The sequence below is a fragment of the Sorangium sp. So ce385 genome, assembly GCF_051474135.1.
GTDB classification, from domain to species: domain Bacteria; phylum Myxococcota_A; class Polyangia; order Polyangiales; family Polyangiaceae; genus Sorangium; species Sorangium cellulosum_D.
Map to the genome: position 1 here is coordinate 11,533,581 of NZ_CP150337.1, position 114,489 is coordinate 11,648,069.

Here is a 114,489-nt window from a genome sequence, read left to right on the forward strand (position 1 = left end):
CGAGATCCGGCAGGTCGCCGAGCCGTACATCCGCCGCAGGGCGATGCGTCACCTGGAGAAGGGCAGCATCGTCATCTTCGCCGCGGGCACGGGCAACCCGTTCTTCTCGACCGACACGGCGGCGGCGCTGCGGGCGATGGAGATCCAGGCGCAGGCGCTGTTCAAGGCCACCAAGGTCGAGGGCATCTACGACCGCGATCCCGTGCGCCACGAGGGCGCGCAGATGTTCGCGCACCTGAGCTACGACCGCTTCCTCGCGGACAGGATCGGGGTCATGGACTCGACCGCGGTCACCCTCTGCCGCGAGAACAAGATGCCGATCCGGGTGTTCAAGCTCATGACCCGCGGCAACATCCTCCGCGTGTGCAGGGGCGAGGAGATCGGCACGATCGTCGACTGAGCGCGCGCTCGATCGCCCCGCACCGCCGCGGGCGACGGGCCGAGGCGCCCGCCGGCGCGAGCCAGGCCGGCGCGCCCTCGAGCCGCGAGGAAACCGTGCTAGACCCCGAGCCAGCAATGATCCGAGCTCCGGTGCGCCGCCCCCTGCTCGCCATGTCGCTCGCCGCGCTCGTCGCGGGCTGCGACGAGCCCGCCCTCCAGGTCCCGGCGGACGCGGGGGAGCCGGTCCTCGGGCTCAGCGCCGAGCAGTCGGCGCGCGTGCTCGCGAAGGTCGGCGACCGGGTGATCACCCTCGGCGACTTCGGCAGGACGCTGGAGCGGATGGATCAGTTCGATAGGCTCCGCTACCAGACGAAGGAGCGGCGCCGCGAGCTGCTCAGCGAGATCGTCGACGCGGAGCTGCTCGCGCTGGAAGCGAAGCGCCGCGGCCTCGACAAGGAGGCCGCGGTCGAGGACGCGATCCGGCAGATCCTCCGCGAGGCGATGATCGCCCAGGCGCGCAAGGGCCTGCCCGCGCCGGCCGACATCCCGGCGTCCGAGGTGCGCGCGTACTACGAGGCGAACGCCGACAAGTTCAGCGAGCCCGAGCGAAGGCGCGTCTCCGCCATCGTGGTCGGCGACAGGGCGCTCGGGGAGAAGGTCCTCAAGGAAGCGCAGAAGGCCGCGAGCAGCAGCGCGTGGGGAGAGCTCTTCCTCAAGCACTCGCTCGGCGCGCCGAAGGACAAGAGCAAGGCGCCGCCGCTCGACCTCGCGGGCGAGCTCGGCATCGTCAGCCCGCCCGGCGATCCGCGCGGCGCCCACCCGCAGGTCCCGGAGCCGGTCCGCGCGGCCGTCTTCCGGATCGCCAGCGTGGGGGCCGTCAGCGACGAGCTCGTCGAGGCCGACGGCCGGTTCTACATCGTCCGCCTGAGCGGGCTCACGGGCGGGCACCGGCGCGCGCTCGCGGAGGCCGAGCGCTCGATCCGCGTCGCGCTCCTCCAGCAGAAGATGCAGGAGCAGGAGCGCGCCCTCGAGGACGAGCTGCGGAAGAAGTTCCCCGTCGAGATCAACGACGCGGCGCTCTCCTCGGTGAAGCTGCCGCAGCAGCTCACGCAGCCCGGGGGCGCGCCGCAGCCCGATCCCGCGAAGCCCAGCGCGCCGCAGCCGGAGCCGGCCGGCGGCGCCGCGCCCCCGTCGAGCGATGCGGGCAAGTAGCGCGCTCGTCGCCCCGACGCAGCTCACCCGGCGGCCCAGCGACGACGGCGCGGGCGCCCTCGCCGTCGCGCCGTCGTCGCGCCCCGCGGCGCCCGCCGCGGACGGTCAGCAGGGCGCGCGGCCGGCCCGCGCCAAGGCGCGGCAGAGCGACTGGACATGGCAGCTGCGCCACGCGCTCTCGAGCGCCGAGGAGCTGCACCGGGCGCTGTCGCTCACGCCGGAGGAGCTCGCGGGCGCGCGGCGCGCCGAGAAGGCCGGGCTGCCCATCCGCGTCACCCCGTATTACCTGAGCCTCTGCGACAAAGGCGACCCCGCGTGCCCGATCCGCCGTCAGTGCGTGCCGCTCGCCGACGAGGCCGCCGAGGTGCCCGGAGATCTGGTCGATCCTCTCGGCGAGGTCGCGCACGAGGTCGCGCCGCACCTCGTGCAGCGGTACCCGGATCGCGCGCTGCTGCTCGCGACCGATCGCTGCGCGGTGTACTGCCGGTTCTGCACCCGCTCGCGCATGGTCGGCGACGGCGGCGGCGCGGTGGCGCTCGAGCGCCTCGCGCCGGCCATGGCCTACCTCGAGGCGCACCCGGAGGTGCGCGACGTCATCGTGAGCGGCGGCGATCCCCTCGCGGTCTCGACGGACCGCGTCGTGCGGCTGATCGCCCGGCTGCGGCAGATCCCGAGCGTGGAGACGATCCGCATCGCCACGCGCGTGCCGGTCACGCTGCCTCAGCGCATCACCGCGGAGCTCGTGCGCGCGCTCAGGCCGCACCATCCGCTCTGGGTGATGACGCACTTCAACCACCCGAAGGAGCTCACGCCCGCCGCCGAGCGCGCCTGCAAGCGGCTCGTGGACAACGGCTTCCCCGTGATGAACCAGACGGTGCTGCTGCGCGGCATCAACGACGACGCGACGACGCTGGCCGCGCTCTTCCGGGGGCTCGTGCGCTGGCGCGTGCGCCCGTACTACCTGCTCCAGATGGACCCCGTGCGCGGCACCGCGCACCTGCGCACCCCGCTCGCGACCGGCATCTCCCTCATGGAGCAGCTCCAGGGACGGCTCACCGGCATCGCGCTGCCGAAGCTGATCGTCGATACCCCGGGCGGGATGGGCAAGGTGCCCGTCGGCCCCGACTACGTCGTCGATCGCCGGCCCGGGCGCACGGTGCTCCGCACCCACCGCGGCGTCGAGGTCGAGTACGTCGACCCCCCGCCGCAGCCCGGCGGCTGAGCCGCCCGCTCAGCGACCCGGGCCGCGCGAGAGCGGCTTCGCGATCCGGAACGACAGGTTCAGGGCCCGCGTGATCCCGAAGAAGCGGGTGCGCGACGCGCTCCTGCACTGCTGCGAGTCCGCGGCCCAGCTCCCGGAGCGGGCGATGCGCCACGGCGGCGCGTCGCTGCCGGCGTCGGCGGTCGACTCGATCTCATGCGACGTCTCCGCCCACGATTTCTCGCCGTTCACGTCGGCGACCCACTCGCGCACGCCGCCCGCCATGTCGCGCACGCCGTAGGGCGAGGTGTCGATGGGGAACGTCCCGACCGGCTCCGGCTGCGCGAGGAAAGGCCGCGACGAGCGCATCAGGCAGAAGGTGGGATCGAAATGGTCCCCCCACGGGTAGAACCGTCCGTCGGTCCCGCGCGCCGCCTTCTCCCATTCGAGCTCGGTGGGGAGGCGGACCTCGAGCCCGTCTCGCTCGCTCCGGAAGCGGCAGTAGGCCACGGCGTCGAACCAGTCGATGAGGATGACGGGCAGGTTCCAGAGGTGCCCCTCCTCGGCCGGGAAGCGCTTCTGCGCGTCGCCCTCGACCACGGTGGGCAGCGGCTCCCACCCGCCGCCGCTGGCCGGCCGCGCGACGTAGCCCTCGGAGCCGCGCGTCCCGTGCGGCGCGCGCTTGAGCGCGAGATCGAGATCGCGCGTCTCGAGCTCGTTCAAGAACTCGCAGTACTCGCGGAAGGTGACCGGGAACTTCGCGATCGCGACGTCGGGGACGTGGAGCTCGGCGCGGCGGAGCGGATCGTAGGCCTGCGCGTCGCCGCCGGCGATGAACGTCCCCCCGGGGATGTAGACGAACCCCTCGCCGATCTCCGCGTCGGTGTAGAGGTTCAGCTCGACGCGGTGGTGGGTGCCCCGCTTGAGCAGCAGCGGGTAACGCACGTCCCGGTAGCCGGCGCGCTTCAGGACGAAGAGGTAGCTGCCCGGCTTGAGGTGCACCTCGCGGAGCGGGGTGCGGCCGAGGGCGCGCTCGTCGCTCGCGACCAGGATGCGATCCTTCTCGACGTACCGGTACGCGAGGACGCTCGCGCCCGACGGCGACGAGTCGACCGAGAGGACCGCGTCGGCGGTGAGCAGCGCGGCGTAGCGGCCCACGTCGAACTCCGCGACGAGCGCCTCGTGGTAGATGCGCGCCGCGTGCTGGTGCTCCTGGTCCGCCCGCACCGCGCGCGACCAGTAGAGGTCCGCGAGCCCGGCGCGCGCCTCGACCAGATCCGGATCGTACGCCAGCGCCTTCGTGTAGAGGTCGATCGCCTCGGCCGCGGCGCGCGCCTGCTCGCGCTCGACCCCGGCCGCCCTGTCCTCGAGCTGCCAGCCGGACCGCTTGCGCTCGATCGGCTCGTACTCCTTCACGTCCTTGAGCAGCCGCCGCGCCTCCTCGACGAGCCGCTCGCGCTCGCTGTCGAGCCGCCGGTCGCGCTCGAGCGGGGCCTTGGCGAGCTCGCAGAGCTTGATCGCCTCTTCGCGGCGGCGCATCCGCTCCTTGGCGCCCTCGAGGAACGCCTCGGCCTCCGCCGCGACGCGGTCGGCGGTCGGCGGCCGCTGATCGGGGTCCTTCGCGAGCATCGCCAGGCAGAGGTCCTCGAGCAAGAGCGGGCAGCTCGGCGAGATCGAGCGCGGCGGCTTGGGGTCGCGCGTCTGCGTCGCGAGGATCACGGCGAGCACGGTCGGCGCGTCGAACGGGTGCTCGCCGGTGAGGATCTCGTAGAGCACCACGCCGAGCGCGAAGATGTCCGCGCGGTGATCGATCCGCTTCTGATCCCCCCGGATCTGCTCCGGCGCGATGTACCCGGGCGTGCCCGAGAGCGCGCTCGCGACCGCCTCGTGCCGCTTCCGGCCGAAGTCCTGCCCGCTCGGGTCGATGGTGATCGGCTCGCTCACCTCCGCCCTCGAGAGCAGCTTCGCGTTGCCCCAGTCGCCCAGGTACACCTCGCCGTAGTCGCCGAGCAGCACGTTCTCCGGCTTGATGTCGCGGTGCGCGACGCCTCGCCGGTGCGCGTAGGCGAGCGCCCGCGAGATCTGCACGAACGCGCCGATGAGCCGGACGAGCGGCCACTGCTTGCGGAGCTCGGGGTTCGTCAGCACATTTTGCAGGCTCTGCCGCTTGACGACCCGCATCGAGTAGTAGGGCTGGCCGTTCGGCAGCGTGCCCAGGTCGTAGACCGGGATGATGTTCGGGTGCTCGAGCTGGGCTGTGATGCGCGCCTCGGTCAGGAAGCGGTTGCCCACCGCGGAGTCCGCCTCGGCCCCGGGCTTCAGCGTCTTCAGCGCCACCACGCGCCCGATCTCCCGGTCGCGCGCCTTCACCACCTTCCCGGCGCCCCCCGCCCCGAGCGCCTCGCCGACCTCGTAGCGGCTGCCGCCGGCGTTCACGGCGCGCGTGGCGGAGGTCGCGAGCGTCGGGAAATCGGCCACGACCTCCTCTCCCGGCAGATCGATCTCGCGCTGCGTGTCGAAGCGCAGCGCGTCCAGATCCTCGACCTGCGGCGCGAGGGCGCGCGCGGCGGCCGGGCTGCGCGCCTCCTGCTGCGGCGCGAGGGCACGCGCGGCGGCCGGGCTGCGCGCCTCGTGCTGCGGCGCGAGGGCGCGTCCGGCGGCCGGGCTGCGCCCCTCCTGCGCGAGCAGCTCCGGCAGCGCCGCCAGCTGCTCCGGCGTCAGGATCCCCTCGAAGAGCTCCTGGGGCGTCGACACGCCGCCGAGGGTCCATCGGCAGGCCATGTCCCAAAGGGCGTTGGGCTCGATGAGCCCTCGCGCCACGGCGGCGACGGCCAGGGCACGAGCCTCGCGAGTCTGAGCGAGCTTCACTCGAGCGACCTCTCGTCCGAAACGATCTCACCGCGCGACGCGAGGCGGAAGGCCACGCTGGGACCGCCGAGCGCAAGGCGGCGCGCGCAGCGAGGGCGCGGCGCTCCCGCGGCGGATGCAGGGCTGCCGGCGCCGCCGCTCGGTGCGCGTCCCAGGAGGCGGCGCACGTCAGCCGCCGTGGCAGGCGACCGCTCTGCTGCCGCGCCAGCCCGAGCTGCCCCGTTGGAAGTCGCGACGCGGCAGGGCCGGAGCGGCGATGGCCGCCCGCGCGCCCCGGGCCTCAGAGACTCTATGTGTCGGAAATTCCTGCATTTACCAGCGATAAATGAGCGCTGCCCAGGTTACGTGGTGTCCCCTCGCCTGTGCAAGAGAGTAGGGCGGATGGCGCCCGGGCCCGGTCATTTTTCGTCGCATGTCCCGCGCGTCTCCACGGCTCGCGCCTCGTGCCCCGCCCCTCGCGTGCTTGCCGCCGGCGCGCACCTCCCGCACGTCGGGCACGATTCCGACGATCTCGCCCATTGTCGTCGTTGTCGTACCAGCGGGTGGGCCCGTCCCCCGCGGCGCCGTCCGGCCGCCGTCGCGCCCTCCCGCCGCTCCGCCCTCATGCCCGCGCCGCCGCGCTGGCCCGCCGCCGCGCTGGCCCGCCGCCGCGCGACGGGCTTTCGATCCCCGGGGGGAGCCGTGGTAGGGCGCGGTATGGCTGATTCGACGGCCCTGCCGCGTCCGGCGCTCGCTCGTCTCGACGAGATGAACCGCCGCGCGCTCGACGGGGGCGGGAAGGATCGCGTCGCCAAGCAGCACGAGGCCGGCAAGCTCTCCGCGCGGGAACGCATCGACCTGCTCCTCGATCCAGGGTCGTTCGTCGAGATCGATCGGTTCGTGGTCCACCGGTGCGCCGACTTCGGCATGGACGAGCGGAAGGTCCTCGGCGACGGCGTCGTGACCGGCTGGGGGCTCGTCGACGGGCGCAAGGTCGTGGTGTTCGCGCAGGACTTCACCGTGTTCGATGGCTCGCTCTCCGGCGCGTACGCCTCGAAGATCTGCAAGGTGATGGACCTCGCGATGAAGGTGGGCGCCCCCGTCGTCGCGCTGAACGACTCGGGCGGCGCGCGGGTTCAGGAGGGCATCGAGTCGCTCGCCGGGTACGCCGACATCTTCCTCCGCAACACGCTCGCGAGCGGGGTCGTCCCCCAGATCAGCGCGATCCTCGGGCCGTGCGTCGGCGGCGCCGTCTACTCGCCCGCCATCACCGACCTCATCCTGATGAGCGAGCGGACGAGCACCATGTTCGTCAACGGCCCCGAGCTCATCAAGGCGGTGACCAACGAGGACGTCACCGAGGAAGACCTCGGCGGCGCCGCCGCCCACGCCGCCAGGAGCGGCGTATGCCACCTCACCGCACCCGACGACCGGTCGGCGCTCGCGCAGGTCCGCGAGCTGCTCTCGTTCTTGCCCTCGAACAACACCGAGGCTCCGCCGCGCCGCGCCGCGGTCGATCCCGTCGACCGGGAGGTGCCGGAGCTCGACACGATGATCCCGATCGAGCCGTCGGGGCCGTACGACGTCAAGCAGCTCGTGCGCGCCGTGGTCGACGACGGCCGCTTCCTCGAGATCCACGCGCGCTATGCGCAGAACATCGTGGTCGGGCTCGCCCGGATCGGGGGCGCGCCCGTCGGGGTGGTCGCGAACCAGCCCCAGGTGCTCGCCGGCTGCCTGGACATCAAGGCCAGCATCAAGGCGGCGCGCTTCGTCCGGTTGTGCGACTGCTTCAATGTCCCGCTCGTCACGCTCGTGGACGTCCCCGGCTTCCTCCCGGGGCTCGACCAGGAATATGGGGGGATCATCTCTCATGGAGCGAAGCTGCTCTATGCGTTCGCCGAGGCCACGGTGCCCAAGATCACGGTGATCACGCGCAAGGCCTACGGCGGCGCTTACGACGTGATGGCGTCCAAGCACATCCGGGCCGATTACAACCTCGCCTTCCCGACGGCCGAGATCGCGCTCATGGGCCCGGAGGGCGCGGTGAACATCGTCTACGGCAAGGAGATCCAGCAGGCGGCGGACCCGGCCGCCGCCCGCGCGCGCCTCGTCGAGGACTACAAAACGAAGTTCACGAGCCCGTACAGGGCGGCCGAGCTCGGCTTCATCGACGAGGTGATCTACCCGCGCATGCTCCGCATTCGGCTGGCGCGAGCCCTCGACCTCCTGCGCGACAAGCGGGACAGGAACCCAGCGAAGAAACACGGAAACATCCCGCTTTAGTAGAATTTTGGGGCGGCGGGGAGCCCCACGAGAGCCTCGCTCAGCGAGAGATCGGCCTGCAAAACCGCTTAGAACGCCTGGGAAGGAGGGAGCCGGATCGAGCGACGCCGTTGCGCCGCCGATCCCAAGCGTGTAAAAACAACTTGCGTGGCTGTTTTTCTTTGCTCTCCACGCGCGATGCTTCTCTCTGACCAACGATCTGCACAAGCGCGCCCGGGGGCCGGTTGCAGGAGGACGGGTGGTTTGGCGGGCATACCGAGCGTTGGGGGGTCGCCGAGTATACGAACGAGGGGTCGGTTGGGTTCTGTGGAGGTATTGAGCATGAAATCTTGGGTATTCGCTGCGTTTTTGATTTCCGGTTGCGCCCTCGTGGCGTGCGGTGACGACAACACCGACCCGCCGAACAACGGCACCACCAGCAGCAGCAACGGGAGCGGCGGCTCCGGCGCCAGCGGCGGCAACGGCGGCAACGGCGGCAACGGCGGCGACGCCGGCGGCGGCGGCTCGGGCGGCGACGGAGGCGCGAGCACCACGAGCTCTTCCTCGACAGGGACCCCGACGTGTGATGACACGACGGACCAGTGCAGGAACGAAGACGGGACGGGCTGCTACAAGTGCGCCGCCGACGGCGCATGCAAAGAGTTCATCGACGCCTGCGTGGACGATGATACCGATATGGGATGTTTTGACCTGGTGAAATGCGTCGATCGTTGCTCGGACGAGGAAGATCCGGCCACGTGCATCGACGAGTGCCGCACGGAGAACGAGGCCGGGGTGGAGGCGTACGACGCCTTCACCAAGTGCATTGTTTGCGAGCAGTGCGCCCAGAACTGCGGTGCATCGGAAGAGCCGCTGTGCGCGATGTGAGGCGCTGACCAGCAGCAGGTCATCTCCGAAGGGGGCGTCCGATGGCCGCCCCCTTCGGCCTTTTGTTGGCTCGCCGGCGCGGCGGACGTCGGGCGGGCTCTGCGGCCTGCGTGGAATCTGCTGCGGCTGCATTCGCGAGACGGGCGCGCGAGGCGCGGGGGTCGCCTGGGCCGGCCGGGAACATGCGGCGCGGAACGGCGGCGCCGGTGGGGGGCCGGGGGGACGAGAGGACGGGGGCGGTCGGAGGCCGCGCAAGAGCCGGGCACTCGCTGCTGGAATACCGTCCGGGGTTGAGGCGCCGGTCCGGGTGGGGGCACCGCCGTCCCGGGTTGGGTGCCGTCCCAGGTTGGGGGCACCGCCGTCCCGGGTTGGGCCCCCCGTCCCAGGTTGGGCCCCCCGTCCCAGGTTGGGGGCACCGCCGTCCCGGGTTGGGCCCCCCGTCCCAGGTTGGGCCCCCCGTCCCAGGTTGGGGGCACCGCCGTCCCGGGTTGGGCCCCCCGTCCCAGGTTGGGCCCCCCGTCCCAGGTTGGGGGCACCGCCGTCCCGGGTTGGGCCCCCCGTCCCAGGTTGGGCCCCCCGTCCCAGGTTGGGCCCCCCCAGGTTGGGCCCCCCTTCCCCCCACCGCCGGCGCCTCAGCCGGCGCCCGTACGCGGTCCGGCCCTCAGACGCCGCCGCTCCCCGGGCCGGCCACAGCCGCCCCCGCGCCTCGGGGCGCGGCCGCGGATACGCGAGGTAGCTCACGTGCTGGCGGCCGGCCCACCTCGGCGACCTGCGCCCCCCCGACGTCCTCAATCGCGCAGCGCGCGCCGGGTTGCGCCTTCATGGCTCGGGCAACCCGTGGTAACGCTTGGCGGCGCCGCCGATGTGCGGCATCCGACATGGGAAAGAACCTTCTCGTCATCAATGTGGACATCCGCGAGACACGCGTCGCGCTGATCGAAAATGGGATCATCGCTGAGCTGCATCTCGAGCGGGAGAGCTCCAAGGGGACGCTCGGAAACATCTACCTCGGCAAGGTCAGCCGCGTTTTGCCCGGGATGCAGGCCGCGTTCATCGACGTGGGGCTCGAGCGAGCCGCCTTCCTGCACGTCGAGGACCTCATCCGGCCCGACGACTTCGAGGCATACCTGGCTGGGCACCGCCGTCCTGCCGAAGAGGAGCGCGCCTCCTCCCGAGGCCGCGCCGCGCGCGCCAGCGAGGCGCCCGGGCCTGAAGAAAGCGAGGTTCACGAGCTATCTGGCGCAGAAGAGGCCGCGCCCGAGGGCCCCGACGCGGCGGCCGAACACCACGAGCACCACGAAGGGGCGGATTTCGGGGCCGATGTAGGGTTCGAGGCCGAGAGCCCGCTCGAGGCGGACAGCCCGCTCGATGAAACGAGCGACGTGCCGATCGAGCTGCCCACCGCGCTCGACGTGCTCGGAAGCCCCTCCGGCCAGGCGTTCGCCGGCGTGGGTTCGATGGTGACCCTCGACGAGGCCGACGACGAGCCGGAGCTCGACGGCGGACACGAGCACGACGGCGCGGAGGACGACGACGAGGAGCTGGTCGCGGCAGGCAGCGGCAGCGACGTCGACGAGGCCGGTCCGGAGGAATCAGGTCCCGACGAAGCTGGGCCGGAGGAAGCCGAGGCCGAGGACGACGACGAGCTCGACACCCCCGCCTACGACGTCGAGCCGGCCTCGCCACCGCCGGAGGACGCCGCCGACGTGTGGAGCGCGGCCGAGGAGCACCCAGAGGCGCGGAGCGACGCCGCGGACCGCGGGGAGACGGAAGCCCCCGCAGAGATCGCGTCCGAGGAGCCCGCTGCGCGAGCTTCCGGCGAGTGGCCGTCCGAGCAGGAGGCGAGCGCGTCGCCAGCCGTCGAGGGCGCCGTCGCGAAAGCCGCGCCCGAAGCGCCGGGCGACGAGGTGCCGCCGGCAGCGCGGGCGCGCAACGGGCGCGCGCGCGGGCGGCGCGAGGCGCGCGTGCGCCGGTCGGGACGAACGCGCGACCGGCGCGCCAATCTCGAAGGGACCAGCGCCGCGCCCGAGGGGGCCGTCGCCACGGAAGCGCGCGAGGCGCCACGCGAAGGCCGCGAGGCGCGCGAAGGCCGCGAGGCGCGCGAAAGCCGAGAGGGGCGCGAAAGCCGCGAGGGCCGCGACGGCCGCGAAAGCCGCGAGGCGCGCGAAGGCCGTGACGGCCGCGAAAGCCGCGAGGCGCGCGAGGGCCGCGAGGGGCGCGAAGGCCGCGACCGGGGCGGACGTGGACAGCAGGGTGGACGCGATCGCGAGCAGCGCGGGCGCGGCGAGCAGCGGACGCGAGAGCGCGGGCGCGAGCAGGCGCGGGACGGCAAGGGCAAGAGCGCCGCGCGCGGCCAGCAGAGCGCGCGCAGCTGGCAGAACGAGCCGCCGCGCATCTCGAAATCGACGCCCATCCGCGAGGTCGTCCGCGAAGGGCAGGAGGTCATCGTCCAGGTCTCGAAGGAGCCCATCGGGACGAAGGGCGCCAGGGTCACGAGCCACATCTCCCTCCCCGGCCGCTACGTCGTGTACCTGCCGACGGTCGATCATATCGGGATCTCCAAGCGGATCGGCTCGGAGAAGGAGCGCTCCCGGCTGCGCGACGCCATCGAGGCGATGAAGCCGCCGCAGGGCGGGCTCATCGTGCGCACGCTCGCCGAGGGCCTCACGAAGAAGCAGCTCAAGGCCGACGTCGGCTACCTCGTGCGCCTCTGGGGCGAGGTGGCGAAGAAGCGCGAGAGCGGCGTGAGGGCGCCGGCCGTGCTCTACACCGAGCTCGACCTGGTGCTGAAGACCGCCCGCGACCTCTTCACCGACGACATCGAGAAGATCGTCATCGACGACCGCGAGGAGTACATCCGGCTGCGGCGCTTCGTCGAGATGTTCATGCCCGAGCGCGCCGACGCGGTGGAGCTCTACGAGGGCACCGAGCCGATCTTCGACGCGTACGGCATCGAGGACGAGATCCAGCGCGCGCTGTCGCGGAAGGTCCCGCTCCCGTCGGGCGGGCACCTGATCATCGATCAGGCCGAGGCGCTCACCGCGATCGACGTGAACACCGGGCGGTTCGTCGGCAAGGGGTCGAAGGACCTCGAGGAGACGATCCTGACCACGAACATGGAGGCGGTCGAGGAGATCGCCTATCAGCTCAGGTTCCGCAACATCGGCGGGCTGATCATCCTCGACCTCATCGACATGGAGCGCGCCCAGAACCGCGAGAAGGTGCGCCGCCGCCTCGAGGAGCTGCTCTCCAAGGACAAGGCGAAGACCACGCTGAACCGGATCTCCGATCTGGGCCTCATCGAGATGACCCGGAAGCGGACGCGCGAGAGCCTCGGGCGCACGATCCTCGAGCCGTGCTTCTACTGCGACGGGACGGGCCAGCTGCAGTCGAAGCAGACCGTCGCCTACGAGATCCTGCGGCAGATACGGCGCGAGCGGATGAACCTGCCCGGCTACTCGGTCGTGGTGAACGCGCATCCGGCCGTGATCGACCTCCTGAAGAACGACGAGCGCATCGCCGTGCAGGAGGCGGAGCGGCTGTTCCAGCGCCGGATCGATCTCGTGCCCCGGAAGGAGTACCACCTCGAGCAGTTCGATCTGCAAGGCAGGTAAGGCGCCATGGCGGACGATCAGGGTTCTCCGGAGAGCATCGACGCGAAGACGGGACGCAAGGAAGAGCGCGTCACCATCAACAAGGAGTTCGAGTCCTATGACGCGTTCATCAACGAGTACGTGACGAACATCTCGCGCACCGGCGTGTTCGTGCGGTCGAAGACGCCGCTCGCCGTCGGCACCAAGGTGAACCTCCGGTTCACCGTGATCATGGACGACATCGAGACGATCGAGGGCGTCGGCGAGGTCGTGCGCGTGCACGACGATCCGCAGGGCATGGGGGTCGTCTTCACCGAGCTGTCGAGCTACTCGCAGGGGCTCATCGACAAGCTCCTGACGAGCCAGGGGCACCGCGCCTCGAAGGAATAGGCAGAGGGCTTTCGGCGATGTTCACCGGGCTTGTCGAGACGATCGGGGTCCTCCGCCGCCGGAGCGGCGGCGCCGTGGCCCGCGCGCTCATCGAGGCGAGCCTCGGGCCGCTGACGCTCGGCGAGTCGGTGAGCGTGAACGGCGCCTGCCTCACCGTCGATCGCATCGCGCCCGGCGGGTTCGAGTGCGACATGTCCTCCGAGACCCTCGCCCGCACCACGCTCGGCGCGCTCACGGTCGGCGCGCGCGTCCACCTCGAGCGGGCGATGCCGCTCGGCGCCCGCATGGGCGGGCACGTGGTGCTGGGCCACGTCGACGGGATCGGCCGCGTCGTCGAGCAGTCGCGCGCCGGCGACGCGCTCCGCATGCGGGTGAGCGCGCCGACCGATCTCGCGCCGTTCCTCGCTCCCAAGGGCTCGATCGCCGTCGACGGCGCGAGCCTCACGCTCAACGCCGTGTCCACGCCGGGCTCCGCGGAGACGTGGTTCGACGTGATGCTGGTGCCGCACACCATCGACCGGACTCTCCTCGGCGAGCTCCGCCCCGGCGCGGCCGTCAACCTTGAAGTTGACGTGCTCGCGCGCTACGTGGCGCGGACGCTCCAGGTCGCGTCGATCGCCGGCCTGCAGAGCCTCTCGAGCAGGGACGCGCGCGAGGGCGATGCCTCTGCCGAGCGCGGCGAAGAGCGTGGAAATACGGGAGAGAATGCGGATCACGATGAACGACTCCTCGCAAAGCTGCGCGCGGGGGGATTCTGGTGAGGCCCTGTCATCCTCGAGCGGCAAGCTCGACCACGACATGACCTCCGGGGGTCCGATGCCTCACCGGCTGACCATCGACAAGGCGGTGCTCGACCGCGTGAACACCGCGCTGGACCACATCCGCGCGGGCAAGATGGTGATCCTGGTCGACGACGAGGATCGCGAGAACGAGGGCGACCTCTGCATGGCGGCGGAGGCGGTGACCCCCGAGGCGATCAACTTCATGGCGATGCACGGGCGCGGCCTCATCTGCCTCGCCCTCGACGAGGAGCAGGTCGCGCGCCTCGAGCTGCCGATGATGTCGGCGCCCGGGCGCAACGGGCCGCCGCTCGGCACCGCCTTCACCGTGAGCATCGAGGCGCGCACCGGGGTGACGACCGGGATCAGCGCCGCCGATCGGGCGCACACGATCCGGGTCGCGAGCGCGCGCGACGCGAGGCCCGAGGATCTCGTCACGCCGGGGCACGTGTTCCCGCTGAAGGCGCGCCGCGGGGGCGTGCTCGTGCGGACGGGCCAGACCGAGGGGTCCGTGGACCTCGCGCGGCTCGCCGGGCTGCGGCCGGCGGGCGTGATCTGCGAGATCATGAACGACGACGGCAGCATGGCCCGCATGCCGGACCTCGAGGTGTTCGCCGCGAAGCACGGCCTGCTGATCGTGACGGTCGCGGACCTCATCCAGTACCGGCTCCAGACGGAGCGGCTGGTCCGGCGCGTGAGCGACCGGACGCTGCGGCTCGACCTCACGGGCACCGAGTGGACCGCGTACGTCTACGAGGTGATCAACGAGCAGCGGCAGTTCCTCGCGCTCACGAAGGGCGTGGTCGCGACGCAGGAGCCCATCCTCTGCCGCGTGCACTCCGGCTCGACCGTCGCGGACCTCTTTAGCTCGACGCCCTTCGACGGCGGCTCGAACCTGCGCGAGGCGCTGCTCGCGATCGAGGGCGCCGGCGTCGGCGTGGTCGTCTACATCCCGTCGCGAGGGGACCTGGGCCGCGAGCTGGAGCAGCTGAAGGGCCCCGGCCCCGACGAGAGCGCCCCCATCGTGCGGGCGCAGCAACCGTCGACGCTGCGGGAGTTCGGCCTCGGCGCGCAGGTCCTGGCGGACCTCGGGGTGCACCAGATCCGGCTCCTCACGAACAGCCAGCCAAAGATCGTCGGGATCACCGGGTTCGGGCTCACCGTGACCGAGCGGGTGCCGCTCGTGTCGATGAAGGGCGAGGCCTGACGCGCGAGGTGCGCTGGCGCGCCGGGTCGCGCGGAGAGCAGGGGCGCTCGGACGAGGATCGCGAGCGCGAAGGCCGCGCGCCGAGCGCGGCGAGAGAGAGGAACGGCGGATGGCAGATCAAGCGATCGGGCAGGCACAGGCGAGGGTGATCGAAGGCAACCTGGTGGTCCCGCCGGGGGCGCGCATCGCGGTCGTGGCGAGCCGCTTCAACCACTTCATCGTCGACCGCCTGGTCGAGGGCGCGCTCGACGCCATCGCGCGGCACGGCGGCGCGCTCGAGCGGACCTCCATCGTGCGCGTCCCGGGCGCGTGGGAGACGCCCACCATCGTGGGGCGGCTCGCGCACAAGAAGAGCGTCGACGCGATCATCACCCTGGGCGCCGTGATCCGGGGCTCGACGCCGCATTTCGACTACGTGGCGGCCGAGGTCACGAAGGGGATCGCGACGGTGTCGCTCCAGACCGGGGTGCCGGTCGCGTTCGGGGTCCTCACGACCGACTCGATCGAGCAGGCGATCGAGCGCGCCGGCACGAAGCATGGCAATAAGGGCTGGGAGGCCGCGGTCAGCGCGATCGAGATGCTCTCGCTCGGCGCGTCGCTGGACGCCGCCGGCCTGTAGACGAAGGTTCTGAGCGATGGGTGCGCGTTCGACCGGCCGCGAGGCGGCCTTGCAGATGCTGTTCGCGTTGGAGGCCGGCGGGAACCCGGCGTCCCGCGTCGTCGCGACCTTCTGGCGCGAGACGCCGGGAGATCCGGAGGGGCGCGCCTACGCGGACGAGGTGGTGCACGGCGTCGCCAAGGACCTCGCGGCCGTGGACGAGGCGATCCGCAAGGCGAGCACGAACTGGCGCCTCGAGCGGATGGCGCGGGTCGACCGCAACGTGCTCCGGCTCGGCGCGTGGGAGCTCATGAAGCACCCGGAGGTGCCGCGCGCGGTCATCCTCGACGAGGCGGTCGAGCTCGCGAAGCGCTACGGCAGCGAGGAGAGCGGCGCCTTCGTGAACGGCGTGCTCGACCGGGTCGCCGAGAACCTCGGCCGCATCGACCGGGATCGCTGAGCGCCGCGGCCCGCCGAGCGCCGTGGCCACCTGAGCGCCGCGGCGACGGCCGCTCACCTCACCACTTCAGCCACGCGACCGTCACGCCGTCGCCGCCCTCGCTGGGGCCGCCCGGGCGGATGCGCGCCACGTAAGGGCTCCCGCGCAGCGCCTCGCGGACGGCATCGCGCAGGGCGCCCGTGCCGTGCCCGTGGACGAAGAACGTGACCCGGCGGCCCGCGCCGAGCGAGCGATCGAGGAACTGCTCGGCCATCGCGACCGCCTCGTGCGCGCGCAGGCCGCGGAGATCCACGGTGTTGTCCGCCGTCTGGATCGGCACGTCGGGGTCCGCCGCCGCGTCCAGGTCGACGCGGCGCTGCGGCGGCGCCGCGGCCGCCGGCGGCGCGCCGGCGCCGCGCAGCTCGGCGATCGAGGTCGTGAGCTTGAGCGCGCCGGCGGCGACCCGCAGCTGGCCGCCCGAGAGGACCTCGACCACCTCGGCCTCGGCCCGCAGGCGAGGCACGTAGACGCGCGTGCCCACGCGGATGGCCGCCGGATCGACCGCCGGCCGCGCCGGCGGCTCGTCCTTCGGGCGGAGCTCGAGCTCGCCGCCGATCGACGTCTTCTGCCCCACCGCATCCATCGCGCGCGCGGCCGCCCGCAGGTCCTCCTCGGTGGGCTTGCCGCGCAGCCGCGACTGCGCCGCCTTGAGGTCCTCGCGCGCGCGCCGCAGGCTGGCGAGCAGCGCCTCCCCCTCCCGCGTGATCACGCCGCGCTCCTTGTCCCGGAGCCGCTCGATCTCGCTCTCCAGCTCGCGCCGCTTCGCCCGGGAGGCGGCCGCCTCGCGCTCGGCGTCCTCGCGCGCGAGCTCGAGCGCGCGGCGCTCGGCGGAGAGCTTCTCGACCATCTGCTCGAAGGTGACCGCCTCCTTCGTGAGGAAGCGCTCGGCCCGCTCGAGCACGGTGCCCGGGATGCCGAACTGGCGCGCGACGGCGAGCGCGCTCGAGGCGCCGGGCACGCCGACGACGAGCCGGAAGGTCGGGCTCATGGTGGCGAGATCGAAGCCGACCGAGGCGTTCTCGAAGCGCTGATCGCCGAGCGCGAGCGCCTTGAGGCCCTCGTAGTGCGTGGTGCAGACGACGGTGCCGCCGCGGGCGCAGAGCGAGTCGAGCACGGCCGCGGCGAGCGCCTCGCCCTCGCGCGGATCGGTGCCGCCGGCGAGCTCGTCGAGCAGGACGAGCGCGCCGGGGCGCGTCTCGCCGAGGATCCGCCCCAGGTTCTTCACGTGGGCGCTGAAGGTCGACAGGTTCTTGTGGAGGTTCTGGTCGTCGCCGACGTCGGTCAGCACGACGTCGAAGAGCGCGACCCGCGAGCCCTCCCGCGCCGCGACCGGCAGGCCCGCGCGGACCATCAGGGCCGCGAGGCCGAGCGTCTTCAGGGCCACCGTCTTGCCGCCGGCGTTCGGCCCGGAGACGATCATCGCGCGGCCCGCGCTCATCGAGAGATCGCTCGGCACCACCTTCACGCCGTCGAGCGCGAGCAGCGGATGGCGGCCGCCGATGAGCTCGATGGAGGTCGGCCGCGCCGCGGCCTCGGAGGCGCCGCGATCCACGGCGAAGGCGCCCTCGGGGACCTCCGGGAAGGTGAGGTCGAGGTCCTTCGCGAGCCGCGCGGCGGCGGCGCGCACGTCGGCGTGGGCCAGCGCGCGGGCGGCGGCGGCGACGCTCTCGATGTCCTCGGCCACGCGTGCGGTGAGCGCCGCGTAGATCGCCTGCTCCTCGCGCGCGACCTCGGCGTCGACCATCTTCATCCGGTTGCCGGTCTCGACGAGCACCCGGGGCTCGACGAACACGGTGGCGCCGCTCGCGCTGGTCGCGTGGACGATGCCGGGGAAGCGCTCGTGCGCGTCGGACCGCACCGGGAGCACGTAGCGCCCGTCGCGCTCGGTCCAGTAGCGGTCCTGGAGGATGTCCTCGTGCTTGTTGATGAGGTCCTCGAGGCGGCGGACGAGCCGCTCGCGCACCGCGCGCCGCTCCGCGCGCAGCGCCTCCAGGCGGGGCGAGGCGCGATCCGAGAGCGTGCCGTCCGGATCGAAGGCCGCGTCGAGCTCGCGCGCGACGGCGTCGAGCTCCGGGTTCGTCGCGCACGCCGCGTAGAGCGCGGGCGCGATCTGGCGCCGGCCCTGCAGGTACTGCCGCGCGGTCCGGGCGGCCTCGAGCAGGCCGAGCACGGCGCGGAGCTCCTCGTTGGCGAGCGACGCGCCGATGCGCGCCCGGTCGAGGGCGTCCTCGAGCTCCGCGACGTCGCGCGCCGGCACCGGCTCCCCGGTCCGGGCGAGCTCGACCGCCTCGCGCACCTCCGCGAGCATGGTCATCGCCTCGGCGCGCGTCGACGCGAACGGCAGGGCCCGCGCGAGCCGCTTGCCGGCGCGCGACGCGCAGCGCTCCGCGAGCGCCTCGAGGATGCGGTCCCACTCCAGATCGGCGCGGGTCTTTGTCGGACAGGGGTCTGCGAAGGGCCCTTCGGGGTTGTATTCCATCACGCTTCGGTCGGATCGCGGGCCACGCCGCCGGCCCCGCTCGGCATCGGGTTCTGCTCCTTCTCGAGGTAGCGGAAGATGGTGCGCGGGTCGACGCCGAGGTCGCGGGCCGTCTGCGTGCGGTTGCCGTTGTTGCGCTCGAGCGCCTCCAGCACGTACCGCCGCTGGAACTCCTCCTTGGCCTTCTCGAGCGGCATGATGGCCGTCTCGGCGCCGGGGCCGAGATCGAGATCCTCCACGGCGAGGAGCGCCTGGTCGCAGAGGACCAGCGCCTTCTTGATGCGGTTCTCGAGCTGCCGGATGTTGCCCGGCCAGGAGTACTTCTTGATCGCGGCGAGCGCGGCCGGGCTGAAGCCGCGCACGGGGCTGCCGAGCTCGTCCGCGTACTTCGAGAGCAGGACCTTCGCGATGATCAGCACGTCGTCGCCCCGCTCGCGCAGCGGCGGGAGCCACAGGTTCACGACGTTGAGCCGGTAATAGAGATCCTCCCGGAAGTTGCCGGCGCGGATCTCGTCCTCGAGGTTGCGGTTGGTGGCGGCGACGATGCGGATGTCGACCTTCTCGGGCTTCGAGTCGCCGACGCGGAAGACCACCCGCTCCTGGAGGGCGCGGAGGAGCTTCACCTGGAGGTTCAGCGGGAGCTCGCCGATCTCGTCGAGGAACAGCGTGCCTTTGTCGGCGATCTGGAACTTGCCCGGGCGGCTGGCGATGGCGCCGGTGAAGGCGCCCTTCACGTGGCCGAAGAGCTCGCTCTCGATGAGGTTCTCGGGGATCGCCCCGCAGTTGATGGTGACGAAGGGGCCGCCCTCGCGCGGGCTGCGCCGGTGCAGCTCGCGCGCAATGAGCTCCTTCCCGGTCCCCGTCTCCCCCGTGATGAGCACGCTGATGTCGGTCGCCGCGACCTTCTGCAGCTTGCGGAACACCTCGAGCATCGACGGGCAGGCGCCGATGATCTCGCCGAACTTCTTGTCGTGCAGCTCGGCGACGAGCTTGGCCTTGTCGGCCCGGAGGGCGTTCAGGAGCATCGCGTTCTGGAGGATGAGCGAAGCCTGGGACGCGAAGATGCTGAGCAGGTCGAGCTGGGCGCGATCGAAGAGGTGCTTGATCTTGTCGTTGCCGACGTAGAGCGCGCCGATGATCTGGCCCTGCGACAGGAGCGGCGCGCACATCACGCTGGAGAGCTTCATCGCGATGACGCTGTCGCTCCGGCCGAACTGCGTGTCGGCGAGCGCGTCGGACACGATCACGGGGCGGCCCGAGGAGATGACCTGCCGCACGATGCTGTCCGAGATCCCCCCGGCGGCGTCGGTGATGGCCTCCTTGCGGATGTTGCGCGACGCGCGCACCGCGAGCTTGCGGTCGCCGGCCGCGGCCCCCGCGGCCGGGGCGCCGCCGCGGACCGCCGTGTCGGCCGCCGCCTCCGCGCCCTCGAGGAGCAGCAGGAAGCCCTTGTCGGCGTGGGTCAGCTCGATGACGTCGTCGAGCATCGCCTCGAGGAGCTCGTCGACGCTGCGCCGGTTGATGAGCTTCTCGCTGAACGCGAACAGCTTGCGGACGCCCGCGAGCTCCGACGAGCCCTGCGCCGGCGCGGGCCGCTCCGCCTCGCCGTCGCACGCGGGCAGACGCTCCGTCACCGTCGGCGCCTCGGCGAACATCGAGAACCCGATCTCGACCGAGCCGAGCTGGAGCCGGTCGCCGTGCACCAGCCGCGCGCGCCGCTTCTTCTTGCCGTTGATCGCGATCTCGCCGTCGCGCTCGCACTCCTCGAGCACGAAATCGCGCCCGTCGAACACGATCTGCGCGTGATGCTCCAGCACCCCGGCCCCCGCGACCGCGACGTCGTTTCCGAGCGCCTTGCCGATCGTCGTGACCGGCTTGTGGACGCTGTACAGGCGTGGCGCGCCCTCGGAGGCGAAATACTTCAGGGTCGGCATCGGCAGCAGCATAGCAGGCGCGCCGCGGCCCCATGCAGCCGTGTTGGCCTGCGCACCGCGGCTTACCAGAGCTCTCCGAGGACGACCGCGCCCATGCCGCCCTGGTAAGGCACCATGCCGCCGCCGAGCACGCGCGCGAACGGGGGATCGCCGCGGTCCTCCGGCTCGTCCAGGGCGACCTCGCCGCGCGGGTCCGGCTTCCCGAGGAACAAGGCGCCCGCCACGATGCCGAGGGTGCCCGCCGCGCCCTGGGCGATGAGGCCGCGGCGCGGGTCGTGATCGCTGCCGATGTACGCGAAGTAGATGGGGAGCGACACCACCGTGCCGATGCCGAGGCCGCCCCACATCCACGCGAGCTGGTTCCACGAGGGCGTCCAGGCGACCGACACGCCGACGGCGCCCGCGGTCGCGACGTTGAACCCGATCAGCCCCCCGAGCGAGATGCTGTCGTTCGCCTCGCTCCAGCCGCCGTTGCTGGCGGCGGCCCCGAACGCGCTGCCGATGAGGGAGCCCCACACCGCGCCCGAGGCGATGAGCATGTTCGTCTGCGGCTTGGGCCGGAGCAGGTAATAAAAGCCCCAGCCGAGCGCGCCGCCGACGGTGGAGCCGATCACCTCGGAGGTGGCGAGCCCGAGGAAGCCCCACTCCTCGCCCTTGCGCGCGCTGACGTACTGGTAGGAGGCGACGCCGAGCCCCTCGCCCGCGCCGATCACCATGCCGGTGGCGATCGCGGACGGCATGCCGCGCGGCATCGGCGGCGAGTCGAGGAAGTAGACCCCGACGGGCGCCGCGACGCCGAGGAGCGCGGGCGCGATGAACTGCACGCCGGGATCGTCGATGCCGACGAGCGCGTCGAACCAGATGCCGGTCCCCACGCCGTAGGCCACCGACGTGGCGTAGAGATAGCCGACCTCGAGCGGCGTCGACTTGGGCTGGCTCTTCGGCGGCGTGTAGGCGTAGCCGCCGTAGGGCGCGCCGTACTGACCTCCATACGGGGCGCCGTACTGGCCCCCGTACGCGCCGCCCTGCTGGCCGCCGTAAGGCGGCGCGCCGTACTGGGCAGAGGCCGTCCAGCTGACGCTCGACAAGAGGATCGCGGAGAGGAGACTCACGAGAGGTCGCGTGTGCATCGCGCCGCCACTTTACACGCTCGCGCACGGCGAGGCGCGCGCGGGCGCGAGAAAGCGCCTTCCCCCGAGCCGCCCCCGCGCCTCGCTCCTTCTCACTCTTTCGTCAAGGCGCGCGTCATGAGGTCGACGACGGCCTGCGGGGGCGGCTTTCCCTCGTAGAGCACGCGGTACACCTCGACCGTGATCGGCGCGCTCACGCCCAGCTTGTCCGCGAGGTCGTACGCGCTCTTCGCCGTCTTCACCCCCTCGGCGACGTGGCCGAGGCCCTCGAGGATCTCCTCGAGCTTCCGTCCCCTGCCCATCTCGATCCCGACGGTGCGGTTGCGCGACAGCTCGCCCGTGCACGTGAGCACCAGGTCGCCCATCCCGGAGAGCCCCGCCAGCGTGAGCGGGTTCGCCCCCTTCGCCGCCGCCATGCGGCCGATCTCCGCGAGGCCGCGCGTGATGAGCCCGGCGCGCGCGTTGTGGCCGAGGCCGAGGCCGTCGCAGATGCCGGCCGCGATGGCGACGACGTTCTTGAGGGCCCCGCCCACCTCGACGCCCACGACGTCATCGGACGAGTAGACCCGGAACCGATCCGTCGCGAGCATGCGCTGCACCGCGTGCGTCTCCCGCGGGCCCCTGCCCGCGACCACCACGGTGGTCGGCTGGCCGGCCGCCACCTCCCGCGCGAAGCTCGGGCCCGACAGGTACGACAGCCGCGGCTCGGCCTCGCGCCCGAGCTCGTCGACGAGCACCTCGCTCATCAGCATCAGCGAGTCGTTCTCGATGCCCTTCGTCGCGCTGCAGACGAGCGCGTCCTCCGGGATGTAGCGCCTGGCCTCGCGGACCACCTCCCGCAGCGCGTGCGACGGCACCACCACGACGACGAGCTCCGCGCCGCGGAGCGCGCCCTCGAGATCGCCCGTCGCCCGCAGGCTCCCGGGGAGCTCCACGCCGGGCAGGTAGCGGTGGTTCTGGCGCTCGCGCTCGACGCGCTCGGCCAGCTCCCCCTGGTGCGCCCAGAGCGCGGTGGGGTTGCCCTTGTCCGCCAGCAACTTCGCCAGCGCCGTCCCCCAGGCGCCGGCCCCGATCACTGCGACGTTCGCCATGGAGCGACCCTACCACCACCGGCGCGCCGGACCGAAGGCTGCGTGCCCCGCGCGCCTGGCCGGGCGGACGCGCGCGGCGCGCCGCTCGATCGGCCGGCGTTTCGACTATGCTGCGCCCATGCTCTTCCGCACCGCCGCGCTGCGCGCGCTCGGCCTCGCGCTCTGCCTCTCCGTGCTCGGGACGGTGGGAGGCGCGTGCGGCCAGGGCGCGCTCGGCGTCATGCCGGGCGTCGTCAACGATCCGGGGAACCTGTCGCTCCGCAGGGCGATCCTGTCCTTCGCGACGAGCCAGCTCTGCAGCGAGATGCGGAAGCGGAGCGTGCCGCTGCGCCTCCGCGACGAGGATCCGGTGACCGGCCGGTTCTACCCGGGCACCTGCGTCGCCCAGGAGCTCGCGAACGGCAACCTCTTCCTCCAGTTCGGCGGCAGCGGCGTGGTCTGGACGAACCTGACGAAGCGCATGAGCTTCGATGCGAGCGCCGCCGTCGAGTACGATCACGACTTCCTGATGGATGGCGACACGATGTACGTGTACTTCCGTCAGCGGTCGACCACGGCGGCGAGCTTCACGACCAAGCTCGTCGAGCAGCCCGCGGCGATCTCGCTCGGCGGCGTGTCCTTGGCCCAGGGCAGCGCGTACGCCAACGCGCTCGGCGCGCAGCTCGTGAAGACCGAGATCGCCCGGGGGTTCACGGTCATCCGCGACGACGACGGCGCGGTGCAGTTCGGCCTCGGCATCATCGAGAAGGGGCAGCGGCCCCAGGCCCCCTACGCGCGGCGCGACAACGGCCGGCTGCTCCTGGCGAACGAGCGCACCGAGGTGCACCAGGGCCAGCGCGATTACATCGGCCCGCTGGAGATCACGGACAGCGGCGAGGCCATGACGCTCACGGTCGCCGTCGAGGGCGCGCCGGGCGTGGACGTGCTCCTCGTGCCCCGGGCCGCCGGCGAGCAGTGGCTCCAGGCGTACCTCACGCAGGCCGCGCCGCCGCCGCTCTCCGCGGCGCCCCTGCTCGACGAGCCGGTGTACTCCGGCGCCCCGTGGCGGCGGACGGTGCCGCTGCCCGAGGGGCAGTACTACCTGGTCATCGACAACACGAACGCCGCTGGGCGGACGCAGCCGACGACGTACGCCCGCGACGACCGGGCCGCCCTGGTGAGCTACGCCGTCGAGACGGGGGACGCGCCGTGACGGCGGCGACGCGGACGGGCGCGCGGATGGCGCGGACGCCCGCGCCGGCCAGGCGGATGCCAGCGCCGGCGAGGCGAGCGCCGGCGCCGGCGAGGCGAGTGACGCCAGCGCCGGCGAGGCGAGTGACGCCACCACCGGCGAGGCGAGTGACGACGGACGACGGCTCGCCGCTGCCGCGCCTGCGCACTTGCCGCGGCGAGGGTCGGCGTATACATAAGCTCTCTCTTGCCGCCGCGCCCCGATGAACAACCCCAGAGCGTACCGTCGGTCGCGGCCAATCGGCCCGCAAGCTCGGAGTTCCGACCCTCGATGAGGGGCAGCGCGAGCTCGGAGCCCCGCGTCAGCGCGGCCAAGCCAACCGGAGGCGCTGACGCGCGCGGGGCCGGCGGCTCCCCTCCGCCGGGCGGCCGGGACGGCCGGGTGCTGCGGTTCCTGTTCCACCTCGTGTGGATCTGCCTCGTGCCGTTCGCGCTCGCGGTCGTGAACGTCTGGCTGCTCACCCCGTCGTCCGAGAGCGGGAGCACCCAGCCGCTCCGCGTCTTCGTCGCCGAGCAGCAGATCCCGGCCGGCATCGTGCTCTTCACGATCTTCGCGATGATCCTCTGGCGGTTCCGCTACGAGCTGCCGTTCGCGTCGGCGATCGGCGTCGGCGGCCGCCGGGACATCCCGCCGAAGGTGCGCGCCCGCTTCGAGGACGCCGCGGCGCTCCTCGAGGAGGCGCACCGGATCCTGCGCAGCCGCAAGCGCGAGGTCGAGCGCGAGCTGACGAGCGGCGAGCGCGAGCAGGTGATGCAGGCGATCGCCGCCCTCGAGCGCGCGATGAGCGCCGAGACGTTCGACGCCGACGAGTTCGACGCCGCCCTCGGCCGCGCCGATCGCACGGTCGGCGAGCACCTCGGCCGCTGGCGCAAGGGCGAGATGCGCGAGTACGCCGAGTCGATCGGCATCGCGGTCGCCGTGGCGCTCATCCTGCGCGCCTTCGTCGTCGAGGCGTTCAAGATCCCGAGCGGCTCGATGATCCCGACCCTCATGGTCGGCGACCATATCTTCGTCAACAAGTTCACCTACGGCCCGCTCATCCCCTGGACCGACCAGCGCCTCTTCCCTCGCCTGCCGCCGTCGCGGGGCGACGTGATGGTGTTCAAGTTCCCGGAGAACAAGGAGCAGGACTTCATCAAGCGGACGATCGCCATCCCGGGCGACACGCTGGAGGCCATCAACGGCCGCCCCATCCTCAACGGCTGGCTCGTCCCCCACTGCCACGTCGGCCCCTACCGCTACGAGGGCCGGCAGGCGGAGCTGTTCGTCGAGTTCCTCGGGGAGAAGTCGTACTTCACGCTCTACGACACGAACCCCGACGAGACGATGTGCGTCGCGAACGACGACTGCACGCCGGGCTCGACGTGCCGGGGCGGCATCTGCGGCATGCTCCAGGGCCCCTTCAAGGTGGCCGCCGACGAGGCGTGGGTGATGGGCGACAACCGCAACAACAGCCACGACTCGCGCAGCTGGCGCGGCGGGCTCGGCGCCGGCGTGCCCTTCGAGAACATCAAGGGGCGCGCGATGTTCGTGTGGATGAGCTTCGGGCCGGGCGGGGGCATCGCGCAGGATCGCCTCTTCGTGAACGTGATGGGCCGCCCGAAGCTCCCCGGCGCGCACGAGGCGACGCTGCAGGAAGGCCTCGACAAGTGCCTGCGCGAGCGGCCTCCCGTCTCCGAGACGACCCCGCCGCCCGCGCCCGCGCGCGGTCAATCCAAGCGCTGAGGCCGCCAAAACGGGCGATCGTGGGGAGCTGCGCTCCCCGCGGCGCTCGTGTACGTTGCCCCCGCCCTCGGGCCGACGCAGCGCGTCCCCCGGCCCGAGGCGACGGAGGAGACGATGGCACGTGCGGTCGAGATGTGGAGCCTGGCGCTCGCGGGCAGCTTGCTCGCTGGAGCAGGGTGCAGCAGGGAGGAGGCCTCGACGACGAGCGCAGCGACCTCGGCGGCCTCGGCGCCCCCGGTGGCGCCCGCCGCGACGGACCTCGTCGGGTACGTGGCCACGTACCCGACCATGGAGCCCCAGCCCGGGCGCCGGCGCCTTCAGCAGCAGTTCGCCGTGTACCAGTCGGCGGACGCCAAATCGAAGGAGCTCGCGCGGCTCGACAGCGGGGCGATCGTCGACCTCAAGGCGAGCTACCAGGACTGGATGCTCGTGGCCTTCCAGAGCGGGGGCCAGCCCACGCTGGGCTGGATCGAGCTCAAGGTGAACGACACCCGCGCCACGACCGTGACCGACGCGGAGGCGCGCGCGGCGACGGCGACCCCTGCGCCCAAGACGGCCGACGGGGGCGCGCCGACCGCCGGAGGGGCGGGCACCGACGCGGGGACGACCGGCGGCGGCGACGCGGGGACGACCGGCTCCGGCGCCACCCACGACGCGGGGACGACCGGCGGCGGCGACGCGGGGGCGACCGGCGGCGGCGACGCGGGGGCGACCGGCTCCGGCACCGCCCCCGACGCGGGCGCGGACGCCGGCGCGCGGCGCAACAAGATCATCCTGAAGAGGCCGTAGGATGCGCTGACGAAGTGAGCAGCCCGAGCGCAATTTTCTGATGGGCGCTCGCTCGTTCGCGCGCCACGCTACACAGGCCCGAGGCGCCCGAGCGCCAGCTGCGTGCGCCTCGAACCTCCAGACAGGAGCCTGGTGCATGAGCGACACGATGTGGGCGCTGACGTACAACCGCGAGAGGCAGCCGTGGGAGTCCACCGTCGGGCTGTCGAAGGACGAGGTCGAGCGCCCGGCGATCAACGAGGCGAAGGACTACCACGATCGCGCGAGCGTCCTCGTGAAGCCGATCATGACGGGCTTCTGCGGCTCGGATCGCGGCATCTGGTTCCGCAGCGCGTTCAAGGACATGATCTTCAAGTCGCTCGATCGCGACCGGAAGGCGACGCGCACGATCGGCCACGAGCTGCTCGGCCGGGTCGTCGACCTCGGGACGGACGCGCGGCGGACCTTCGGGCTGGAGATCGGCGACATCGTGTCGACCGAGAGCCACATCGCCTGCGGCGCCTGCTACCAGTGCCGCGTCGGCGACACCCACGTGTGCGCCGACGACAAGATCATCGGCATCAGCGAGGACGGCTGCTTCGCCGAGCTCGTCAAGCTGCCGGCGAAGAACCTGTGGCGCACGGACATCGCGAGGATCCGGCCGGAGGTCGCCGCGGTGCAGGAGCCGTTCGGCAACGCCGTGCACGCGTGCACCAAGGTGAACCTCCGCGGCAAGCGCGTGGCCATCTTCGGCTGCGGCACCATCGGCCTGTTCGCGGTCGCGATCGCGCGCGCGATGGGGGCCATCTACATCATCGGCGTCGAACCGCTGGAGCGGAACGCCGAGATGGCTCGCCGCCTGGGCGCCGACGTGGTCCTGCGCCCGCACCGGGCGAGCCCCGAGCGGCCCCACGCGAGCGATCCCGAGCTGACGGAGCGGGTGCGCAAGCTGACGGACGGGGTCGGCGTCGACGTCGTGCTCGAGATGAGCGGCGTGAACAGCAGCGTGAACAACGCGATCCACGCGGCGAGGCGCGGGGGCGACGTGATCCTCTTCGGCCTGAAGAGCGGCGACGCGGTGATCGAGAACTTCGATCGCCTCATCGTCGACGGCATCAGCCTCCACAGCGTGATCGGCCGCCGCATGTTCGAGACGTGGCACATCACGCGCCACCTGCTCGAGTCGCGCGATCCGAACATCCACGACCTCATCTGGGAGGTCATCCTGAACCGGGGTCAGGAGACGGTATTCGAGTTCAACGACTACGACCCGGCGGCCTTCCAGGAGGCGATCTCGAACCACCCCAAGGTGATCCTCCGGTACTGAGCCGGTCAGCTCACGACGCCGAGCTGCCGGCCGACCTTGCGGAAGGCCTCGATCGCCCGATCGATGTGCGCGGGCTCGTGCGCGGCGGAGAGCTGCACCCGGATGCGGGCCTCGCCCTTCGGCACGACGGGGTAGGAGAAGCCGATGACGTAGATGCCCTCGGCGAGGAGCGCCTTCGCCATCTCGTTCGCGAGCCGCGCCTCGCCCAGCATGATGGGCACGATCGGGTGGATGCCCGGCTTGACGGTGAACCCGGCCTGCGTGATCCCCTGCCGGAAGCGGCGCGCGTTCTCCATCACCTGCTGGCGCAGCGAGGGCTCGGCGTCGATGAGGTCGAACACGGCGATCGAGGCGCCGGCGATCGCGGGCGCGAGCGTGTTGGAGAACAGGTACGGCCGCGAGCGCTGCCGGAGCAGGTCGACGATCTCCTGCCGGCCGGTGGTGAAGCCGCCGCTCGCCCCGCCGAGCGCCTTGCCCAGGGTGGAGGTGATCACGTCGACCCGGTGCATGACCCCGCAGAGCTCCGCGGTCCCCCGCCCCGTCTGCCCGATGAACCCGGTCGCGTGCGAGTCGTCGACCATCACCATCGCGCGGTACTTGTCGGCGAGATCGCAGATGGTATCGAGCTTGGCCAGGTATCCATCCATCGAGAACACGCCGTCGGTGGCGATGAGCCGGAGCCGCTTGCCCTCCGTCTTGCGGAGGATCTCCTCGAGGGCGGCCATGTCCCCGTTCGGGTAGCGGTGCCGCTCGGCCTTGCAGAGGCGGATGCCGTCGATGATCGAGGCGTGGTTCAGCGCGTCCGAGATGACGGCGTCCTCCTCGCCGAGGAGCGTCTCGAACAGGCCGCCGTTCGCGTCGAAGCAGGACGAGTAGAGGATCGCGTCCTCGGTGCCGAAGAAGCGGGCAATCCTGGACTCCAGCCGCCGGTGCAGGTCCTGCGTGCCGCAGATGAAGCGGACGCTGGAGAGGCCGAAGCCGTGCGAGTCGAGCGCCTGCTTTGCCGCGCCGATGACCGCCGGGTGCGACGACAGGCCAAGGTAGTTGTTCGCGCAGAAATTGAGGACCTCGGCGCCCCCCTCGGTCCGGATCGCCGGCCCCTGCGGCGTCGCGAGGATCCGCTCTTCCTTGTAGAGACCCGCCGCACGGATGTCCTCCAACGCCCGTGCGTACAATGACCGAGCGACATCGAACATGGATGTCGTTATAAAACGGGGCCCTCAGCGGGTCGACGGGGGAACGCCGTACGGCCGTCCCGCGCGGCGCTGCTCGCCGGCCTGAGCGCCGGCGGGCGAACCCGGACGCGAGAGGCAGGGTGCGCGCGGCTTTGTCGCGCGCGACGCGGAGGAGGCCTACTCGATCCCGGAGGGCCGTGGCAGAACGGCCGCGTTCGGCGCCGCGCGATCGCCGCGCGGCACGCGCGTCGGCGCGCGCGGACGTGCGCCGCGCGCGCCGGGCGCACGAGCGCCGCCGGGAGGAGCAGGCATGACGGAAGCCAGGGGGGACTTCCGGCGGAGCGCCGGCGTGCTGTGCGCCGTCGCGTCGCTGTCGGCCGCCGCGGGCAACCCGGGTTGCAGCCGCGCAGAGGACGCGCCGGGACGGACCGTCGCGGGCTCCGCCGCGGGCACGGGGGGCGCGGCCGCGACGAGCGGTACCGGCGGCGGGGGCGGCGCGGGCGGCGATGCTTCCTACGCGATCTCGACGCTCGCCCCGGCGATCGCGTTCGACGCGACGCCGGACGCGGGCGCGGCGTACGTGTACTTCACCGCGATCGACGCGGGCGGCAGGGCCGGCGTCTTCAGGACCCGCGCGCGCGGTGGAGCAGGCGCCACCGAGATCGCGGCCGGACCGCCCTTCGTCGCGCCGCTCGGGATCGCGGCGAGCGCGGACGGGGGCCGGCTCTTCGTGGCCGATCCGGGCGCGGGCGGCGCGGCGCTCGACGACGCGGGCGCCCTCTTCGCGATCGACCTGCCCGGCGGCGCCGTCGCGCCGGTCCGCGGCGGCGAGGGGATGCGCGCGCGCGGCCTGGAGGTCGCCCGGGGCGCGGACGGCGAGGAGCGGATCGTGTTCTCGGGGCGCGATCGCGAGGGCGGCCAGCCCGGCGTGTTCGCCTTGCCGGCGCGCGGCGGCGAGGCCTCCGCGATCGCCACGGGGAGCCCGCTGGTCGATCCGAGCGGGGTCGCCGTCGCCGCCGGGGGCGCCGTGTTCGTGTGCGACACCCTCGCGAGCCCCGATCGGACGGCGACGATCTTCCGGATCGAGGACGGCTTCGTGAGCGCGTTCGCGACCGGGCTCCACGTCGGCTATCCGTGCGGGCTCGCGCTGACGCGCGACGACGCGGCGCTGCTCGTGCTCGCGCGCGACGTGGCCCGAGGCGCCGACGAGGTCGTGCGGATCGAGGTGGCGTCCGGGGCGCGCTCGGCGACGGCCACCGGCGCCCCGGGCCACGACGAGCCCGGCGGGCTGCACCGGGCGAAGGGCGCCGACGTCTTCGCGTTCGTCGATCACAGGGCCCAGGAGCAGGGCTCGGTGTTCCTGCTCGGGCCGTGAGCCGCAGAGGAGCGATGGGAGGACCCGCACGCATGATCCACCGACCGTCGCGCGTCGCCGCCGCCATCGCGGCGTGCGCCGCGCTCAGCGCACCCGGCCTCGCCGCCGCGTCGAGCCACCGCGAGGCGCCGGCGATCGCCGGGGATCCGGCCGCCGACAACACCGATCTCTACGCGTGGGTCGAGGGCGCGAACCTCGTGATCCTCGCGAGCTACATCCCGCTCGAGGAGCCCGCCGGCGGGCCGAATTTCCACGGCTTCTCGGACGACGTGCTCTACGAGGTGCACATCGCCCGCGGGCCGTCGAGCCTCGAGGACGCGCTGACCTACCAGTTCCGGTTCTCGACCACGCCGTACCGGGCGGCCGATCCGGCGGGGCTCACGCCGGCGCCGAGCGGCGGCAACGAGTTCTTCGCGCAGCTCGCCGGCGCGGAGCAGACGTACACGATCACGAAGATCGAGGGCGGAGCGTCGAAGATCATCCTGGCCGACGCCCCGGTCGCGCCGCCGAACATCGGGAGGCGGACGAACCAGCTCGCCTACCAGATCACCGGCGCCGGCTACCCTGCCTTCGCGACGTCCTCGAAGTTCCTCAAGCAGATGGCCGGCGGTGAGGGGCGCGCCTGGGCCGGGCCGCGCGACGACGGCTTCTACGCCGACCTGGGCCGCGCGTTCGACCTCGCGGGGCTGTGCCCGCTCCTCGCGGCGCCGAACCCGTCGTGCGCCGGGCGCGACAACCTCGCCGGCTTCAACGTCCACACGCTCGCGCTCGAGATCCCGCTCGCGGTGGTCAACGGCGGGTCGGCGCCGACGCCGGGGCCGAGCGACCGGCAGACGCTCGGCGTCTGGTCCTCCGCGAGCCGCCGCAAGGTGCGGATCCTGCGCGCGAACGGCAAGGAGGACGGCCTGGGTCCGTGGGTGCAGGTGTCGCGGGTCGGCCTGCCGCTCGTCAACACCTGGCTCATCGGCCTGCAGGACAAGGACAAGTACAACCGCGCGTACCCGCGCGACGATCTCGCCAACTTCGGGGCGTACTTCCTGAACCCGATCCTGGTGCGCGACGCGGAGTTCGCCGGCCTTTACCAGGCCGGGCAGCCGCTCGCGGGGTTCGATCCCGAGGCGCTGAAGCAGAACCGGACCGACGTCATCGATCTGATCAACCTGAAGCCTGCGCGCCTCGGGGGGCACAACCTGGAGACGGTCGGCGACGTGCTCCGGATCGATCTGGGCATGCCGTCGGCCTTTCCGAACGGCCGCGCGCTGGTGCCCGGCGCGGATCATGAGCAGACCGACGTCACCGATGCCCTGCTCACGCTCCTCCTGACCGGCGCGCTCGGGACCACGGCGGGCGACGGGGTCGCGGCGAACGACGCGCGGTTCCTGCCGGCGTTCCCGTACCTCGCGACCCCGTGGGAAGGCGCGACGCAGGGGCATTTCCGGCCCTGAGCCGGCCGGCGCGGCGCGCGTCACGGCGCGGCGCGCGTCACGGCGCCACGCACGCGCGCCCGGCGCAGCGGCCGCGGCACTCGGGGTGCGCCTCGGCGTAGCGCGTCTGGCGGGTGACCGCGGCCAGCGCGTCGACGGAGAGGCCGCACGGGCCCGCGGCGCGCGGGGCGCGGCAGATGCCCGCGTCGGTGGGCCCGACGCCGTCGCAGCGCAGCCCGTCCGCGCACTCGAGCGACGACCGGCACCGCGCACCCTCGCCGAGCGCGCCCCGGACGATCCCCTCGCACGCCGAGGGAACCGGAGCGGCGAGCGGAGCGACCCAGTCGCACCCCTCGAGCGAGCGCGCCATCGCCTCGACGCAGCGCCCGACCGCGTCGGTCGACAGGGTCACCGCCTTCGCGCGGAGCGCGAAGCTCAGCGCGCGCGCGCACTCCGTGCCGGCATGGAAGCCCGGACTCTCGCCGCAGCACGCCGCCTTGCGCCGCGCAGGGAGCGCGTGCAGCGCCTCGCACAGCCGCGCCGCGAGCGGATCCGGCGCGCCTTCGGCCTTCGGGTAGACGGGAGAGATCTCGTCGCCGACCGGGATGTCGGCGGGCGGCGTCGGCGAGGAGCCGCTCGGCGAGGAGCCCGCGTCCGGCGAGGACGCCGCGGTCGCGCCCGCGTCCGGCGGGGGCGCTGCGGCCTCCCCAACGTCCGGCGGGGGCGATGCGCTTGCGCCATCATCCGGCGAGCTGCGCTGCGCGCGCGCGCAGGCCGCGCCGAGCTGCAGGATCAGCGCCGCGGCGCCGAGCCGCCGCAGGTGGTCGCGATCCGTCGAGACAGGCAATGCGATCTCCTCCGCGCTGCGCGCTGCTGGCCGATCGAGCGATGCGCTGGAGCGGCGAGCTTGCCGGCGCCGACCGGCGAGGCAAGCTCTTTCGCGATCGGATCGAGGTCGCGACGCCGCGGCAAGAGGCGCGGCTCGCCCCGGGCGGAGCTCCCGCGCGAAAGGAGGTCGACGCTCCGATGCTGCGACGAACGGCTCGCCTCTTCGCCTGCGTTGCCCTGAGCGGGAGCCTCGGTTGCTCCGGGCGATCGCGCGCCGACGCCGTCCCGGCCGCGCCAGCGTTGCCGGCCGCGCCAGCGTTGCCGGCCGCGCCAGCGTTGCCGGCCGCGCCAGCGTTGCCGGCCGCGCCAGCGTTGCCGGCCGCGCCAGCGTTGCCGGCCGCGCCAGCGTTGCCGGCCGCGCCAGCGTTGATCGAGCGCCCTGGCGAGGCGCCGGCGCCCTCGAGCCTCGACGCGGCGCGCAGGCTCGCGCTCGCGGCGCCGGCGGGCGCGAGCGCCGCGGATCGCGAGATCGAGGCGCTGGCGCGGCGGCTCGCGAAGGCGCCGGGCGGCGCGGAGCTCTGGAGCGCGCTCGGCTTCGCGTGGATCAAGAAGGCGCGCGCCTCCGGCGATCCGTCGCTCTACCGCCGCGCTCACGCGTGCGCCGGGCTCGCGCTCGCGCAGGCGGAGGGCGATCGCGCGTCGCTCGACCTGCTCGGCCTCGCGCTGCTCCACGACCGCAGGTTCGTCGAGGCGCGCGACGCCGCCGAGCGGGTCCTCTCGCAGGACGGGGGCGATACGCTCGCGCTCGGGACGCTCAGCGACGCGGAGCTCGGGCTCGGTCGCTTCGAGGCGGCGGTCGCGGCGGCGCAGCGGATGGTCGACCTGCGGCCGGGCTTGCCGTCCTACGCGCGGGCCGCGCACCTCCGCTGGCTCCAGGGCGACGCGGCGACCGCGAAGCGGATCATGCGCCTCGCGATCGACGCGGGCGATCCGCGCGAGCCCGAGGCGCTCGCGTGGGCGCTGACGCAGGCGGCCGCGATGTTCTGGCACGAGGGCGACCACGAGGCCGCGGACCGGGGCTTCGAGCGGGCGCTGGCCGCGCAGGCCGAGTATCCGCCGGCGCTGGCCGGCAGAGCGCGCGTCGCGCTGGGCCGCGGCGCGTGGGGCCGCGCCGTCGAGCTGCTCGAGCGGGCCCACCGGCAGAGCCCGGAGGCGGAGATCGCGTGGCTGCTCCGCGACGCCAGGGCGGCCGCCGGCGACCGCGCCGGCGCGGCGCGGGCCCACGAGAGCGCGGTCGCCGCCGGGCGCCTCTCCGATCGCCGGACCCTCGCGCTGTACTATGCGACCAAGGGCCTGGAGCGCGACGAGGCCGTGCGGATCGCCGCCGCGGAGCGCGCCGCACGCGGCGACATCTACACCGAGGACAGCCTCGCCTGGGCGCTGTACCGCGCCGGCAGGCTGTCCGAGGCGCGCGCCGCGAGCGACAGGGCGCTGGCCCTCGGCACCAGGGACGCGCGCCTGCTCTATCACGCGGGGGCGATCCGGATCGCGCTGGGAGACCTGGACCGAGGCGAGCGGCTCGTGCGGGCTGCGCTCGATCTGAACCCGAGGTTCGATTGGACGGGAGCCGCGGAGGCCGAGCAGCTCCTCGCGCGGCGGACTTCTACCGGCGGCCGAGCCCGCTGACCGCGCGCCCTGCGCGCGTCACGCCGAGTCCGACGTCGTCGCCAGCGACCTCAGGTGTCGTATTTCACCGTCGATGGGATCACCAGCGGAGGTGGAACGATCGCGGGCTGCGACGGCGCTGGAGCGGGCTCATCGGCGGATCCAGCGCCCGGCTGGCTCTTGGGTGGTTGGCCGTGGAGCTCGCGGAGCCGTGCGGGAGCGGGCTCGACCGCGGTCGGGGCCTCTTCCGTGCCCTCGCCCTCCGCGGTCGCGACCGGGGGTACGCTCACGGCGGGCGGAGGTGGGACGAACATCCTCGGCACCCGGATGGAGCGGGCGATCGACGCGACCTCCGGGAAGCTCGTGGCCATCCGCTCGACAAATGCCGCACGGGCCGCATCATCGGGGGCGCTCGCCGACGCCTTCGCGACCCGCAGCGCCGACCAGAGCTCATAGTACCAGGCGGAGAGGGAGGCATGCGCTTCCAGCAGGTCACGAATGGTATCCTCGGAAACGATGATGTTCTTGCCCATGGGCGAGAGGATACATGACCGAGCGGCGCCTCCCACCTGGTTCGAACGGCACAATCCCTGAGGACTCCGCGCCTGGCGACCGCTCCGCGGGCGAGGCGCACGGCGCGAGCCGCGGCGGCGCGGCGGCGGCCGACGGCGCCACGTCGCTCAGGATCATCACCTATAACGTCCGCTACTTCGGGCACGGCACGCGCGGCATCGCCTCGACCAGCGCCGCGATCACCCGGATCGCGACGACGCTGGCGCGGCTCTCCCCGCTGCCCGATCTCGTGTGCCTCCAAGAGGTGGAGACGCAGTCGCTGCGCTCCTCGACGATGAACCCGCGGTGGCATCCGGAGGAGACGCAGCTCGATCGCCTGATGACCGAGCTGCACGCGGCGCTGGCGCACGCAGAGCGGCCCGAGCGCTACGTCGCCTACTACTTCCCCGCGCACACCTACAGGCTCACCTCGCGGACGAACATCTACACGACCGGGCTCGCGGTGATCGCGCGCGACACGTTCCGCATCGGGCACCACAACGCAGAGCGTCCGCACGACATCACCCACCGGCGGCGGGTCAAGAGGCTGAAGCAGACGCGCATCTGCGCGCATGTGTCGTTCGAGCACGAGAGCGGCCAGACGTTCGATGTGTTCAACACCCACCTCAGCCTGCCGAGCGTGTTCTCGAGGGAGTTCTGGACCGGCGAGGCGCGGATGGGGTTCGGGCCGAACCAGCTCGAGGAGGCGCGCGTGCTCGCCGACTTCGTCCGCCGCGAGCGGCGGAGCGACAACTTCGTCGTGGTCGGCGACTTCAACTCGCTGCCGGGCTCGCCGGTCGATCGCTTCCTGCGCGAGGAGATCGGCTTCGTGGACGCGTTCGCCAAGGTCCGCTGCCTCTCCGAGACCGAGGCGCGCGCCTTCCCGACGGCCGGCTTCATGAACCTGCGCATGCACCTCGATCACGTCTACTCGTCCGAGCGCCTCGAGTGGCTCGACTTCGCGGGCACGCATCCGTTCGGGCACAAGGGCGCGTTCGCCGGCCTCTCGGATCACGTCCCGCTGATCGCGCGCTGCCGCCTGCCGGGCACCTCCGGCTGACCGCCGCGCCGCGCAGCCGCCCTGGCGCGCCCGGGCGTCACCCGGGCAGCCAGAGCAGGTCGTCCATGATGGGCTCGAGGCACGCGGAGATCTGCGGGCCGAGATCGCCGCCGCACGCGAGCTTGCCGAAGCAGGCGCGGACCTCCTGCCGGCCACGGCTGTTCATCGCGCCGATCGCCCGCTCGAGCTGCGGGCCGAGCCCCTCCTCGAGGCTCTGCCGGCAGGTGTCGTAGTCGAGGTCTCCGCACCCGGCGATCCGGCCGCAGAGGACGGCCATGAACGGCGCGAGATCCGATCGCGGCAGCGTGGTGGCCGTCATCGCCTCGGAGCCGCAGCGGCTCACCTCCTCCGCGTAGGCGGCGGTGAAGGGATCGCCCTCGAACCGCCTCAGCGCTGCCAGCGAGCACTCCGAGGTGGCGCGGAGCATCCTCGGCGAGGCCATCGTGGTCATCCGGGTGCATTGCTCGAACTTGGGCCAGCCCTTCGATTGCTCGGTGGCGCGCTCGTAGAGTTCCTCGAGGTACACGCACCACGCGCGCTGCGCCTCGCGCTGCTCGCGCTGCTCGCCTTGCGCGCGTTGCTCGACGGTCCCCCGCCGCTCTCCCCGCCCGTCGCGCGCCTCGAGCGCGGGCTGCGCGGGCGACTTGGCGGGAGCCGCGTGCGGCGGTGAGCCGCCGCATCCCGAGGCCAGGGCTGCGGAGATCAGCGAGGCCGCGCCGAGCATGGACGAGGCGGCGCGGGAGCCGCGACCACGGATTGTGCCTTTCACGAGAGCCTCCCTTCGTCGGACAGGCTGCGAAGCAGCTTTCCTGGCCATCGAGGCCATGCGCGTGCAGAACCGGCCCAGCGACGGTGCACGTGCACAGCCCAGGCCACGGCCGCGCCGGTCGAGGCGGCCGCGAGCGAGCGGGGGCGCTCGGGGAGCGAGGGCGGCGGGCCGGAGAGCGCGGCGGCGGAGCGGCGCGGGGGCTCTGCCCGATCAGCGGCCGGGCCGCTGGCCGATGAGCAGCTTGAGCTTGAAGAGGGCGCCGATCTGCCCGCGGTCCATGGCGATGCGCGGGAAGTTCAGGGGATCGAAGGACGAGAGCGTGCAAAGGCCGGAGTTGTTGGTGAAGCCGATCTCGAACCCGGCCTCCCGCACGGCGCGATGGAGCGCGCCGCACAGGCTGTAGCCGACGGGGTACGCGACCGCGTGCACGGCCTCGTTCAAGGCGTCGGAGAGGACGCGGCGGGAGCGGGCGAGATCGCGCGTGGCCTCCTCGGGCGACAGGGTCTGGAGGACCCGGTGGCTGTGCGAGTGCGACTGCACGTCCATGCCCGCCCGCCGCAGCGCCGCGATCTGGTGCCAGTCCATGATCGTCCTGGCCGCGATCGCGCGCTCCTCGCAGAGGTCGATCGATACGCCCGTGGCGCGCTCGATCTCGTCCCACAGGCGGCCGATGTCGACGCCGGACGTGCGCTTGATGGTCTGGCAGACGAGCGTCGCCGCGGCGACCGGGTCGCGCTGCGGCTCGAGCACGAGCGTCGCTGGGTAGGCGAGCTCGACGCGCGCTCGACGGCACCGGTGCATGAGGAGCGCGACGCGGTCCCACCAGAAGAGGCGCCCCTTGCCGGGGTACTCGGTGGCGACGAAGAACGTGGCCGTGACGCCGGCGCGCTGGAGGAGGGGCAAGGCGACGTCGTGGTTGTCGCGGTAGCCGTCATCGAACGCGACCATGACGGGGTTCGGCGGGAGCTTCCGGCCCTTGGCGAAGCGCCGCACGTCGCGGAGCGACACCACCGTGCAGTGCGCCTTGATGACCGCGAGCTGCTCCTCGAACTCGCGCGCGCTCACCTCGGCGACGCCGGGATCCAGCTCGTCCACGTCGGAGAGCTCGGCGATGCGGTGGTAGGTGAACACGGAGAGCACGGGCAGCCGGAGCTTCGCGCGCAGCCACAGGAAGCGATCCAGGAGCCCGAGGGTGTCGAGCGCGCCGGCGGCCAGCGCGCGACGGCCGTGCGGCATCCCCCTGCGAACCCACGTCAGTGGATGTGCGATGACGTACACGAATGTATTCCAGCACACAAACAGCGTCCGTGCTTGCTTTCCGGAGCGGCTCGGAGGGAGCGGTCCTGCGCGCCGGACGTTGGGGCGCCGAGCGGGTGAGAAAGGTTCGCCGGTGGACGATCCCGCTAGACTGGCGGCGATGTTCTCGACGGACGCGCCTCAACCTCGGTCGGCCGAGGATGCGCCTCAACCTGGGTCGGCTGGGGGCGGGCCCCAACCTGGGTCGGCTGGGGGCGGGCCCCAACCTGGGTCGGCTGCGGGCGGGCCCCAACCTGGGTCGGCTGCGGGCGGGCCCCAACCTGGGTCGGCTGCGGGCGGGCCCCAACCTGGGTCGGCTGGGGACGTGACCCAACCTGGGTCGGCTGGGGACGGGCCCCAACCTCGGTCGGCTGACGGCCATCCGTCGAAGCCGCTCTCGCCCCTCGGCACCATCGTCGTTGCCCTCACGACGGCAGCGATCGTGTTTGCGCTGGGCGTCTACGCCGTCGAGACGGGCCTGCCCGGGCTCGCAGAGCGCAGCCGGGACGCTCTCCCGGCGAACATGGCGGCCAGCGATCCCGCCAGCGTCACCACCGCAGCCTCGAACACCGCGGCCGCGCAGCAAGCAGACGCCCCCGTGCAGCTGACCGCCCAGCCCCCGCCGAGCGCGACCGACGCCGCTGCACAGGCCGCCCCCCCGCCGCCGCCCGCCGCGCCTCCACCCCAGCCCAGCCCCGAGGCGCCCCCCGCGCCTCCACCCCAGCCCAGCCCCGAGGCAGCGACGCCACCTCCACAGCCGCCGGCCATCCAGGCCGAAGCGAGCGTTCCGCGGAACCCGCGCCGCGGTTATGGCTTCCTCAAGCTCAACGCCTCCCAGAACGCGACCGTGTACGTCACGGGCGTGGCGGTCGGCCCCAGCAATCAACCCATCGAGGTGCGCTGCGGTCGCTTTTTCGTGCGGCTCGGCGAGCCGACGCGCAACGGTACGCGATGGCTCGCCGAGGGCAGAACGGTCCGCATCAAGTGCGGTGCGCTGACAGAGGCGGCCTTCTGAGCTCGTCCACGCCGCTCTCGGTCGTCGCGAGGACGAGGTAGGTGACCGAAGCAGCCCCCGCGCCGAGGAGCGCGTCCCGGCACGCCGCGAGCGTGGCGCCGGTCGTGGCCACGTCATCCACCAGCGCGACCCGCCGGCCGTGCACGCGCTCCGGAGCGCGGACCCGGAACGCCCCCGCCACGTTCTGCAGGCGCAAGCCGCGCGGGAGCTGCGCCTGCTGCGCCGTGGGACGGACGCGGCAAAGCGCCCGCGGGGCCATCGTCGCAGGAAGTCCGTCGGCGACGTGCGCAGCCAGCAAGGCCGCCTGGTTGTACCCCCGCTCGGCCAGACGGCGCGGATGCAGCGGCACCGGGACCACGAGGTCGGCGCTCACCTCGGCGTCGCGCGCCGCGCCCAGCAGCAACCTGCCGAGCGGGCGCGCGAGGTCCGGCCGATCCCCGTACTTGAAGCGCCGGATCCCCTCCGCGACCGCCCCGCCGAACGGAGCGAACGCGACGAGATCGACGCCCCCCGCCGCGCTGGACCCCCCCGCCCTCCGCAGCGGGCGCTCCGCGTACGGCACGGTGGTCCGCGCACAGTCGGAGCAAAATACCGCGCCAGCTGCGATGGCGGCGTCGCAGGCGGCGCAGGCCGGTGGGCTGAGCGCACGCGCAGCGACGGCGGCCAGAAAGCGGATTGCGGCGACGAGGGCGCGGGAAGGGCTCATGGGCTGCCAGCGCGTTCATCGTCAGGAGCGGGCGCGCGGTTGCGCGATCGGACGAAAGAGGATCTCTTTGCAAACGACGCGCGGTACGATCCCCGCGTCGTGGATCGCGTCCTGAAATTCCGGCGCTCTCGCAGGGGGAGGAGGGGCCGCCGTTGAGCGCGTGGCGATGGACGGATGAACGCGGCGTCCAGCGGCTCGTGAGCACCGCCGAGCTGCGCAGCGCGCTGGCTGCCGGGGTCATCCCGGGCTCGACGCTCGTGTGGCGCCAGGGCATGGAGGCGTGGGCCCCGGCTTCCAAGCAGCCGGAGCTCGCCGACGCCGCGCAGCTCCGGCGCAAGCCGGAGGCGAGCGCCGCTCCGCCCGACAAGCCCGCCGCCGATGCCCGGGCGTCGGCGCGCGACAGCGGCGCGACGCTGGAGCTCGAGCTCGTCGAGGAGCTGGGCCCGGCGCCCGCCCGCCCGGGTCAGCGCCCAGCGCCCCCGGAGAGGTCCGCGAACGAGCGGCGACCCGCGGCGCCCCCGGGCCGGGCCACCGCGCGACCGCAGCCGCCACCGCCGCCGCCGCGGAAGCGCGAGCCCATGGCGACGCTCTCGGGGGTCGAGGCTCCGGCGAGCGCGCCGGCCAGCGGGCAGAGCGCGCCGATCGTCGTGCCTTCGGCGGGCGGAGCGTTCGACGCGGGCGTCGCCCGCGCGATCACGCAGCTGCCCCGCTACGACGGCTCCTCGGCAGGCGACGAGGGAGCGCCCGCGATCCCGCGCGCGCCGAAGCTCCCCTCGGCGTCCGAGGACCCCGAGGACACGTCGGCCGGTCAGTGTCCGGCCGGCGACGCAGGCGGCGCCGGCCGGACGACCGAAGGCGGCGAGCCCGCAGGGCCGAGGCGCGCGGCGGGCTCGGCCGCGCCCAGCAGGCCGGGCGCAACCCCGAAGGCCGCGGGCGGCCCGAGCGCGCGCACGGCGAGGCCGCCCCGGCCGCCGCCCCTGCCTTCGGGCCGCGACGGAGCGCCGGCCGGCGCTGCGCCGCAGGACGACGGGCGCAGCGGCGCAGCCGCCGATGCGGATCAGGGCGCCGGCAAGCCCCTCCCGGAAACGCCGCCGGCGCTGGCGAGCCCCAGCCGGGGCACGAAGCGGCCCACGAAGGGGCGGTCCGTGCCGCCGCCGCCGGTCCCGGTCCGGTTCCCCGCGGTCGCCGCGAAGCGGCCCGTGGGCGCGCGGGCGCTCGATGCGCCGGATCACACCGCGGAAGGCGCGAAGGCCCTCGTCCGCCTCGGAGCGCTCCCAGCGCCGCCGCCGCGCCCGCCCGCGGAGGCTCCCCGCGCGACGCCGGTGGCGGCGCCGCCCTCGCCCTCGCAGCCGGCCGCAGCGCTCGCTTCGCCCCCGGCTGCCCCGATCCCCTCGGCCGAAGCGACGCCCGTCTCGGTCGCCGCCGACGCGGCGGCGATCGCATCCATCGGCTCTCGCCCCGCCGGCCCCGCGGCGTCCGGCGGCGGTCCCCCGCTCCGCGGAGCCGAGAGCACGCCGGCCGACGATGGCCGGCTTCCCTCGGAGATCCCCGCCGTCAGCGAGGCCCCCGAGCCCTCCACCACGGCGGTGCCGCACCGCGAGGTCAAGGAGCACGCCGCCGCGCCCGTGCCCAGCGAGACGAAGCGCTCCCCCCTGGCCGTCGACGCGACGATGGGGCGCCGCGAGTACGCGACGATCCCTTCGGCCGGCGTCGGCTCGGGCGCGCCGCAGGGGCGCCCGGCCATGCGCTCGTGGCCAGGCTTGCTGCCCGGGCTGCGCCCGGCGTCCACCGCGGCTCCGCCGGCGTCGGGCGCGCGCTCCGATCGCGGCTCCACCCCGGGATCGGGCAACGGCCCGCCTGCGCTCGATCCGCGCGCGCTCGCGGCGCGGCGCGCTCAGCCGCCCCTCGCGGGCGGGCCCGCGAGGGGCGACGGCCGGCTCTCCACGGCGGTGCCCGTGCCGATCTCGTCGCTCATCGGCATCTGCGGGGCGGCGGTGCTCATGAGCGTCGCCGCCTTCTTCGCGGGCCGCCACTCCGTCGCAGCCACGCGGCAGCCGCTGATCGCGACGGCGCGCCCCGCGCTCGGCGCCGCGCAAAACGCCGCTCGCTCCGCGATCCCCGCGCCGCTGAAGCCCTGCTGGGTGGCGCGCCAGCCGCAGCCATGGGCGCCGCTCGTCGCGAAGAGCATCCCCTTCGAGGTCACGGCGACCAGGGGCGGCAAGCTCCTGGTGGGCTACGCCAAGAGCGCCATGGAGGCCGCCGGCATCGAGATCGATCCCGCGACCGGAGAGCGCAGCGAGAAGTTCTCGAACCGAGAGGCCGCCGACATCGTGAGCATCTCGCCGGTCGAAGACACCTTCACCGTCCTCACGTCGGCGCAGCAGGCCATCCGCTCCCCGGTCAGCGTCCCGGGGCCCCGGCCGTTCGTCATCGGCCTGGCCGACGGCGCCGTGGTCGCGGCCGACGACCCCGGCGCCGCGCCCTCGCGGCTCTGGCCGGTGCAAGGCGACGAGCCGCTCGAGTCGCCGCGCGCCCTCGCGGCCGGGTCCCGCGGGTACGCCGTCGCGTTCCGCCGCGAGAAGGCCGTGTGGGCCGGCTGGCTCGACGCCGAGCGCAGGCCCGCCGGCGAGCTCACCCGCGTGACGGGCTCCGGGGGCGCGCTCGGCAAGCCTTCGCTCGGCTGGAACGAGCGCGCCCTCGCCGTCGTCTTCGCCGACCGGCCGGCGGACGGGCGATGGGAGATCCGCGCCGGGCAAGCCGCGCCGGGCGACATCCCCACGTCGACCCAGGTGATCCCGCTCCCCTCCGGCGGCCCCGGCGGCGACGCGTTCGCGCCGGACATCGCGGGGCTCAGCGACGGACGCTGGCTCCTCGTGTGGACCGAGGGCCCTCCGGGGAGCCGCGCCATGCGCGCGCAGACCCTGGCCCCCAACTTCTCCCCGATCGGCGATCCGATCGCGCTCTCGCCCCCGGCCGGGAACTTCGGGCAGGGCGTGCTCGGCGTGGCGCCGCGATCGGGCTACGTGGGCGTCGTGTTCCTCTCGAAGCCCGCCGCGAGCTACGAGCTCTGGGGGGTCATCCTCCAATGCGGATGACGAGGGCCCCGGGCGGCGCGAGCCGCCTCCGGGCGGCGGCGCTCGCGCTGCTGCTCGCCGCGGCGCACGCGCCGCTGCTCGCCGCGTGCGCCGCGCAGGCCTCGCAGCTCGAGCAGGGCCGGGCCCTGCGCACGGGCAAGCAGCCCTACGACGCGTTCTTCGAGGCCGCGCGGGCGCTCCGCGAGGAGTCGCTGAAGGCAGAGGCGCTCGCGGACGCGCCGCGGGCCGAGCTCGCGCGCGCGGCCGGGCTCGATCCGAGGTCGGCCGCCGACGCGGCGCTCGACGCGGCGCGCGCGCGCGCGGCGGAGCTCCGCGCGTCGGGCGTCTCGCTCCACGTCGAGCTCGCGCCGGAAGCGCGGCTCGTCAGCGCCCGAGGCGGGCGATCGCTCGACGCGGACGACAGGGACGCCGTCGAGGCGCTCGAGGCGTCCTTGAAGAGCTCCCTCGCGGCGGCGAAGCAGCTCGGCGAGCTGTCGAAGCGCGCGGCGGAGCTCGAGAAGCAGCGGGCGTCGCTGGCGGCCGCGTGGGCCGAGACCATGGCGGGCGACCCGCAGCGCCGCGAGGCGAAGCGCGAGCTCGAGGCGGCCGAGCGCGTGCTCGCCGAGGCGGGGGCGGACGCCGAGCGGCACGCCGGCAGGGCGTCGAAGCTCGCGCTCGATCTCGTGCTCGCCGTCGACGCGGGCGTCGCGCCGGCGCGGCGAGGCGCGTCGACGAGGCGCCCCACGTCGAGGCAGCCTGCCGGAAGCGCCAAGGCGCCGCCGCAGCGCGGGAGCGGCGCAGCAGCCGCGCCGAGGCCGCCGAAGCCGCCGCCGCCTCCGAACGGCGAGGACGATTTCGATCCCTGACGCCGCCGGCGCGGCGGCTCGCCTTGTCCGCCGGCAACGCCGCCGGACAGGAGCGGCACTGCGTCCCATTCGGCAGCTTCCCCACTTGTCCGACGAGCGCCGGGACGCCTATCCTCCGCGAGCGATCCAGGAGCGCGGCCCGCGAGAACGCCGCGCGCCCGGCCGCGCATCCGCCGTTCGACGACCCCGCGCTCCGGCCCTCCTCGCTGATGATCCGATCCCTGCCGTTCGCCTCCATCGCTCTGGGATCGGCGCTCCTCGCGCTCGCGCCCCGGACCGCGGCGGCCCAGGCGCCGCCGCAGTCGGAGGGCGTGCACCTCGGCGGGTTCGTCTTCCGCCCGTCGGCGGAGCTCCGGATCCGGGGCGAGTTTCGCCGGTACCCCGTGGACACGGGCGGCGACGTCTACAGCTCGAACGCGGTGCTCGCCGAGGGCTTCGGGGGCGCGCTGCCGCCGCTCCTCGACACGGGCAACGTCGTCAAGACCCAGTGGTTCTTCGCCCAGCGCGCGCGCCTCGGCCTGGCCGTCGATCGCGGGCCCGTCACGGGCGTCCTCACGCTGCAGGACGCGCGGCTCTGGGGGAGCGACGACGCGATCTTCGTCGGAGCGGGCGAGCCGTCCCTCCCGGAGACGGCGCCCTACGAGGCCTACGTCGATCTGCACACGCGCTCGGGGCGCCGCGCCTTCGTCCGGCTGGGCCGGCAGCGGATCGAGTGGGGGGACGGCCGCCTGATCGGGGCGGACGACGAGACGCTCACCGCGCGCTCGCTCGACGGGGTGCGCGCGGGGGTGCAGCTCGGCAACGTCGACCTCGAGGCGATGGCCGTGCTCCTCGCGGCGCCGGGCGGCGCGCCGCCCGAGGTGACGGGGACGCGCAAGCCCATCTCCGCCGGCACCGGGACGCAGCTCTACGGCCTGAACGCGCTCTGGCGCGTCGCCCCCCTGCTCCACCTCGAGGCCACGGCGCTCGCGCGCATCGCCCGCGAGCCGCGGCCGATGTGGCTCACGCCCGGAGACACCGTGGTCCTCGACGCGCGCATCTCCGGCGACCGCCGCGGTTTCCGCTATGCGATCGAGGGGGCCTACGAGCTCGGTCGGGTCGCCACCTTCGCGGCCGATCGCCCGCTCGGCGCGTTCGCGGCCGCCGCGCGGGCGGCGCTCGAGACGTCCCTCCCCGCCCGCCTCACCTTCAGCGCCCGCGGCGCCTACGCGACGGGCGACGACGGCGCGCTCGAGGAGGGCGAGACGCAGCGCCGCTTCGATCCGATCCTGCCCGACGCGCAGGACAACCACGGCCCGATGGGGCTCTACGGGTGGTCCAACGTGATCGAGGCGGGCGGAGGCGTCCGCGCCTCCCCCCTCGACGCGATGACCGTCGCCGCCGGATACACGTTCGTCGGCCTCGCCTCGCCCGGGGGCAGGTGGGTCACCGCGCGGCTCCTTCCGGTGGGCGCGGTCAGCGCCAACGAGAGCCGGACCCTCGGCCACGAGATCGACGTCTCGCTCGCCTTCCAGCCGTGGGAGCCGCTGCGCTTCGCGCTCGGCTACGGCCTGTTCATCTTCGGCGACGGCGCCCAGGCGATCTTCAGCAAGGCGAACCGCGCGCACGACGGCGGCCGCCCGGCAGATCTGCAGCAGTGGGCGTTCTTGCAGACGACCCTGACCGCTCCCTGAGGCGGGCCGGCGTCGAGCATCGCTGTCCGCGTCGCGCGCCGCGTGCGCCGCTGTCCGCGCCGCGTGCGTCCCTGTCCTGAGGGGAGGGAGTGAGAGGCGTCTCGGGGGCCGCGCCGTGCCGTGGGGCGCGCGGCGGTGCGGGGGCTCGTCCGGGCTCGCCGGGCGCGGCCCCCGCGCTTCGCGATCAGGTGCTCGGGGCGGGCTTCGGCGTGCCGAAGATGCTGGCCGCGCGGCGCTTCTCCTTCGCGGCGCGATCGCGATCGCTGTAGCTCGGGATCACGACGCGCTGGCGCTGCGGCAGCTCGCGGCCCGAGACGATGGCGTCGACCTCCTCCGCGTCCAGCGTCTCGCGCTCGAGGAGCGCGTTGGCGAGCCGCTCGAGGATCTCGCGGTTGTCGGTGAGGAGCCGCCGCGCCTCGGCGTGGGCGTCGAGGATGAACCGCCGCACCTCGTCGTCGATCTGGTTGGCGATCGTCTCCGAGTAGTCGCGGCGCCGGCTCGTGAAGTCGCGCCCGAGGAACACGCTCTCCTCGTCCGCGCCGTACGAGATCGGCCCGATGACGTCGCTCATGCCGAACTCGGTCACCATCCGCCGCGCGAGGTTCGACGCCTGCTTGATGTCGTTGCCCGCGCCGGTCGTGAACTGGCCGAACATGATCTCCTCCGCGACGCGACCGCCCATCAGCACCGAGAGCCGCGCCTTGGCGAAGTCGCGCGACATGCTGAGCCGGTCCTCCTTCGGCAGCTGCTGCGTGAGGCCGAGCGCCGGGCCGCGCGGGATGATCGTCACCTTGTGGACCGGATCCGAGAACTTCTCCAGGAGCTTCGCGACCAGCGCGTGCCCGGCCTCGTGGTAGGCCGTGGTCCGCTTCTCCTCGTCGCTGATGACCATGCTGCGGCGCTCGGCGCCCATCAGCACCTTGTCCTTGGCCATCTCGAAGTCGATCATCGTGACGACGTCCTTGTCCTGACGCGCCGCGAGGAGGGCCGCCTCGTTGACCAGGTTCTCGATGTCGGCGCCGACGAAGCCGGGCGTGCCGCGCGCCAGGATCTCCATGTCGACGTCCGGCCCGAGCGGGACCTTCTTCGTGTGGACCCGGAGGATGCCCTCACGGCCGCGCACGTCGGGGCGGTTCACCACGATGCGCCGATCGAAGCGGCCAGGCCGCAGGATCGCCGGGTCGAGGACGTCGGGGCGGTTCGTCGCGGCGACGATGATCACGCCCTCGTTCGACTCGAAGCCGTCCATCTCGACGAGGAGCTGGTTCAGCGTCTGCTCGCGCTCGTCGTGCCCGCCGCCGAGGCCCGCGCCGCGGTGGCGACCGACCGCGTCGATCTCGTCGATGAAGATGATGCACGGCGCGTGCTTCTTGCCCTGCTCGAACAGGTCGCGCACCCGGCTCGCGCCGACGCCGACGAACATCTCGACGAAGTCAGAGCCGGAGATCGAGAAGAACGGCACCCCGGCCTCGCCGGCGATCGCGCGCGCGAGGAGCGTCTTGCCCGTCCCGGGGGGGCCCATCATGAGGACGCCCTTCGGGATCCGGCCGCCGAGCTTCTGGAACTTCTTCGGATCCTTGAGGAACGCGATGATCTCCTCGAGCTCGTCCTTCGCCTCGTCGATGCCCGCGACGTCGGCGAACGTCACCTTGTTCTGCGCCTCGCTGAGCAGCCGGGCGCGCGACTTGCCGAAGCTCATCGCCTTGCCGCCGCCGGCCTGGAGCTGGCGCATGAACAGGTAGAACATCACGAGCAGGAAGACCGTCGGCAGGAGGTACATGATCGCCCCCGGCCAGAACGGCGACGTGTCCTCCTTCTCGAAGTAGACGGCGACCTTGTTGTCGACGATCGTCTTCGTGATCTCGTCGGCGTTGTCGGGCCCGATCGTGACCTTCTTCGTCTTCGCCCCGGTCTTGGGGTCCTTGACCCAGAAGGTGTACTCGCGGTCCTTGATCGTGACCGACTCGACGTGCGGATCCTTGTCCTTGGCCTCGACCTGGACCTGGGCCATGAACTCGCTGAACGCGACTTGCGTGGCGGGCCGGGAATCCGGGCTCAAGAACTGCCAGATCGCCAAGAACATCATGATCAGCAGAACCCAGAGCAGCAGCGTCTTGTGCGATTGCTTCACGAGGACCCTCTAAGCTCGCGCGGCGAGCCGGCGTGTACCGAAATTGTACGCGTGTTCCAGTCAGCATGCCACCCGTCAGCTCGGTCGTCGACCGCGGGTTTTCCCCGCGGCGGCACGGCGAAACAGGGGACTCGACAGGGGTCGCGGGTGGGGTGCATGCGGTCAGGCCCCGCGACGCTCGGGTCTCTCCTCGATAAGCACGCTGGACTCCTCTGGAAAGCCCAGGGCGATCTCTCCGCCGCCGCGGACCAGGACGCGCAGCGGCCGCCCGAGCTTGCGAGCCCGCTCGATCGCGAGGCGCTGCGCCCGACCGAGCGGCATCGAGAGGGGCGCGCCGCCGTCGAGGACGGCCGGATCGCCGCCGGCGCGCCGATCTCGGCCGGCGACGAGCATGTCCGAGAGCGCACAGAGGTGCTCGACGATCGCCGGCGACAGGTCCTCGAGCAGCGGGAGGAGCTCGCGGCGGACGCGAACGCGGGTGAAGCGGGGGTCCCCATTGCTGGGATCCTCCGCGAAAGCCAGCCGATGTCGGCTGAGGTGGGCCAGCACGTCGGCGCGGCGGGCCAGGAGCAACGGGCGGATGAGCTCGACGCCGGCGGCCGCCGAGCCCGGCGTCGCGGCGCCCGGCGCCGCGCCGCCGGCGTCGGTCCAGAGCGGCGCGCGCGGCGGCAGCACGGCCAGCCCTCGCGGCCCAGCGCCCCGCAGCAGGCGCAGCAGCACCGTCTCGGCCCGGTCGTCCGCGGTGTGGCCGGTCGCGATCGCGCGGGCGCCGTGCGCCGCCGAGGCCGCCGCGAGCGCGGCGAACCGGGCGGCGCGCGCTCTGGCCTGGAGGTTCGCGCCGGGCGCCACGTCCACACGGGTGCTGGAATAGGGGACGCCGAGCCGCTCGGCCAGGTCGCGCGCGATCGCGAGCTCGGCCGCGGCCGCCGGACGCAGGCCGTGATCGACGCCGTGCGCGACGACCTCGTGGCCGATCCGCCGCCGGAGCATGGCGAGCACGTGCAGCAGCGCCGTCGAGTCGGGGCCTCCGGAGCAGGCGCAGAGGACCACGTCGCCGCGCGCGAGCAGCCGCTCGTCCCGGATCAGCCGCTCGGCCAGGCGGATCAGCGACGGGGGGTGCGACCGGCCCCGCCTGGGCGGCGGGGGAGGCCCGGGGGACGGGCTCATCGCAGCTCGAACGCCTTGCAGAAGACGATCTCGTCGCGATCCTCGTCGAGCGACGGGCTCAGGTGCGGCGCGACCGGATAGCCCAGCGAGCAGCGCGGCGCGCCGCCGGGAGGCGCGCCGCCGGCCTCGTCGCGCTCGGCCTCCGCCGGATCGAACGACGCGCAGTCGGGGCAGGCGAACACGAGGCGGTAGCGCCGCGCTTCCTCGCGGAGCCGCTCGTCGAGGGGGTGGATCATCCCGGCCAGCGTAGCGCAAGCCGCTGGGCGGAGGCGCGCGGCGACCTCGCGCGCCGCGCGCGATCTCGGCCCGAGCTCGCCGGGGCTGCGCGCGACGCGGCGCGCCGCGCCTCCTCGCCGCGCGCCGCGCTGCTCAGCGAGCCGGCCGGCGGGCGCGGGTGAGGCGGACGATCGACTCGATATGGCTCGTCTGGGGGAAGAGCTCGACCGCCTCGATGTCCGTGATCTCGAAGCCGCCGCGGAGGATGCCGCCGAGATCGCGCGCGAGGGTGGCCGGGTCGCACGAGACGTAGACGACCACGCGCGCGCCCGAGGCCGCGATCGCGCGCGCCGCGCCGGGCGCCCCGCTGCGCGGGGGATCCAGCACCACGACGTCCGTGCGCGCCGGGATCGGGACCTGGTCGGCGTCCGCCTCGATCGCCTTGCCGGCGAGGCCGCGGGCGGCGAGGTTCTGGCGCAGGCAAGCGACCGCCTCGGGCGACCGCTCCACCGCCGTGAACGACGCGAGCCCCGGGGCGGCCGGCGAGGCGGCCTCGGCAGCCCCGGCGACCGGCGCGGACCGCGGCGCGCCGCGCGCGAGGAGCACGGAGAGCGTCCCGCTCCCCGCGAACAGCTCCAGGACGTTCGGCGGCCGGGAGGAGTCGAGGTGAGCGAGCTCGGCGGCGCGGCCGGCGAGCACGGCGGCGCCCTCCTCGGACGGCTGCCCGAAGCCGCCCGGCGCGAGGAGCAGCGGCAGGCCGTCGGCGCCCACGATCGCCGGCCGCGGATCGCCGAACGACGCGGCCTCGCGCGCGCCGTCCAGCGTGACGCGGGCGCCGGCCCACGCGCCGTGGGCCGTGCGCTCGTCGAGCAGCTGCCACACGGCCGGCGGGAGCTGGCCGCGCCAGAGGATCTCGACCACCGGGCGGCTCGAGGCGCCCAGCGAGACGAGGATGTCGCCCTCCCCCGCGGCCCCGCGCAAGACGCTGGGCAGCTCGCCGGCGAGCGGCGCGATCGGGTCGGCCAGCACGAGGCAGCGGTCGACCGCCGCGACGGCGTGCGTCCTCGGCGCGCGGTAGCCCACGCGCACCTCGCCGCGCTCCGCGCGCGCGAACAGCCGCGCGCGCGAGCGGTAGCCGAGCGGCTGGGGCGCGGGGTGCAGGCGGATCGGCGGCAGATCGGCCTCGGCGAGCGAGGCCGCGCGCGCGATCGCCTGCCGGACGATCTGCGCGTGCGCGGCCTGCTGCGCCTCGACGCGGACGTGCATCCAGTCGCAGCCGCCGCAGGTCTCCGCGAAACGGCAGGGCGGGGCGATGCGGTCGGCGCTCGGCTCGATCACGCGGAGCAGCTTGCCCCGCGCCGGGCGCGCGCTCCGATCGAGCTCGACCTCGACGAGGTCGCCCGGCGCCGTCGCGGGGACGAAGACGACCTCGCCGGCGAGCCGACCGATCCCTGCGCCCCCGGCGGCCAGCGCGTCGATGCGCAGCTGCGCTCGCTCGCCGGCGCGGGGCCGCGCCCTGGCACCGCTCGAGCGGCGGTGAACAGCTTTCATCCCTTCATCGTAACGCGCCGCAGGCTCGTCGGGCCGGGGTGGACGAGAGAAGCTCCGCCGGCGAGGGCGAGCGAGCGCGCGCGCCCGTCCCCCGCGGGCTCCACGTTCGCGCCGAGGCGCGGCCGGCGCGTGGTGGCCGCGCCCGTCGAGGCGGGCGGCGCAGCGTCGACCCCCTTCAGGGGCGAGGGCTGCACGGTCATCGTCTTCATGTAGATCAGCGCGCCGATGCCGATGACGCACAGCGCGGTGAGGGCGATGACGGCGACGAGCACGAGCGTGTTCCTGCCGTTCCCCTTGGACACCGCGTCCTGCGTGGCCGCCCAGATGGCCGCCGGATCGGGGCGCGGCAGCGAGAGCGCGGTCTCGATCTGCGACTGGGGAGGCTGCGCCGGCGCGGCGGGCGCGAACGGCTGGGCCTGCCCCGCGATCGCCGACGGCGGCGGCGGGAACGCCGGCGCGGGCGAGCCGGCGGGAGGCGAAGGCGCGTAGCCCTGGCCGTTGAACGGCAGCGCGTACGAGGGCACCTGCGGCGATGCGCCAACCGTGGCGGCCCTGCTCGCGTGCGCGCGGCGCGCGGCGTCGCTCGGGCCCTGCGGGACCGGCGCGGGGGGCTGGGGCGGAGCCTGCTGGGGGAGCGCGAGCGTGGACGCGAGCGGGTTGCCGAGATCGCTGTCCAGGAGGCCCCCCTTGGGGAACGGCGGCCGATCGCCCGCGCCGAGATCGAGCGGCGGATACGGGTTCGCCGGGATCACCGGCGCAGCGAGGTGATGGCCGCCGGGCCCCCGCGGCGAGCTCGCGTGCGCGGGCGGAAGACCGGGGCGCACCGTGGGCAGGGCGGACGGGGCGCCGGGCTGAGGAGGAGGCGCCGGCGCGAGCTCCGGCGCCATGCCGGCGGCCGGGCGCGGCATCGCGCGCTCGCCGTAGGGGAGCGGCCGCCCCGGCTCGGCGTGCTCGCGCGTCGCGACCGTCGTCGGGACATCCTCGTCGTCGTCCATCAGCGACGAGGCCACCATCTGCTTGCCGGCCGCGTCCCTCGACGGCGAGCGTCCGACCGGCGCGATCCCGCTCGCCGGGGCGGCGTTGTGCCGCAAGACCTGCGGCGGCGTGAGCCGCTGCTGCGCCTCGGGCTCCCGGCCGCGGCTGCGGAGCCCGACGCTGTCCGTGGCCGTGGTCGAGTTCCGCCCGCGCACCTGCTCGACGTTGATCGTCGACGTCACCTCCGCCGCCCACGCGAGGTGCGCCTCGCGCTTCTGGATGCGGTCGGCGAACACCTGCTGCACGAACTGCGCGACCTCCTCGGAGCCGACGAAGATCCCGCTCCGCATCAGGAAGTTTTGCAGCGCTCGCGAAAATTCGCGCGCCGTCTGGAAGCGGTCCTGCTTGTGCTTGGCGAGCGCCTTCATGACGACGCTCTCCAGCTCGATCGGATAGTCGGGCACGATCGTGGACGGCGGCGGGACCACGCACGCCTGCACCTTCTCGAGGGTGTCGAGATCGGTATCCATCCGGAAGAGACGCTGGTTCGTCGTGAGCTCCCAGAGGACGACCCCGAGCGCGAACACATCGGTCGTGCGGTCGACCTCATTGCCGCGCACCTGCTCGGGAGACATGTAGGCCAACTTGCCTTTCAGCGTTCCCGCGCGGGTGGACGACAGCCGATCGGCCACCTTGGCGATCCCGAAATCCACCACCTTGGTGTAGCCGTCGTACGTGAGGAACAGGTTGTGCGGCGTCACGTCGCGGTGCACGAGGCCGAGCAGCTGGCCGTTCTTTCCGCGCAGCTCGTGGGCGGCGTGGAGGCCCTCTGCCGCATCGGAGCAGATGCGCGCAGCGAGCTCGGGCGAGATGCGCAGCCGGCGCTCCTCGGCGCGGCGCATCACCTCCCGGAGCGGCTCGCCATGGAGATACTCCATGGCGATCCAGTAAGTGTTGTCGTCCTTCCCGAGATCGAACACCTGCGCGACATTGGCGTGGTTGATGCCAGCCGCGATGCGCGCCTCGTCCAGGAACATGTCGACGAACTGATCGTCCTCGACCAGATGCGGGTGGATCCGCTTGATCGCGACCCACTTTTGGAAGCCGCCCGGCCCATCCATGCGCGCCAGGTGGACGCTCGCCATTCCGCCCACCCCGATCTCGTCGACCACGCGGTAACGGCCCAGGAAGTAGGTCCCCTGCTGCTTCTCGGACTCCTTCGCGCGCGCGTCAGGCGATGAATTGGTCGACCCGGGGCTTGGAGGTCCGCCCATTCGCGATGCGGGTCGAGGCGGGGGTTGGGGCATGAGCGGTCACTACTTTACCGCGAGTTCGCGGCGCTTTGCCATGTCGTCTCGGCCGAGCGACCTGGCAGATGGTCAGCTTCAATCCACTCGGTCGCTGAAGGCCCGTGTCCTGACAGGTAGGACACCACCAGAGACCCAGGACGGAGTCGCGGCGAGCTCAGGGGAACGGTTGGCCAGGTTGACCTCGCTCGAAATAGAAACGGAAGCTCCCCGTGACCCTCGAGAGGAGCTCCCGGGGGATGGCGTCTGCTGGATGACCGATCCCGGCGTCGCGCGGATCACCGACCCAGATGTCGAACGTCGCGTCCGTGTACTTGTCGACCGCGTCCGTCTCGTTGGGATCGCCGCTGAACAGCGCCTGGAACTTGATGGTCCCATCCACGGCGTAGAGCACGGTGTTCTGGTTGTGGCACGACCGCTGGAGGTAGAGCGCCATGTGCACGAGCGGGGCGAGCCCCTCCGGCTTCGGCGTCGGCGGGGGCGAGCCCGGCAGCTCGACGCCGGGCGGGAGCCCGACGCTCAGGTCGACGTCGAGCTTGTTCACCTGCCCGTCCCCGCGGATGAGGCCGACATCGTCGATCATGACCGCGAGGCCGTCCGAGACCTCCTGGAGGTCGCTGCCCCGCTGCACCCGGATCTGCAGCGTGGAGCGGTACGGGACCGCGGCGAAGAAGTCCGGGCGCATGTCGTAGGCGTCCTCCCAGCAGCCCGCCGCGAGCAGCCTCGAGCTGTAGACCTCGCCCTCCCCCTGCCCGAGCGAGCACCCGAGCGAGAGGGAGCACACGAGGGGCACGAGCAGGCGCGCCGTCACGACGCCGCCCCCGCGCGGAGGGCGGCGCGGATGCGGCCGCCGCCGAGGACGCGGTCGCCCCGGTACACCACGGCCATCTGACCGGGGGAGACGGCCCGCACCGGGCTCTCGAACCGCGCCACGAAGCTCTCGGCGCCCGTCGCAGGGTCGCGCCGCCGCTCGATGACGCCGGGCGCCGCCTCGTGCCGCGCGCGCACCCGCACCTCGGCCTCCAGGGGGAAGACCGCGTCGTCGGACCACACGGCCTCGGTGATCTCGGCGCCGGCCGCGTAGAGGTCGGCCTCGTCGCCGAGGCGCACCGCGCCGGTCGCCGCGTCGAGGCCCACGACGAACGCCGGGCGGCCCAGCGAGACGCCGATGCCCTTGCGCTGGCCCACGGTGAAGCCGTGCACCCCGCCGTGCGACCCGACCACGCGCCCGTCCCGATCGACGATCGGCCCGGGCCGGAGCCTGTCCGCCGCGCGCTCGGCCACGAAGGGCGCGTAGCGGCCGGAGGGGATGAAACAGAGCTCCTGGCTCTCCCCCTTGTCGGCCCCCGGCAGCCCGCGGGCGATCGCCTCGGCGCGCACCTCCTCCTTGGTCGAGTCGCCGAGCGGGAAGAGGAGCCGCGACAGCTCGTCCGACCGGAGCATGTGGAGGAAGTAGCTCTGATCCTTGTGCCGATCGCGGCCGCGGTAGAGGCGGGCGCCGCCCTCCTCCACGACGACCCGGGCGTAGTGGCCCGTCGCCACCCACGAGACGCCCAGCCGCTCCGCCAGCGGGAACAGCTCCCGGAGCTTGACCGAGCGGTTGCAGGCCACGCACGGGCTCGGCGTCTCGCCCGCGAGGTAGGCGTCGACGAACGGATCGACGACGTGCTCGCGGAACAGGGCGCGGCGATCGAAGGTGTAGTGCGGGATGCCGAGGTGGTCGGCGACCCGGCGGGCGTCGTGCTGATCCTCGGGCGCGCAGCAGCGGCTCTTGACGCTGCCGTCGTCGGGGTAGTCCCAGAGGTGCAGCGTCACGCCGACGACCTCGTAGCCAGCGTCGCAGAGGCGCGCCGCGGCGACGGAGGAGTCGACTCCGCCGCTCATCGCGATGAAGACGCGAGCCCCGGGGGAGGGCCGCTCGCCGGGCCGCGCCATGCCGCCGGCCTCTCGGACAGGAGTTGCCATTTCCGTTCTTATAGCGTGAATCCCGCGCCGCGGCCGGACGCCGCGGGCAAACACATGCCGGCGCGCGCCGTCGGCGGCGCGCGCCGGCGCGCGGCCCGATGATCGGACCGGCTCGCCGCCATTCACCCTTGGCCACCCCCGCGGCGCGCGTGTACCGTCTGCCAGATGCCGAGCGGGGTCGTGCTCGTGATCGAGGACGAGGAGTATGTCGCGGACCTGCTCGCCACCGCGATCCGCGAGGCGGGCTACGAGGTCATCTACTGCGCGACCGCGGAGGCCGGGCTCTCGACCGCCTGCACCCTGGAGCCCGAGTGCATCGTCTGCGACGTCGGCCTGCCCGACCACGACGGCTACTGGGTCGCGCGCAACGTCCGCACCCAACCTTCGCGGGTGTCCGTCACCCCCTTCCTGTTCCTCTCCGCCCTCGATGACCAGCAATCCCGCCTCGAGGGGTTCCACGTCGGCGCCGACGTCTACATGACCAAGCCCTTCCGGGTCACCGAGGTCGTCGCGCAGATCGGGGCCCTCGTGCAGATGGCGTCCCGCCTGCGGCAGCGGCGGGACAGTCTCATGTCCATCCCGGCCTCCGTCGACCAGACCGCCATCGAGGGCGACCTCAGCCAGATGTCGATCGCGACCGTCCTCACGGTCCTCGAGATGGAGCGGCGCTCGGGCGTGTTCGAGGTGATCAGCAAGAAGCGGCGCGCGCAGCTCGACATCGCCGAGGGGTGCATCGTCCAGGGGACCGTGGGCGGCACGCGCGTGTCGGCGCTCGCCGCGCTCCGCACCATGCTGGCCTGGAAGGTCGGACGGTTCGCGTTCGTTCCAGGCAGCCGGCCGGTGCCGTCGGAGCGAAAATCCATCGCCGCCTACCTGCTCGAAGCGACCCGGCTCGAGGACGAGAGCGCCCGCGTCGAGCTGCCGATGCCGCCGTCGCGGCGCCGTCCGGAGCCTCGGATCGCGACGACGGCGCTCGGCGGGCCGTCGTCCATCCCGGACGACGTCGCGCCGCCGTCGTCGCGCGCGCCGCTCGAGGAGCTCCTGCGCCGCCAGCCCGGCGTCGCGCCGCGGAAGGCGGCCGACGGCGCCCTGGCGATCTCCGAGGCGCCGCCGTCGCTCGAGCTGAGCTTCGAGCTCGAGGCCGCGCCGCCGCCGACGCTGCGCTCGCTCGCCCGCATGACGGCGAAGCCGCCGTCGAGCCGGCGCGGCGCGGAGGAGACCGATCCGCCCACCGTCCCGCGCGGCCAGGGCCGGCTCTCCCCGTCGAAGCCGCCGTCGCGCCGGACGACCGCGCCGCCGTCCTCGCCGGTCCGCTCGGGCGCCCTGGGCGCGGCCGAGTCGGGCGCCGCCTCCCGCGCCACCCCCGCGCCCCCCGCGAGCTTCGACGCCCCGCCGCGCACGAGCGCCGTCCCGCAGCCGCCGAGGCCGGTGCCGCCCCGGCCGCCGCGGCCCGACTCGAAGAAGCGCTGAGCGACGGCCGCGCCCGATCGAGCCTCCGGCGCGCGGTCAGGCCTCCGCGTGGTCGGGATCGTGGTCCCGCAGGTAGCTCAGGTTCACCGCGTTCACGACGGCGTGCGCCACGAACGGCCCGACGAGCGAGCCGGTCGCGGCGAAGATGGCGCCGAGCCCCGCGCCGACGCCCGCGGCCCAGCCGACCCACACCCAGCGGCTCGGGCCGCGCATCTGGTGCATCAGGCCGAAGAGGAGCGCGCTCAGCGCCACGCCGAGCAGCGGCGTCAGGAGCCCGCGGAAGAGCAGCTCCTCCCCGAGGCTCGAGAGGCCCGCGAGGAGCAGGACCTGGCCGAGCGAGAGGTCCAGCGCGACCGGGCGGAGCTCGCTGTGCAGGCGCCGCGCCCAGCCGAACCGGGTCACGGCGACGCGGGTCATCGCGACGACCCCGGCAGCGAGCGTGAGGCCGAGCGCGGCGCTCATCAGCAAGGCGGCCAGCGGGGGCAGCGAGAGCCAGGGGCTCGGGTGGATCCACGGCCATCCATCCCGCACCACCAGGGTCAGCGAGATCGCCAGCGCCGAGAGGACGAGGTAGCCGGACGCGGCCCGCAGCGTCGCGTCGGTCCGACCGGTCCGCGCCCACCGCGATGCCCCCAGCGTCGCGTCGGTCCGGCCGGTCCGCGCCCATCGCGAAGCCATGCCCCATCATGGCACGCCGCCAGAACCCGGTGAAGCGGCGCGCAGCTTCAGGACCCCTGGCCGAGCGCCGGCAACCGGACTACGTGGACGGCCATGCACGCGACCGTGGTCATCTTCCCGGGCTCCAACGCCGATGCCGAAATGATCCATACGCTCCGCGACGTGCTCCAGGTCCGCACGTCGACCGCCTGGCACCGCGACGCCGAGCTCCCCGCTGGCACCGACCTCGTCGCGATCCCCGGCGGGTTCTCCTACGGAGACTACCTGCGCTGCGGCGCCATCGCGCGCACGAGCCAGATCGTCCCCGCCATCCGGCGGCACGCGGAGCGCGGCGGCCTGGTGCTCGGCGTCTGCAACGGGTTCCAGATCCTCACCGAGGCGGGGCTGCTCCCGGGAGCCCTCACCCGCAACGCGCACCTCCGCTTCGAGTGCCGCGACGTCTTCGTGACGCCGCGCGCCGACGGGCCGTTCACGAGCGGCCTGCCTCGGGTGCTCCGCCTGCCGATCGCCCACGCCGAAGGGCGCTACCAGGCCGATCCGGAGACGCTCCGCAAGCTCGTCGAGGATCGCGCCATCGCGCTCCAGTACTGCGACCGGGAGGGGCTGGTGGGAGGAGACGCGAACCCCAACGGATCCGCCATGGACATCGCCGGCATCTACGGCGGCCCCCGGCGCAACGTGCTCGGGCTGATGCCCCACCCCGAGCGGATGAGCCAGCCCTTCCAGGGGCAAGGCTGCGCGGACGGGCGCGCCCTGTTCGACGCCGTGCTCCGCAGCGTGAACGGCACCCGCGCCGCGTCCGCCGCGAGCGCGCCGTGAGCCAGGCGGCGTCCGGCGACGCCCGCTGCCGCGTGTGCGCCGCGGCGCTCGCGCCGGGGAGCGCGCGCTGCCCGCAGTGCGGCGCGGACCAGCGCGCCGAGGCGTGCCCGCACTGCGGCGGGGTGGCCGGCGTCTCCGCGCACCCCGAGCTGCGCTTCCGGTGCGACGTCTGCGGCGGCCCGCGCGTCCCGGTCGACGGCGACCGCGTGAAGCGATCCGGACACGAGGTGCCGCTGCTCCAGAAGGCGCGCGCCGCGGCCTCGGCGCGCTCGGTCTGGCGCGCGGCGGGCATCGCGGCGAGCGCGCTCTTCGGCTTCGAGGTGTTCCTGTTCGCCGTGATGCTGCTCGTCCTCAACGCGAGCGCGGGGCTCTTCGCCGCGGGCCTCCTGACGATGGCGCCCGTCGCCGCCTTCGCCCTGTGGGCGTTCCGTCGGGCCAAGTCGCGGGGCCGGGACGTCGCGCCCGCGCTCGACGCCGCCTGGGTCTCCGTCGCGTCCGACGTCGCCCGGCAGGCCGAGGGCCCGCTCACCGCCGGCGCGCTCGCCTCGACCCTCCGCATCGGCGAGGCCCAGGCCGAGGAGCTGCTCGCGCTGCTCGAGGTGAACGACGTCGTGCGCGGCGCGGTGAGCCCCGCGGGCGAGTTCGGCTACGCGCCGCGGCTGCGCGTCGGCGCGGCGCCCGCGGTCGAGCCCGAGGCCGAGCGCGCGGCGCACGCCCTCGCCGCGGAGGAGGAAGCGCTCGCCGACGTGCCCCTCACGCAACGGACCGCCCATGTCGAGCCCACGAAGCGCTGATCCCAAGCCGAAGCCGGGCGCCCCGCGGCAGAAGCCCCGCGCGCCCCAGGAGGCCCGCGCGCCCCGCCCTGCGCCGCAGGCGCGCCGCGCCCTGACCCACGTGGGCGGCGAGACGCGGCTCGAGGGCGATCCGGCCGACGCGGCGATGCTCGCCCACGCGCTCGACGTGGCCAGCGCGAGCGACGCGGAGGAGGCGGCCCGCGCCCACGTGCACGGGTTCCACAGCTACCCGGCCCGGATGCACCCGGACACGGCCCGCCGGCTCGTCGAGGCGCTCTCGAGGCGGGGCGATCGGGTGCTCGACCCGTTCTGCGGCAGCGGCACCGTCCTCGTCGAGGCCCGGCTCGCGGGCCGCGCGGCGATCGGCGTCGACGCGAACCCCCTCGCCGTGCGCCTCGCCCGCCTGAAGGTGCAGGGCAGCACCCCGGGCGAACGCGAGCGGCTCGTGGCGACCGCGCGCGAGGTCGCGGCCGCCGCCGACGAGCGCCGCAAGGCGCGCGCCGGCCCGAGCCGCCGGTACGGCCCCGAGGACGTCGCCCTGTTCGAGCCGCACGTGCTGCTCGAGCTCGACGGCCTGCGCGTCGGCCTCGACCGCGTCGCGGGCCACGGCGCCGACGCCCTGCGCGCGGATCTCGAGCTCGTGCTCTCGGCCATCCTCACGAAGCTCAGCCGCCGCACGTCCGACACGTCGGAGCACGAGCTGCCACGGCGGATCGCCGCCGGCTATCCGGCGCGGCTCTTCGTCCGCAAGGCGGAGGAGCTCGCCCGGCGCCTCGCCGACGTCGCCCCGCCGCTGGCCGCGAGCCCGCCCGCGCTCGTCGAGGAGGGCGACGCGCGCGCGCTGCGCGGCGTCGCGCCCGACTCGGTCCACCTCGCGGTCACGTCGCCGCCGTACCCGGGCGTCTACGACTACCTCGCCCACCACGAGGCCAGGCTGCGCTGGCTCCGGCTCCGGAGCGCGAGCTTCGAGCAGGACGAGATCGGCGCCCGCCGGCACCTCGATCCGCTCGGCCCCGAGGCCGGCCCCGCGCGCTGGCGCGAGGAGCTCGGCGGCGTGCTCGTCGCGCTCGCGCGCGTGCTGCGGAGCGGCGCGCCGCTCGTGCTGCTGATCGCCGACAGCGTCGTGGCCGGCGCGCCGGTCTACGCGGTCGACGTGGTGAAGGCCGCGGCCTCGAGCGCGCGCTTCGCGGTCCGCGCGGTCGCGTCGCAGCCGCGCCCCCACTTCCACCGCCCCACGGCGCGCGCCTTCCAGCGCCGCCCGCGCCACGAGCACGCCATCCTGCTGATCCGCGCCTGACCGGCCGAAAATTGCCTCGCGGCGCGCGCCCGTGGCAGGGTGCGCCGGCATCGGGCGGGGCGCGACGCGGCCGGCACCGGACGCCGGCGACGCCCCCGGGCGCGCGACGATGACGATGGCGAGAGCACTCCTCGGACTCCTCCTCCTGTGTGGCACCGCCGTCCTCGGCTGCGGCAAGGCCGGCGGCGATCCGGGGAGAGCCGAGCTCGAGAGCACGGGGGTCGACGCGTGCGACGGCTACCTGGCCGCGATGCTCGCCTGCGCCGGCAAGCTGCCCGCGGAGACGAGGAAGGGCCACGAGGCCGCGATCCGGATCGCGCGCGACGCGCTCGAGGCGAAGGCGGAGGCCGACGACGAGACGCTCGCGGGCGACGCGAGGGCCGAGGCGCGCAGCGCGCTCGCGGCCGCGTGCCAGCAGATGAGCGAGGCGGTCGTCGAGCGCGCCCCCTGCGGCGGGTGATCGCGCGCGCGGCGGCCCGCTCGGTCGCGCGGCCGCGCGCTGGACCGCGCGCGGGGGCCAGCGCGCCGCGCGTCACGTGAAGGTGGGCACCTCCGCCGGATAGTGTTGCCGGAGGAACGACGCCCACTGCGGGCGCTTCTCGGCGTGGAACACGTCGCCGGCGAGCATGCTGGTGATGAGCTTGCGCATCGTGGGCCGCTGGTTCGGCTCGAACAGCGTCTCCCGGAAGTGGCCCTTGTAGAAGCCCTGCACGACGCCGAGGAACAGATCGACGGCGTAGCGGACCTCCGCCTCGTAGCTCGCGAACGCGGCGCGCGAGGTGTCCCCGGCCTCGAGCGCGCGGTGGATCGCCGTGGCCGCCAGATCGGCGCCCTTGATGGCGAGGTGCGCGCCCGTCGAGAAGAGCGGGTCGAGGAACCCGCCGGCGTCGCCCACGAAGAGCCAGCCGTCTCCGGCGAGCTGGTCGATCCGGTACGAGAAGTCGGCGAGCGCCCCCACCGGCCTCACGCGCCGCGCGCCCGCGAGGAACTCCCGCGCCCAGCTGCTCTCGGCGATGGTGCGATCGAAGAGATCGTCGAGGCTCTCCCCTCGCCTCCGGCTCCGGATCCAGCTCGACGACACGACCGCGCCGACGCTCGTCACCTCGCCGCGGAACGGGATGAACCAGAACCACCCGTGGTCGAAGATGACCAGCTGGATGTTGCCCTGGTGGATCCCCTCCTCGCGGACCACGCCCTCGTAGTGGGCGAAGAGCGCGGTTTTGTCGAGCTCGGCGAGCTGCGCCTTGCGCCGCAACCTCGAGGCGAGCAGCGTGTCCCGCCCCGTCGCGTCCACGATGACCGGCGCCCGGAGCTCGACGACGTCGCTCGCGTCCGGCGCGGCGCCGCTCGACCCCGCGCGCGGCCGCGCGCGCACCCCGACCGCGCGCGACCCGTCGAACAGCACCTCGACGGCCTCCCACGACTCGCGCACCTCCGCCCCCAGCTCCGCCGCGTGCCGCAGCAGCAGCTGGTCGAACACGTCGCGCTCCACCTGGTAGGCGAACTCGAACTTGGGATCGAACGCGTCGGCGAAGCTGTACGTCCGCGTCCGCCCCGTCGACGAGCACAGGAAGCGGGCGCCGTACTTGCGGAGGAAGCGCGCGTCGAGCTTCTCGTCCAGCCCGAGCCGCTCGAAGACCTCGCGGGAGCGCGGCAGCAGCGACTCGCCGATGTGAAAGCGAGGGAACGTCTCCCGCTCGAGCACGAGGGAACGGCGGCCGAGCTTGGCCAGCGACGCGGCGAGCGTCGACCCACCCGGCCCGCCGCCGAGGATGATTGCGTCCCAGCGATCGGTCATGGCTCCGTCGTATAATGCGAGGAGACGCCCGCGAAAATGTGGTCGCGGCGCGCGAGGTCAGCGCCGAGCTGGCGCGCCGCTCGCCATCGGCGCGGGGCCACAGCCAAGGCGCAGGAGGAAGCGGCGATGCCCACGGTCGTGTTCGAGGCCAGCGAGCTCGGCCCTCCCCTCTCCGCCGAGGCCGAGGCCGGCAGGCTGATCGACGTCTGCGACGACGCGCGCGCCCCGGTCGTGTTCTCGTGCCGGGACGCGCGCTGCGCCACCTGCCGCGTCGAGGTCGTCGAGGGGGAGCAGCGCCTCGAGCCGCCGGCGCGCGACGAGCTCGAGCTGCTCGAGCGCCTCGGCGCCCCGCCGCGCCTGCGCCTCGCCTGCCAGGCGGTGCTCCGCGCCGGCCCTGGGCTGGTCCGGCTCCGCGTCGTGCGCGGCATTGGCGGGACCGGCGAACGGTGTTAAGGCAGGCCCCGTTCTGAGGCCCGGCTCCGATGGAGGGCGAGACCCGGCGCCCTACGGCGCTGCCCGCGCGCGGCGACGGCGGGCGCCGCTCGCTCGGGCCGCGCTCCGCTGCGCAGCGGGCGCGGTCGCTCGCCGGGCGGACAGCGACGAGGCCGCGCGGAGGAGAGAAGTGGAGGAGACGTGACCAAAGCCAGGAAGCTGCGCGAGCTCATGGCCCGCCCGGGCCCGATCGTCATCATCGGCGCGCACAACGGGCTCTCCGCGAAGATCGGCGAAGAGGCAGGGTTCGACGGGCTCTGGGCCTCCGGCTTCGAGATCTCCGCGAGCTACGCGGTGCCGGACGCGAACATCCTCACGATGGCGGAGAACCTCCACGCCGCCAAGATGATGAACAACACCTCGCTCCCCGTCGTCGCGGACTGCGACAACGGCTACGGCAACGCCGTCAACGTCATCCGCTGCGTCGAGGAGTACGAGGCCGCCGGTATCGCGGCCATCTGCATGGAAGACAACATCTTCCCGAAGCGCTGCAGCTTCTACGCGGGCGTGAAGCGCGAGCTCGCCGAGGTCGAGGAGCACGCGCTCAAGGTCCGCGCGGCGAAATCGGCGCAGAAGGATCGCGACTTCGTGGTCATCGCGCGGACCGAGGCGCTCATCGCCGGCTGGGGGATGGATGAGGCGCTCCGCCGCGGCCGCGCCTACGCGGACGCGGGCGCCGACATGGTCCTCATCCACTCGAAGAGCAAGGACCCGGACGAGGTGCTCTCCTTCGCCCGCGCGTGGGATCGCCCGGGCACGCCGCTCGTCTGCGTGCCGACGATCTACCGCACGACCACCGTCGACACCCTGCACAAGGCCGGCTTCAAGCTGATCATCTTCGCGAACCACGCGATCCGCTCCTCCATCAAGGCGATGACGGAGACGCTCCAGACGCTGAAGCGCGAGATGTACACCGGCAGCGTCGACGACAAGGTGGTGCCGCTCGAGCGCGTCTATCAGCTCGTGGGCGTCGACAAGATGAAGCAGGAGGAGTCGAGCTTCCTGCCGTCCGGCAGCCCGGGCGTCACCGCGGTCATCCTCGCCGCTGGCCAGAGCCAGGGCCTCCTCCCCCTCACGGAGGAGCTGCCGAAGCCGATGCTCGACCTGAAGGGCAAGAGCATCCTCGAGCGGCAGATCGACGTGCTCAACGCGTGCGGCGTGAAGGACGTCGCCGTCGTGCGCGGGTACAAGAAGGAGGCGATCAAGCTCCCGAACGCCCGCTATTACGACAACGACGAGTACGCGACGACGAACGAGGTCGCCTCGCTCTTCCGCGCCTCCAAGGAGCTGAACGGGCCGTTCGTCTTCCTCTACGGCGACATCGTGTTCGAGCGCGGCCACCTCGAGAAGCTGCTCAAGAGCCCGGCCGACATCTCGATCGTGGTCGACCGCGCCTACGCCGAGGGCCAGCGGCCCAAGGACGCCCGCGGCGTGCCGGATCTCGTGGTCCTGAAGGACGCGCAGGAGGCCGGCTACCGCTTCGTGGGCGCCGACGCGCCGCACCGGGTGGCCCGGGTCGGCCGCGCGATCCCGGCGAGCGAGGCGCACGGCGAGTTCGTCGGCATGGCCATGTTCACCGCGAAGGGCGCGCGCCTGCTCACGGACTGCTACCACCAGCTGCAGGAGACCCGCGCGAAGGGCAGCTTCCACGAGGCCGAGTCGCTCCGCAGCGCGACCTTCACCGACCTGCTCCAGGAGCTCATCGACCGCGGCGCGGACGTGCAGGCGATCGACGTCTACAAGGGGTGGCTCGAGATCGACACGTTCGAGGACTACCGCCGCGCCTGGGCGCTCATCAAGGAGTGAGCCGATGTCCCACGGTTCAGGAAAATCGTACGCGCCCGAGTTCGTCGCCGCGCTCAAGGAGGCGGGGTTCGACTTCTTCGCGGGCGTGCCCTGCTCGCTCTTGAAGGGCCTGGTCTCGCAGCTCGAGGCCGACAGGGACGCCCGCTACATCTCGGCGACCCGCGAGGACAGCGCGATCGGGATGGCGTTCGGCGCCTGGCTCGGCGGCCGGCTGCCGATGGTCCTGATGCAGAACTCCGGGCTCGGCGTCTCCGTGAACGCGCTGGCCTCGCTCAGCACGATGTACGAGGTGCCCGCGCTGCTCGTCATCTCCTGGCGGGGCGAGGGCGGCAACGACGCCCCGGAGCACATCATGATGGGCGAGATCATGCTCCCCATCCTCGATCTGATGAAGATCCAGCACCGCGTCCTCCGCGGCGGCGAGCCGATGGGCCCGCAGGTCGGGTGGGCGAAGGACGTCATGCTCTCCACGAGGCAGCCGGCGGCGCTCATCGTCCCGGCGGGGGTGCTCGAATGAACAAGCTCGAAGCGCTCAAGGTGTTCACGGCGGCGGTCCGCAAGGACGACCTCGTGGTCTGCTGCAACGGCATGATCGGCCGCGAGCTCTACACGACGCAGGACCGGCCCTCGAACTTCTACATGATCGGCTCGATGGGGCTCGGCCTGTCGATCGGCCTCGGCCTCGCGCTCGCGCAGCCGCGCAAGCGGATCTTCGTGCTCGACGGCGACGGCAACGTCCTCATGGGCATGAACGCCCTCGCCAGCGTCGGGAGCGAGCGGCCCGCGAACCTCCTGCACGTCGTCCTCGACAACCGCTCCCACGCCTCGACGGGCGGGCAGCGGACGATCTCGGGCGACGTGAAGCTCGAGTCGGTCGCCAGCGCCGTCGGCTACCGCGCCACGCACCGCGCCGACTCGGTCGAGTCGTTCGACGCGTCGCTGCGCGCCGCGCTCGTGCAGCCGGGCCCGGTCATGGTCCTCGCCCTCGTCGAGGGCGGCACCGTGAAGGGCATCGGCCGCGTCGCCGAGACCCCGCCGGAGCTCGCCGCCCGCTTCGCCGCCGAGGCGCGCCGATGAGGGCCATCCTGCTCGCCGCGGGGCGCGGCCGGCGCATCGGCCGGGACGCGCCCAAGTGCCTCATCTCGATCGAGGGCAAGACGCTGCTCGAGCGCCACCTCGTGAACCTCGCCGAGAGCGGCGTCACCGAGCTGACGATCGTCGTCGGCTTCCGGCGCGAGATGATCGAGGAGGCCCTCGCGTCGCTGCGCACCCCGCTGAAGATCGAGCTCGTCGAGAACCCGCGGTTCGTCCACGGGAGCATCGTCTCGCTCCACGTCGCGGCCGACCGGCTGTCGGGCGGCGGGCTGTGGATGGACGCCGACGTGCTGTACCCCGCCGCGCTGCTGCGGCGCCTCGTGACCTCGCCTCACGAGAACTGCCTGCTCGTCGACGCGGGCTCGGAGGAGAGCGGCGAGGAGATGATGGTCGGCGTCCGCGCCGGCCGCGTCCTCAAGATCGCGCGCCGCGTCGGCAAGGGCTGGGACGTGGCGGGCGAGACCGTCGGCTTCGCCAAGGTCGGCCCGCAGGGCGGCCGCGTGATGCAGCGCCTCCTCGAGGAGGAGGTCTCCGCCGGCCGCCTCGATCAGGAGTACGAGGCCGCGATGGACCGCGCCTTCCAGGAGGTGCCGTTCGGCATCGAGCGCGTCGACGACCTGCCCTGGACCGAGATCGACTTCGAGGAGGACGTGGAGAAGGCCCGCCGGCTGGCGAGCGCGCTCTGACGCCCGCCCTCTGACGCCCGCCCTCTGACCCGCGCCCTCTGACCCGCAGAACGCGCGCGGGCCCGAGCTCGCCGGCGCCGCGGCGGCCGAGCTCAGGCCACGGCCAGCTTCCCGCGACGGGACGCGCCGCGGAGGAACCAGCCGTTCAGCACGATGACCGCGACGATCCAGACGACCCCGCCGGTCGCGAAGAAGACCTGACCCAGCCAGAGCTGGTCCGCGAGGAGCGTCAGCACCACCAGCGACAGGAACGCGTCCCCGTTCGATATCGCCCAGAGCGCGCCGATGAGGCGCGTGAGCGGCGATGTCTCCTCCCGGATCAGCTGTTTTACCTGATCCGCGCCGGTGGACGACCGGCTCCGCTCCGGGTCGAACCACTCGTGTTCGAACGCGAGGTGCCCCATCCGCCCGATGAAGACATCGGCGTGGGCAAAGAACGAGGACGACGGGCCGAGCGCCTCGATCTTGCTGCGCAGCACGTCCACCGTCTCATCGGTGCCCCGCTCGAAGATCGAGCAGTACTTGAGCTTGAAGTAGTCCGAGGAAAAGGAGCGCAGCGCCCCCTGGAGCAGCGCGAGCAGCAGGATGCCGTTCGTGGACAGGACGGCGCTCCACGGGCCATCGGGCGGCGGGTAAAGGTGGAAGTGCCAGAAGATGCCCGCATAAAGGAAGGTCACACCGAGCCAGTCCGCCAGGGCGTCAATGGCGTGCCCGGCGGGGCTCGCCATCCGCTTGGCGCGCGCCAGCGCGCCGTCCACGCAGTCCAGGATGGAGCGGAGCTCGAAGGCGAGCGCGCCGGCGGCGAGGTGCCGCGGATCATCGAACGTCACCAGGTACCCGGCGAGCGCCGCGAAGAGCGGCTGGACCAGCGTCACCTGGTTCGGGGTGACGGGCGTCCTCATCAGCGCTCGCACGATCCAGCGCGCGATCGGGTACCGGTAGTAGCGATTGAACGGGTCCTCCATGCGCATCTTCCAGCCGCCGGGCACGCCGCCGGACGGAGCGGCAGGCGTAGAGCTCTCGGTAGCAGCGCACGGTTCGGGCATCGGCGACTCCGGCGCGGACTCTAGGGCAGCTCCCCCCGAAGACCAACTGGATTGAGCGCTCCGCGGACGTCGTCCGACGATGAGGCGCACGGGGCGCCCCACGAGCGCTATGGTGTCCCCGTGGCAAGCAGGTCCTTCGGCGCGGCGCTCCTGCTCGTGGCCGCCGGTTGCGCGGCGGGCGTGGGGTCGATCGGGGCCGTCCTCGGGAGAGACAACGAGTCGCAGGCGCTCTACGTACGCGACGTACCGCGCGGGCTCGCCGCCGAGCGGGCCGGGCTGATCCCCGGCGACGAGATCCTCATGATCGATGGCGTCTACGTCCGGGATCTCTCCTCGGCCGAGGTGCGCGAGCGGCTCCGCGGCGCCGTCGGGAGCGCCGTCGAGCTCACGGTCGTCCGCGGGGGCGACGTGCGGCGCGTCCGCGTCGTGCGCAGCGAGCTGAAGGCGCACGAGGGGATCAAGCCGCGAGAGGAGCCGATCGTGCCGTGAGGCGCCGGGGCGCTCCTCACGGCGCGGCGAGCTCCACCAGCTCGGCATAGTGCTTGTTCGCATAGAACGAGAGCACGTCCACCGCGTCGCGCACCTCGCTCGGATCGAGGTCCTCTAGGCGGTACTCGACACTCAGGATCACGTCGCCCTCCTCGTCGGCCGAGAGCTTGGCCATGTTGATCTCGCGGTTCAGCTGGAGGAGGCGCCGCACGATCGCGTCGCCCTCCTCGGGCTCCATCGGGAGCCGCACGAACGGGATCACCGCGAAGACGACGAAGGGGGGCGAGAGCCTCACGAACAGGGGGAAGAGCCGCTCGGCCCCCTGGAAGTCGCTGCGCATCGTGTCGCTGGACACGACCTCCACAGCCCAGCCTTCACCCTCGAGGCAGGCCTTGATCTCGTCGAACGTCATGCGCGGCATCATAGCCGTTCGCGGCGCGCCACCGGGAGTGCGCTGGACCCACGGCGGGGCGGCCGCGCCGCGATCGCCCGTCCTCGCGGGCCGCCCGGCGCGATCCTCGCGCGCGGCGCAGCTCCTTCGCCTGGCGCCGGCGCGCGCCTTTCGCCGGCGCGCCCGACAGACGCGCGCCGGGCAGCGAAGTGCTGCCCGGGCAGCAGCGCGCGCCACCTCGCGCGCGGGGCCACCTCGCGCGCGGGGCCACCTCGCGCGCGGGGTGGCCACGCGCGAGCCGGCCCATTCGCGTTCGGGCCGCGCGAGCCGACCCGTCCGGCAGCTCGTCCGGCCGGCGCTTTTGTCCGCGGCCGGCCGCAGCCCGCGTTGACGGTGCCCCGCGCTCGAACTATGCGTAGAGGCCCGTTTTTCGAGCCCGCCGAAGGAGCGATTCATGCGCCGTTACCAGTTCACTTCCGAGTCCGTCACCGAAGGACATCCCGACAAGGTGTGCGACCAGATCTCCGACGCGATTCTCGATGGCATCATCGAGAAGGATCCGACGGCCCGCGTCGCCTGCGAGACCCTGGTCAAGACGGGCATGGCCGTCGTTGCCGGCGAGATCACGACCTCGGCGTGGGTCGACATGCCGGTGGTCGTGCGCAACACGATCAAGGACATCGGCTACACCGACGCCTCGATGGGCTTCGACTACGAGACATGCGCGGTGCTCACGGCGATCGAGAAGCAATCGCCCGACATCTCCCGCGGCGTCACCGAGGGCGAGGGGCTCTTCAAGGAGCAGGGCGCCGGCGATCAGGGGCTCATGTTCGGCTTCGCGACGGACGAGACGCCGGAGCTGATGCCGTCGCCGATCAGCTATGCCCACCGCCTCGCCCGCAAGCTCGCTGATCTCCGCAAGTCGAAGAAGCTCGATTGGCTGCGCCCCGACGGCAAGACCCAGGTCACGATCGAGTACGAGGAGCACACGCCCGTCCGCGTGAGCGCCGTCGTCGTGTCGACGCAGCACAGCCCCGAGGTCAAGCACAAGACGATCGTCGACGCCGTGCGGAGCCTGATCATCGAGAAGAGCATCCCGGCGAAGCTGATGGATCGGACCACGAAGGTGTACGTGAACCCGACCGGCCGCTTCGTGGTCGGCGGCCCCTTCGGCGACGCCGGCCTCACCGGCCGCAAGATCATCGTCGACACCTACGGCGGCATGGGCCGGCACGGCGGCGGCGCCTTCAGCGGCAAGGACCCGACGAAGGTCGATCGCTCCGCCTGCTACTACGCGCGCTACGTCGCGAAGAACGTCGTCGCGTCGAAGCTCGCCGCGCGCTGCGAGGTGCAGATCGCCTACGCCATCGGCGTCGCGCAGCCGGTCGGCGTGCACGTCAACACCTTCGGTACGGGCCGCGTAGGTGACGAGGTGCTCGAGAAGTACATCATGCAGAACTTCGACATGCGGCCGAAGGCGATCATCGAGCAGCTCGACCTGCTGAAGCCCATCTACCGCAAGACGGCGGCGTACGGCCACTTCGGGCGCGACGAGTTCAGCTGGGAGAAGACGAACCGGGCGGCCAAGATGGCCGAGGATCTGCTGCGCCCGACGCTCTCCGCGGTGCCCGCGACCGTGAACGGCTCCGGCAAGAACGGCTCCGGCAAGAAGGAGCCGAAGCGCAAGGGCAAGAAGGAAGTGGGCGCCGAGGCCTGAGCGTCCGGAACGTCCCGCCCGGCACCGGTCGAGCGGGGCAGATCGGGCGGCCCACGCCCCTCGAGGGGCCCGAGAGCGCCGGCGCGGTGGAAGCGCCGGCGCTCTTTGCTTTGTCGAGGCTCCGTCGATGCGGTCGCCCCTGCTCGGAAGCGCGCCGGACGCCCGCGCCTGGCCGGGAGCCGGTGCCACGATGTGGGCGTCCGACTCACAAAAAAGCACCGCGCTTCGCCGGGATGTGCTGACTGTTGCTGCGGCTTCTGCTGATAAAATCACCGCAGACTCCCGTATCGCCGGATCGACCTGAACCTCCTTGGCTCCATGCGACCTCGAGGAGCACCGATGACGCGTTGGTTGGATTTCTTGAGCCTCATGACCGCGGCGGGGTGCCTGAGCGTGGCCTGCACCGGGAACATCGGACCGGTGGGCGGCATCGCCGCTGGCGGGGAGGGCGGCGCCGGTAACGCCGCCGGCCCCGGCGGCAACGCGCCGACAGCGACGACCGACGCGACGACCATCACCACGGCGTCGGGCGGCGCCGGCGGCGCGGGGAGCGTGGGGGGCGCGGGGGGCATGGACTGCGGCGGCTCGCCGGACGACGACGCGGACGGCGACGGCTTCACGGAGCTGCTCGGCGACTGCGACGACTGCAACCCGCTGGTCAACCCGGGGGTGCTGGAGCTCGCGACGGTCGGCGGCGAGGGCGGCGCCGCGCCGGAGGCGATCGACGACGACTGCGACGGCACCATCGACAACCTGCCGGAGCCCTGCGACGGCGACATCCCGATCGACGACGCGGATCCGCTCAAGGCCGCGAAGGCGGTCGAGCTGTGCAAGATGTCGTCCGGGCCCGGCGACTGGGGGGTGGTCTCGGCGGCCTGGGTCATGGTCGACGGCTCGCCGCCGCCGGAAGGGGCGGAGCAGAACGCGAACTTTCACCTCGGGCACGGCATCCTGCCCAAGTTCGGGGCCAACATCCCGCCGAAGGCAGGCGCGCGGCTGCTCGCGCTCTCCAGCGGCACGGCGCGGCAAGCGAGCGACGAGGGGTTCGAGAGCCCGATGGGGTTCAACAAGAAGTACGAGGGCGAGTTCCCCGAGGGCTTCCCGAAGGACCCGCGCGACTGCGGCGATTTCGTGCCCTTGAAGCCGTCCGATCCGACCGCCGTCGAGATCGCGATCCGGGTCCCGACGAACGTCCGCGGCTTCTCGTTCAACGTCAATTACGTCACCTACGATTGGCCGCTCGTCTGCACCGAGTTCAACGATTACTTCGTCGCCCTCCTCTCGCCGCGTCCGCCCAACCTCATCGACGGCCACATCCTCTTCGACAGCAAGAGGAACGCGATGAGCATCAACAACGCCTTCATCGACGTCTGTACCTGCGAGGGCGGCCCGCCCTGCAACCTCGACGGCAGGGTGTACGCGTGCTCGAGCGGGACCAGCGAGCTGCTCGGGACGGGGTTCGAGGGCCGCGCGGGGACGAGCTGGCTCACCACCTCCGCGCCCGTGGAGCCGGGCCAGGTGATCAAGATCCGGTGGGGAGCGTACGACGCCGGCGATCACCAGCTCGACTCGACCGGGCTCGTCGACAACTGGGTGTGGCTCACCGAGAAGGACGAGACCGTGAGCACGATACCCGTCGACCGGCCGCCGCCGGCCCCCTAGCGACGAGGGCGCCCCGCGCCGGCGGCGGGTGAGCCGGCGCGGTCCTTCAGGCCGCGATCGGCGCGTCCGAGGTCGCCGCGCCGACGCCGGCGAGCAGCGCCTTGTACCAGGCGGCCGCCTCCGCCGCGCGGCCCGGCAGCGCGCGGCTGCCCCAGAGGACCGAGAGCGTGCGCGTCGTCCCCGCGTGCGTCTTGGTCCGCTGCGCGTCCTTCACGGCGTTCGCGCACGGGCCTTCTGCGTCGAAGACGCAGAGGAGCCCCGCGAGGTCGATCTCCTGCCCCGACGCGTTGAACACGTAGCGGGCGCCGGCGGGCGCGACGTCGATGCGGAGCGGCGGCCTCGCGCGGTCGAGATCGATCACGCTGATGGGCAGCCCGGTGTGCAGCGACACGGCGTTGCACGCGTCCACGGCCGCGTTGATGCTCGCGAGCGCGCCGCCCTCCGCGGCGCGGATGAGGTACTCGGAGGCCGGCTTGCCCCGGCCGGTCGGCTTGTAGCCGCCGTGCCGGAGCAGGTCGCGGACCGCCGCGCGCACGGCGTCGTCCGAGCGGAACGGGGCCGAGGCCTTGTCGGACAGGAGGGCGCGGAGGGCGTCGCTCTCCGGCAGCTCGCCGAGCGGCGCGGGGAAGGTCGTGACGAAGGCGGCGGCGTCGAGCAGCGGATGTGCCGAGATCGTGAGCACGCGGCGCACTCTACACCAGCCGCGCTCAGTGGACCTCGTAGAACTCGACGCGGCGTAGATCCGCGCATTCCTGGCTGCCGTCCGGGTCTCCCAGGACGTGGATGTGGCCCGACTCGGGGACGGGGATCGCGAAGGCGGCCGCCGGCTCCTCGACCGAGACCTGCTTCCCCTCCTCACCCTCGTTGAGCGCGACGCGCAGCGACAGCCCCGACGGCGCGCTCGAGACCTCGACGTGGAAGGCCTGCTCGCGCTCCCACGAGAGGCTCTCCGTCTCCAGGCTCGCGGAGCCGTCGGCGCCCGTCACGGTGATCACGACGGCGCCGTCCGAGGCGCGGAGGAACAGCCGTGTTCCGGAGTCGATGTAGAGGAGGTCGTGATCGGCGAGCTGCTCGCCAGAGGCGTAGTTGGGCGCGAACTCGAGAGTTGCCTTGAACCACCCCTTCCAGATCAACCATTCGGCGTTGTTCGCATACAACACGTCGGCCTCGCGCCGCCGCGCGCTGCCCGAGGTGGGGATGGCCGACGAGGGGTATCGGGCCGACTCGAGGTTCAAGAACGCGAAGCTCGCCGCGCTCCGCCGGGCGTCGTCCCCCGCCGCGGGATAGACCCAGATCTGCCCGGCGCGGGCGGTCTCGACGCCGGTGAAGTCGATGCGGCGCCACGCGCGCGCCGGCGCGGGCACCCTCGCGCGCTCATCGTTCTGGGCGGCATCGTCGAACGTGAAGGCCCGTATCCACGCGAAGTCGCCCTCCTCTCCTTCCACGTCGCCCACCCAGCCCGAGACGGCCGAGATCGACCCGTCGCTGCGGTCGACCGGCACGTAGGCCGCTGCCGCCTGCGCGGTGTCTTCATCGGAGACGCGCCCGGCGGACATCGCGCCGTCCGGCCCGCGCGCCTCCGCGAGGCTGGCCTCGTGGAACGTGCGCCAGGGGCGCTGCAACGGAGTCGAGAGCGGAATCCGGTTCTCGCGCGCGCTCTCGAGGCTGAGGCCAAAGGGGCCGTCGTCCCGGATCCGGCGCGCGCGGGCCGCGTGCGCGGGGATTCCGCTCACGAGGGCGCCCTCGCCGATCTGCACGGTCTTGTCCGGAGTGGGGCTCTCCAGCGTCAGCCACCCCGGAAGCTCGTAGATCCCCGGCTGCGCCGGGGTGCTCGCGGACCATCCGTAGAGCATCCCGTTCGGCAGGCCGTCCACGCTCCCCTCGCCGCCGCCCCCGCCGTCGCCCGGCGAAGCGGGGGCGGCGCCCGCCCCGCTCCCTCCCGTGCCCTGCACGTCGAGCGTGCATGCGGCCCCCGCGCTCGCGACGAGGACCGCCAACGGAAGGACCGTTGATGCGCGGCGGAGCGCGGCGGCTCTCATGGCGGGATGATTGTCCTCCCACTCTCTCGCTGTCAATCCTGGCACCGCGCCGATCGAGCCTGTCATGCCGTGGTCGATCCCGTCCCTCCGCGACCGAGATCGACTACCCTGACGGGCCGTGGATCCGGACTACCCCCGTTTGAAGCCGAGGTCGCCCATGGAACGCCGGCGCTCGACGAGCGCCGCGGCGTGGAGCCGACCAGGAGGCGCCGCGCCGCCGCTCGCCGAGCGGGTGATCCCGTGGCTCCTCGCGGCTGCTATCGCCGGATCCGTGCTCGCCATCGGCGCCGTCCATACGCCCACGCTGGCATTGGTGTCTTCGATCACGACGATCGCCGCCGCGCTGTCGCTCCGCGCCGGCGCGCTCACCGAGGGACGATCGTTGGTGAGGACGCTGCCGGTCCTCACGCTGCTCGGCCTGACCGCTTATACGCTGCTGCAGGCCGTGCCCGTGCCGCTCGGGTGGCTCGAGCGCCTCTCGCCCGCGAGCGCCGACATCTGGTCGCGCGCCCTGATGGCGCTCGGCGAGGCGGCGCCGCGGTACGCCAGCATCTCGCTCGATCCGGGGGCGACGCTGGTCGAGGCCGTGAAATGGCTCACGTATGCCGGCATCTTCATCGCCGCGGCCTTCGTCGGCGCGCGGCGCGGCGCGAGGCTTGGAATCACCTTCGTCTTCGGCAGCGCGTTCCTCGCCGCGCTCACGACGATCGCCCACGGGCTGCTCGGCGCGACGCAGGTCTTCGGCCTGTATCGACCGCGGTTCTCGGTCGCGGCGTGGCACATCGGTCCGCTGCTCAACCCGAACAACCTCGCCGGGTACCTGAACCTCGGAATCCTCTCCGGGGTCGGGCTGCTGCTCACGAGCCGGCCGCTCCTGCCGGCCTGGGCTGCCGGGGTCGGGATCACCACGATCGTCGGGGTCGGCATCATCGCGTCCTCGCGCGGAGGGCTGCTCGTGCTGCCGCTCGGCCTCGCCCTCTTCGCGCTGCTCTCGCGGCAGCGGCGCGGCAGGCGGCGCTCGGGCGGCCGCATCCAGCGCCCGGCGGCCTGGCTGCTGGGCTTCGCCATCGCCGGCGGCGCCCTCTTGGCCGCGCTCGCCACCACGAACCGCACGCTCTCGGAGATCGCGGACGACAACCTCAACAAGCTGTCGCTGTTCTACGCGACGCTCCCGCTGATCGCGGACCACTGGCTCTTCGGCATCGGGCGCGGCGCCTTCGAGACGGTGTTCCCCGCTTACCGGCAGGAGCCGGGGAACATCGTGTTCACCCACGCGGAGAACTTCGCGATCCAGTGGGCGGCGGAGTGGGGCGTCCCGGCGGCGGCCGCCGCGCTCGTCGCGTTCGGCGTCGCGTTTCGCCCGAGCAAGATCGCGCTCCGCGGGAGCACGGCGGCGCTGGGCGCGTGGGTCGGCTGCGTGGTGCTCCTCCTCCAGAACCTGCTGGATCTCGGGCTCGAGGTGCCAGGCGTCACCATCGCGCTCGCGGCGACCCTGGGCTCGCTCTGGGGCGAGGCCCACCGCGAGCGCCCGCGGCGCGGCGCTCCGGCGGACGAGGCCGACGCCGGGCGGTGGCGGCCGTGGCAGGAGGCGGCGTGCGCCGCCGCCGCCGGGGTCGCGCTGGTCGCGCTGATGCTCCGCTTCGGCTGGCGCGACGTCGATCACGACCGCCGGGCGCTCCGCGCCGTGAGCGACGCCGGGGCGGCGAGCGGCGCCGGCTGGCCGCGCTTCCGCGACGAGCTCCGCGCGGCGATGCTCCGCCACCCCGCGGAGCCGTACTTCCCGCTGCTCGGCGCGGTGACCGTGCTGCAGGGCCGGATCGAGAGCCCGATCCCGTGGCTCCAGCGCACGCTCGAGCGCTCGCGCCGCCACGGCCGCGCCCACCTCCTGCTCGCGGAGGTGCTCGCGTCGCGCGGCGCCAAGGAGCAGGCGCTCCTGAGCCTCCGCCTCGCGGTGGAGGACGACACCAGCGTCACCGGCGCCGCCGCGGTCCTCGCCCGGCAATGGACCGAGCGCTGGGACGAGCTGCTGCGGGCGGTGCCGGAGGGCAAGGCCGGGGTCGAGATGCTCGAGCGCATGGCGATCGTGGGGGACCGCCGGGAGGCGCTGGACGTGCGCCTGCGCTGCGCGGAGGAGGCGGTCGCGCGCGACCCTGCGCGCATCGGCGCGCGCTGGGCCGCGGGCACCGCGCTGCTCGCGATGCTGGAGGACCCGAGCTCCGCCCGCTGCGGCGGCGACGAGGCGCAGCGGGGCGCCTGCGAGCGGCAGGTCGAGGCGCACGCGGCGGCGATCCAGGGGGCGAAGAGCGACTCGTACCTCGCGGTCCAGCTGCGGGCGCTGCTCCTCCTCGCGCGCAAGAAGAGCGCGGAGGCGGAGCAGCTGCTCGCGGAGAGCTGCGAGCGGCTCGACAACCGGCTCGGCTGCCTCCGCCAGCGGGTCGTCGCGGCGTCGCAGCTGGGCACCTCCGAGCGGCTCCTCGCGGCGCTCCGCGACCTGATGCCGGCCGCGTGCAGCTCCCACGCGGAGTGCGCGTCGGCGGCGACCTGGGTCGGCGACCTGCTCGCCGGGCGCAAGGACTACTCGTCCGCCGTGACCTACTACGCGCGGGCGGCGCAGGACGAGCCGACGGAGGAGCGCCTCCGCAAGCTCGCCGACGCCGCGAGCGCGGCCGGCGCGCACGTCGAGGCGGCGAGCGCGCTGGAGCGCCTGCTGCAGCGCCGCGGCGGCAACGACGCCGAGCTGCGCCGGAGGATCCTCGACGAGCGGGCCAAGGCCCTGGCGCCTACGCTCTCGCCGTAGGTAGACTGCGCGCCCCCTGTGGTCATGCGCGCCCCTGTCCGCCTCCAGCGAAGCGCCTCGTGAAGCTGTCGTCGTTGCTGCGCGCCCTGATGCACGGGGGCACAGGGGTCGCGTTCGCCGTCCTCCTGCCGCGGGCCCTCTCGCTCGCCGCGCAGTGGGTGCTCGCGCTCTCGTCCCAGCCTGCGGCCCTCGCCGCGCTCGCCAACTACATGTCGCGCGGGATGGTCGTCGTCTCGCTGGTCCACGCCGGCCTCTCCCCCATCCTGGCGCGCCGGACGCGCGCGCTCGCGACGAGGGCGGGCCGCGCGCTCGCCGGCGGCGCGCTCGCGATGATCGCCGCGATCGCCTTCAGCATCACGCTCGCCCACGAGCTCGCCCTCGGGCTGGGCGGTACGGCGGGGCTCATCACCGCCTTCTTCAGCGCGTGCTCGCTGCTCGCCGCGGCCTCGCCCAGCCTCTGGCCGCTCTTCCAGCGCGAGGGCCGGTACCTCCGGTCGCTCGCGGTGCTGCTCGTCTTCTCGCCTGGCGCGTCGATGCTGGGCGCGCTGGCCGGCCTCCCCGGCGCCGTCGCCACGGCCATCGGGCTCGCCGGCGCCTCGCCCGCGCTGCTCCTGCTGCGCCCGACCCGGCTCCGGCGCGCGGCCCGTTACGCGATGAGCATCATCCGGCGGTCGATCCCGTACTCGATCGCGACCTTCGCGACGGTGGTCGTCTATCCCATCTCGCTCAGCGTGAACCAGGAGCACATCGGCGAGCATCGCGTCGGGCAGCAGGTGCTCTACTGGTCGTTCGCCCTGGCCCTCTCGAACGCCTCCCAGGCGTTCGCCGCGCGCGCCGTCTCGGGCGCGAGCAGCTCGGGAGACGAGGCGACCTGGCAAGCGCGCGCCCTGCGCGCCTGGCTGCCGTCGGCGGTCGCGCTCTGGGCCGTCGGCGCGCTCATCTACGCGCTCTTTGCGATCCCGATTCCCTGGATCCCCCATACGGGCGCTGCGCGAGACGCCATGACGGCGACGATGCTGGTCTCCGTGGCGGGCCCGCTCGTCACCGACACCTTGTGCGTCTACTTCTCCGGCCCGCGCTCGCGCCGCGCGCTCCCCATCGGCAGCGTGCTGAGCAGCGCCTGTGTGGCCGGATGCCTCCTTCTGGCGCCGGCGCCCCTGGTCCGCCACTTCGGCGTGTTCGGCCCGTCGGTGCTGGTCGGCGTGGCGCGCCTCGCCTTCGTGCTCGACGCGCCGGTGCGACGCTACACGCTCGGAGCGATGTTCCTGCTCATCGCCGCGTTCGCCGCCGCGCTGGCGCTCGGGCAGGGCGTGAGCTTCTAGAGCGGCGGTCACCCGCTTCGGATACGGGCCCATCTCGACGTTTTCGGTGCTCAGCGCACTGGAGTGCGCTTCCGCGCCGAAAACGCCGAGCTGGACCCGTCTCCTGTGCGGGTGACCGCCGCTCTGTAACGCATGTACCAGAGCGGGCGAAAACCGCTCTAGGACCGCCCGGCGCTCGCGCGGCGGCGCGCCGGAACGGCCGCCGTGGCTCGGGCCCTGCCGAGGGCGAGGAGCGCGAGCGCGACGCCGCCGAGGCCAGCCGCCCACGAGGCGCCGGGCTGCCCGGGCGCCTCGGAGCAGGCGCAGCCCCGGCCATAGAGGAGCGTGTCCAACGGCAGCGCGCCGTCGGCGCCGCCCGTGCCGGGCCCACCGGCCCCCGCCCCGCCGGCGCCGCCAGCGCCCGCGCCGCCAGCCCCACCGGCCCCGCCGCCGCCACCGCCAGCGCCGGCCCCGCCGGCGCCGGCCCCGCCGGCCCCCGCCCCACCGGCGCCGTCCCCACCGGCGCCCCCTTCGCCCTGCGGCATGCGCACGATCACCCCGTCCGAGCCGCGGTCCGGGGAGAGCCCCGCCGCGGAGACCGCGCGGACGCCGACGTAGTACTTCGCCCCGTCGAGGAGCGGCAATCCGCCGATGGACGCCTCGGAGACGTCGCCGACGTCCCGCCACGGCGGCGAGCTCACGTAGTTCCCCTGGCCGCCCACGACCGCCACCTGGTACGACGTCGCCGCCGGGACCTTCGACCACTTCACGTGGAGGGTGTCTCGGGTCTCGATCTCGTCAACGTCCTCGCTGGGGCTCGCGATCGGGTCGATCTCCCAGACGAACTCGGGCGCGGGCAGGATCTCGTGCCTCAGGTTGTAGAGGTAGCCGTCCGCGACGCTCACGACGATGTCGTCGTGGCCGTCGCCGTCGGTGTCCGCGAGGATCGGCGAGCCGACCGGCTCGCCGAAGGCGTACGACCACAGGAGGCGCTCCGAGCACGCGTCGACCGCGTAGAGGAAGCCGTTCGTGGAGCCGATCACGACGGCGGGGCCCGCGGACGGGAGCCCGGTGAGGTTCTGCGAGATCGCGGCGTCGCTGAGCTGGCCCATGACCGCGCCCGCCTGCTCCGCGGCCTGCTCGTCCGGGAACACGGCGTCGCCGGCGAGCACGACGGAGCTCGACTGGCCGGCGCCGGGGCCGTCGAGCTTGGTGAACGTGAGGCGCGCCGGCTGCAAGTACGAGCCCTCGACGAGGAGCGACCTCCCCTCGCACCTCGCGATCGCGCCGTGCGGGTACGGCCGGCTGTTCGCGGGCCCCTTCCAGAGCGCGGAGCTCAGATCGTGCGGCAGCGTCCGCTCGGGGTGGTACCCCCCTTGCAGCGTCATCTCGAGCTGCTCGTCGCCCGACACGTCCGCGAGGATCGGCATGAAGTAGGGGAACCGCTCCGTGCTCTCGCGGAGGGCGCGGCCGTCCCGGCCCGACAGCACCCGGGCGGAGTTGATCGCCACGACCACGTCCTCCCCCCCATCGCCGTTCCAGTCGGCGATCGCGACGGCCTGCGTCCCGGCCGAGGCGCTGAAGTCGTCCTTCCATCGCACCCCGCCGCTCCGATCGAGCGCGAGGATCTCGGTGCGGTAGGCGGCGTCGACCGTGAGCGCCACGAGCTCGGGCGCCCCGTCGCCGTCGAGGTCTCCGTGCAGCACGTCCCACGCGGGCGGCTTCTGCACCGCGGTCTCGCTCGTCTGCCTGCCGTTCGCGTCGAGCGCCACGACGGCGTACCTCGGCGGATCGACGAGCGGGTGGCGCCGCCGGAAGCACGCGAGCGTCGCCGGCGAGCCGTCGTCGGCGGGCCAGATCGAGGCGCCGAACGCGTCGACGACGCGCCAGGCCGCCTTGGCCGGCGCGACGTTGCTCGCGTCCTCGGACGCGACCCGGACGAGATCGCCCCGGCTGTCGACGACGACCACGCTGTCGGCCGTGTCCCCCGGCGACAGCTTCGCCGCGATCGGCGCGCGGCCGAAGTTCACGTAGGCGCCGGGGCCGGCGAGGTAGCCGCCGACGCGCAGCCCCGGCACGACCTCGCGCCCCTCGTGCACGAGGTTCGTCGGCGCGAGCGAGGCGTCGAGCAGCGTGAGGAAGCCGTCCTCGCGGGAGACCATGAGCCGCGGCGACCCCGGAGACGTCGCCGCCGGCGCGTCGAGCGCCCCGACGCCGACGCCGAGGTCGACCCGGTAAGCCGCGGCCGGCGAGGCGCCGTCCGCGCGCGTCGCGTACGCGGTGACCGCCACCGGCGCCGAGGTCGACTCGAGCACGAGCTCGCCGCGCCCGTCGCCGTCGAGATCCGGCATGATCAACGACTGGCTGAGCCCTGTGTGCTGCGCGCGCTCCCAGTCGTACCGCGTGCGGACCAGCTCCCCGTCGAGCGACCAGAGCCGCTCGACCCGCTGCCCTGCCGCGCGGCTGAACCGGAACGCCGACACGCGCTCCTCGCGCGAGGTGAGGATCCACTGCTCGGCGCCGGCCTCTCCCGGGACCGCTCCCTGCACGATCTCGTCGGGGATGACGGCGAGCTCGGCGCCGGTGGCCGCGTCGAGCACGAAGGACGTCCACGCCTCGCCCGTCTTGCCGCTCGCCAGCACCTCGAGCGCGCCGTCGCCGTCGAGATCCCAGGCGAGGCGCGTCGGCGCCCGGGCGTCGCCGCCGTCGTTGGGGCTGAGCGTCCTCCGCCAGGCGACGGCCAGCGACGGGCTCTCGCCCGGTCTGTACGCGAGCAGGGAGACCTCGCGCGCCCCCTGCGCGCCGAACACCCGATTCTGAAAGCAGAGCGCTTGCTGGCGGCCCGGGGGGTCGCCCAGCGTCACGGCCTCGCACGTCGCGCCCCCGAGGTGCGCGCCGACGATCGCGGACTCCGCGAAGACGTCCCCAGCCCCGGAGACGAAGAACAGCCGTTCCTGAGAGGACACGAGAAGATCGGCGATTCCGTTCCCGTCCCAGTCGCCGACCGTGTCGATGGCGGCGTTGCAGCGCGAGCGCCGCGGCGGGGGGGGCAGCGTCTCCACGGCGCTGAACCCCCGCGCGAAGCTGTAGATGACGCCCGGGCTGTCGGTCTTCACCGCGCAGCAGCCGCACTCGTCGAGGAACAGATCGAGGTGGCCGTCGTCGTTGAAGTCCGCGAGGCGCGCTGCTCCGAGCACGCCGAGCTCCGTGGCGTGCTCCATCCAGAGGACGACTCCGCTCGCTCCATCGAGCACGGCCGCCCCGGCGCCGGTCACGGCGACCACCTCGAGCAGCCCGTCCCCGTCGAGATCCTCGACCGCCTGCAGCCCCCGGAAGTCCATCGAAGGGGTCCTCCAGCGGGTGAAGCCCTGCGGATCGGAGAGCGTCACGCGCCCTCCGGAAGCGAAGAGCAGGTCGACCTCGCCATCCTGGTTCACGTCGCCTGCGAACATGCTCCTCGACGTGAGCGCGCCGCCCAGGTACGATCGCCAGTAGGGAGCCGGCTTGGCGATATTGCTCGTTGACGGTGTGGCGCCCGTGCGCTGCGGGTCGTGACGGGCAGATGGCCAGTCTGCGAACGCGTCATTTCCCGCGAGAAGAAGCGCGGAGCACGCCGCCATCGCGCCTGCACGCGTTACCATCGATGACCGTGTCATTCTGCTTGTCCTCAGCGAGCGAGCGTAGCGCTGCGCACGCGGCCGAAGTGTAATCCATCCCGGAGGAGCGGCAGCTGCGAGCAAAAGTCCTCCCAGCGCGCACTCCTCCGCGCCGCCGCCCGGCGTTCGGGCCGTGGACAGCCCGACGTGCGCATGTTATACTACATCCCCGCCCAATTCGGAACGCCGGCTTGAATTTTGGGGACTTGGGGGGCACCTTAGCCCTCCGCGCGGACCCCTACCCTGGGAAACGCGCTTAGCGCGTACGACTTATGGCTGACGAATTCAGAGCCCCCTCGCCTTCCCTGTCCCCCAGCGACGCTTCGGCCGAGCGCTCGTTCGATCTCGTCGCCGCCTGGCGCATCGTCAGCAAGCACTGGGCCACCGCGCTCGCGACGATGATCTTCGTCGCCCTCAGCGTCACCTTCTACACGCTCGGCCAGAAGAAAATTTATCAGTCGACGGCGACAGTGCTGTTCGATCCGAATCCTCCGAGGCCGCTCGGCCGCGGGGTCGACGCGGTGGTCGACATGGGCGCTGGGTCGTACTGGAACAACCGCGACTATTACGAGACCCAGTACAAGATCATCCGTTCGACGCGGGTGGCGCTCGCGGTCGTCGCCCAGCTGAGCCTGCAGAACGACACTTACTTCCTGGAGAACCTCCCGAAGGAGGCGGCGGCCCCCGCGCCCAAGTCCGTGACCCCGGAGGAGGCCGCGGATCTGCTGCTCGAGCGGCTCTTGGTCGAGCCGGTGAAGGACAGCCGCCTCGCGATCGTGCGTTACAACGATGCGGATCGAGAGCGCGCGCAGCGCGTGCTCTCGACCCTGATGGATGTGTACATCGAGCAGAACCTCGATGAAGCGCTCGCCTCGACGAACTCGGCCGTCGACTGGCTGAGGACGCAGCTCGACAAGCTGAAGAACGACCTGGAGGCGAGCGAGACCTCGCTCCACGAGTACAAGCTCAGCAACAACATCCTCGACGTGGACTTCGAGGATCAGACCAACCTGCTTCGCGAGGAGATGAAGCAGATCAACGACGCCCTCACGTCCGTGCGCACGCGACGGGAGGAGTTCACCGCGCGGAGCCTCGAGCTATCGAAGGTCGACCCGAACAGCCCGACCGACCTCCCCGCCTCCGAGCTCATCCAGAGCCCGGTGCTCCAGATGCTGCGGGCGCGGCAAGAGGAGTGCGTCCGCGAGCGCGACTCGCTCATCGGCTCCGGCAAGGGCGAGAATCACCCGGACGTCCGCGCGGCCAACGAGCGGATCGCCGCCAACAGGAGCGCGCTCATCGCCGAGGTCAAGAACGTCCAGGGAGCGGTGAGCCGCGATCTCGCCATCGTGAAGCGCCAGGAGGCGGGCCTCGCGACGCTGCTCGAGAACGCGAGGAAGCAGGCCTTCGAGCTGAACTCGCTGAAGATCGAGTACGACCGCCTCCGCAGGACCAAGGACAACACGGAGAAGCTCTACCAGCTCGTGCTCGAGCGCACGAAGGAGAGCGACCTGCAGCGGATGATGCGGGTGAACAACATCCGCGTCCTCGACCGGCCGAGCCGCCCGGTCGAGCCCCTGCGCCCCCGCGTCGCGACCAACATCGCGCTCGGCATCTTCGCCGGGCTGCTCCTCGGGATCGTGGCGGCGCTCGGGCGGGCGTTGCTCGATCGCACCCTGAAGACGCCGGATGAGGTGGAGCGGGAGCTCGGGCTGCCCCTCCTGGGCCTCTTGCCGGAGTTCGACAAAGGGAACAAGCGGGAGGCCGAGCTCCGCAGGGCGAACCGCCGCGGCAGGCGCGCTGCCCAGCTGGGCCGTCGCGAGCTCGTCGTCCACGATCAACCGAAGAGCGGGATCGCCGAGGCCGCCCGCGCGATCCGGACCAACCTGCTCTTCATGGCCCCCGACCGCCCCTACAAGACGCTGCTCATCGCGAGCGCCGGGCCCGCGGAGGGGAAGACGACGGCGGTCTGCTGCATCGCCGTCGCCATGGCGCAGGCAGGGCAGAGGGTCGTCCTCATCGATTGCGACCTCCGCAAGCCGCGCCTCCACCATATCTTCGGAAAAGGCATGGAGATCGGCGTCACGAGCGCGCTGCTCGACGACTCGGTCATCGACGACGAGAGCGCGCTCAAGACGGAGGTGGAGAACCTCTACGTCATCCCCGCGGGCCCCATCCCGCCCAACCCGGCGGAGCTCCTGCACAGCGATCGCTTCAAGGCGCTGCTCCGCAAGCTGCAGGGCCGCTTCGACCGCGTGCTCATCGACAGCCCTCCCCTGGTCGCGGTGACCGACGGCACCGTGCTGTCCACGTTGGTCGACGGCACCGTGCTCGTCGTGCGAGCGGCCATCACGACGCGCGACTTCGCGCGCCACGGGATCCGGGCGCTTTACGACGTCGGGGGCAAGACCGTGGGGGTCGTGCTGAACGCCGTCGACTTGAACCGGAAAGAGTACGGCGTCTATCACTACTACGGTTACAAGAGCGACGGTTACTACCAGACGCCTGCCGAACCGGCGCCCGGGAGCCCCGCGGAGCCGCCTCCGCCGCCCCTGCCGAATTGAGGAGCGCCGGCCCTTGCTGTCCTTGAGGCTCCCCGGCGGTCGGGGGCTCCCCCGCACCCGCGGCGCTCGTCGCGCTGTCAAGACAGCCCCCGACCAGGCGAGGGCGCCGCGCGTCCGGCTCTGGGCGGCGCTCCTCGTCGCCGCCCTCGCGGCGCTTGGCCCCATCCTCGAGGGGTCGCTCGGCGACGGGCTCGGGTGGACGATCGGCCTCGTGATCCTGATGCTCGTCCCGTCGCTCGCGCGCGCCGGCGGTCCCCGCTTCCATCCGCTCGATCCGGAGACGTACGTGCCGGTCACGTACTTCCTCAGCGTCGCTTACACGCCCGTCCTGCGCCTGCTGATGTCCAGCACACTCCATCTGTCGAGCCGCGACGAGGCGGCCATGGAGGTGGCCTACGCCGGCGCAGCCGGATGCGCGCTCGTGTGCACCGCCCTGAGCCGGCCCCCCGAAGCGCCGAACCTGGAGCGCCTGGTGCCGATGCAGAAGCCGAAGGCCATCCTGGACCAGGACTGGGGGAACATGGTGGTCGGAGTGCTCGGGCTCGGGCTCGTGTTCGCGTGGATCGCCTCGATCGGCGTGAGGAGGTTCTTCACGTTGAGCTACGCGGACACCTACCTCGAAGGGTTCGGCAAGGGCATCCTGATCTCGGGCTGGTACCTGATCCAGCTCGCGGCCGTCTACTTCTTTCTCCGATTCGCGTCGCTCCGCAAGGCCCGCCTACGGGTCCCGACGCTGGTGTCCGTCGCCGGGGCGTCGTTCCTCCTGAGCTTCCTGATCTATACGGCGACGGGGCGGCGAGGCGCTCTCATCTTTGCCGTCGCCTCCGTCGGGCTCGGGCTGCATGCCTTCGGTATCCAGATCCGGCGCCTGTGGCTGGCCATCGGCGTGGTGTGCGCCATCTTCTACGGAATTGCGATCGACGGCTTCCGCTTCAAGCAGGGCAGCGGGCTCGACGCGCAGCTCGAGTCGGCGGCCGCGCGCCTCGAGCAGACTGAGAACGTGCTGGATATTGTCGAGCTCCAGCGCGTCTACGACAACCTCGCCAGCATCGTGAACGAGAAGCCTCCCCTCGTGAACTACCCGGGCGAGAGCTGGATCAACGCCGTGCTCATCCTTGTTCCCAGCCCGCTCTGGCAGGACCGGCCGCTCGCCCTGTCGCAGCGCTATGTGATGTGGAAGGATCCGGACTTTGCGCGCAGCGGCGGCGGCTACGCGATGAGCGCCGCCGCCGAGGGGTACTTGAACTTCGGCCTCGTCGGTACGTTCATCCAGATCTCGATGATGTGCGGCGTCTTCTTCATGTTGCCGCTCGTCGTGGCAGCCGCGCGCGAGACGTCGCTCCTTGGCCGGGCGACCGGCGCGTGCCTCGCGTCCTTCGCGTACAATCAGTTCCGGGGCGAGCTCACCGCCCTGCTCAAAATCACGCTCACGCTGGGGATCGGGGTCCTCGTGGCGCTCGTGACGGCCTCGTTCGTCAAGCACCTGCGGCGCAAGCTCGCTGCCATGGGTACAGTGCGCCATGGACCTGAGCGGCCCCTGCGCCACGCACGCCTCGGCCAGCCGTCATCGTCGGGCCCGTAGGGCTCCTGCGTCGCCGTCCGGGTGCCGGCGGCCCGCTCCGCCTCGGTCCGAGCCTGCGGCGGCCGCGGGCACGAGCGGCTCCGCCAGGAGAACGGACGAACCAACCCCCAACGAGGACATGGCCTGAAGCGCCACGCAGATCATGCGCATCCTTTACGTCTCCCCTTACTTCCCACCCGAGCCGGGCGCCCCCGCGGCGCGCGTCTCGGAGCTCGCCCGAGCCTGGCGTCGCGCCGGACACGAGGTCACCGTCCTCACAGGCCTTCCGAACCACCCCACCGGCGTCGTCCCGCCCGAGTACCGAGGTCGGGTCCGCATCGAGGAGGACTTCCATGGAGTGCGGGTCCTCCGCACGTGGATTTACGCCGCCCCCAACCGGGGCAAGGTGCGGCGCTCGCTGGCGTACGGGTCGTTCGCCGCCTCCGCGCTGACGCTCGCGCAGCTCGCGTTGCCTCCGAGCGACGTGCTCATCGCGACGAGCCCCCACTTTTTGACGGCCGTCGCCGGCTACGGGCTCGCCGCGCCCCGCCGGCTGCCGTTCGTCTTCGAGGTGCGCGATCTCTGGCCCGAGTCCATCGTTGCCGTGGGCGCGCTCCCGGCAGGGCACCCGGTCGTGCGTGGGCTCACGGTCGTCGAGGAGCAGCTCTACCGGGTGGCCGACGAGATCGTCGTCGTCACGCAGAGCTTCCGCGAGCGCCTCGTCGCCCGGGGCGTGCCCGCCGACAAGATCGAGGTCATCCGCAACGGCGTCGATCTCGGCCGGTTCACGCCGTCGCCGCGCGACACGCCGCTCCGGGCGAAGCTCGACCTCGGGGACCGCCTCGTGGTGGCGTACGTCGGCACGCACGGGATGGCGCACGGCCTCTCCGCGGTGCTCGACGTGGCCCAAGGCCTGCTCGCGCGCGACGACATCCGCTTCCTCTTCGTCGGAGAGGGGGCGGAGCGGGCGAGCCTGGAGGCGCGCGCGCGTGAGCTCGGGCTCACCAACGTGACGTTCCTCGGCGCGCTCCCGCGCGACGCGATCGCCGAGGTGTACGCCACCGCCGACATCTGCCTCGTTCCCCTGCGCAAGACCGAGCTGTTCGAGACCGTGATCCCCTCGAAGATCTTCGAGATCCTCGCCATGGCGCGCCCGGTCGTGATCTCGGTCGACGGCGAGGCGCGGCAGATCGTCGAGGAGGCGCGCGCCGGCATCTTTGCTCCGCCCGAGGACGTGCCGGCCATGACCCGGGCCATCGTCGAGCTCGCGTCCGACGCCGACAGGCGGCGCCGCATGGGGGAAGCGGGGCGGTCCTACGTCATGCGTTCGTTCGATCGCGACGCGCTCGCGCGCGACTACATCGAGGTGCTGGAGCGCGTGCTCCTTCGTTCGGGCTCTCGAGGAGAACAGGAGAGAAGCAGGGCATGAACCTCCCGCGCATGGCCCGTACCGTGGCGCAGCTCCATCCGATTCAGGTGCTCGCCCGCCCGCTCGCGCTCGGTCAGCGCGCGCTCGGCAAGGTCCCCACGTCGGCGCGACCTCCGCGCGTCCGCCCCGGCTTCGCCCCGCCGCGCGCGCGCTTCGCGGCCTTCGCGGACGCCGAACGAGCGCGCGGCGGCGCGCGCCTGGCCGCGATCCCCGAAGGATCGCTGCTGCATGCGTACGAGCGCGCCTATGGCTACGAGCTCGGGGCCGATCCGACGCTCGAGGCCCCGAGCGTGTGGGACGACCCCATCGCGTCGCATCCGTTCCCCGCCTCGGTGCGCGCCCGCCGGCTCGCGGTCGCCGCGCGCCTCGGGCGTCCTGGGCTCTCGGCCGAGCTCGGGCGCGCTTGTCGGGCCATCGCGCTCGGCCTCGAGCTGCACCTGCTCGGCAATCATCTGGTGGAGAACGCCATCGGGCTCGTGTGCGGCGGCGCGGTGACCGAAGGGCTCGAGGCCGAGGCGTGGTGGAAGCTCGGCTCGGCGCTCCTCGCCTGGCAGCTGCCGGAGCAGTTCCTGGAGGACGGCGGGCATTTCGAGCTCTCCGCCTCGTACCACCTCGCGCTGACGGCCGCGCTGCTCGAGGCGATCGAGCTCGCGCGAGCGTCCGGGCGCGAGGTGCCCGAGCTCTGGCGGACGACGGCGGAGAGGGCGCTCTCGTGGGCCGCGGCGGTCCGCGCTCCGGACGGCACCTATCCTCTGTTCAACGACGCCGCGCTCGACGCCGCGCCCGAGCTCGACGCCGTCCTCGGCCTCGGCGAGGAGCTCGGCCTCTTCGATCCGGCCCGATCGCCCGGCGCCGCGCCGGACGGCGCGCCGTCGCTCCATCGCCTCGCCGCGACCGGCTGGGTGATCCTGCGCTCCGGCGCTGGGGCCTGGCTCGCGTTCGACGCCGGGGCGGACGGGGCGTCGTATCAGCCCGGGCACGTGCACGCCGACGCGCTCACGTTCGAGCTGTGGATCGGGGGCGAGCGCGCCGTCGTCGATTACGGCGTCTCCAGCTACAAGGCGGATCGCGATCGGGAGGAGACCCGGGCCACGCGCGCGCACAACACCATCGAGCTCGGCGGCGCCGACTCGAGCGAGGTGTGGAGCGCGTTCCGCGTCGGCCGCCGTGCCCGCGCCGAGGTGCGCCGGATCGAGCAGGCCCGCGCGCACGTCGCCGTGGAGGCAGAGCACGACGGGTACCGGTTCCTCCCCGGAGCCCCCGTGCATCGACGGGCGCTCGAGCTCTCCGAGCGGGAGCTCGCGATCCACGACGAGATCCTCGGCGGCCAGACGAGCGGGAGCTCCCGGCTCAGGCTCGATGAGGCCGCTTTGCGGGCTCGATCGATCGCGATCGAGGGCAGAGCGCTCACGCCGGACCGGAGCTCGGGCGTGTGGTTCCCTTGCTTCCGGCAGCCGCGGGCGGCGGCGGTCTTCTCGACGAGCTTCCAGGTCCGGGGCGGCTTTCGCGGCGGGTTTCGCGTCCGGTGGTGACGCGCCCCGCCCGAGAGCGCCCGGCCGCGACGACGAGCTCGCGGCCGAGCGCGAAGGCGCGCCCTACTCCCGGACGAGGCTCCCCGTGAGCGTGATGCGGAACGGCGCGAGCGCATCGACCCTCGCCAGCAGCACGTGCAGCGCCACCGCTGCCTGGTGGATGCCGGGGAAGAACACCGTATAGGCCGGGTGATCGACCCCCGTATAGAGCTTGTCCACGCGGAAGCCCGCCTGCTTCGCGATGCGGCGTACGGCCCACAGGGTGTTCATGCGGAAGTAGGTCTGGTACGGCTTGGCGTTCTTGCTGCCGCTCCACCTGCGCAGCCGGCCCACATAGAAATCGTGGAACCACTGCGGCGTCAGGTGCGTCGCCAGCCCCGAGTACGAGAGGAGGTTGGGCGCTGTGAACACGAAGCGCCCGCCTGGACGCAAGAGGCGATGCGCCTCGCGCAGCACCGCCTCAGGGCTCTGGAGGTGCTCGAGCAGGTGGTCCGCGGCGATCACGTCGGCGCAACCGTCCGGCAGCGGGACCGACTCGCCGAACGCGCAGATGTGCTGTGGCGCCGGGTTCCTCGCGAGCGCCTCCTCGTCCGGATCGACGGCGTAGATGGTCTTTCCGTCGAGCGGCACCGTCGCCACCTTGCCGAACCACAGCGGCCCGCAGCCGAGGTGGATCACGTCCTTCGCTGGGAGGACCGCCTCGTCCACGAACCCCTGGTAGACCTTCCAGTAGTGCGGGCGATCCGTGAACCGGTAATAAAGCGCGTTCGCCTTTGTGTTGAAGTCGACGACTTTACGAATGAGCTCCACTGTATCTCCTGGGTCGTCCGACGGGCCCGGGCATACGAGCTCCGAAAGCCGCTGGACGAAGGGCTCAGACCACCGACAGGCGCCCCTGGGGAAGCGGCTCCAGCGTGCGCGAGGACGGCCGGCGCAGCAGCAGCCGCTCCGCCGAGTCGGCCACGAGCTGCAGCAACATGTCCGCCTGCGGGTTGACCGCGCTCTCCTCGCTGTCCCAGCGGAACCGCAGCTCGACGGTCTCGCCCCCGAGATCGAAGGTGAACACCGCGGCCACCGCCTCGCGCAGCTGCAGCGGCGTCGCCACGTCCCGCGTCCAGGTCCAGGGCTTCACGCGCGCGCTGCCGTTCGCGCCCTTGGAGCTCACCTCCATGGCCAGGAGCCGCGCCTCGGCCGCGAAGCGCTCGAGCACCACGCGCAGCCGCTCGGGCCCGCTCGCGGTCTCGATCTCGAGCAGCGCCCGCGGCACGGCGCGGCGCAGCGCCTCGACGACCGCCTCGCGCGAGCGCTTGGAGGCGGCGGGGCGCGCCCCGAAGAGCGCGAACGAGCCCGCTGCGCGCACCACGATGAAGAGCACCGCGCTGCAGGCCACCAGCGCGAAGCCGATCTCGTGCGAGCGGCCGACGTACGCCACGAGCGCCACCACGGTGAAGAGCAGGCTGAGCCCGTAGAGGATCAGCACCGCGCCGCGGTGCGAGTGGCCTTTATCGAGGAGCTTGTGGTGGATGTGCGACCGGTCTGCCGAGAAGATCGGCCTTCGGGCGATGAAGCGCCGCACCATCGCCGAGATCATGTCGAAGATCGGCAGGCCCAGCGCGAGCAGCGGCACGAGGACCGCGAGCGCGGTGCCCCCCTTGGCCGTGCCCACGCCGAAGAGCGGGATCGCCGCGAGCATGAACCCGAGGAACATGCTCCCGGTGTCGCCCATGAAGATCGTCGCGGGGTGGAAGTTGTGGAACAGGAATCCGACGATCGCGCCCGCCAGCGTCGCCGCCAGCAGGCAAATCACCAGGTTGCCCGGGTAGCCGCCCAGGTATGCGGTGATGAAGTTGGCGACGCACGCGAAGAAGCCCACGCCCGCGGCGAGCCCGTCGAGCCCATCGATCAGGTTGACCGCATTGATGATCGCGACGAACCACGGGATCGTCACGAGAAAGGACAGCGGCCAGAAGGAGACGTGGCCGAAGTACGGCAGCGTCACACACTCGAGGCGGAGCCCGCAGATCCACGCGATCGACGCGGCGAGGATCTGCGCGAGCAGCTTGTGCCGCGCGCGCATCCCCTTGGTGTCGTCCCAGGCGCCTGCCGCCGCGATCGTCAGCCCGCCCGCCAGCAGGCCCACGACGAGCGAGCGCTGCGAGAACCACTGAAGCGCGATGTCGGTTTGCAGCGCCACGAGGATGAAAAGCGGAAGCAAAAAACCTGCAACGATCGCGAGCCCGCCGAGGCGCGGGATGCGCCGGGTGTGCACGCGGCGCGCGGTCGGCTCATCGACCGCCCCCACAGCGAACGCCAACCTGCGCGCGAGCGGCGTCGCCGCCCAGGAGAGCACCAGCGCAAGGATAACCGCAGTGAGCGTACTTACCATCGCTCTCCTTCCCTTCGGGAGTCCCCCCCCCCTTTGGTGCAGCGCGGAGCGCGATATTCATAGCTCGTCATCATAAAACGCCAGAAAAGCCTTGGTCGATGTGCCCCTACTACCTCAACCATGCGCCCGAGACAACCCGGCGGGCAGGTTACGGACAGAAGTGTGCGCCGCAGGTAAGAAAAAGCCCTAGTAAGCCAACCTTCCGTCGCGGTGAGAGATCATACATATTGCACCAAAACTGTAAATTTCTACACTTGGGGCGTTTCGCGGCGGCTTCTAAGCGGAAAATTGCGGCTTCAGTGTTCGTCGATTCCCTTGTTGTCGCGCGGCTCGTCGGTGGCCAATAAGCAAGTCAAACTTGCTGATCGCCCGATTCCGACGGTCAGTGCGGCGAGCACAATGCACCTTACCGTTCGTCCAGGTGTGATGATCGGCAACGAGCTGCCTCGCGACGTTCGTGATCGAGGCGCTCGTCACGGCGGCGTTGGCTCCGAGGATGGAATTGCCGAGCTCAGCCGAGCCGGCCCGGCATAAGCATCCTTGCTTCACCGCAGGAATGTATCTTCCAGGGGTGTCTCTTCGGTTGCGGAGATCCTGTCAGAGCGTGACATCAGGGTTCCAGCTGCGGCGGGGCGACCTGGCGACCTCAACCTCGGGGCGATCTCAACCTGGGACGCGGGCGCGAGCGCCTCAACCTGGGAAGCCGGCGACCTCAACCGTGGCGGTCTCAACCCGGGACGCTGCGGCGACCGTCAACCTGGGACCCCGGCGGCCTCAACCGCGGCGACCTCAACCTGGGACGCGGCGCGGCGACCTCAACCTGGGATGCGGCGCGGCGACCTCAACCTGGGACGCCGGGCGCCTCAACCTGGGACGTGGCCGCGGTCACCTCAACCTGGGACGCCGGCCGCGGGCGCCTCAACCTGGGACGCCGGCCGCGGTCACCTCAACCTGGGACGCCGGCCGCGGGCGCCTCAACCGCGGCGCCTCAACCTGGGACGCCGGCCGCGGACGCCTCAACCTGGAACGCCGGGCCGGCGGCCTGGGCACCGCCCCATGTCGGTACCAGTACAAGCCGGTTGACAGCCTCCGTCCAGCGCCCTAGAAGGTCCGCAACCCTCACGCATACGTAAGGGTCAGGGTTTCAACCTGGCGCACCATGACGACCCGGCACCATCTCCCTGTCGCGCACGAGCACAGCATCGACGGGCCCCTCCTGTCCAGCACGTCCAGAACGGACGGTCCTCGGGCCGGTGGCTGCGCCGAGGCCGAGGAAGACGAGCGCCTCCTGCAGGTGGGCGACATCGCCAAGGCGACCGGGAAGACGGTGCGGGCCATCCACCACTACGAGGAGGTCGGGCTGCTCAGGCCGCACGCCCGCTCCAAGGGGCGCTACCGGCTCTACGACCACGCGGCCCTCACCCGGGTCCGGTGGATCGGCAAGCTCCACGACCTCGGCCTGTCGCTGAGCCAGATCCAGCAGATCGTCTCGACCTGGGAGTCGTCCTCGTCGGCCCCCGGCGCCATGTCGCGCATCCGGGACGTCTACCAGCAGAAGCTCGAAGAGGTGCGGGAGCAGATCGCGCACCTCGAGAACCTCGAACACGAGCTCGTCGCGAGCCTCGCCTACCTCGACACCTGCGAGACGTGCGACCCGGCGGAGCTCGTCGCCGCCTGCACGAACTGTAATCTTCACGACAAGAGCAAGGCTGAGCCCGAGCTCGTCGCCGGCATCCGCGGCGGCAATGGGCAGTGCCGCCAGGGCTCGAATCACCGCTGAGCGAGAACATCATGGCCATCCAACTTCCGATCTACATGGACTACCACGCGACGACCCCGGTCGATCCGCGTGTCCTCGACGCCATGCTGCCGTACTTCAACAGCAAGTTCGGCAACGCCGCGAGCCGGAGCCACGTCTTCGGCTGGACCGCCGAGGAGGCCGTCAGCCACGCTCGCGAGACGCTCGCCAAGTTCATCGGCGCGTCGAACCCGAAGGAGATCATCTTCACCTCCGGCGCGACCGAGAGCGACAACATCGCCATCAAGGGGGTCGCCGAGTTCTACAAGGACAAAGGCAACCACATCATCACGAGCGTCATCGAGCACAAGGCGGTGCTCGACACCTGCAAGCGGCTCGAAAAGCAGGGCTACGAGGTCACCTACCTCAAGGTCGACAAGTACGGGATGGTCGACCCGGACGACGTCGCCAGGGCGATCACCGACAAGACGATCCTCGTCTCGATCATGCTCGCCAACAACGAGGTCGGCACGGTCCAGCCCATCGCCGAGATCGGCAAGATCACGAAATCGAAGGGGATCCTCTTCCACAGCGACGCGGTGCAGGGCGTCGGGAAAATCCCCTTCAACGTCGAGCAGATGGGGGTCGACCTCGCGTCGGTGACGGCCCACAAGATCTACGGGCCGAAGGGCATCGGCTGCCTCTACGTGCGCAGGTCGAAGCCGCGCGTCCGCATCACCGCGCAGATGGACGGCGGCGGCCACGAGTTCGGCGTGCGGTCCGGCACGCTCAACGTGCCCGGCATCGTCGGGTTCGCCAAGGCCGCCGAGATCCTCCTCGAGGAGGGCGAGGCGGAGTCGGCGCGCATCCTGTCGCTGCGCGAGCGGCTCCGGACCCGGCTCTGGAAGGAGCTCGACGCCATCCAGCTGAACGGCTCGCCCGATCGGCGCCTGCCGGGCAACCTCAACGTGTCGTTCAGCTTCGTCGAGGGCGAGGCCATGATGATGGCGATCAAGGACGTGGCCGTCTCCAGCGGCTCGGCGTGCACGAGCGCCAGCCTCGAGCCCTCCTACGTCCTGCACGCCATGGGCATCGGCGACGACCTGGCCCACTCATCCATCCGCTTCGGGCTCGGGCGCTTCACCACCGAGGAAGAGGTCGACTACGTCGCCGACCTGGTGATCCGCAAGGTGAACAAGCTGCGCGACATGTCGCCGCTCTACGAGATGCACAAAGAGGGGATCGACCTCAACACCGTGCAGTGGGCGGCCCACTGAGGGGCCGCGAAGGCCCGTCAGAGCAAGGTTTCGAGAGGAAAGGAAACGGTCGAGGAGAGAGCCATGGCATACAGCAATAAGGTCATCGAGCACTACGAGAACCCCCAGAACGTCGGCACGCTCGACAAGAATGACGAGCGCGTCGGCACCGGGCTCGTCGGCGCTCCGGCCTGCGGCGACGTCATGCGCTTGCAGATCAAGGTCGGCGAGGGCGGCGTCATCGAGGACGCGAAGTTCAAGACGTTCGGCTGCGGGTCGGCCATCGCGTCGTCGTCGCTCGCCACCGAGTGGCTGAAGGGCAAGACGATCGACGAGGCGGAGACGATCAAGAACAGCATGATCGCCGAGGAGCTCCACCTGCCGCCGGTGAAGATCCACTGCTCGGTCCTCGCCGAGGACGCGATCAAGAGCGCGATCGCCGACTTCCGGGCCAAGCAGCAGGCGAAGAAAGAGCTCGCCGGCGCCGCGCCCGAGGGCACCGCGACGGCGAGCGCGGAGTAACACACCGGCTTCCGGGGCGGCCCGGAGCACCGGAGAGGGAGCAGCGCCATGCAGAGCAGCGAGGAGACGACCACGACGAGAGCCGCGGACAGCGGGGCCCACCCCGCGCACGCCGCGGCGGACGCCGCGCCCGCGCAGAGCAGCGGGGCCGCGGGAGAGGCGGAGGCCAAGTCGAAGCGGACGCTCTCGGTGAGCGACGCGGCGGTCCAGGCCATCCGCGCCCAGCTCGCCAAGCGCGGCACGCCCGAGGGCGCCATCCGGGTCGGGATCCGCGGCGGCGGCTGCTCCGGGTTCTCCTACGTCATCGAGTTCGAGGACAAACCGCCCCGATCCGGCGATCTCGTCCTGGAGTTCGCGGAGCCGGGCAAGGCCACGGTGCGCGTCTTCTGCGACAAGAAGAGCATCCTCTACCTGGGCGGCTCGGTGCTCGACTGGGAGAAGACGCTCATGTACCAGGGCTTCAAGTTCAAGAACCCGCACGAGGCGACGCGCTGCGGCTGCGGGCACTCGTTCACGGTGGCCTGAGCCGCCGCAGGGAGCGCCCGCCCTCGCCGCCGAGGCGCTCCTCCCCAGAGCACGTGATGACCGATCCCTTCGATATCCTGGGCGTCGAGCCTCGGTTCGACCTCGACCTGCGCGCGCTCGAGCAGCGCCACCGCGATCTCTCGCGCGCGCTCCACCCCGATCGCTACGCGGGCGCCCCCGCGGCCGAGCGGAGGCTCGCGCTGGGGCGCGCGATCGAGGCGAACGACGCCCTGCGCGTCCTCAGGGATCCGATCCGCCGGGCCGAGGCGCTGCTCCAGCGCGCCGGGATCGCGCGGGGCGAGGAGGGCGAGCAGAAGGCCTCCCCCGCCCTGCTGATGGAGATGATGGAGTCGCGCGAGGAGCTCTCCGAGGCGTCGAAGCGGCGCGATCGCGCGCGGATCGCGCGCCTCGGCGACGGGATGCGGGCGCGCGAGCAGGCGACCCTCGCCGCCATCCAGGCGGCCTTCGCCGCCGCAGGGAACGACCCGGAACGGATGAAGGGCGTGCTCGCCATGCTGAGCGAGCTCCGCTACATCCGGCGCTTCCTCGACGAAGTGAGCGCAATCGAAGAAGAACTCGCGGATCAGACATGACCCTCCTCGAAATTTTCGATCCCAAGGCAAGGCCCAGCCCGATCGGCATCGATCTCGGGACGACGAACTCGCTCGTCGCCCGCGTGCGCGACGGCCGGCCCGTGGTCATCGACGACTGCAACGGCGAGCGGCTCGTGCCGTCGGTGGTGCACTACGACGAGCGCGGGAACGCGATCGTGGGCTACAGCGCGCGGCGGATAGCGCAGAGCCACCCGCGCGAGACGATCGTCAGCGTGAAGCGCTTCATGGGCCGCGGCGCGAACGACCCGGAGACGCGGCGGCTCGGGCCGTACGAGTTCGTGGAGCCGAAGGGCCCCGATGACGCGAAGAGCGTGCGCTTCAAGGTGCGCGATCGCGTCGTGACGCCCGTCGAGGTGTCGGCGGAGATCCTGAGGGAGCTCCGCACCTCGGCCGAGCGCGAGCTGCGGTCCGTGGGCGGCGCGGTGATCACGGTGCCGGCCTACTTCGACGACGCCCAGCGGCAGGCGACCAAGGACGCCGGCCGGCTGGCCGGGCTGGAGGTGCTGCGCCTGCTCAACGAGCCGACGGCCGCGGCGCTCGCGTACGGGCTCGACAAGCAGCAAAACGGCCTGTTCGCCGTGTACGACCTCGGCGGCGGGACGTTCGACATCACCGTCCTCCTGCTCGACGACGGCGTCTTCCAGGTGAAGTCGACCGGCGGCGACAGCGCGCTCGGCGGCGACGACATGGACCGGGCGCTCGCCGAGCGGCTGCTCCAGGAGATGGGCGCGGCGCGGCGCACGCCCGAGGTGGTGCGGCTCGCGCTCGACACCGCCCGCAGCATCAAGCACGCGCTGACCGACGCGGAGCGGGTCGAGATCGAGCTGCCCGTGCAGGCGGGCGAGGCGGGCGCCGGCCAGCCGGCGTCGAAGCTCGTGACCGTGACCCGCGACGAGCTGAACGCGCTCATCGCGCCGCTCGTGGAGCGCACGGGCGCCGCCTGCCGCCGCGCGCTCCGCGACGCGGGCGTCCAGGCCTCGGACGTCGACGGCGTGATCCTCGTGGGCGGCGCGACGCGCGTGCCGTACGTGCGCGACTACGTGGCGAAGCTCTTCGGCAGGGAGCCGCTCAAGGACATCGATCCGGAGGAGGTCGTCGCGCTCGGCGCGGCCATCCAGGCCGACATCCTGGCCGGCTCGATGGAGCGCGCGGACGAGGTGCTCCTGCTCGACGTGCTGCCGCTGTCGCTCGGCATCGAGACGATGGGCGGCGTCGCCGAGAAGATCCTGCCGAGGAACACGACGATCCCGGCCGGGGCGCGGCAGGTCTTCACGACCTACGCGGACAACCAGACCGGGTTCGATCTGCACATCGTGCAGGGCGAGCGGGAGCTCGCCGCCGACTGCAGGTCGCTCGCGCGCTTCGTGCTGAAGGGGATCCCGCCGATGCCCGCGGGCATGGCGCGGCTCGAGGTGACGTTCCGCGTGGACGCCGACGGGCTGCTCGGCGTGACCGCGCGCGAGCTGACGACCGGGGTCGAGCAGAAGGTCGAGGTGAAGCCGAGCTACGGGCTCACCGACGAGGAGGTGGAGAACATGCTCCTCGCGGCGCTGGACCACGGCGAGGAGGACCTGATCCAGCGGCGGCTGGTCGAGGCGCGGGTCGAGGGCGAGCGCGTGGCGATGGCGACGCGCAAGGCGCTCTCCGCGGACGCCGACCTGCTCGGGCCAGGCGAGCGCGAGGCGATCGAGGGCGCGCTGAGCGCACTCGACGCGGCGGTCCGCGGCGACAAGCCGGGGCTGATCCAGGCGCGCACCGAGGCGCTCGACGACGCGACGCGCGCGTGGGCGGGGCGGCGGATGGACCGCGCCGTGGCCAAGGCGATCGCGGGCAAGCAGGTCGAGGACGTCGAGGCGAAGGTCTCCGCGGCGAAGGGCGTGGACGCGCACCTGGCCGAGCACCGAGGGGACGACGCGGGCCGCGAGGCGGGCGGCGCGGGCGGCGCGAGCGCGGCGCAGGCCGCCGTCGAAGCGAGGAGGAGCTGATGGCGAAGGTCCGCTTTCTGGCGCACGGTCGCGCGTGGGAGGTCGAGGTCCCGGTGGGCTCGACCGTCCTCCAGGCATCGAAGTCCGTGGGCGCCCCCGAGGGCGACGCGTGCGGCGGCGTCTGCGCGTGCTCCACCTGCCACGTGTACGTCACGAAGGGGCGCGAGCTCCTCAGCGAGGCCGAGGAGGACGAGGAGGACATCCTCGACAAGGCGTTCGACGTGCGGTCGAGCAGCCGCCTCGGCTGTCAGGCGAAGATCCTGAGGGACGGCGAGATCGAGGCGGAGATCTCCCGGGAGAGCCTCGACGCGTTCTACAACGAGCACCCGAACGTGAAGGATCCGCGCAAGGGCTGAGCCCTCCGCGCGCCGGACCAGCGCGGGCCGGCCTGGGCCGGGGTCACGACGGCGGTCTCGCCTTCGGCGGCTTCGGCTCGCGCGGCGCGGGCGGCGGGTTGCGGAGCTTGTCCAGCTCGGAGCGCGCCTCCGCGGTGATGCGGCGAGCGATGTGGGCGAAGGCCGAGGCGGCCTCCTTGGCGGGCGGCGTCGAGACGATGGCGACGAGGTGCTGCGCGGCCGTCTTCCTGCCGATGGGGACGAGGAAGAAGGTCAGGGCGGCGAGCAGGAAGACGATGCCGTTCGTGAGGCGCTTGAAGAAATCGCCGACCACAGGCGCCGAGGGTAGATGAGCGAGCAGCCTGGGCCCAGTTCTTGGGGGTCGTTTGCCCTTCGACCAGGCGCCGAAGCCCGCGCCGACGCCGAGAGCGCGGGCCGCCGCGCGGCCGCGGCGGACCGCGCCGTGGCCCCTGCCCCTTGCCAGAGCGCCGGGGTCTCACGACAGATCACGGGTGGCTCGACCGGGGGGACCGAGCCGTGGAGTCCGGCCGCGCCGGTTCCATGCAGCGCTCGGCGCGCCCGCCCGGCGAGGGCCGGGACAAGGAGGGGATTGCAATGCTCAAGCCTGTTCTATTTACCATCTTGATCGGGACAGCGAGCCTGCCGGCCTCGGTGGCTGCGCAGGGGCAGGGCTCGCCAGGGCATCAAGGCCAGGCCGGCGAGGTCAAGCTCAGCAAGGCTGACCGGGAGTTCGTCGAGAAGGCTGGCCAGGGAGGGCTCCTCGAGGTGCGGCTCGGGCAGGTCGCGCAGCAGCGCGCCGCGAGCCCGGAGGTGAAGCGCTTCGCGCAGCGGATGATCGACGACCACTCCGCGGCGAACAAGCGGCTCGCCCAGGTCGCGCAGCAGAAGGGCATGCTCGTGCCGCAGGAGCTCGACAAGGACCACCGCGAGAAGGTCGACAAGCTGTCGCAGAAGACAGGGACCGAGTTCGACCAGGCCTACATGAGCGAGATGGTCGACGACCACGAGCACGACGTCGCGAAGTTCGAGAAGGCCTCGAAGGAGGCGAAGGACGCCGATGTGAAGGGCTTCGCCAAGGAGACGCTCCCGCAGCTCCGCGAGCACCTCGCGATGGCGAAGCAGATCCACGGCAAGGTGAAGGGGAAGTAGCGGCGCGGGCGCGCCGGCCGCGCGCAGCGCGGCCAGCGCTCGGCCGAGGGCCGGCTCAGGCGACGACGCGCGCCGCGCGCTCGGGCGCCGCCGCGGGCGGCGGGGTCGTCCTCGACCTCGCCGCGCCGCGGACCGGCGCGAGCTTGCCCCGGAGCTTCTGGTACGCGGCCGCGTCGATCGGCTCGCCCCGCACCCAGGCGCGGAGGAACGGCAAGACGCCGGTCTCCCACGCGGCGCTGAGGCGCAGCGCGAGGAACTCGCCGTAGAGCGCGGTGAAGAGCGTCTCGAGCTCCTCGATGAGGTACATGCGCTCGTAGAACTGCTCGTCCACGGCGTCCTTGACGACGCTCGGGATCTTCACGCCCGCGAGCGCGAACGCGTCGGCGTTGAAGAGGAACGCGTACTCGAGCTCGCCACGGGTGACGCGGACGCGCGCCTGCGACGGGAGCTTGCCCTGGCGCAGCGCCTCGTGGGCCTCGGGGGCGCTGCTCGGCGCCGCGCCCTTGAGCCGGCTCTGCTCCTTCTCCTGGACGAGCGTGATCTGCCCCTCGAGCCAGAGCTCGCAGACGCCGAGGGCGTCGAGGGAGAAGCGGCCCTCGAAGAGCTCGCTCTCGAACCAGAGCCAGACAAGGAATTCTCGGCCGACGAACCGGCGCTGCTCGATCAGCTCGGCGAGGCTCACAGGGCACCTCCAAGGGTCGATTCGGCGTGGAAGACGGTGGGCTTGAGCGTCTCGAACGCGGCCAGCTGCTCGCTCGTCAGGCCGAGCTCGCGGGCGGCCGTGTAGGGGCTCTCGGGCACGAGATCGAGCTCGAAGGTGTCCTCGAAGAGCTCCGCGAGCCCCTCGTGCGCGCGCGGCGACTGGTTCCAGAACCGCACGACGCCGGCCTCCAGGTTCCAGGAGAGGTCGACCACCTTCATCACCGGCATGAGCTGCGCGCGGAGCTTCCTCGACACGACCGCCCGGAGCTCCTCCTTCTCGCGCCGCCCGAGCTTCTCGCGGCCGCGCTTGGCGAGGTGCTCCCGCTCCGCCTCGGCGAAGTGCGCCTTGAAGAGCGCCGCGGGCACCTGCCAGCGATCGGTCCTGAGGCCGAGGTTGAGGTACGAGTTGAAGAAGATCTTGCCGTGATCGAGCTCGCAATCGAGCGGGTTCTCGATGGAGCACCACCCGGCGCGCTGCTCTGCGTCCTCGTCGACCGTCAGCGGCCGGAACGCGCGGAGCTGGATTCGCTCGACGAACTTGTCGCGGAACCCCTCGGGGAGGTCGCCGCGGACATAGAACTTCGAGAATGAGATGGATCCTTTGAGTGCGCCCAAATGATCGTCCTTTCGTCCCGTGAAGGCGACGGAGGTAGCCGAGCGGATCGGGGGGGTCAAAAAACCGGACGCCGCGCCGCCGCCGTGGCAGCGGCGCGCGGCGCGGGCGCCGGCCGCGGGCGGGGCGGCGAGGCGCGGCGCGCTCCAATCAGAGCGGCTGGGCGAGCGGCGGGCGCCGCCAGCGGCCCGCGAACGGGCCGGTCAGGTAGAAGCGGTAGCGAAGGAAGTACGGCCGCTCGTCGGGACCGCAGAACGCGACGGTGGACCGCACGAAGCGCCCGAAGGCGTCGTCGCCGGGAGCCGCCGCGGGCCTGTGGCCGAGGGCCGGCGCGGGCGTCGCGGGGAAGCGGGGCGGCGCGCCCGCGAGGAACCCGTGCGGCAGCGCGCACGGCGCGGGCGGAGGAGGTGACGCGCCGCCGCCCGGGTCCGGAGCGCCCGCCTCCTCGGGCGGCACGTCGGCCGCGGCAGCGACACAGCCCGCCGCGGCGCCCGCCGGCGAGGTGAGGAGAACCAGCACACACCACGCGCCGCCGCTCGTCTTGGGCACCGCCCTGCCTCCGTTCACGAGGCGCAAGGCCGGCCGGAACGCCGGCGATCGCGGCCGGAGCGCCGGCGATCGCGGCCGGCACACCGCGCCTGCGCACACGGTCAAGGAGCAACGGCGATGCCGTCGCGCGCGCGAAGCAGGGGCACGCGCACAAGGGGGCGCGCGCCGAGCAGGGGCGCTGCGCGCGCTCGCGAGGAGCGCCCGCGGCGAGCGGGCGCGCTCGAGGAACGGAGAGATCAGACGTTGAAGAGGAAGTGCGTGACGTCGCCGTCCTGGAAGACGTACGTCTTGCCCTCCACGCGCAGCTTGCCGGCGCTGCGGATGGCGGCCTCGGTCCGGTGCTCGACGAGGTCGTCCACGCTGTAGACCTCCGCCCGGATGAAGCCCTTCTCGAAATCGCTGTGGATGACGCCCGCGGCCTGCGGCGCCGTGCACCCGACCGGGATCGTCCAGGCGCGGATCTCCTTGGGACCGGCCGTGTAGTAGCTCTGGAGGCCGAGGAGCCGGTAGGCCTCGCGCGCGAGCGTCGCGAGCGCCGGCTCCTTCATGCCCAGGCTCTCGAGCATCTCCGCGCGCTCCTCGGGCGCGAGCTCGTTCAGCTCGGCCTCGAGCTTGCTGCACACCGGCACGACGCCGCTGCCCTCGGACGCGGCGCGCTCGCGCACCTTCGCCGCGAGCGGGCCCGTGCCGGAGACGTCGGACTCGTCGACGTTCGCCACGTAAAGCACCTTCTTCGAGGTGATCAGCCCGAACGTCTTCACGACCTTCCGCTGCTCCTCGTCGAAGGAGAGCCCGCGGACCGGCTTGCCCGCCTGAAGCGCCTCGAGACACTTCTCCATGAGGGCGATCTTCGGCAGGAGCTCCTTGTCGCCCTTCGCCTGCTTCTTCGTGCGCTCCAGCATCCCCTCGAGCGAGCCGAGGTCGGCCAGCATGAGCTCCGTCTCGATCGTGTCGATGTCGCGGAGCGGATCGACGCCGCCGTCGACGTGCACGACGTCGGCGACCGTGAAGCAGCGGACGACGTGGAGGATCGCGTCTACCTCTCGGATATGGCTCAGGAATTTGTTCCCGAGCCCCTCGCCCGTGCTCGCGCCGCGCACGAGCCCGGCGATGTCGACCACCCGCACCATGGCGGGGACGATCTTCTCGGTCTTGATGTACTTCGCGAGCGTCGCGAGCCGATCGTCAGGGACAGGGACGGCGCCGACGTTGGGCTCGATCGTGCAGAACGGGTAGTTCTGCGCCTCGGCCTTCGCGGCCGTCAGGGCGTTGAACAGGGTGCTCTTGCCCACGTTGGGCAGTCCGACGATGCCGACCTCGACGCTCATGGCGCGCACGTCTAGCACAGGCAGGGTCGCGCGGCCCGGCGCCGCGGATGATCCGCCCTAAGGGGCTTCCGGACCCGAGATGGCTTCGCCGCCGTCAGCGCCGCGGTCGGTCCGGCGCGCGCAGGGCGCCGGCGAGGTGGTCGACGAACGCGCGTACGCGCGCGGGCAGAAAGCGCGACGGGAGGTACACCGCGACGACCCGGCGGCGCACCGGCAGCCACCCGGCGAGCACCTCGCGCAGGCGGCCGGCGGCGACGTCGTCCGCGACGAGGTACGCGGGGAGCTCGGCCACGCCGAGGCCGGCGCGCGTGGCCTCGAGCACCGCGAGGACGCTGTCGCTCGAGAAGACCGCGGGCACCCGCACCGGCGCCTCGGCGCCGCCGGGCTCGACGAGGCGAAAGACGGCGTGCGACGCGCCGCCCGGGCCGTAGCGGAGCCCGGCGTGCGCGCCGAGCTCGGCCGCGTCGCGCGGGGCGCGGCGCCGGCGGAGGTAGCCCGGGCTCGCGTAGAGGCCGCGCCGGTCGTCCTCGAGCGGGCGCGCGACGAGCTCGGCGGGCGGGGCGGTGACCATGCGGACCGCGACGTCGATCCGCTCCTCGACGAGGTCGGCGAGCCGGTCGCCGCAGCGGAGATCGACGGTCACGCCCGGGTGCTCGGCCTGGAAGCGCGCGCAGAGCGGGGCGACGCGGCACGCGCCGTAGACCGCCGGCGCCGCGACGCGCAGCGGACCGCGCACCGCTTGGTCGCGCGCAGCGATGTCGCGCTCGAGCGACTCGACGTCGGCGAGGAGCTGCCGGCCGCGCGCGACGTACGCCTCGCCGAGGTCGGTGAGCGAGACCCGGCGCGTCGTGCGCTGCACGAGCCGCACGCCGAGCCGCGCCTCGGCGCGGGAGACGGCCTTGCTCACGGCCGACGGGGTGAGCCCCAGCCGCTCCGCCGCCGCGGAGAACGAGCGCAGATCCGCGATCGCGACCAGGAGCCTCAGCGCGTGCGCGGCCTCGCTCGGGTCGATCGATGAACCGAGCTCACGAATCCTCGACTCCACGCGCCGATTGTACGCCGCATCCGCCGAAGGCCGCCGTCCGGCGCTCGCTCGAGGTGCCTCGCGCGCTCCTGCCCGCGCGCGAGGGCCCACCGTCAGCCGAAGAACGCGCGGATCGCGGCCGCCACGCGGGCGACCTCTTCCCCCGTGAGCTCGGGGAAGATGGGGAGCGCGAGCGTCTCGCGCGCGGCGGACTCGGCGACCGGGAGGGCGCCGGCGGGCGGGCCGAGCGGCGCGAAGCAGGGCTGAAGGTGGAGCGGCGCCGGATAGTAGATCTCGGTGCCGATGCCGCGCGCGGCCAGGAAGCTCCGCAAGCGGTCGCGCAGGGACGCGTCGTGCAGGCGAATCACGTACTGGTTGAACGTGTGCCCGCCGGCGCCGGCGTCCGGCAGCGAGAGCGGCAGGCCCGCGCCGCCGAGGAGCGACGCGTACTGCGCGGCGTGATCGCGCCGGCGCTCGAGGAGCGCGCCGAGCCGCGGCAGCTTGCGCCGGAGGAGCGCCGCCTGGAGCGCGTCGAGCCGGAAGTTGCCGCCGACGAGCGTGTGGCGGTGCTTCTCGCGAGCGCCCTGCGCCCGCAGCGCGCGGACGCGATCGGCGAGGTCGCCGTCGTCGGTGGTCACGAGCCCGCCGTCGCCGAAGGCGCCGAGGTTCTTGGTCGGAAAGAACGAGAAGCACCCGAGGAGCCCGAGCGCGCCGGCGCGCCGGCCCGCGCGCTCGGCGCCGAACGCCTGGGCCGCGTCCTCCAGGACCGGCACGCCCCGCGCGACGGCGAGGAGCTCGTCCATGGGCGCGCAGGCGCCGAAGAGGTGGACGGCGACGACCGCCCGGGTGCGCGCGGTCAGGGCGCGCGCCAGGGAGGCGGGATCCAGGTTGAAGGAGCCGGGGAGCACGTCCGCGAAGACCGGCCGCGCGCCGGTGCGATGGACGGCGCCCGCGGTCGCGAAGAAGGTGTACGCGGGGCACACCACCTCGTCGCCCGCGCCGACGCCGAGCGCCATCAGCGCGGCGAGCAGCGCGTCGGTGCCGGACGAGACGCCGATCGCGTGCCGGACGCCGAGGTACGCGGCGCACTCCGACTCGAAGGCCTCGACCTCCGGACCGAGGATGTAGCGGCCGCTCTGGACCACCGACTGGAACACGGCGGTGAGCTCGTCCTGCATGGCGAGATCGCCGCGGGCGCGATCGAAGAAGGGGACCGGCGGCGTCATCCCTCGTCGTCCTCCGCCGGGGGGAGATCGCGGTAGTGGCGCGCGGCCGCGGCGCGGGGCGCCGGCAGCGGCGCGTCCTCGTCGAGGTCGAGGCAACGGACGATCTCGCCGCGGCGCTCGTAACGATAGCCGCTCTCGGGGCAGCGCATCAGGCCGTCGCGCGAGGCGACGAGCTTGTGACCGTGGCGGCTCATCCAGCCGGCGCGCCGGGCCGGCACGCCGGTGACGAGCGCGTAGTCGGGGACGTCGCGGGTGACCACGGCGCCGGCGCCGATGAACGCGTGGCGCCCGATCGTGACGCCGCAGACGATGGTGGCGTTGGCGCCCACGGTGGCGCCGCGGCGGATGCGCGTCCTGTCGAGGAAGGCGCGGCGGTCGATCTGCGCGCGCGGGTTCACGACGTTGGTGAGGACGGCGGAGGGGCCGAGGAACACGTCGTCCTCGACGAGGGTGCCATCATAGACAGACACGTTGTTCTGGATCCGGACGCCATCGCCGATGACGGCGGTGCCCGCGACGAAGACGTTCTGCCCGAGGACGCAGTCGCGGCCGATCCGCGCGCCCGCGGAGACGTGGCAGAAGTGCCATATCCTCGTGCCCTCGCCGATGTCGCACGGCGCGTCGATGCACGCCGACGCGTGCGCGAAGAACGGCCTCGCGGGCTGGCTCACGGCGCCGCCTCCGGCGCGGGGTCGGCGGGGCGCCGGGCGCGGTCCTCCGGCGTGGCGCGCTCCTCCGGCGCGGCGCGGTCCTCCGGCGCGCCGGCCGCCGAGGGCGCGGCCCAGAGCCCGAAGGCGCCGCGCGTCGCGAGCGGCGGGCCGGCGAGGTCGAGCACCGGCGGCCGGACGCGCCCGACGAGGTACGCGGCGCCCAGCCCGGCGGCGCGGCGCGCGAGCGACGCGGCGTCGTCGAAGCTCGATCGGACCGGAGGATCGCGCGGATCGATCGAGCGATCCGGGTGCGCGACCCAGGGGCGGCCCAGGGCGGCGAGCGTCGCGAGGTGGCCATAGTCGACGACCTCGATCAGGAGGGGGGCCGAGGGAGGCGTGAGCTCCGCGGCGGCGCGGCCGATGGCGACCTCGTCGGTCCGCGGGTTGAAGTGCTCGCGGCGGAGGTGGGGGCGGAAGAAGAGGCCGACGCAGAGCACGGCCAGGAGCGCGCCGCCGAGCGCCCTCCGCGCCCCGGACGAGGCGCCGCGGAAGGCGCGCGCCAGGAGATCGCCGACGGCGAGCGCGAGCAGGAGCAAGGCGAGGAGGGTGGCGCGCTCGGGGTGATGCGTGGGCGCGCCGTCGCGCACGAGCGCGAGCGAGAGGGCCGCGATCTGGAGGGCGGCGACCGCGCCGGGGAGCGCGTACGGACGGGCGGCGCGGAGGAGCGGCGGGAACGGGCGGGCGGCCCCCGGCGCGGCGCCGCGGCGGGCGCGCCAGGCGACGAGGGCGAGGGCGATGGGGCTCAGGAAGAGCTCGGGCTCCTCGCGGACCATCGCGGCGGGATACGCGAAGAGCCGCAGCAGGGAGCCGTCGCTGCCCGGGCCGAGCGCGCTGCGGTACGAGGCGACGCGGGCCAGGAAGTGCAGCGCCTCCCCGTGGGCGACGCGGTTCCAGGCGATCCACGCGGCGGGCCCGGCGAGCGCCGCCAGCGCCGCGAGCGCGAGCGTCGCCTGCGCGGCGCGGCCCTGGCCGAGGCGGGCGGACGAGAGCAGCGCCATCGCCGCGAAGACGGCGGCGACGGGCCAGGGCTCGTACCGGGAGAGCGTCGCCAGCGCGAGCGCGAGCGCGCCGAGGAGGGCGCGGCCGGCCGGCGGCGCAGGCCCGGCCGGCGGCGTGACGAGCGACGCCACCGCGAACAGCGTGAGGGCCGCGGTCGGCAGCTCGGGGACCGTCGCCACGCCGAGGCAGGCGCTCCACGGAAAGGCGCCGGCGAGCAGCGTGCCGGCGAGCGCGGCGCGGCGGTCGCCCGTGATCCAGCGGGCGGAGATGTAGATGAGCGCGGCCGACGCGACGCCGAGCGCGAAGGCGATGGCGCGGGCGACCTCGAGGGTCGGCGCGAAGACGCGGAAGAGCGCGCCGTTGAGCCAGAAGGGGACGGGGAGCCAGCTCGTCCCGGTCGGGTCGAGCCGGGGCGCGTGGGCCCACGCCTGCGCGAGGACCACGCGCGCGAAGTCGTCGTCGCTGACCGCACGGAAGCCGAGCGCGAGGACGAGCGCGGAGACTGCAGCCTTGGCGAGGGCGACGAGGGCAAGGTCACGCGCGAGAGGGACGGCGGAGGCCACGGCCCCACCCGCGATCGACCCCGCGTCGAGCGCCCTGCCCGCCTCCCTCCCCGGCGCGGGAGCGGGCCGCAGCACGCGAGCCTACTTCTCCTGGGATCGCTCGAACTCGCGCAGCTCGCGGTCGCCCGCCGACGAGAGGTAGGCGAGCGCCACGCTCGTCGTCATGAAGACGGCGGCGCAGATGGCCGTGAGGCGGGTCATGAAGTTGCCCGCGCCGCGGCCGCCGAACACCTGGGCCGTCGCGCCGCCCATGGCCGAGCCCATCCCGCCCCCGCGGCCCTGCTGGAGGAGCACGACGAGGATCAGGAACAGACAGACGAACACGTGCACGATGTTGAGGAACGTGTGAAGCATCGGCGTCTTTCTGCTGGGTCGTTCTGGCCTGCGCGACGGGCTCAGGGGGGCAAAAGTGTGAGGTGCGAGAGGGATGCGAGGGGCCGAGAGGGCAGGCCGGCGCCCCCGCGGTGAGGCGGGGGCGGCCCGCCGATCTACCCCTGTTCGGCGCGCTCCGCCAGTCGGTGCGCGGCGTCGACGATCTTGGCGAAGCCGGCGGCGTCGAGCGAGGCTCCGCCGACCAGGGCGCCGTCGATGTCGTCCTGGGCGAGCAGCCCCTCGGCGTTGTCGGCCTTGACGCTGCCGCCGTAGAGGATGCGCGTGACGGCCGCGAGGTCCTCCGAGGCCTTCGCGAGCAGGCCGCGGATGAACGCGTGCACCTCTTGGGCGTCCTCGGCGCGCGCGACCTTGCCCGTACCGATCGCCCAGACCGGCTCGTAGGCGATGACGCCGAAGCCGGGCTGCTTGGCGAGCTCGTCGAGGAAGGCGCGGACCTGGCGCTCGACCACGGCGAGCGTGTCGCCCGCCTCGCGCTGCTCGAGCGTCTCGCCCACGCAGACGATGGGGCGCAGCTCGGCCGCGATCGCCGAGGCGACCTTCCGGGCCACCGACTCGTCGGTCTCGGCGAACAGCTGCCGCCGCTCGCTGTGGCCGAGGATGACCCAGGTCGCCCCCGCGTCCTTGAGCATGCCCGAGGAGATCTCGCCGGTGAACGCCCCGGAGACCTCGGCGCTCATGTTCTGCGCGGCGATGCCGACCTCGCTCTTCGCCTCCGCGAGCTCGTGCGCCACGGCGGCGATCGCGGTGAACGGCGGCGCGACCACCACCTCGGCCCGCGTGAGCTCGCGGGTCGCCTTGGCGACGGCCGCCGCCAGCGGGCAGGCGTCCTGCCCGCCGGCGTTCATCTTCCAGTTGCCGGCGATGAGCGGACGACGCGAGCCCGCCCGCGGGGCGACGCCCGTGGCTTCGGGCGCGCCCCCGTCGTTCACGGGCTTCACTCGCTCACCTCGGCCGACCGGAGCGCCTCGACGCCCGGCAGCCGCTTGCCCTCGATGAGCTCGAGCGAAGCGCCGCCGCCGGTCGAGATGTGGTCGAAGCCCTTGGCGATCTGCTCGCCGGCCTGCTTGACCGCCGCCGCGCTGTCGCCGCCGCCGACGACGGTGAAGCCGGACGCGCCGCTCATGATGCGCGCGACGTCGAACGTGCCCTTCGAGAAGGCGGGCGTCTCGAAGAGGCCCATCGGGCCGTTCCAGAACACCGTCTTCGCCTTCTCGATCGCCTTGCCGAACAGGTCGACCGAGCGGGGGCCGATGTCGAGCGCCATCGTGCCCTCGGGGATCGCGTCGACCGACGCGGCCTCGCCCTGCGTCGCGTCGATGCCCGAGGCGACCACGGCGTCGACGGGGAGCAGGAGCTGGATGCCCCGATCCCGCGCCTTGCTCATGATCGTGCGCGCGAGCGGGAGCTTGTCCTCCTCGATCCGGCTCTTCTGCACGTTCTTGCCCTGCGCGGCGAGGAAGGTGTTCGCCATCGCGCCGCCGATGCACAGGGTGTCGACCACGTTGAGGAGCGCCTCGACGACGTCGATCTTGTCGGAGACCTTGGCGCCGCCGAGGACGGCGACGTACGGCTTCTCCGGGCGATCGGTGAGCCGGGTGAGCGCCTTGAGCTCCTTCAGGAGGAGCAGGCCGGCGGCGCGCTCGCGCACGAGGCGCGGCAGCGCGTGCACCGACGCGTGGGCGCGGTGCACGGCGCCGAAGGCGTCGTCGACGTAGACGTCACAGAGCTCGGCGAGCTGGCGCGCGAAGCCATCGTCGTCCTTCTCCTCCTCCTCGTGGAAGCGGAGGTTCTCCAGGAGACAGATCTGGCCCGCGCGCAGGTCGTAGATGACCTTCTTGGGCGAGTCGCCGACGCAGTCGTCGGGCAGATGGACCTCGTAGCCGGTGAGCTCACTGAGCCGCCCACCGCACGGCTCCAGGGAGAGCCCCTCGGTCTTGCCCGGCTTCGGGCGGCCGAGGTGCGACGCGAGGATCACCTTCGCGCCCGCCTCCATGACGAGCTTGATCGTCGGGATCGCCTCGCGGATGCGCGAGTCGTCCGTGATCTTGCCCGTCTTCTTGTCGAGCGGGACGTTGAAATCGACGCGGATGAAGACGCGCTTGCCGCTGAGGCCGCCGGCGTCGCCGGCCGCGGCGAGGTCCTCGACTGAGCGGATTCCGGTGAGCTTCACGGCGCTACACGCCCTTCTTCGCCACGAGCTGCGCGAGGTCGATCATGCGGTTCGAGAAGCCCCACTCGTTGTCGTACCACGAGAAGATCTTCGCGAAGCGGTCGCCGAGGACCGACGTCATGGTGGCGTCGAACGTGCTGGACGCCGGCGAGCCGATGAAGTCGCCCGAGACGAGCTCCCGGTCGGTGTAGTTGAGGATGTCCTTCATCGGACCCTGCTCCGCGGCCTGCTTCATCGCGGCGTGGATGCTGTCCTTCGTGATCGGCTTCTCGGTCTCGAGGGTGAGGTCCACGAGCGAGACGTCGACCGTGGGGACGCGGATCGCGAGCCCGTCGAACTTGCCCTTGAGCGCCGGGATGACCTCGGAGAGCGCCTTCGCGGCGCCGGTGCTCGAGGGGATCATGTTGACCGCGGCGGCGCGCGCGCGGCGCAGGTCGCCCTTCCGGTGCGGGATGTCGAGCAGGTGCTGGTCGTTCGTGTACGAGTGCACCGTCGTCATCAGGCCGCGGACGATGCCGAAGTTGTCGAGCATCACCTTGGCGATGGGGGCGAGGCAGTTCGTCGTGCAGGAGCCGCACGAGATGACCGTGTGCTTCTGCGCGTCGTAGAGCTCGTCGTTCACGCCCATGACGACCGTGAGGTCGTGGCCCTTGGCCGGCGCGCTGATGATCACGCGCTTGGCGCCCGCGTTGATGTGGCCGGCGGCCTTCGCCTTGTCCGTGAAGAGGCCCGTGCACTCGAGCACGATGTCGACGCCGAGGCTCTTCCACGGCAGCTCGGCCGGGTCCTTCAGCGCGAGGACCTCGATCTTCTGGTCGCCGATGCTGATGTGCTTGTCGCCGGCGCCGACCTTCGCCGCCTTGAACTCGCGGTGGATCGAGTCGTACTGGAAGAGGTGGGCGAGGGTCTTCGGATCCGTCAGGTCGTTGATGGCGACCAGCTCGATATCCTTCACGCCGCGCTCGACGAGCGCGCGGACAATGCAGCGTCCAATGCGCCCAAAACCGTTAATTGCGATCTTCGTCGCCATCACGAACTCCTGGGAAAGTGGCCGGCGCGATACGTAGTCACCTCGCGCGCGACGGTCAAGCAAAGCCTCAGCGCGCGCGACGCAGGCGAAGAAGCGGCCTCTCGCCGCGGCGCCGCGGCAGGTGCGCGCCGGGGCCGGCTGGTCGGGCGAGGCGTCCGATGGGGCGGGGCGTTCGGTTGACGCTTCGGGCGGCGCTTCGGTCGGCGCTTCGGTCGGGCGAGGCGTTCGGGCGGCGCTGGCGGGGCTTCGTCGCGCGGGCCTCGCGGCGGGAGAGCTCGGCTCAGACGCCGAGGAGCTGGATCAGCTTCTCGCGGCTCGTGAGGCCGACCTGCGTCCCCGTCTTCTGGCCGCCCTGGAACACCATCACCGTCGGAACGCTCCGCACCCCGTATTTGCGGGTGGTCTCCGGAGCGCTGTCGATGTCGAGCTTGGCGACCTTCACCTTGCCCTGGAACTCGTCGGCAATCTTGTCGACGATCGGGGCGAGCGCCTTGCAGGGCCCGCACCAGGTGGCCGTGAAATCCACGAGAACGGGGACGTCTGATTTCAGGACTTCGGCCTCGAAATTCTGGTCGGTGAGGGTGTGGACGTTCTGGCTCGCCATGTTTGTCTCCGTCGGTGCCGCGCTGTTCAGGTTCCGGGCCGCGCCCCCGTGCCGAGGGTGCGACCCCACGAGTTGACCGAGGCTGCTCCAGCCGGTCGGCCCGATGCAGAGCGGACGCCCTGTCGGGCAAGGAAAGTAACTGGCGCGCACGTCTCCGGCAACCGCCAACCGGCACGGCGCCGGGCGCGCGCCCGGCCAAACCTTCCGCTCGCGCCGCCGGTTTGGTAGATCGACCGACCCGGATGTCGTCGGACGAACCTCCCCCGAAGCACCTCGGCCGCCCGCGAGGCCGCGGCGCTCCCGCGGCGGCCGCGGCGACGACGAGCGGCTACGCCGTCGAGGAGACGTGGCGTCAGACGGCCCGGGCGCTCGTCGTGCCGCTCGAGCGCGCCCTCACGCTCCCCGCGCTCCGCGCCGCCTTCGCGCGGCTGACCGCGGTGGCCGCGCGGCAGAAGCTGACGATCGCCGAGGATCCGCTGTTCGGCCTGAGGGGCGATCCCGGGAGCGATCCGCCAGCGCGGTGGGGCTACGAGGCCGTGCTCCCGATCCGCGGCGCGGCCAGGCGGGAGGGCGACGTGACGGTCACGCGCATCGACGGCGGCATGCACCTCGCCGCGACCACGCCGCGCGGCCTCGACGACCTGAAGCGCGTCTACGGCTACCTGCTCGGCACGCATTTCCCCGCGAAGCATCAGCAGCTGACGCGGCCGTACATCCTCCACCGCCTCGCGGACGGCCAGGCGCGCGCGCCCGACGAGGCGATCGCCGTCGCGGTCTATGCGCCGGCGGTGCTCTCGATCGCGCCGGTGCCGGTGCCGGCCGACGAACCGGAGGCCTGAGCGCGGGCCGACGCCCGCGCAGCACGACGCGCACGATTCGCCGCACGATTCGCCGCACGAGCGCCCGCTCGCGCAGCGCCGAGCCAGGATGGCCCCCCGAATCCTCGTCATCACGCCGACGTACAACGAGCGAGACAACCTCGCCGAGTTCGTGAGCTCCGTCCTCGCGACGGTCCCGGGCGCGCACGTGCTGGTCGTCGACGACGCGTCGCCGGACGGGACGGGCGCCCTCGGCGACGCGCTCGCCGCGCGCGACGAGCGCGTCCGCGTGCTCCACCGACCGGCAAAGCTCGGGCTCGGCACCGCCTACCTGGAGGGGTTCCAGCGCGCGCTCGACGGCGGCTACGACGTCGCGTTCGAGATGGACGCGGACCTCTCGCACGACCCGGGCCACCTGCCCGCCTTCCTCGACGCGATCGCCGCGGGCGCGGACGTGGTGCTCGGCTCGCGCAACATGCCGGGGGGCGGCGTCGAGGGCTGGGGCCTCGGGCGGCACGTGCTCTCGAAGGGCGGCTCGCTCTACGCGCGCACCATCCTGGGCGTCGGCGTCCGCGACATGACGACCGGCTACAAGGCGTTCACGCGGCGCGCGCTCCTCGCGCTCGATCTCGGCAGCGTGCGCTCGAACGGCTACGCCTTCCAGATCGAGACGACCTACCGGGCGCTCCGCAAAGGGCTCCGCGTCGTCGAGGTGCCGATCGTGTTCGTCGACCGCCGCGCCGGCCACTCGAAGATGAGCCGGAGGATCTTCGCCGAGGCGATCGTCGAGGTCTTCCGCCTGAAGCTCGACGCGGCGCGCGGGCGCCTCTGACCCCCGCGCCCGCGGCGGCGCGCCGTCAACGGCCGCCGGTCCTCGACGGCCTCGACGCGGCGGTCGACCGGGTCCGCCCGTCGGCCTCCAGCTCGTCGAGCTCCTCGTCCAGCGCCTCGTCGTCGCCCTCGTCGTGGATGCGCGAGCGCCCGGGGGCCTCCTCGTCCTCGATGCGCACGCGCGCCGCCGCGCCCGGATCGCGCTGGGCGGCGCCGTCCGGCGCGGGGCGCCCGCGGACGGCGCGGGTGGCGCGGCGCAGCGCGAGCTCGGCGACGCGGCCGGCCCGGCGCACGCTCGGCGCCGCCTGCTCGCGCAGCACCCGGCCGAACACCAGCGACAGCAGCGTCAGCACCGTCGGCACCACCACCCCGAGCGCGAGGCCTACCGCGATGCGCGCGACCGTGAGGCCGAACAGCGCGCCCGCGAGCGGCAGGCCGTCGAGGCCGCGCCACGGCGCCGCGGCCTCATCGCGCTCGCGCGCGCGCCGGTCCTCCTTGCGGGCGCGCCGCTCCGCCTTGCGCGCGTCGCGGTAGGCCTTCCGCGCCTCGCGCTCCGCCTTGCGCGCGTCGCGGTACGCCGTGCGCGCGTCGCGCTCCGAGGGGCGCCCGGCGCGCGGCCGCTCCGAGGGGCCGCCGCCCGCGTCGAGCGCCGCGAGCAGCGGCGCGATGCGCGCGGCGCGGCGCTCCGGATCGGGCTCCAGCATCGCGGAGAGGGCCCGGACGAGGCCCGGATCCGCGCGGCCGCCGAGCGCCGCGGCCACGTCGATCGCGAGCCCCCGGTGCGGCAGGTTCTCCGGCTCCTCGCCGGTGAGCAGGCAGAGCGCGGTCGCGCCGACGGCGTAGACGTCCGACGCGGGCAGCGCGCGGCCCTGGAACTGCTCCGGCGCCATGTACCCGAAGGTGCCGACCACGGTGCTCCCGCCCTCGGGGCGCAGGCGATCGCGGACCGCGCCGAAATCGACGATCGCGAACGAGCCGTCGGGCCTGCGGATGACGTTGTTCGGCTTGATGTCGCGGTGGATGACCGGCGGCGCGCGCCCGTGCAGGTAGTCGAGAACGCCCGAGGCGTCCCGCAGGAACCGGACGATCTCGTCCCGCCCGAGCACGGCCCGGCGGCGGCGCATCGCGCCGAGGCTCTCGCCCTCGATCTTCTCCATCACGAGGAAGAGCGCTCCGTCCTCCTCGAAATGATCGAGGTAGGCGGGCAGGCTCGGGTGCGACAGCGAGGCGAGCACGCGCGCCTCGCGCTCGGCGAGCTCCACGCCCTTCCAGCTCGAGGCGCCGCGGATTTGGAACCGCTTGATCGCGACGAGCTTGCCGAGCCGCTTGTCGACCGCCTCGAGCGTGTGCCCCTGAGCCCCTTCGCCCAGGGCGCGCGTGACCACGTAGCGCCCGTCGCGCAACGCCTGGCTCGGCTCGGTGCTCATCGCCGGGGCGAGGGTACACCGCCCGCGCAGCGGCACCAGGGCGAAGCCGTGCCGGCGCGACCGCGGGCGTCCGCCCCGGTCCGGCGCGCGCCGCCGTCGCGGAGCGCTCTGCTAGAGTCGACAGGCCATGTCCCTGATCCTCACCCTGCTCGCGACGTTCACGGTCGCCTACCTCGCCTCGGGGCTGCGGCAGATCAACCAGTGGGAAGCGGCGCTGCGCTTCACGCTCGGCAAGCTGACGGGCCGCGTGTCCCCGGGCGTCACGATGTACCTGCCGGGGCTCCAGGAGCTGCGGCGCATCGACATGCGGATGAAGAACCGCGATCTCCTCCGGCAGATGGTGATCACCCGCGACAACGTGACCACGATGGTCGATGCGGTCGTCTACTACCGCGTCGTCGACCCGGAGAAGGCCACGCTGGCCGTCGAGAACTACGAGACGGCGATGAAGGACCGCGCCAAGGTCGTGCTGCGCGACGTGGTGGGCGAGACGCGGCTCGACGAGCTGCTCGCCCACCGCGAGGAGGTCGCCGCCAAGGTGCGCGCGCAGGTCGAGGCGGTCGCGGAGGCGTGGGGGCTGCACGTGGAGATGATCGGCCTCCAGGACATCGCGCTGCCGCCGCAGATGCAGGAGGTGCTCGCGAAGGGGGCCATCGCCGAGCGCGATCGGCGCTACGTGATCATCAAGAGCGAGGCCGACGTGGAGAGCGCGAAGAACTTCGCCGAGGCGGCGAGCATCCTCGCGCGCTCGCCCGGGGCGATGGAGCTCCGGCGCTTCGAGGCGCTGGCGAACCTGAGCCAGGGCAACACCAAGGTGATCTTCGACCTGGCGAAGCCGTACGACGACGTGCGGCACGCGGCGGCGGCCATGGCGGAGGCGGCCGCGACCGAGGTGCAGCCGGTGCGGGTCCGGGAGGGGCACGAGCCGGTCGACGCCGAGGCGCGGCGCGAGGCCGAGGCGGCCCTCGAGGCGGACGCCGCGCTCGAGGAGCAGCGGACGGCGCGGCGCGGGCGCATGGGCGGGGCGTGATCCCGGCGCTGACCGCGCTGAAGGCCGCGGCCGCGGCGCTGCTCGAGGCGCGCGGCGAGCGCGGCCTGTCGGCCCTCGTCGCCGGCGCCGAGCTCGCGCTCGCCGGGCCGCCCCAGCGGTGGACGATGGGGTCGCGCGAGGTGAGCGCGCTGCGCTTCTCGCTCGCCGTCGACGCGCCCGCGTTCGCGGCGCTCACGGCGGACGCGACCCGCCTCGCGGCGGCGAGGGACGCGTTCGCGAGCGCGGTGCGCACCCCGGAGACGGAGCTCGCCGATCTGATGCTGCTCCTGCGCCTGCCCGGCGTCGGGCGCGGCTGGAACCAGGTCTACCGGGAGGCCGCGCTCCCGGCCGCGACGGAGCGGCCGCCCCCCGACGCGGTCCTCGGCGGGGCGGCGGCGCTGCTCGAGGCCTCGGGCGACGCGCGCGGCGCGGCGATGCTCCGCCGCGCGCGGCTCGAGGCGGCGCAGGTCCCGAGCAGCGGCGGGGTCGCGCT

General features: G+C 72.9%; 96 protein-coding genes (2 of these 96 running past the window's edge). 54 read left to right on the plus strand and 42 right to left on the minus strand.

The features are described 5' to 3' along the window. From pyrH to WME83_RS42165, 3 genes are all read left to right on the plus strand, one after another. On the plus strand, positions 1-400 hold the 3' portion of the coding sequence (gene pyrH, locus WME83_RS42155; RefSeq protein WP_437315352.1) for a UMP kinase. 362 nt of this gene lie to the left of the window's left edge; the window shows 400 of its 762 coding nt (coding positions 363-762); the start codon falls outside the window, past its left edge; it ends in the stop codon at positions 398-400. A 131-nt stretch (positions 401-531) separates the two neighbouring features. Next, complete coding sequence (locus WME83_RS42160; protein WP_437315353.1) at positions 532-1,593, plus strand: peptidylprolyl isomerase; 1,062 nt, start codon at positions 532-534, stop codon at positions 1,591-1,593. Next, positions 1,580-2,815, plus strand: a complete 1,236-nt coding sequence (locus WME83_RS42165; RefSeq protein ID WP_437315354.1) for a KamA family radical SAM protein — start codon at positions 1,580-1,582, stop codon at positions 2,813-2,815. Before WME83_RS42160 ends, WME83_RS42165 begins: the two co-directional genes overlap by 14 nt. A gap of 9 nt (positions 2,816-2,824) precedes the next feature. On the opposite strand, the gene WME83_RS42170 is transcribed toward WME83_RS42165, so the two are convergent. Beyond that, the gene (locus WME83_RS42170) at positions 2,825-5,575 is read right to left on the minus strand and encodes a protein kinase domain-containing protein (protein WP_437315355.1); all 2,751 of its coding nucleotides are present in this window, start codon (positions 5,573-5,575) and stop codon (positions 2,825-2,827) included. A 783-nt stretch (positions 5,576-6,358) separates the two neighbouring features. On the opposite strand from WME83_RS42170, the gene WME83_RS42175 reads away from it, so the two are divergent. The 8 genes from WME83_RS42175 (at position 6,359) to nusB (ending at position 15,818) form a co-directional block, all read left to right on the plus strand. Continuing rightward, a complete protein-coding gene (locus tag WME83_RS42175) occupies positions 6,359-7,924 on the plus strand; it encodes an acyl-CoA carboxylase subunit beta (protein WP_437315356.1) in 1,566 nt (521 codons plus the stop codon). A gap of 321 nt (positions 7,925-8,245) precedes the next feature. Further along, entirely contained in the window at positions 8,246-8,791 is a 546-nt protein-coding gene (locus WME83_RS42180; RefSeq protein ID WP_437315357.1) for a hypothetical protein, read from the plus strand. Between the two features lie 878 nt (positions 8,792-9,669). Further along, on the plus strand, positions 9,670-12,405 hold the full coding sequence (locus WME83_RS42185) for an Rne/Rng family ribonuclease (RefSeq protein WP_437315358.1): 2,736 nt from the start codon (positions 9,670-9,672) through the stop codon (positions 12,403-12,405). Between the two features lie 6 nt (positions 12,406-12,411). After that, positions 12,412-12,774, plus strand: coding sequence for a PilZ domain-containing protein (locus tag WME83_RS42190; RefSeq protein ID WP_437315359.1), 363 nt, complete (start codon positions 12,412-12,414; stop codon positions 12,772-12,774). A 17-nt stretch (positions 12,775-12,791) separates the two neighbouring features. Further along, a complete protein-coding gene (locus WME83_RS42195; RefSeq protein WP_437315360.1) occupies positions 12,792-13,535 on the plus strand; it encodes a riboflavin synthase in 744 nt (247 codons plus the stop codon). Next, entirely contained in the window at positions 13,492-14,760 is a 1,269-nt protein-coding gene (gene ribB / locus WME83_RS42200; protein ID WP_437315361.1) for a 3,4-dihydroxy-2-butanone-4-phosphate synthase, read from the plus strand. Before WME83_RS42195 ends, ribB begins: the two co-directional genes overlap by 44 nt. A gap of 109 nt (positions 14,761-14,869) precedes the next feature. After that, positions 14,870-15,379: a 6,7-dimethyl-8-ribityllumazine synthase gene (ribH, locus tag WME83_RS42205; protein WP_437315362.1), complete on the plus strand. Its 510-nt coding sequence runs from the start codon at positions 14,870-14,872 to the stop codon at positions 15,377-15,379. Between the two features lie 16 nt (positions 15,380-15,395). Then, on the plus strand, positions 15,396-15,818 hold the full coding sequence (nusB, locus tag WME83_RS42210; protein WP_020740334.1) for a transcription antitermination factor NusB: 423 nt from the start codon (positions 15,396-15,398) through the stop codon (positions 15,816-15,818). Positions 15,819-15,876: 58 nt separating this feature from the next. Here nusB and WME83_RS42215 read toward each other — a convergent pair whose 3' ends face one another. The 4 genes from WME83_RS42215 to WME83_RS42230 form a co-directional block, all read right to left on the minus strand. After that, positions 15,877-18,336 carry an endonuclease MutS2 gene (locus tag WME83_RS42215; protein ID WP_437315363.1) on the minus strand — a complete coding sequence of 820 codons (2,460 nt, stop codon included), beginning with the start codon at positions 18,334-18,336 and terminating at the stop codon, positions 15,877-15,879. Further along, positions 18,336-20,282 carry a sigma 54-interacting transcriptional regulator gene (locus tag WME83_RS42220; protein ID WP_437315364.1) on the minus strand — a complete coding sequence of 649 codons (1,947 nt, stop codon included), beginning with the start codon at positions 20,280-20,282 and terminating at the stop codon, positions 18,336-18,338. Before WME83_RS42220 ends, WME83_RS42215 begins: the two co-directional genes overlap by 1 nt. Positions 20,283-20,332: 50 nt before the next feature. Continuing rightward, positions 20,333-21,400 (minus strand): hypothetical protein, encoded by a 1,068-nt coding sequence (locus WME83_RS42225; RefSeq protein WP_437315365.1) that lies wholly within the window; start codon positions 21,398-21,400, stop codon positions 20,333-20,335. Between the two features lie 92 nt (positions 21,401-21,492). Continuing rightward, positions 21,493-22,491: an NAD(P)H-dependent glycerol-3-phosphate dehydrogenase gene (locus tag WME83_RS42230; RefSeq protein WP_437315366.1), complete on the minus strand. Its 999-nt coding sequence runs from the start codon at positions 22,489-22,491 to the stop codon at positions 21,493-21,495. A 118-nt stretch (positions 22,492-22,609) separates the two neighbouring features. Here WME83_RS42230 and WME83_RS42235 point away from each other — a divergent pair, with 118 nt between their 5' ends. From WME83_RS42235 to WME83_RS42250, 4 genes are all read left to right on the plus strand, one after another. After that, complete coding sequence (locus WME83_RS42235) at positions 22,610-23,683, plus strand: hypothetical protein (RefSeq protein ID WP_437315367.1); 1,074 nt, start codon at positions 22,610-22,612, stop codon at positions 23,681-23,683. 309 nt (positions 23,684-23,992) lie between these two features. Beyond that, entirely contained in the window at positions 23,993-25,447 is a 1,455-nt protein-coding gene (gene lepB, locus WME83_RS42240) for a signal peptidase I (protein WP_437315368.1), read from the plus strand. A 114-nt stretch (positions 25,448-25,561) separates the two neighbouring features. Continuing rightward, positions 25,562-26,236 carry a hypothetical protein gene (locus tag WME83_RS42245; protein WP_437315369.1) on the plus strand — a complete coding sequence of 225 codons (675 nt, stop codon included), beginning with the start codon at positions 25,562-25,564 and terminating at the stop codon, positions 26,234-26,236. Between the two features lie 136 nt (positions 26,237-26,372). After that, a complete protein-coding gene (locus tag WME83_RS42250) occupies positions 26,373-27,542 on the plus strand; it encodes a zinc-binding dehydrogenase (RefSeq protein ID WP_437315370.1) in 1,170 nt (389 codons plus the stop codon). A gap of 5 nt (positions 27,543-27,547) precedes the next feature. Here WME83_RS42250 and kbl read toward each other — a convergent pair whose 3' ends face one another. Beyond that, on the minus strand, positions 27,548-28,738 hold the full coding sequence (gene kbl, locus WME83_RS42255; protein ID WP_437315371.1) for a glycine C-acetyltransferase: 1,191 nt from the start codon (positions 28,736-28,738) through the stop codon (positions 27,548-27,550). A 289-nt stretch (positions 28,739-29,027) separates the two neighbouring features. On the opposite strand from kbl, the gene WME83_RS42260 reads away from it, so the two are divergent. Further along, positions 29,028-30,092: a hypothetical protein gene (locus WME83_RS42260; protein WP_437315372.1), complete on the plus strand. Its 1,065-nt coding sequence runs from the start codon at positions 29,028-29,030 to the stop codon at positions 30,090-30,092. A 32-nt stretch (positions 30,093-30,124) separates the two neighbouring features. After that, complete coding sequence (locus WME83_RS42265) at positions 30,125-31,537, plus strand: DUF4331 domain-containing protein (protein ID WP_437315373.1); 1,413 nt, start codon at positions 30,125-30,127, stop codon at positions 31,535-31,537. 37 nt (positions 31,538-31,574) lie between these two features. Here the strand turns inward: WME83_RS42265 and WME83_RS42270 are convergent, their stop codons facing one another. Next, entirely contained in the window at positions 31,575-32,363 is a 789-nt protein-coding gene (locus WME83_RS42270; protein WP_437315374.1) for a hypothetical protein, read from the minus strand. A 407-nt stretch (positions 32,364-32,770) separates the two neighbouring features. Between WME83_RS42270 and WME83_RS42275 the strand changes: the two genes are divergently transcribed. Next, positions 32,771-34,030 (plus strand): hypothetical protein, encoded by a 1,260-nt coding sequence (locus WME83_RS42275; protein WP_437315375.1) that lies wholly within the window; start codon positions 32,771-32,773, stop codon positions 34,028-34,030. 50 nt (positions 34,031-34,080) lie between these two features. Here the strand turns inward: WME83_RS42275 and WME83_RS42280 are convergent, their stop codons facing one another. Next, on the minus strand, positions 34,081-34,542 hold the full coding sequence (locus WME83_RS42280; RefSeq protein WP_437315376.1) for a hypothetical protein: 462 nt from the start codon (positions 34,540-34,542) through the stop codon (positions 34,081-34,083). A gap of 14 nt (positions 34,543-34,556) precedes the next feature. On the opposite strand from WME83_RS42280, the gene WME83_RS42285 reads away from it, so the two are divergent. Then, on the plus strand, positions 34,557-35,621 hold the full coding sequence (locus tag WME83_RS42285) for an endonuclease/exonuclease/phosphatase family protein (RefSeq protein WP_437315377.1): 1,065 nt from the start codon (positions 34,557-34,559) through the stop codon (positions 35,619-35,621). A 37-nt stretch (positions 35,622-35,658) separates the two neighbouring features. On the opposite strand, the gene WME83_RS42290 is transcribed toward WME83_RS42285, so the two are convergent. Together WME83_RS42290 and WME83_RS42295 are read right to left on the minus strand one after the other, a co-directional pair. Further along, the gene (locus WME83_RS42290) at positions 35,659-36,390 is read right to left on the minus strand and encodes a hypothetical protein (protein ID WP_437315378.1); all 732 of its coding nucleotides are present in this window, start codon (positions 36,388-36,390) and stop codon (positions 35,659-35,661) included. A gap of 210 nt (positions 36,391-36,600) precedes the next feature. After that, positions 36,601-37,626: a polysaccharide deacetylase family protein gene (locus WME83_RS42295; RefSeq protein WP_437315379.1), complete on the minus strand. Its 1,026-nt coding sequence runs from the start codon at positions 37,624-37,626 to the stop codon at positions 36,601-36,603. Positions 37,627-38,128: 502 nt separating this feature from the next. On the opposite strand from WME83_RS42295, the gene WME83_RS42300 reads away from it, so the two are divergent. Next, a complete protein-coding gene (locus tag WME83_RS42300) occupies positions 38,129-38,701 on the plus strand; it encodes a hypothetical protein (RefSeq protein WP_437315380.1) in 573 nt (190 codons plus the stop codon). On the opposite strand, the gene WME83_RS42305 is transcribed toward WME83_RS42300, so the two are convergent. Further along, positions 38,667-39,263: a ComF family protein gene (locus tag WME83_RS42305; protein WP_437315381.1), complete on the minus strand. Its 597-nt coding sequence runs from the start codon at positions 39,261-39,263 to the stop codon at positions 38,667-38,669. The genes WME83_RS42300 and WME83_RS42305 overlap by 35 nt on opposite strands. A 296-nt stretch (positions 39,264-39,559) precedes the next feature. Here WME83_RS42305 and WME83_RS42310 point away from each other — a divergent pair, with 296 nt between their 5' ends. The 3 genes from WME83_RS42310 (at position 39,560) to WME83_RS42320 (ending at position 45,020) form a co-directional block, all read left to right on the plus strand. Then, positions 39,560-42,502 carry a GYF domain-containing protein gene (locus WME83_RS42310; RefSeq protein WP_437315382.1) on the plus strand — a complete coding sequence of 981 codons (2,943 nt, stop codon included), beginning with the start codon at positions 39,560-39,562 and terminating at the stop codon, positions 42,500-42,502. Then, a complete protein-coding gene (locus WME83_RS42315; protein ID WP_437315383.1) occupies positions 42,499-43,347 on the plus strand; it encodes a hypothetical protein in 849 nt (282 codons plus the stop codon). Before WME83_RS42310 ends, WME83_RS42315 begins: the two co-directional genes overlap by 4 nt. A 209-nt stretch (positions 43,348-43,556) precedes the next feature. Continuing rightward, positions 43,557-45,020, plus strand: a complete 1,464-nt coding sequence (locus WME83_RS42320; RefSeq protein ID WP_437315384.1) for an alginate export family protein — start codon at positions 43,557-43,559, stop codon at positions 45,018-45,020. Positions 45,021-45,204: 184 nt separating this feature from the next. Here the strand turns inward: WME83_RS42320 and ftsH are convergent, their stop codons facing one another. From ftsH to mnmA, 7 genes are all read right to left on the minus strand, one after another. After that, positions 45,205-47,151, minus strand: coding sequence for an ATP-dependent zinc metalloprotease FtsH (ftsH, locus tag WME83_RS42325; protein ID WP_437315385.1), 1,947 nt, complete (start codon positions 47,149-47,151; stop codon positions 45,205-45,207). 162 nt (positions 47,152-47,313) lie between these two features. Continuing rightward, positions 47,314-48,318 (minus strand): tRNA lysidine(34) synthetase TilS, encoded by a 1,005-nt coding sequence (gene tilS / locus WME83_RS42330; protein WP_437315386.1) that lies wholly within the window; start codon positions 48,316-48,318, stop codon positions 47,314-47,316. Then, positions 48,315-48,554 (minus strand): hypothetical protein, encoded by a 240-nt coding sequence (locus WME83_RS42335; protein WP_437315387.1) that lies wholly within the window; start codon positions 48,552-48,554, stop codon positions 48,315-48,317. The genes tilS and WME83_RS42335 overlap by 4 nt, the downstream gene beginning before the upstream one ends. A 133-nt stretch (positions 48,555-48,687) precedes the next feature. Further along, positions 48,688-50,085 carry a class I SAM-dependent RNA methyltransferase gene (locus WME83_RS42340; protein ID WP_437315388.1) on the minus strand — a complete coding sequence of 466 codons (1,398 nt, stop codon included), beginning with the start codon at positions 50,083-50,085 and terminating at the stop codon, positions 48,688-48,690. Further along, the gene (locus tag WME83_RS42345) at positions 50,082-52,334 is read right to left on the minus strand and encodes a serine/threonine protein kinase (protein WP_437315389.1); all 2,253 of its coding nucleotides are present in this window, start codon (positions 52,332-52,334) and stop codon (positions 50,082-50,084) included. Before WME83_RS42345 ends, WME83_RS42340 begins: the two co-directional genes overlap by 4 nt. 190 nt (positions 52,335-52,524) lie before the next feature. Beyond that, on the minus strand, positions 52,525-53,178 hold the full coding sequence (locus tag WME83_RS42350) for a hypothetical protein (protein ID WP_437315390.1): 654 nt from the start codon (positions 53,176-53,178) through the stop codon (positions 52,525-52,527). After that, on the minus strand, positions 53,175-54,302 hold the full coding sequence (mnmA, locus tag WME83_RS42355) for a tRNA 2-thiouridine(34) synthase MnmA (RefSeq protein WP_437322106.1): 1,128 nt from the start codon (positions 54,300-54,302) through the stop codon (positions 53,175-53,177). Before mnmA ends, WME83_RS42350 begins: the two co-directional genes overlap by 4 nt. Positions 54,303-54,497: 195 nt before the next feature. On the opposite strand from mnmA, the gene WME83_RS42360 reads away from it, so the two are divergent. Continuing rightward, entirely contained in the window at positions 54,498-55,802 is a 1,305-nt protein-coding gene (locus WME83_RS42360; protein ID WP_437315391.1) for a response regulator, read from the plus strand. A 36-nt stretch (positions 55,803-55,838) separates the two neighbouring features. On the opposite strand, the gene WME83_RS42365 is transcribed toward WME83_RS42360, so the two are convergent. After that, positions 55,839-56,480, minus strand: a complete 642-nt coding sequence (locus WME83_RS42365) for a CPBP family intramembrane glutamic endopeptidase (protein WP_437315392.1) — start codon at positions 56,478-56,480, stop codon at positions 55,839-55,841. 93 nt (positions 56,481-56,573) lie between these two features. On the opposite strand from WME83_RS42365, the gene purQ reads away from it, so the two are divergent. The 4 genes from purQ (at position 56,574) to WME83_RS42385 (ending at position 59,850) form a co-directional block, all read left to right on the plus strand. Then, a complete protein-coding gene (purQ, locus tag WME83_RS42370) occupies positions 56,574-57,299 on the plus strand; it encodes a phosphoribosylformylglycinamidine synthase subunit PurQ (RefSeq protein ID WP_437315393.1) in 726 nt (241 codons plus the stop codon). After that, the gene (locus tag WME83_RS42375; protein ID WP_437315394.1) at positions 57,296-58,093 is read left to right on the plus strand and encodes a zinc ribbon domain-containing protein; all 798 of its coding nucleotides are present in this window, start codon (positions 57,296-57,298) and stop codon (positions 58,091-58,093) included. Before purQ ends, WME83_RS42375 begins: the two co-directional genes overlap by 4 nt. Then, positions 58,071-59,390 (plus strand): DNA methyltransferase, encoded by a 1,320-nt coding sequence (locus tag WME83_RS42380; protein WP_437315395.1) that lies wholly within the window; start codon positions 58,071-58,073, stop codon positions 59,388-59,390. Before WME83_RS42375 ends, WME83_RS42380 begins: the two co-directional genes overlap by 23 nt. Before the next feature lie 115 nt (positions 59,391-59,505). Next, positions 59,506-59,850 (plus strand): hypothetical protein, encoded by a 345-nt coding sequence (locus WME83_RS42385; protein ID WP_437315396.1) that lies wholly within the window; start codon positions 59,506-59,508, stop codon positions 59,848-59,850. 72 nt (positions 59,851-59,922) lie between these two features. Here WME83_RS42385 and WME83_RS42390 read toward each other — a convergent pair whose 3' ends face one another. Further along, positions 59,923-61,188, minus strand: a complete 1,266-nt coding sequence (locus tag WME83_RS42390) for an NAD(P)/FAD-dependent oxidoreductase (RefSeq protein WP_437315397.1) — start codon at positions 61,186-61,188, stop codon at positions 59,923-59,925. 126 nt (positions 61,189-61,314) lie between these two features. Here WME83_RS42390 and WME83_RS42395 point away from each other — a divergent pair, with 126 nt between their 5' ends. The 5 genes from WME83_RS42395 to WME83_RS42415 all read left to right on the plus strand — a co-directional run bounded on the left by WME83_RS42395 (position 61,315) and on the right by WME83_RS42415 (position 65,267). After that, on the plus strand, positions 61,315-61,641 hold the full coding sequence (locus WME83_RS42395; protein ID WP_437315398.1) for a 2Fe-2S iron-sulfur cluster-binding protein: 327 nt from the start codon (positions 61,315-61,317) through the stop codon (positions 61,639-61,641). Between the two features lie 180 nt (positions 61,642-61,821). Further along, positions 61,822-63,486 (plus strand): isocitrate lyase/phosphoenolpyruvate mutase family protein, encoded by a 1,665-nt coding sequence (locus WME83_RS42400; protein ID WP_437315399.1) that lies wholly within the window; start codon positions 61,822-61,824, stop codon positions 63,484-63,486. A gap of 4 nt (positions 63,487-63,490) precedes the next feature. Further along, positions 63,491-64,003, plus strand: a complete 513-nt coding sequence (locus tag WME83_RS42405) for a thiamine pyrophosphate-binding protein (RefSeq protein WP_437315400.1) — start codon at positions 63,491-63,493, stop codon at positions 64,001-64,003. Then, entirely contained in the window at positions 64,000-64,563 is a 564-nt protein-coding gene (locus WME83_RS42410; protein ID WP_437315401.1) for a thiamine pyrophosphate-dependent enzyme, read from the plus strand. Before WME83_RS42405 ends, WME83_RS42410 begins: the two co-directional genes overlap by 4 nt. Beyond that, positions 64,560-65,267: an NTP transferase domain-containing protein gene (locus WME83_RS42415; protein WP_437315402.1), complete on the plus strand. Its 708-nt coding sequence runs from the start codon at positions 64,560-64,562 to the stop codon at positions 65,265-65,267. Before WME83_RS42410 ends, WME83_RS42415 begins: the two co-directional genes overlap by 4 nt. Before the next feature lie 92 nt (positions 65,268-65,359). On the opposite strand, the gene WME83_RS42420 is transcribed toward WME83_RS42415, so the two are convergent. After that, entirely contained in the window at positions 65,360-66,232 is an 873-nt protein-coding gene (locus WME83_RS42420) for a CDP-alcohol phosphatidyltransferase family protein (RefSeq protein WP_437315403.1), read from the minus strand. A 201-nt stretch (positions 66,233-66,433) separates the two neighbouring features. Here WME83_RS42420 and WME83_RS42425 point away from each other — a divergent pair, with 201 nt between their 5' ends. Continuing rightward, positions 66,434-66,802 (plus strand): PDZ domain-containing protein, encoded by a 369-nt coding sequence (locus tag WME83_RS42425; protein ID WP_437315404.1) that lies wholly within the window; start codon positions 66,434-66,436, stop codon positions 66,800-66,802. Positions 66,803-66,818: 16 nt separating this feature from the next. On the opposite strand, the gene WME83_RS42430 is transcribed toward WME83_RS42425, so the two are convergent. After that, the gene (locus WME83_RS42430) at positions 66,819-67,214 is read right to left on the minus strand and encodes a YbjN domain-containing protein (RefSeq protein WP_437315405.1); all 396 of its coding nucleotides are present in this window, start codon (positions 67,212-67,214) and stop codon (positions 66,819-66,821) included. Between the two features lie 433 nt (positions 67,215-67,647). On the opposite strand from WME83_RS42430, the gene metK reads away from it, so the two are divergent. Both metK and WME83_RS42440 read left to right on the plus strand, forming a co-directional pair. Then, positions 67,648-68,910, plus strand: coding sequence for a methionine adenosyltransferase (gene metK, locus WME83_RS42435; protein ID WP_437315406.1), 1,263 nt, complete (start codon positions 67,648-67,650; stop codon positions 68,908-68,910). A gap of 339 nt (positions 68,911-69,249) precedes the next feature. Further along, on the plus strand, positions 69,250-70,572 hold the full coding sequence (locus tag WME83_RS42440) for a putative metal-binding motif-containing protein (protein ID WP_437315407.1): 1,323 nt from the start codon (positions 69,250-69,252) through the stop codon (positions 70,570-70,572). A gap of 46 nt (positions 70,573-70,618) precedes the next feature. Here the strand turns inward: WME83_RS42440 and WME83_RS42445 are convergent, their stop codons facing one another. After that, on the minus strand, positions 70,619-71,254 hold the full coding sequence (locus WME83_RS42445; RefSeq protein WP_437315408.1) for a phenylalanine--tRNA ligase beta subunit-related protein: 636 nt from the start codon (positions 71,252-71,254) through the stop codon (positions 70,619-70,621). Positions 71,255-71,279: 25 nt separating this feature from the next. Then, positions 71,280-72,569 carry a phage head spike fiber domain-containing protein gene (locus WME83_RS42450; RefSeq protein WP_437315409.1) on the minus strand — a complete coding sequence of 430 codons (1,290 nt, stop codon included), beginning with the start codon at positions 72,567-72,569 and terminating at the stop codon, positions 71,280-71,282. 199 nt (positions 72,570-72,768) lie between these two features. Here WME83_RS42450 and WME83_RS42455 point away from each other — a divergent pair, with 199 nt between their 5' ends. Further along, positions 72,769-75,408 carry an O-antigen ligase family protein gene (locus tag WME83_RS42455; RefSeq protein ID WP_437315410.1) on the plus strand — a complete coding sequence of 880 codons (2,640 nt, stop codon included), beginning with the start codon at positions 72,769-72,771 and terminating at the stop codon, positions 75,406-75,408. 59 nt (positions 75,409-75,467) lie between these two features. Beyond that, complete coding sequence (locus WME83_RS42460; protein ID WP_437315411.1) at positions 75,468-76,730, plus strand: hypothetical protein; 1,263 nt, start codon at positions 75,468-75,470, stop codon at positions 76,728-76,730. Positions 76,731-76,888: 158 nt separating this feature from the next. On the opposite strand, the gene WME83_RS42465 is transcribed toward WME83_RS42460, so the two are convergent. Next, positions 76,889-80,161 (minus strand): FG-GAP repeat domain-containing protein, encoded by a 3,273-nt coding sequence (locus tag WME83_RS42465; RefSeq protein WP_437315412.1) that lies wholly within the window; start codon positions 80,159-80,161, stop codon positions 76,889-76,891. Between the two features lie 476 nt (positions 80,162-80,637). On the opposite strand from WME83_RS42465, the gene WME83_RS42470 reads away from it, so the two are divergent. The 4 genes from WME83_RS42470 to WME83_RS42485 all read left to right on the plus strand — a co-directional run bounded on the left by WME83_RS42470 (position 80,638) and on the right by WME83_RS42485 (position 87,448). Then, complete coding sequence (locus tag WME83_RS42470) at positions 80,638-82,926, plus strand: GumC family protein (protein ID WP_437315413.1); 2,289 nt, start codon at positions 80,638-80,640, stop codon at positions 82,924-82,926. Between the two features lie 13 nt (positions 82,927-82,939). After that, complete coding sequence (gene wzy, locus WME83_RS42475; RefSeq protein ID WP_437315414.1) at positions 82,940-84,508, plus strand: O-antigen polysaccharide polymerase Wzy; 1,569 nt, start codon at positions 82,940-82,942, stop codon at positions 84,506-84,508. A gap of 142 nt (positions 84,509-84,650) precedes the next feature. Beyond that, positions 84,651-85,916 carry a glycosyltransferase family 4 protein gene (locus tag WME83_RS42480; protein ID WP_437315415.1) on the plus strand — a complete coding sequence of 422 codons (1,266 nt, stop codon included), beginning with the start codon at positions 84,651-84,653 and terminating at the stop codon, positions 85,914-85,916. Beyond that, the gene (locus tag WME83_RS42485; protein ID WP_437315416.1) at positions 85,913-87,448 is read left to right on the plus strand and encodes a heparinase II/III domain-containing protein; all 1,536 of its coding nucleotides are present in this window, start codon (positions 85,913-85,915) and stop codon (positions 87,446-87,448) included. The genes WME83_RS42480 and WME83_RS42485 overlap by 4 nt, the downstream gene beginning before the upstream one ends. A gap of 63 nt (positions 87,449-87,511) precedes the next feature. Here the strand turns inward: WME83_RS42485 and WME83_RS42490 are convergent, their stop codons facing one another. Next, positions 87,512-88,258 (minus strand): class I SAM-dependent methyltransferase, encoded by a 747-nt coding sequence (locus tag WME83_RS42490; RefSeq protein ID WP_437315417.1) that lies wholly within the window; start codon positions 88,256-88,258, stop codon positions 87,512-87,514. A 64-nt stretch (positions 88,259-88,322) separates the two neighbouring features. After that, positions 88,323-89,750 (minus strand): MraY family glycosyltransferase, encoded by a 1,428-nt coding sequence (locus WME83_RS42495; RefSeq protein ID WP_437315418.1) that lies wholly within the window; start codon positions 89,748-89,750, stop codon positions 88,323-88,325. Between the two features lie 1,243 nt (positions 89,751-90,993). Here WME83_RS42495 and WME83_RS42500 point away from each other — a divergent pair. From WME83_RS42500 to WME83_RS42530, 7 genes are all read left to right on the plus strand, one after another. Next, positions 90,994-91,614 carry a MerR family transcriptional regulator gene (locus tag WME83_RS42500; RefSeq protein WP_437315419.1) on the plus strand — a complete coding sequence of 207 codons (621 nt, stop codon included), beginning with the start codon at positions 90,994-90,996 and terminating at the stop codon, positions 91,612-91,614. A 17-nt stretch (positions 91,615-91,631) separates the two neighbouring features. Continuing rightward, positions 91,632-92,849: an IscS subfamily cysteine desulfurase gene (locus WME83_RS42505; protein ID WP_437322107.1), complete on the plus strand. Its 1,218-nt coding sequence runs from the start codon at positions 91,632-91,634 to the stop codon at positions 92,847-92,849. A gap of 63 nt (positions 92,850-92,912) precedes the next feature. Continuing rightward, the gene (iscU, locus tag WME83_RS42510) at positions 92,913-93,350 is read left to right on the plus strand and encodes a Fe-S cluster assembly scaffold IscU (protein ID WP_437315420.1); all 438 of its coding nucleotides are present in this window, start codon (positions 92,913-92,915) and stop codon (positions 93,348-93,350) included. Between the two features lie 48 nt (positions 93,351-93,398). Continuing rightward, positions 93,399-93,875: a HesB/IscA family protein gene (locus WME83_RS42515; RefSeq protein ID WP_437315421.1), complete on the plus strand. Its 477-nt coding sequence runs from the start codon at positions 93,399-93,401 to the stop codon at positions 93,873-93,875. A gap of 56 nt (positions 93,876-93,931) precedes the next feature. Further along, complete coding sequence (gene hscB, locus WME83_RS42520) at positions 93,932-94,468, plus strand: Fe-S protein assembly co-chaperone HscB (protein ID WP_020740394.1); 537 nt, start codon at positions 93,932-93,934, stop codon at positions 94,466-94,468. Next, positions 94,465-96,474 (plus strand): Fe-S protein assembly chaperone HscA, encoded by a 2,010-nt coding sequence (gene hscA, locus WME83_RS42525; protein WP_437315422.1) that lies wholly within the window; start codon positions 94,465-94,467, stop codon positions 96,472-96,474. The genes hscB and hscA overlap by 4 nt, the downstream gene beginning before the upstream one ends. Next, positions 96,474-96,830 (plus strand): 2Fe-2S iron-sulfur cluster-binding protein, encoded by a 357-nt coding sequence (locus WME83_RS42530; protein ID WP_437315423.1) that lies wholly within the window; start codon positions 96,474-96,476, stop codon positions 96,828-96,830. Before hscA ends, WME83_RS42530 begins: the two co-directional genes overlap by 1 nt. 43 nt (positions 96,831-96,873) lie before the next feature. Here the strand turns inward: WME83_RS42530 and WME83_RS42535 are convergent, their stop codons facing one another. Beyond that, a complete protein-coding gene (locus WME83_RS42535; RefSeq protein ID WP_437315424.1) occupies positions 96,874-97,143 on the minus strand; it encodes a hypothetical protein in 270 nt (89 codons plus the stop codon). Between the two features lie 308 nt (positions 97,144-97,451). Between WME83_RS42535 and WME83_RS42540 the strand changes: the two genes are divergently transcribed. Further along, entirely contained in the window at positions 97,452-97,979 is a 528-nt protein-coding gene (locus WME83_RS42540) for a DUF4142 domain-containing protein (protein WP_437315425.1), read from the plus strand. A gap of 55 nt (positions 97,980-98,034) precedes the next feature. On the opposite strand, the gene WME83_RS42545 is transcribed toward WME83_RS42540, so the two are convergent. The 13 genes from WME83_RS42545 to trxA form a co-directional block, all read right to left on the minus strand. Next, the gene (locus tag WME83_RS42545) at positions 98,035-98,661 is read right to left on the minus strand and encodes a hypothetical protein (RefSeq protein ID WP_061623024.1); all 627 of its coding nucleotides are present in this window, start codon (positions 98,659-98,661) and stop codon (positions 98,035-98,037) included. Beyond that, entirely contained in the window at positions 98,658-99,296 is a 639-nt protein-coding gene (locus WME83_RS42550; protein WP_437315426.1) for a hypothetical protein, read from the minus strand. The genes WME83_RS42545 and WME83_RS42550 overlap by 4 nt, the downstream gene beginning before the upstream one ends. Positions 99,297-99,444: 148 nt before the next feature. Further along, positions 99,445-99,843 carry a hypothetical protein gene (locus WME83_RS42555; protein ID WP_437315427.1) on the minus strand — a complete coding sequence of 133 codons (399 nt, stop codon included), beginning with the start codon at positions 99,841-99,843 and terminating at the stop codon, positions 99,445-99,447. Between the two features lie 236 nt (positions 99,844-100,079). Continuing rightward, complete coding sequence (gene ychF / locus WME83_RS42560) at positions 100,080-101,171, minus strand: redox-regulated ATPase YchF (protein WP_437315428.1); 1,092 nt, start codon at positions 101,169-101,171, stop codon at positions 100,080-100,082. Positions 101,172-101,265: 94 nt separating this feature from the next. Further along, a complete protein-coding gene (locus tag WME83_RS42565; protein WP_437315429.1) occupies positions 101,266-102,216 on the minus strand; it encodes a LysR family transcriptional regulator in 951 nt (316 codons plus the stop codon). A 92-nt stretch (positions 102,217-102,308) separates the two neighbouring features. Beyond that, positions 102,309-103,421, minus strand: coding sequence for a DegT/DnrJ/EryC1/StrS family aminotransferase (locus WME83_RS42570; RefSeq protein WP_437315430.1), 1,113 nt, complete (start codon positions 103,419-103,421; stop codon positions 102,309-102,311). Continuing rightward, positions 103,418-104,092, minus strand: coding sequence for an acyltransferase (locus tag WME83_RS42575; RefSeq protein ID WP_437315431.1), 675 nt, complete (start codon positions 104,090-104,092; stop codon positions 103,418-103,420). Before WME83_RS42575 ends, WME83_RS42570 begins: the two co-directional genes overlap by 4 nt. Further along, on the minus strand, positions 104,089-105,768 hold the full coding sequence (locus WME83_RS42580) for a hypothetical protein (protein WP_437315432.1): 1,680 nt from the start codon (positions 105,766-105,768) through the stop codon (positions 104,089-104,091). The genes WME83_RS42575 and WME83_RS42580 overlap by 4 nt, the downstream gene beginning before the upstream one ends. 6 nt (positions 105,769-105,774) lie before the next feature. Beyond that, on the minus strand, positions 105,775-106,047 hold the full coding sequence (gene secG / locus WME83_RS42585) for a preprotein translocase subunit SecG (RefSeq protein WP_044986773.1): 273 nt from the start codon (positions 106,045-106,047) through the stop codon (positions 105,775-105,777). A gap of 134 nt (positions 106,048-106,181) precedes the next feature. Then, positions 106,182-107,024, minus strand: a complete 843-nt coding sequence (gene tpiA, locus WME83_RS42590; RefSeq protein WP_437315433.1) for a triose-phosphate isomerase — start codon at positions 107,022-107,024, stop codon at positions 106,182-106,184. Beyond that, positions 107,021-108,256: a phosphoglycerate kinase gene (locus WME83_RS42595; RefSeq protein ID WP_437315434.1), complete on the minus strand. Its 1,236-nt coding sequence runs from the start codon at positions 108,254-108,256 to the stop codon at positions 107,021-107,023. Before WME83_RS42595 ends, tpiA begins: the two co-directional genes overlap by 4 nt. Positions 108,257-108,260: 4 nt before the next feature. Then, on the minus strand, positions 108,261-109,286 hold the full coding sequence (gene gap / locus WME83_RS42600; RefSeq protein WP_437315435.1) for a type I glyceraldehyde-3-phosphate dehydrogenase: 1,026 nt from the start codon (positions 109,284-109,286) through the stop codon (positions 108,261-108,263). A gap of 280 nt (positions 109,287-109,566) precedes the next feature. Next, positions 109,567-109,890 (minus strand): thioredoxin, encoded by a 324-nt coding sequence (gene trxA, locus WME83_RS42605; protein ID WP_437315436.1) that lies wholly within the window; start codon positions 109,888-109,890, stop codon positions 109,567-109,569. Positions 109,891-110,132: 242 nt separating this feature from the next. Between trxA and WME83_RS42610 the strand changes: the two genes are divergently transcribed. Together WME83_RS42610 and WME83_RS42615 are read left to right on the plus strand one after the other, a co-directional pair. Continuing rightward, entirely contained in the window at positions 110,133-110,729 is a 597-nt protein-coding gene (locus WME83_RS42610) for a hypothetical protein (RefSeq protein ID WP_437315437.1), read from the plus strand. Between the two features lie 88 nt (positions 110,730-110,817). Continuing rightward, on the plus strand, positions 110,818-111,540 hold the full coding sequence (locus WME83_RS42615; protein ID WP_437315438.1) for a polyprenol monophosphomannose synthase: 723 nt from the start codon (positions 110,818-110,820) through the stop codon (positions 111,538-111,540). Positions 111,541-111,565: 25 nt separating this feature from the next. Here the strand turns inward: WME83_RS42615 and WME83_RS42620 are convergent, their stop codons facing one another. Continuing rightward, a complete protein-coding gene (locus WME83_RS42620) occupies positions 111,566-112,966 on the minus strand; it encodes a serine/threonine protein kinase (RefSeq protein WP_437315439.1) in 1,401 nt (466 codons plus the stop codon). A gap of 127 nt (positions 112,967-113,093) precedes the next feature. Between WME83_RS42620 and WME83_RS42625 the strand changes: the two genes are divergently transcribed. Beyond that, complete coding sequence (locus tag WME83_RS42625; protein WP_437315440.1) at positions 113,094-113,996, plus strand: SPFH domain-containing protein; 903 nt, start codon at positions 113,094-113,096, stop codon at positions 113,994-113,996. Further along, positions 113,993-114,489, plus strand: partial view of a hypothetical protein gene (locus tag WME83_RS42630; RefSeq protein WP_437315441.1) — the 5' portion only. It continues 478 nt past the right edge of the window; only the first 497 of its 975 coding nucleotides appear in the window; its start codon is at positions 113,993-113,995; the stop codon falls past the right edge of the window. Before WME83_RS42625 ends, WME83_RS42630 begins: the two co-directional genes overlap by 4 nt.

What these genes read in the sequence shown, in the direction of transcription:
- WME83_RS42165 (WP_437315354.1), top strand. Translation starts at nt 1,580, where the DNA reads ATGCGGGCAAGTAGCGCGCTCGTCGCCCCGACGCAGCTCACCCGGCGG.
- trxA (WP_437315436.1), bottom strand. Translation starts at nt 109,890, where the DNA reads ATGGCGAGCCAGAACGTCCACACCCTCACCGACCAGAATTTCGAGGCC.
- WME83_RS42455 (WP_437315410.1), top strand. Translation starts at nt 72,769, where the DNA reads ATGGAACGCCGGCGCTCGACGAGCGCCGCGGCGTGGAGCCGACCAGGA.
- WME83_RS42405 (WP_437315400.1), top strand. Translation starts at nt 63,491, where the DNA reads ATGTCCCACGGTTCAGGAAAATCGTACGCGCCCGAGTTCGTCGCCGCG.
- hscB (WP_020740394.1), top strand. Translation starts at nt 93,932, where the DNA reads ATGACCGATCCCTTCGATATCCTGGGCGTCGAGCCTCGGTTCGACCTC.
- mnmA (WP_437322106.1), bottom strand. Translation starts at nt 54,302, where the DNA reads ATGGCGCGGCCCGGCGAGCGGCCCTCCCCCGGGGCTCGCGTCTTCATC.
- WME83_RS42225 (WP_437315365.1), bottom strand. Translation starts at nt 21,400, where the DNA reads ATGCACACGCGACCTCTCGTGAGTCTCCTCTCCGCGATCCTCTTGTCG.
- WME83_RS42285 (WP_437315377.1), top strand. Translation starts at nt 34,557, where the DNA reads ATGACCGAGCGGCGCCTCCCACCTGGTTCGAACGGCACAATCCCTGAG.
- iscU (WP_437315420.1), top strand. Translation starts at nt 92,913, where the DNA reads ATGGCATACAGCAATAAGGTCATCGAGCACTACGAGAACCCCCAGAAC.
- nusB (WP_020740334.1), top strand. Translation starts at nt 15,396, where the DNA reads ATGGGTGCGCGTTCGACCGGCCGCGAGGCGGCCTTGCAGATGCTGTTC.
- WME83_RS42465 (WP_437315412.1), bottom strand. Translation starts at nt 80,161, where the DNA reads ATGTTCGCAGGCGACGTGAACCAGGATGGCGAGGTCGACCTGCTCTTC.
- WME83_RS42190 (WP_437315359.1), top strand. Translation starts at nt 12,412, where the DNA reads ATGGCGGACGATCAGGGTTCTCCGGAGAGCATCGACGCGAAGACGGGA.
- ychF (WP_437315428.1), bottom strand. Translation starts at nt 101,171, where the DNA reads ATGAGCGTCGAGGTCGGCATCGTCGGACTGCCCAACGTGGGCAAGAGC.
- WME83_RS42170 (WP_437315355.1), bottom strand. Translation starts at nt 5,575, where the DNA reads ATGGCCTGCCGATGGACCCTCGGCGGCGTGTCGACGCCCCAGGAGCTC.
- lepB (WP_437315368.1), top strand. Translation starts at nt 23,993, where the DNA reads ATGAGGGGCAGCGCGAGCTCGGAGCCCCGCGTCAGCGCGGCCAAGCCA.
- WME83_RS42235 (WP_437315367.1), top strand. Translation starts at nt 22,610, where the DNA reads ATGCTCTTCCGCACCGCCGCGCTGCGCGCGCTCGGCCTCGCGCTCTGC.
- WME83_RS42500 (WP_437315419.1), top strand. Translation starts at nt 90,994, where the DNA reads ATGACGACCCGGCACCATCTCCCTGTCGCGCACGAGCACAGCATCGAC.
- ribB (WP_437315361.1), top strand. Translation starts at nt 13,492, where the DNA reads ATGAACGACTCCTCGCAAAGCTGCGCGCGGGGGGATTCTGGTGAGGCC.
- WME83_RS42410 (WP_437315401.1), top strand. Translation starts at nt 64,000, where the DNA reads ATGAACAAGCTCGAAGCGCTCAAGGTGTTCACGGCGGCGGTCCGCAAG.
- WME83_RS42480 (WP_437315415.1), top strand. Translation starts at nt 84,651, where the DNA reads ATGCGCATCCTTTACGTCTCCCCTTACTTCCCACCCGAGCCGGGCGCC.
- WME83_RS42385 (WP_437315396.1), top strand. Translation starts at nt 59,506, where the DNA reads ATGGCGAGAGCACTCCTCGGACTCCTCCTCCTGTGTGGCACCGCCGTC.
- ribH (WP_437315362.1), top strand. Translation starts at nt 14,870, where the DNA reads ATGGCAGATCAAGCGATCGGGCAGGCACAGGCGAGGGTGATCGAAGGC.
- WME83_RS42185 (WP_437315358.1), top strand. Translation starts at nt 9,670, where the DNA reads ATGGGAAAGAACCTTCTCGTCATCAATGTGGACATCCGCGAGACACGC.
- WME83_RS42390 (WP_437315397.1), bottom strand. Translation starts at nt 61,188, where the DNA reads ATGACCGATCGCTGGGACGCAATCATCCTCGGCGGCGGGCCGGGTGGG.
- WME83_RS42360 (WP_437315391.1), top strand. Translation starts at nt 54,498, where the DNA reads ATGCCGAGCGGGGTCGTGCTCGTGATCGAGGACGAGGAGTATGTCGCG.
- WME83_RS42265 (WP_437315373.1), top strand. Translation starts at nt 30,125, where the DNA reads ATGATCCACCGACCGTCGCGCGTCGCCGCCGCCATCGCGGCGTGCGCC.
- WME83_RS42365 (WP_437315392.1), bottom strand. Translation starts at nt 56,480, where the DNA reads ATGGCTTCGCGATGGGCGCGGACCGGCCGGACCGACGCGACGCTGGGG.
- WME83_RS42340 (WP_437315388.1), bottom strand. Translation starts at nt 50,085, where the DNA reads ATGAAAGCTGTTCACCGCCGCTCGAGCGGTGCCAGGGCGCGGCCCCGC.
- WME83_RS42470 (WP_437315413.1), top strand. Translation starts at nt 80,638, where the DNA reads ATGGCTGACGAATTCAGAGCCCCCTCGCCTTCCCTGTCCCCCAGCGAC.
- metK (WP_437315406.1), top strand. Translation starts at nt 67,648, where the DNA reads ATGCGCCGTTACCAGTTCACTTCCGAGTCCGTCACCGAAGGACATCCC.
- WME83_RS42245 (WP_437315369.1), top strand. Translation starts at nt 25,562, where the DNA reads ATGGCACGTGCGGTCGAGATGTGGAGCCTGGCGCTCGCGGGCAGCTTG.
- tilS (WP_437315386.1), bottom strand. Translation starts at nt 48,318, where the DNA reads ATGAGCCCGTCCCCCGGGCCTCCCCCGCCGCCCAGGCGGGGCCGGTCG.
- WME83_RS42335 (WP_437315387.1), bottom strand. Translation starts at nt 48,554, where the DNA reads ATGATCCACCCCCTCGACGAGCGGCTCCGCGAGGAAGCGCGGCGCTAC.
- WME83_RS42570 (WP_437315430.1), bottom strand. Translation starts at nt 103,421, where the DNA reads ATGACGCCGCCGGTCCCCTTCTTCGATCGCGCCCGCGGCGATCTCGCC.
- WME83_RS42220 (WP_437315364.1), bottom strand. Translation starts at nt 20,282, where the DNA reads ATGCTGCTGCCGATGCCGACCCTGAAGTATTTCGCCTCCGAGGGCGCG.
- WME83_RS42345 (WP_437315389.1), bottom strand. Translation starts at nt 52,334, where the DNA reads ATGGGCGGACCTCCAAGCCCCGGGTCGACCAATTCATCGCCTGACGCG.
- purQ (WP_437315393.1), top strand. Translation starts at nt 56,574, where the DNA reads ATGCACGCGACCGTGGTCATCTTCCCGGGCTCCAACGCCGATGCCGAA.
- hscA (WP_437315422.1), top strand. Translation starts at nt 94,465, where the DNA reads ATGACCCTCCTCGAAATTTTCGATCCCAAGGCAAGGCCCAGCCCGATC.
- WME83_RS42485 (WP_437315416.1), top strand. Translation starts at nt 85,913, where the DNA reads ATGAACCTCCCGCGCATGGCCCGTACCGTGGCGCAGCTCCATCCGATT.
- WME83_RS42230 (WP_437315366.1), bottom strand. Translation starts at nt 22,491, where the DNA reads ATGGCGAACGTCGCAGTGATCGGGGCCGGCGCCTGGGGGACGGCGCTG.
- WME83_RS42440 (WP_437315407.1), top strand. Translation starts at nt 69,250, where the DNA reads ATGACGCGTTGGTTGGATTTCTTGAGCCTCATGACCGCGGCGGGGTGC.
- WME83_RS42395 (WP_437315398.1), top strand. Translation starts at nt 61,315, where the DNA reads ATGCCCACGGTCGTGTTCGAGGCCAGCGAGCTCGGCCCTCCCCTCTCC.
- WME83_RS42175 (WP_437315356.1), top strand. Translation starts at nt 6,359, where the DNA reads ATGGCTGATTCGACGGCCCTGCCGCGTCCGGCGCTCGCTCGTCTCGAC.
- WME83_RS42380 (WP_437315395.1), top strand. Translation starts at nt 58,071, where the DNA reads ATGTCGAGCCCACGAAGCGCTGATCCCAAGCCGAAGCCGGGCGCCCCG.
- WME83_RS42180 (WP_437315357.1), top strand. Translation starts at nt 8,246, where the DNA reads ATGAAATCTTGGGTATTCGCTGCGTTTTTGATTTCCGGTTGCGCCCTC.
- WME83_RS42295 (WP_437315379.1), bottom strand. Translation starts at nt 37,626, where the DNA reads ATGCCGCACGGCCGTCGCGCGCTGGCCGCCGGCGCGCTCGACACCCTC.
- WME83_RS42315 (WP_437315383.1), top strand. Translation starts at nt 42,499, where the DNA reads ATGACGAGGGCCCCGGGCGGCGCGAGCCGCCTCCGGGCGGCGGCGCTC.
- WME83_RS42620 (WP_437315439.1), bottom strand. Translation starts at nt 112,966, where the DNA reads ATGAGCACCGAGCCGAGCCAGGCGTTGCGCGACGGGCGCTACGTGGTC.
- WME83_RS42625 (WP_437315440.1), top strand. Translation starts at nt 113,094, where the DNA reads ATGTCCCTGATCCTCACCCTGCTCGCGACGTTCACGGTCGCCTACCTC.
- secG (WP_044986773.1), bottom strand. Translation starts at nt 106,047, where the DNA reads ATGCTTCACACGTTCCTCAACATCGTGCACGTGTTCGTCTGTCTGTTC.
- WME83_RS42515 (WP_437315421.1), top strand. Translation starts at nt 93,399, where the DNA reads ATGCAGAGCAGCGAGGAGACGACCACGACGAGAGCCGCGGACAGCGGG.
- WME83_RS42250 (WP_437315370.1), top strand. Translation starts at nt 26,373, where the DNA reads ATGAGCGACACGATGTGGGCGCTGACGTACAACCGCGAGAGGCAGCCG.
- WME83_RS42260 (WP_437315372.1), top strand. Translation starts at nt 29,028, where the DNA reads ATGACGGAAGCCAGGGGGGACTTCCGGCGGAGCGCCGGCGTGCTGTGC.
- WME83_RS42280 (WP_437315376.1), bottom strand. Translation starts at nt 34,542, where the DNA reads ATGGGCAAGAACATCATCGTTTCCGAGGATACCATTCGTGACCTGCTG.
- WME83_RS42430 (WP_437315405.1), bottom strand. Translation starts at nt 67,214, where the DNA reads ATGACGTTCGACGAGATCAAGGCCTGCCTCGAGGGTGAAGGCTGGGCT.
- WME83_RS42610 (WP_437315437.1), top strand. Translation starts at nt 110,133, where the DNA reads ATGTCGTCGGACGAACCTCCCCCGAAGCACCTCGGCCGCCCGCGAGGC.
- kbl (WP_437315371.1), bottom strand. Translation starts at nt 28,738, where the DNA reads ATGTTCGATGTCGCTCGGTCATTGTACGCACGGGCGTTGGAGGACATC.
- WME83_RS42320 (WP_437315384.1), top strand. Translation starts at nt 43,557, where the DNA reads ATGATCCGATCCCTGCCGTTCGCCTCCATCGCTCTGGGATCGGCGCTC.
- WME83_RS42615 (WP_437315438.1), top strand. Translation starts at nt 110,818, where the DNA reads ATGGCCCCCCGAATCCTCGTCATCACGCCGACGTACAACGAGCGAGAC.
- WME83_RS42215 (WP_437315363.1), bottom strand. Translation starts at nt 18,336, where the DNA reads ATGGAATACAACCCCGAAGGGCCCTTCGCAGACCCCTGTCCGACAAAG.
- WME83_RS42420 (WP_437315403.1), bottom strand. Translation starts at nt 66,232, where the DNA reads ATGGAGGACCCGTTCAATCGCTACTACCGGTACCCGATCGCGCGCTGG.
- WME83_RS42195 (WP_437315360.1), top strand. Translation starts at nt 12,792, where the DNA reads ATGTTCACCGGGCTTGTCGAGACGATCGGGGTCCTCCGCCGCCGGAGC.
- gap (WP_437315435.1), bottom strand. Translation starts at nt 109,286, where the DNA reads ATGGCGACGAAGATCGCAATTAACGGTTTTGGGCGCATTGGACGCTGC.
- WME83_RS42415 (WP_437315402.1), top strand. Translation starts at nt 64,560, where the DNA reads ATGAGGGCCATCCTGCTCGCCGCGGGGCGCGGCCGGCGCATCGGCCGG.
- WME83_RS42530 (WP_437315423.1), top strand. Translation starts at nt 96,474, where the DNA reads ATGGCGAAGGTCCGCTTTCTGGCGCACGGTCGCGCGTGGGAGGTCGAG.